At 71.3% G+C, this 113543-nt stretch carries 103 protein-coding genes, 1 tRNA gene, 1 other RNA gene and 3 pseudogenes (2 of these 108 cut by a window edge); 53 read left to right on the plus strand and 55 right to left on the minus strand.

The window, feature by feature from the left end:
- The 3 genes in view from LJB74_RS08095 to LJB74_RS08105 are tightly spaced (at most 34 nt apart) and all read right to left on the minus strand, a layout consistent with a single transcriptional unit that may run on beyond the window.
- A protein-coding gene (locus LJB74_RS08095) for an NAD(P)/FAD-dependent oxidoreductase (RefSeq protein WP_259308046.1) crosses the window boundary here: on the minus strand, positions 1 to 429 show its beginning. It extends 1539 nt beyond the left edge of the window; the window shows 429 of its 1968 coding nt (coding positions 1–429); the start codon lies at positions 427 to 429; its stop codon lies off the left edge, out of view.
- 34 nt (positions 430 to 463) lie between these two features.
- Positions 464 to 2071, minus strand: a complete 1608-nt coding sequence (locus LJB74_RS08100) for an FAD-dependent monooxygenase (RefSeq protein ID WP_259308047.1) — start codon at positions 2069 to 2071, stop codon at positions 464 to 466.
- Complete coding sequence (locus LJB74_RS08105; RefSeq protein WP_259308048.1) at positions 2061 to 2966, minus strand: fumarylacetoacetate hydrolase family protein; 906 nt, start codon at positions 2964 to 2966, stop codon at positions 2061 to 2063. The genes LJB74_RS08100 and LJB74_RS08105 overlap by 11 nt, the downstream gene beginning before the upstream one ends.
- A 128-nt stretch (positions 2967 to 3094) precedes the next feature.
- Here LJB74_RS08105 and LJB74_RS08110 point away from each other — a divergent pair, with 128 nt between their 5' ends.
- Positions 3095 to 3868, plus strand: coding sequence for a GntR family transcriptional regulator (locus tag LJB74_RS08110; protein ID WP_259308049.1), 774 nt, complete (start codon positions 3095 to 3097; stop codon positions 3866 to 3868).
- A 31-nt stretch (positions 3869 to 3899) separates the two neighbouring features.
- Here the strand turns inward: LJB74_RS08110 and LJB74_RS08115 are convergent, their stop codons facing one another.
- From LJB74_RS08115 to LJB74_RS08180, 14 genes are all read right to left on the minus strand, one after another.
- Positions 3900 to 4613 carry an SDR family oxidoreductase gene (locus tag LJB74_RS08115; protein WP_259308050.1) on the minus strand — a complete coding sequence of 238 codons (714 nt, stop codon included), beginning with the start codon at positions 4611 to 4613 and terminating at the stop codon, positions 3900 to 3902.
- Between the two features lie 3 nt (positions 4614 to 4616).
- A complete protein-coding gene (locus LJB74_RS08120; RefSeq protein WP_259308051.1) occupies positions 4617 to 5303 on the minus strand; it encodes a TetR/AcrR family transcriptional regulator in 687 nt (228 codons plus the stop codon).
- Positions 5304 to 5412: 109 nt separating this feature from the next.
- Positions 5413 to 6237: an ABC transporter ATP-binding protein gene (locus tag LJB74_RS08125; RefSeq protein WP_259308052.1), complete on the minus strand. Its 825-nt coding sequence runs from the start codon at positions 6235 to 6237 to the stop codon at positions 5413 to 5415.
- Positions 6227 to 7000, minus strand: coding sequence for an ABC transporter permease (locus LJB74_RS08130; protein WP_259308053.1), 774 nt, complete (start codon positions 6998 to 7000; stop codon positions 6227 to 6229). The genes LJB74_RS08125 and LJB74_RS08130 overlap by 11 nt, the downstream gene beginning before the upstream one ends.
- Positions 6997 to 7836 carry an ABC transporter permease gene (locus LJB74_RS08135; protein ID WP_259308054.1) on the minus strand — a complete coding sequence of 280 codons (840 nt, stop codon included), beginning with the start codon at positions 7834 to 7836 and terminating at the stop codon, positions 6997 to 6999. The genes LJB74_RS08130 and LJB74_RS08135 overlap by 4 nt, the downstream gene beginning before the upstream one ends.
- Positions 7837 to 7980: 144 nt before the next feature.
- Positions 7981 to 8970 carry an ABC transporter substrate-binding protein gene (locus tag LJB74_RS08140; RefSeq protein ID WP_259308055.1) on the minus strand — a complete coding sequence of 330 codons (990 nt, stop codon included), beginning with the start codon at positions 8968 to 8970 and terminating at the stop codon, positions 7981 to 7983.
- Between the two features lie 119 nt (positions 8971 to 9089).
- Positions 9090 to 10730 (minus strand): bifunctional 3-(3-hydroxy-phenyl)propionate/3-hydroxycinnamic acid hydroxylase, encoded by a 1641-nt coding sequence (locus LJB74_RS08145; RefSeq protein ID WP_259308056.1) that lies wholly within the window; start codon positions 10728 to 10730, stop codon positions 9090 to 9092.
- Positions 10727 to 11476 (minus strand): HpcH/HpaI aldolase/citrate lyase family protein, encoded by a 750-nt coding sequence (locus LJB74_RS08150; protein WP_259308057.1) that lies wholly within the window; start codon positions 11474 to 11476, stop codon positions 10727 to 10729. Before LJB74_RS08150 ends, LJB74_RS08145 begins: the two co-directional genes overlap by 4 nt.
- Positions 11473 to 11925, minus strand: a complete 453-nt coding sequence (locus LJB74_RS08155; RefSeq protein WP_259308058.1) for a nuclear transport factor 2 family protein — start codon at positions 11923 to 11925, stop codon at positions 11473 to 11475. Before LJB74_RS08155 ends, LJB74_RS08150 begins: the two co-directional genes overlap by 4 nt.
- Positions 11922 to 12719, minus strand: coding sequence for a 2-keto-4-pentenoate hydratase (locus LJB74_RS08160; RefSeq protein WP_259308059.1), 798 nt, complete (start codon positions 12717 to 12719; stop codon positions 11922 to 11924). Before LJB74_RS08160 ends, LJB74_RS08155 begins: the two co-directional genes overlap by 4 nt.
- Positions 12720 to 12724: 5 nt before the next feature.
- Complete coding sequence (locus tag LJB74_RS08165) at positions 12725 to 13588, minus strand: alpha/beta fold hydrolase (protein ID WP_259308060.1); 864 nt, start codon at positions 13586 to 13588, stop codon at positions 12725 to 12727.
- Entirely contained in the window at positions 13585 to 14529 is a 945-nt protein-coding gene (locus tag LJB74_RS08170) for a 3-carboxyethylcatechol 2,3-dioxygenase (protein WP_259308061.1), read from the minus strand. Before LJB74_RS08170 ends, LJB74_RS08165 begins: the two co-directional genes overlap by 4 nt.
- Before the next feature lie 492 nt (positions 14530 to 15021).
- Complete coding sequence (locus LJB74_RS08175; protein ID WP_259308062.1) at positions 15022 to 16089, minus strand: aspartate-semialdehyde dehydrogenase; 1068 nt, start codon at positions 16087 to 16089, stop codon at positions 15022 to 15024.
- Positions 16090 to 16091: 2 nt separating this feature from the next.
- Positions 16092 to 17375, minus strand: coding sequence for an aspartate kinase (locus LJB74_RS08180; protein WP_259308063.1), 1284 nt, complete (start codon positions 17373 to 17375; stop codon positions 16092 to 16094).
- Between the two features lie 253 nt (positions 17376 to 17628).
- Here LJB74_RS08180 and LJB74_RS08185 point away from each other — a divergent pair, with 253 nt between their 5' ends.
- Entirely contained in the window at positions 17629 to 18597 is a 969-nt protein-coding gene (locus LJB74_RS08185; protein WP_259308064.1) for an ABC transporter ATP-binding protein, read from the plus strand.
- Positions 18594 to 19712 (plus strand): ABC transporter permease, encoded by a 1119-nt coding sequence (locus LJB74_RS08190; RefSeq protein WP_259308065.1) that lies wholly within the window; start codon positions 18594 to 18596, stop codon positions 19710 to 19712. Before LJB74_RS08185 ends, LJB74_RS08190 begins: the two co-directional genes overlap by 4 nt.
- Positions 19713 to 19754: 42 nt before the next feature.
- Here the strand turns inward: LJB74_RS08190 and LJB74_RS08195 are convergent, their stop codons facing one another.
- The 5 genes from LJB74_RS08195 to LJB74_RS08215 all read right to left on the minus strand — a co-directional run bounded on the left by LJB74_RS08195 (position 19755) and on the right by LJB74_RS08215 (position 24871).
- Positions 19755 to 20276: a DUF5063 domain-containing protein gene (locus LJB74_RS08195; RefSeq protein ID WP_259310315.1), complete on the minus strand. Its 522-nt coding sequence runs from the start codon at positions 20274 to 20276 to the stop codon at positions 19755 to 19757.
- Positions 20277 to 20376: 100 nt separating this feature from the next.
- Entirely contained in the window at positions 20377 to 20976 is a 600-nt protein-coding gene (gene recR / locus LJB74_RS08200) for a recombination mediator RecR (RefSeq protein WP_259308066.1), read from the minus strand.
- Positions 20977 to 21033: 57 nt separating this feature from the next.
- On the minus strand, positions 21034 to 21561 hold the full coding sequence (locus LJB74_RS08205; protein WP_259308067.1) for a hypothetical protein: 528 nt from the start codon (positions 21559 to 21561) through the stop codon (positions 21034 to 21036).
- Positions 21503 to 24106: a DNA polymerase III subunit gamma and tau gene (locus LJB74_RS08210; protein WP_259308068.1), complete on the minus strand. Its 2604-nt coding sequence runs from the start codon at positions 24104 to 24106 to the stop codon at positions 21503 to 21505. The genes LJB74_RS08205 and LJB74_RS08210 overlap by 59 nt, the downstream gene beginning before the upstream one ends.
- Before the next feature lie 75 nt (positions 24107 to 24181).
- Positions 24182 to 24871, minus strand: coding sequence for a LysE family translocator (locus tag LJB74_RS08215; protein WP_259308069.1), 690 nt, complete (start codon positions 24869 to 24871; stop codon positions 24182 to 24184).
- 100 nt (positions 24872 to 24971) lie between these two features.
- Here LJB74_RS08215 and LJB74_RS08220 point away from each other — a divergent pair, with 100 nt between their 5' ends.
- The gene (locus tag LJB74_RS08220; RefSeq protein WP_259308070.1) at positions 24972 to 25427 is read left to right on the plus strand and encodes an Lrp/AsnC family transcriptional regulator; all 456 of its coding nucleotides are present in this window, start codon (positions 24972 to 24974) and stop codon (positions 25425 to 25427) included.
- Positions 25428 to 25646: 219 nt separating this feature from the next.
- Here the strand turns inward: LJB74_RS08220 and ffs are convergent.
- Positions 25647 to 25744: signal recognition particle sRNA small type (gene ffs / locus LJB74_RS08225), an RNA gene on the minus strand.
- A gap of 106 nt (positions 25745 to 25850) precedes the next feature.
- Here ffs and LJB74_RS08230 point away from each other — a divergent pair.
- The 4 genes from LJB74_RS08230 to LJB74_RS08245 all read left to right on the plus strand — a co-directional run bounded on the left by LJB74_RS08230 (position 25851) and on the right by LJB74_RS08245 (position 29309).
- On the plus strand, positions 25851 to 27284 hold the full coding sequence (locus LJB74_RS08230; RefSeq protein WP_259308071.1) for a ferric reductase-like transmembrane domain-containing protein: 1434 nt from the start codon (positions 25851 to 25853) through the stop codon (positions 27282 to 27284).
- Positions 27285 to 27297: 13 nt separating this feature from the next.
- Positions 27298 to 27801, plus strand: coding sequence for an FMN-binding protein (locus tag LJB74_RS08235; RefSeq protein WP_259308072.1), 504 nt, complete (start codon positions 27298 to 27300; stop codon positions 27799 to 27801).
- Complete coding sequence (locus LJB74_RS08240; protein WP_259308073.1) at positions 27798 to 28622, plus strand: FAD:protein FMN transferase; 825 nt, start codon at positions 27798 to 27800, stop codon at positions 28620 to 28622. Before LJB74_RS08235 ends, LJB74_RS08240 begins: the two co-directional genes overlap by 4 nt.
- A gap of 297 nt (positions 28623 to 28919) precedes the next feature.
- Entirely contained in the window at positions 28920 to 29309 is a 390-nt protein-coding gene (locus LJB74_RS08245) for a VOC family protein (RefSeq protein WP_259308074.1), read from the plus strand.
- Positions 29310 to 29317: 8 nt separating this feature from the next.
- On the opposite strand, the gene trpS is transcribed toward LJB74_RS08245, so the two are convergent.
- Positions 29318 to 30406, minus strand: a complete 1089-nt coding sequence (gene trpS, locus LJB74_RS08250) for a tryptophan--tRNA ligase (protein ID WP_259308075.1) — start codon at positions 30404 to 30406, stop codon at positions 29318 to 29320.
- Between the two features lie 235 nt (positions 30407 to 30641).
- Here trpS and LJB74_RS08255 point away from each other — a divergent pair, with 235 nt between their 5' ends.
- Together LJB74_RS08255 and LJB74_RS08260 are read left to right on the plus strand one after the other, a co-directional pair.
- Positions 30642 to 31061 (plus strand): hypothetical protein, encoded by a 420-nt coding sequence (locus tag LJB74_RS08255; protein ID WP_259308076.1) that lies wholly within the window; start codon positions 30642 to 30644, stop codon positions 31059 to 31061.
- Between the two features lie 101 nt (positions 31062 to 31162).
- Positions 31163 to 31247 (plus strand) — tRNA-Ser (locus LJB74_RS08260).
- Between the two features lie 98 nt (positions 31248 to 31345).
- Here the strand turns inward: LJB74_RS08260 and LJB74_RS08265 are convergent.
- The 4 genes and pseudogenes from LJB74_RS08265 to LJB74_RS08280 form a co-directional block, all read right to left on the minus strand.
- Entirely contained in the window at positions 31346 to 31978 is a 633-nt protein-coding gene (locus LJB74_RS08265; protein WP_259308077.1) for a transposase, read from the minus strand.
- Positions 31979 to 32067: 89 nt separating this feature from the next.
- Entirely contained in the window at positions 32068 to 34350 is a 2283-nt protein-coding gene (locus LJB74_RS08270) for an excinuclease ABC subunit UvrA (protein WP_259308078.1), read from the minus strand.
- Between the two features lie 397 nt (positions 34351 to 34747).
- Positions 34748 to 34885 (minus strand): annotated as a pseudogene (locus LJB74_RS08275) (IS3 family transposase); the annotation flags it as partial.
- A gap of 308 nt (positions 34886 to 35193) precedes the next feature.
- Positions 35194 to 36174 (minus strand): nuclease-related domain-containing protein, encoded by a 981-nt coding sequence (locus LJB74_RS08280; RefSeq protein ID WP_259308079.1) that lies wholly within the window; start codon positions 36172 to 36174, stop codon positions 35194 to 35196.
- Between the two features lie 282 nt (positions 36175 to 36456).
- On the opposite strand from LJB74_RS08280, the gene LJB74_RS08285 reads away from it, so the two are divergent.
- Positions 36457 to 37173 carry a peptidase E gene (locus LJB74_RS08285; protein WP_259308080.1) on the plus strand — a complete coding sequence of 239 codons (717 nt, stop codon included), beginning with the start codon at positions 36457 to 36459 and terminating at the stop codon, positions 37171 to 37173.
- Positions 37174 to 37182: 9 nt separating this feature from the next.
- Here LJB74_RS08285 and LJB74_RS08290 read toward each other — a convergent pair whose 3' ends face one another.
- From LJB74_RS08290 to LJB74_RS08325, 8 genes are all read right to left on the minus strand, one after another.
- Entirely contained in the window at positions 37183 to 38103 is a 921-nt protein-coding gene (locus tag LJB74_RS08290) for an ROK family protein (RefSeq protein ID WP_259308081.1), read from the minus strand.
- Positions 38100 to 38834, minus strand: coding sequence for a copper homeostasis protein CutC (locus LJB74_RS08295; protein WP_259308082.1), 735 nt, complete (start codon positions 38832 to 38834; stop codon positions 38100 to 38102). The genes LJB74_RS08290 and LJB74_RS08295 overlap by 4 nt, the downstream gene beginning before the upstream one ends.
- A complete protein-coding gene (locus tag LJB74_RS08300) occupies positions 38831 to 40351 on the minus strand; it encodes a M81 family metallopeptidase (protein ID WP_259310316.1) in 1521 nt (506 codons plus the stop codon). Before LJB74_RS08300 ends, LJB74_RS08295 begins: the two co-directional genes overlap by 4 nt.
- The gene (locus tag LJB74_RS08305) at positions 40317 to 42212 is read right to left on the minus strand and encodes an ABC transporter ATP-binding protein (protein WP_259308083.1); all 1896 of its coding nucleotides are present in this window, start codon (positions 42210 to 42212) and stop codon (positions 40317 to 40319) included. The genes LJB74_RS08300 and LJB74_RS08305 overlap by 35 nt, the downstream gene beginning before the upstream one ends.
- Before the next feature lie 59 nt (positions 42213 to 42271).
- Entirely contained in the window at positions 42272 to 43156 is an 885-nt protein-coding gene (locus LJB74_RS08310) for an ABC transporter permease (RefSeq protein ID WP_259308084.1), read from the minus strand.
- On the minus strand, positions 43153 to 43593 hold the full coding sequence (locus tag LJB74_RS08315; RefSeq protein WP_259308085.1) for an ABC transporter permease: 441 nt from the start codon (positions 43591 to 43593) through the stop codon (positions 43153 to 43155). The genes LJB74_RS08310 and LJB74_RS08315 overlap by 4 nt, the downstream gene beginning before the upstream one ends.
- Positions 43548 to 44225, minus strand: coding sequence for an ABC transporter permease (locus tag LJB74_RS08320; protein ID WP_259308086.1), 678 nt, complete (start codon positions 44223 to 44225; stop codon positions 43548 to 43550). Before LJB74_RS08320 ends, LJB74_RS08315 begins: the two co-directional genes overlap by 46 nt.
- A gap of 102 nt (positions 44226 to 44327) precedes the next feature.
- Positions 44328 to 46178: a peptide ABC transporter substrate-binding protein gene (locus LJB74_RS08325; protein WP_259308087.1), complete on the minus strand. Its 1851-nt coding sequence runs from the start codon at positions 46176 to 46178 to the stop codon at positions 44328 to 44330.
- Between the two features lie 262 nt (positions 46179 to 46440).
- Here LJB74_RS08325 and LJB74_RS08330 point away from each other — a divergent pair, with 262 nt between their 5' ends.
- Positions 46441 to 47595 carry an ROK family transcriptional regulator gene (locus LJB74_RS08330; protein WP_259308088.1) on the plus strand — a complete coding sequence of 385 codons (1155 nt, stop codon included), beginning with the start codon at positions 46441 to 46443 and terminating at the stop codon, positions 47593 to 47595.
- Between the two features lie 21 nt (positions 47596 to 47616).
- On the opposite strand, the gene pepE is transcribed toward LJB74_RS08330, so the two are convergent.
- Complete coding sequence (pepE, locus tag LJB74_RS08335) at positions 47617 to 48321, minus strand: dipeptidase PepE (RefSeq protein WP_259308089.1); 705 nt, start codon at positions 48319 to 48321, stop codon at positions 47617 to 47619.
- 324 nt (positions 48322 to 48645) lie between these two features.
- On the opposite strand from pepE, the gene LJB74_RS08340 reads away from it, so the two are divergent.
- Positions 48646 to 49209 carry a DUF4389 domain-containing protein gene (locus LJB74_RS08340; RefSeq protein WP_259308090.1) on the plus strand — a complete coding sequence of 188 codons (564 nt, stop codon included), beginning with the start codon at positions 48646 to 48648 and terminating at the stop codon, positions 49207 to 49209.
- Between the two features lie 55 nt (positions 49210 to 49264).
- Positions 49265 to 49771 carry a flavodoxin family protein gene (locus LJB74_RS08345; protein ID WP_259308091.1) on the plus strand — a complete coding sequence of 169 codons (507 nt, stop codon included), beginning with the start codon at positions 49265 to 49267 and terminating at the stop codon, positions 49769 to 49771.
- A gap of 60 nt (positions 49772 to 49831) precedes the next feature.
- On the opposite strand, the gene LJB74_RS08350 is transcribed toward LJB74_RS08345, so the two are convergent.
- Entirely contained in the window at positions 49832 to 50596 is a 765-nt protein-coding gene (locus LJB74_RS08350) for a class I SAM-dependent methyltransferase (protein ID WP_259308092.1), read from the minus strand.
- A 365-nt stretch (positions 50597 to 50961) separates the two neighbouring features.
- Between LJB74_RS08350 and LJB74_RS08355 the strand changes: the two genes are divergently transcribed.
- The 4 genes from LJB74_RS08355 to LJB74_RS08370 all read left to right on the plus strand — a co-directional run bounded on the left by LJB74_RS08355 (position 50962) and on the right by LJB74_RS08370 (position 56265).
- Entirely contained in the window at positions 50962 to 52227 is a 1266-nt protein-coding gene (locus LJB74_RS08355) for a cysteine desulfurase-like protein (protein WP_259308093.1), read from the plus strand.
- A 92-nt stretch (positions 52228 to 52319) separates the two neighbouring features.
- Complete coding sequence (locus LJB74_RS08360; RefSeq protein WP_259308094.1) at positions 52320 to 53651, plus strand: MFS transporter; 1332 nt, start codon at positions 52320 to 52322, stop codon at positions 53649 to 53651.
- Entirely contained in the window at positions 53648 to 55084 is a 1437-nt protein-coding gene (locus LJB74_RS08365; protein WP_259308095.1) for an aspartate aminotransferase family protein, read from the plus strand. The genes LJB74_RS08360 and LJB74_RS08365 overlap by 4 nt, the downstream gene beginning before the upstream one ends.
- 221 nt (positions 55085 to 55305) lie before the next feature.
- Positions 55306 to 56265, plus strand: coding sequence for a leucine-rich repeat domain-containing protein (locus LJB74_RS08370; RefSeq protein ID WP_259308096.1), 960 nt, complete (start codon positions 55306 to 55308; stop codon positions 56263 to 56265).
- On the opposite strand, the gene LJB74_RS08375 is transcribed toward LJB74_RS08370, so the two are convergent.
- Both LJB74_RS08375 and LJB74_RS08380 read right to left on the minus strand, forming a co-directional pair.
- Positions 56262 to 57512: a TIGR03862 family flavoprotein gene (locus LJB74_RS08375; RefSeq protein WP_259308097.1), complete on the minus strand. Its 1251-nt coding sequence runs from the start codon at positions 57510 to 57512 to the stop codon at positions 56262 to 56264. The genes LJB74_RS08370 and LJB74_RS08375 overlap by 4 nt on opposite strands.
- A gap of 32 nt (positions 57513 to 57544) precedes the next feature.
- Positions 57545 to 57976: a DUF1801 domain-containing protein gene (locus LJB74_RS08380; RefSeq protein ID WP_259308098.1), complete on the minus strand. Its 432-nt coding sequence runs from the start codon at positions 57974 to 57976 to the stop codon at positions 57545 to 57547.
- Between the two features lie 148 nt (positions 57977 to 58124).
- On the opposite strand from LJB74_RS08380, the gene LJB74_RS08385 reads away from it, so the two are divergent.
- Complete coding sequence (locus tag LJB74_RS08385) at positions 58125 to 58580, plus strand: hypothetical protein (RefSeq protein ID WP_259308099.1); 456 nt, start codon at positions 58125 to 58127, stop codon at positions 58578 to 58580.
- A gap of 73 nt (positions 58581 to 58653) precedes the next feature.
- Here LJB74_RS08385 and LJB74_RS08390 read toward each other — a convergent pair whose 3' ends face one another.
- Complete coding sequence (locus LJB74_RS08390) at positions 58654 to 59643, minus strand: DMT family transporter (protein WP_259308100.1); 990 nt, start codon at positions 59641 to 59643, stop codon at positions 58654 to 58656.
- Positions 59640 to 60275 carry a TetR/AcrR family transcriptional regulator gene (locus LJB74_RS08395; RefSeq protein ID WP_259308101.1) on the minus strand — a complete coding sequence of 212 codons (636 nt, stop codon included), beginning with the start codon at positions 60273 to 60275 and terminating at the stop codon, positions 59640 to 59642. Before LJB74_RS08395 ends, LJB74_RS08390 begins: the two co-directional genes overlap by 4 nt.
- Positions 60276 to 60412: 137 nt before the next feature.
- Between LJB74_RS08395 and LJB74_RS08400 the strand changes: the two genes are divergently transcribed.
- On the plus strand, positions 60413 to 61759 hold the full coding sequence (locus LJB74_RS08400) for a hypothetical protein (RefSeq protein ID WP_259308102.1): 1347 nt from the start codon (positions 60413 to 60415) through the stop codon (positions 61757 to 61759).
- Between the two features lie 83 nt (positions 61760 to 61842).
- Here LJB74_RS08400 and LJB74_RS08405 read toward each other — a convergent pair whose 3' ends face one another.
- Entirely contained in the window at positions 61843 to 62355 is a 513-nt protein-coding gene (locus LJB74_RS08405) for a gamma carbonic anhydrase family protein (protein ID WP_259308103.1), read from the minus strand.
- A 74-nt stretch (positions 62356 to 62429) separates the two neighbouring features.
- Here LJB74_RS08405 and LJB74_RS08410 point away from each other — a divergent pair, with 74 nt between their 5' ends.
- The 12 genes from LJB74_RS08410 (at position 62430) to LJB74_RS08475 (ending at position 78132) form a co-directional block, all read left to right on the plus strand.
- Positions 62430 to 64682 carry a 6-phosphofructokinase gene (locus tag LJB74_RS08410; protein ID WP_259308104.1) on the plus strand — a complete coding sequence of 751 codons (2253 nt, stop codon included), beginning with the start codon at positions 62430 to 62432 and terminating at the stop codon, positions 64680 to 64682.
- A gap of 106 nt (positions 64683 to 64788) precedes the next feature.
- Positions 64789 to 65199: a hypothetical protein gene (locus LJB74_RS08415; protein WP_259308105.1), complete on the plus strand. Its 411-nt coding sequence runs from the start codon at positions 64789 to 64791 to the stop codon at positions 65197 to 65199.
- A gap of 204 nt (positions 65200 to 65403) precedes the next feature.
- On the plus strand, positions 65404 to 66030 hold the full coding sequence (locus LJB74_RS08420; RefSeq protein WP_259310317.1) for a TetR/AcrR family transcriptional regulator: 627 nt from the start codon (positions 65404 to 65406) through the stop codon (positions 66028 to 66030).
- A gap of 328 nt (positions 66031 to 66358) precedes the next feature.
- Positions 66359 to 67861: an APC family permease gene (locus LJB74_RS08425; protein ID WP_259308106.1), complete on the plus strand. Its 1503-nt coding sequence runs from the start codon at positions 66359 to 66361 to the stop codon at positions 67859 to 67861.
- Positions 67862 to 67866: 5 nt separating this feature from the next.
- A complete protein-coding gene (gene aguA / locus LJB74_RS08430) occupies positions 67867 to 68964 on the plus strand; it encodes an agmatine deiminase (RefSeq protein WP_259308107.1) in 1098 nt (365 codons plus the stop codon).
- Positions 68965 to 69185: 221 nt separating this feature from the next.
- A complete protein-coding gene (gene ptcA, locus LJB74_RS08435) occupies positions 69186 to 70196 on the plus strand; it encodes a putrescine carbamoyltransferase (protein WP_259308108.1) in 1011 nt (336 codons plus the stop codon).
- 9 nt (positions 70197 to 70205) lie between these two features.
- Positions 70206 to 71204, plus strand: a complete 999-nt coding sequence (gene arcC / locus LJB74_RS08440; RefSeq protein ID WP_259308109.1) for a carbamate kinase — start codon at positions 70206 to 70208, stop codon at positions 71202 to 71204.
- Between the two features lie 144 nt (positions 71205 to 71348).
- Entirely contained in the window at positions 71349 to 72350 is a 1002-nt protein-coding gene (locus LJB74_RS08445) for a hypothetical protein (RefSeq protein ID WP_259308110.1), read from the plus strand.
- Between the two features lie 187 nt (positions 72351 to 72537).
- The gene (locus LJB74_RS20625) at positions 72538 to 75702 is read left to right on the plus strand and encodes an NAD(P)-binding protein (protein ID WP_310650833.1); all 3165 of its coding nucleotides are present in this window, start codon (positions 72538 to 72540) and stop codon (positions 75700 to 75702) included.
- Positions 75703 to 75729: 27 nt separating this feature from the next.
- Positions 75730 to 76770 (plus strand): ABC transporter substrate-binding protein, encoded by a 1041-nt coding sequence (locus LJB74_RS08465; RefSeq protein ID WP_259308111.1) that lies wholly within the window; start codon positions 75730 to 75732, stop codon positions 76768 to 76770.
- Entirely contained in the window at positions 76745 to 77545 is an 801-nt protein-coding gene (locus LJB74_RS08470) for an ABC transporter permease (RefSeq protein ID WP_259308112.1), read from the plus strand. The genes LJB74_RS08465 and LJB74_RS08470 overlap by 26 nt, the downstream gene beginning before the upstream one ends.
- Complete coding sequence (locus LJB74_RS08475) at positions 77542 to 78132, plus strand: ATP-binding cassette domain-containing protein (RefSeq protein WP_259308113.1); 591 nt, start codon at positions 77542 to 77544, stop codon at positions 78130 to 78132. Before LJB74_RS08470 ends, LJB74_RS08475 begins: the two co-directional genes overlap by 4 nt.
- A 110-nt stretch (positions 78133 to 78242) precedes the next feature.
- On the opposite strand, the gene LJB74_RS08480 is transcribed toward LJB74_RS08475, so the two are convergent.
- Complete coding sequence (locus LJB74_RS08480; protein ID WP_259308114.1) at positions 78243 to 79223, minus strand: sensor domain-containing diguanylate cyclase; 981 nt, start codon at positions 79221 to 79223, stop codon at positions 78243 to 78245.
- Between the two features lie 195 nt (positions 79224 to 79418).
- Between LJB74_RS08480 and LJB74_RS08485 the strand changes: the two genes are divergently transcribed.
- Both LJB74_RS08485 and LJB74_RS08490 read left to right on the plus strand, forming a co-directional pair.
- Complete coding sequence (locus LJB74_RS08485; protein WP_259308115.1) at positions 79419 to 80405, plus strand: threonine/serine dehydratase; 987 nt, start codon at positions 79419 to 79421, stop codon at positions 80403 to 80405.
- Entirely contained in the window at positions 80402 to 80866 is a 465-nt protein-coding gene (locus LJB74_RS08490) for an MmcQ/YjbR family DNA-binding protein (RefSeq protein WP_259308116.1), read from the plus strand. The genes LJB74_RS08485 and LJB74_RS08490 overlap by 4 nt, the downstream gene beginning before the upstream one ends.
- Before the next feature lie 73 nt (positions 80867 to 80939).
- On the opposite strand, the gene LJB74_RS08495 is transcribed toward LJB74_RS08490, so the two are convergent.
- The 3 genes from LJB74_RS08495 to LJB74_RS08505 all read right to left on the minus strand — a co-directional run bounded on the left by LJB74_RS08495 (position 80940) and on the right by LJB74_RS08505 (position 84171).
- A complete protein-coding gene (locus LJB74_RS08495) occupies positions 80940 to 82166 on the minus strand; it encodes an ABC transporter permease (RefSeq protein WP_259308117.1) in 1227 nt (408 codons plus the stop codon).
- A gap of 3 nt (positions 82167 to 82169) precedes the next feature.
- Positions 82170 to 83048 carry an ABC transporter ATP-binding protein gene (locus LJB74_RS08500; protein WP_259310319.1) on the minus strand — a complete coding sequence of 293 codons (879 nt, stop codon included), beginning with the start codon at positions 83046 to 83048 and terminating at the stop codon, positions 82170 to 82172.
- Between the two features lie 163 nt (positions 83049 to 83211).
- Positions 83212 to 84171 carry an MFS transporter gene (locus LJB74_RS08505; protein WP_310650834.1) on the minus strand — a complete coding sequence of 320 codons (960 nt, stop codon included), beginning with the start codon at positions 84169 to 84171 and terminating at the stop codon, positions 83212 to 83214.
- 640 nt (positions 84172 to 84811) lie between these two features.
- On the opposite strand from LJB74_RS08505, the gene LJB74_RS08510 reads away from it, so the two are divergent.
- The gene (locus LJB74_RS08510) at positions 84812 to 85255 is read left to right on the plus strand and encodes a hypothetical protein (RefSeq protein WP_259308118.1); all 444 of its coding nucleotides are present in this window, start codon (positions 84812 to 84814) and stop codon (positions 85253 to 85255) included.
- Positions 85256 to 85302: 47 nt separating this feature from the next.
- Here LJB74_RS08510 and LJB74_RS08515 read toward each other — a convergent pair whose 3' ends face one another.
- The 3 genes from LJB74_RS08515 to LJB74_RS08525 form a co-directional block, all read right to left on the minus strand.
- Positions 85303 to 86853 (minus strand): chitinase, encoded by a 1551-nt coding sequence (locus LJB74_RS08515; RefSeq protein ID WP_259308119.1) that lies wholly within the window; start codon positions 86851 to 86853, stop codon positions 85303 to 85305.
- Between the two features lie 76 nt (positions 86854 to 86929).
- Complete coding sequence (locus LJB74_RS08520; RefSeq protein ID WP_259308120.1) at positions 86930 to 89353, minus strand: glycosyltransferase family 2 protein; 2424 nt, start codon at positions 89351 to 89353, stop codon at positions 86930 to 86932.
- Positions 89354 to 89523: 170 nt separating this feature from the next.
- Complete coding sequence (locus LJB74_RS08525) at positions 89524 to 90210, minus strand: SRPBCC family protein (protein WP_259308121.1); 687 nt, start codon at positions 90208 to 90210, stop codon at positions 89524 to 89526.
- 160 nt (positions 90211 to 90370) lie between these two features.
- On the opposite strand from LJB74_RS08525, the gene LJB74_RS08530 reads away from it, so the two are divergent.
- Entirely contained in the window at positions 90371 to 90982 is a 612-nt protein-coding gene (locus LJB74_RS08530; RefSeq protein WP_259308122.1) for a DUF2510 domain-containing protein, read from the plus strand.
- Between the two features lie 138 nt (positions 90983 to 91120).
- Here LJB74_RS08530 and malQ read toward each other — a convergent pair whose 3' ends face one another.
- Positions 91121 to 93034 (minus strand): 4-alpha-glucanotransferase, encoded by a 1914-nt coding sequence (malQ, locus tag LJB74_RS08535; protein ID WP_259308123.1) that lies wholly within the window; start codon positions 93032 to 93034, stop codon positions 91121 to 91123.
- A 531-nt stretch (positions 93035 to 93565) separates the two neighbouring features.
- Here malQ and LJB74_RS08540 point away from each other — a divergent pair.
- The 4 genes and pseudogenes from LJB74_RS08540 to LJB74_RS08555 all read left to right on the plus strand — a co-directional run.
- Positions 93566 to 95131 carry a PQQ-binding-like beta-propeller repeat protein gene (locus tag LJB74_RS08540; RefSeq protein ID WP_259308124.1) on the plus strand — a complete coding sequence of 522 codons (1566 nt, stop codon included), beginning with the start codon at positions 93566 to 93568 and terminating at the stop codon, positions 95129 to 95131.
- A gap of 137 nt (positions 95132 to 95268) precedes the next feature.
- Positions 95269 to 96762 carry a PQQ-like beta-propeller repeat protein gene (locus LJB74_RS08545; protein ID WP_259308125.1) on the plus strand — a complete coding sequence of 498 codons (1494 nt, stop codon included), beginning with the start codon at positions 95269 to 95271 and terminating at the stop codon, positions 96760 to 96762.
- A gap of 30 nt (positions 96763 to 96792) precedes the next feature.
- Positions 96793 to 97983 carry a serine hydrolase gene (locus LJB74_RS08550; RefSeq protein ID WP_259308126.1) on the plus strand — a complete coding sequence of 397 codons (1191 nt, stop codon included), beginning with the start codon at positions 96793 to 96795 and terminating at the stop codon, positions 97981 to 97983.
- A gap of 63 nt (positions 97984 to 98046) precedes the next feature.
- Positions 98047 to 98766 (plus strand): annotated as a pseudogene (locus tag LJB74_RS08555) (alpha/beta fold hydrolase); the annotation flags it as partial.
- 234 nt (positions 98767 to 99000) lie between these two features.
- Here the strand turns inward: LJB74_RS08555 and LJB74_RS08560 are convergent.
- Positions 99001 to 99456, minus strand: a complete 456-nt coding sequence (locus LJB74_RS08560; RefSeq protein ID WP_259308127.1) for a GyrI-like domain-containing protein — start codon at positions 99454 to 99456, stop codon at positions 99001 to 99003.
- Between the two features lie 139 nt (positions 99457 to 99595).
- On the opposite strand from LJB74_RS08560, the gene LJB74_RS08565 reads away from it, so the two are divergent.
- The gene (locus tag LJB74_RS08565; RefSeq protein WP_259308128.1) at positions 99596 to 100510 is read left to right on the plus strand and encodes an ABC transporter ATP-binding protein; all 915 of its coding nucleotides are present in this window, start codon (positions 99596 to 99598) and stop codon (positions 100508 to 100510) included.
- Positions 100510 to 101310, plus strand: coding sequence for an ABC transporter permease (locus LJB74_RS08570; RefSeq protein WP_259308129.1), 801 nt, complete (start codon positions 100510 to 100512; stop codon positions 101308 to 101310). The genes LJB74_RS08565 and LJB74_RS08570 overlap by 1 nt, the downstream gene beginning before the upstream one ends.
- Before the next feature lie 22 nt (positions 101311 to 101332).
- On the opposite strand, the gene LJB74_RS08575 is transcribed toward LJB74_RS08570, so the two are convergent.
- Positions 101333 to 101965, minus strand: coding sequence for a class I SAM-dependent methyltransferase (locus LJB74_RS08575; protein WP_259308130.1), 633 nt, complete (start codon positions 101963 to 101965; stop codon positions 101333 to 101335).
- Positions 101966 to 102056: 91 nt separating this feature from the next.
- Positions 102057 to 102668 carry a TetR/AcrR family transcriptional regulator gene (locus LJB74_RS08580; RefSeq protein WP_259308131.1) on the minus strand — a complete coding sequence of 204 codons (612 nt, stop codon included), beginning with the start codon at positions 102666 to 102668 and terminating at the stop codon, positions 102057 to 102059.
- 85 nt (positions 102669 to 102753) lie between these two features.
- Between LJB74_RS08580 and LJB74_RS08585 the strand changes: the two genes are divergently transcribed.
- The 3 genes from LJB74_RS08585 (at position 102754) to LJB74_RS08595 (ending at position 105479) form a co-directional block, all read left to right on the plus strand.
- Positions 102754 to 104028 (plus strand): alpha-amylase family protein, encoded by a 1275-nt coding sequence (locus tag LJB74_RS08585; RefSeq protein ID WP_259308132.1) that lies wholly within the window; start codon positions 102754 to 102756, stop codon positions 104026 to 104028.
- A gap of 117 nt (positions 104029 to 104145) precedes the next feature.
- Positions 104146 to 104691, plus strand: coding sequence for a sigma-70 family RNA polymerase sigma factor (locus LJB74_RS08590; RefSeq protein WP_259308133.1), 546 nt, complete (start codon positions 104146 to 104148; stop codon positions 104689 to 104691).
- Positions 104688 to 105479, plus strand: coding sequence for a hypothetical protein (locus LJB74_RS08595; RefSeq protein WP_259308134.1), 792 nt, complete (start codon positions 104688 to 104690; stop codon positions 105477 to 105479). The genes LJB74_RS08590 and LJB74_RS08595 overlap by 4 nt, the downstream gene beginning before the upstream one ends.
- A 57-nt stretch (positions 105480 to 105536) precedes the next feature.
- Here LJB74_RS08595 and LJB74_RS08600 read toward each other — a convergent pair whose 3' ends face one another.
- A complete protein-coding gene (locus LJB74_RS08600; protein ID WP_259308135.1) occupies positions 105537 to 106109 on the minus strand; it encodes a TetR/AcrR family transcriptional regulator in 573 nt (190 codons plus the stop codon).
- 80 nt (positions 106110 to 106189) lie between these two features.
- Here LJB74_RS08600 and LJB74_RS08605 point away from each other — a divergent pair, with 80 nt between their 5' ends.
- The 8 genes and pseudogenes from LJB74_RS08605 to LJB74_RS08640 form a co-directional block, all read left to right on the plus strand.
- On the plus strand, positions 106190 to 107071 hold the full coding sequence (locus tag LJB74_RS08605) for an SDR family oxidoreductase (RefSeq protein ID WP_259308136.1): 882 nt from the start codon (positions 106190 to 106192) through the stop codon (positions 107069 to 107071).
- Between the two features lie 157 nt (positions 107072 to 107228).
- Positions 107229 to 107801 carry a TetR/AcrR family transcriptional regulator gene (locus LJB74_RS08610; protein WP_259308137.1) on the plus strand — a complete coding sequence of 191 codons (573 nt, stop codon included), beginning with the start codon at positions 107229 to 107231 and terminating at the stop codon, positions 107799 to 107801.
- On the plus strand, positions 107798 to 109231 hold the full coding sequence (locus LJB74_RS08615; RefSeq protein ID WP_259308138.1) for an MFS transporter: 1434 nt from the start codon (positions 107798 to 107800) through the stop codon (positions 109229 to 109231). The genes LJB74_RS08610 and LJB74_RS08615 overlap by 4 nt, the downstream gene beginning before the upstream one ends.
- 16 nt (positions 109232 to 109247) lie before the next feature.
- Positions 109248 to 110297 carry an RDD family protein gene (locus LJB74_RS08620; RefSeq protein WP_259308139.1) on the plus strand — a complete coding sequence of 350 codons (1050 nt, stop codon included), beginning with the start codon at positions 109248 to 109250 and terminating at the stop codon, positions 110295 to 110297.
- Between the two features lie 350 nt (positions 110298 to 110647).
- Positions 110648 to 111717, plus strand: a pseudogene (locus tag LJB74_RS08625) (magnesium and cobalt transport protein CorA).
- A gap of 146 nt (positions 111718 to 111863) precedes the next feature.
- Positions 111864 to 112025, plus strand: coding sequence for a hypothetical protein (locus tag LJB74_RS08630; RefSeq protein WP_259308140.1), 162 nt, complete (start codon positions 111864 to 111866; stop codon positions 112023 to 112025).
- A 143-nt stretch (positions 112026 to 112168) separates the two neighbouring features.
- Entirely contained in the window at positions 112169 to 112879 is a 711-nt protein-coding gene (locus LJB74_RS08635; protein ID WP_259308141.1) for a hypothetical protein, read from the plus strand.
- Positions 112880 to 113465: 586 nt separating this feature from the next.
- A protein-coding gene (locus LJB74_RS08640) for an RDD family protein (protein WP_259308142.1) crosses the window boundary here: on the plus strand, positions 113466 to 113543 show its start. 996 nt of this gene lie beyond the right edge of the window; the window shows 78 of its 1074 coding nt (coding positions 1–78); the start codon lies at positions 113466 to 113468; its stop codon lies off the right edge, out of view.

Here is a 113543-nt window from a genome sequence, read left to right on the forward strand (position 1 = left end):
GTCGGGCGCCCCGCCCTTGTCCGCGGCGAGGTCGAGCTCGTGCCGCAGCGACGGCCACCACGCGGGCCGGCCGTCCGTGAGGTACGCGAGGATCGCGTCGACGGTGGTGTCCGGGAGCGTGTCGACGCTGGTGATCCGCTCGTCGCGCAGCCGGCGCAGCCCGTCGAGCGCGATCTCGCGCGCCCGGACCTGCTGCTGCTCGGTCATCCCGCCGTGCGGGTGCCCCACCGTGTCGACCGGGGTGAGGGGCGGCCGCAGCTCGTCGAGGAGCAACGACGGGTCCCGGGTCGCGGCTGCGAGCGCGGCGAGGAGGGCCGGGAGCTCGGCGCGCTCGACGACGTCCCGCAGCTCCTGGTCACTCTCGGTGATCGGCTCGTACTCGTCCTGCCAGAACAGGTCGTCGTGGGCGGTCGACGGTGGTGTCGACACGTGCGGGGTCCTCGGCATGCTCGACTCCAGCTCCTCAGTGCTGCGATGGGCGGCGGTCGTCGACGAACTCGCGCAGGGCGGCGACCACTCTGCGCTCGTCGTCGGCGGGGAAGACGGCGGCGACGTATCGGTCGGGCCGGACCACGACGTACTGCGTGTCGGCGAGCTCCTTCGCGACGCGGGCGACCGCCCCGGTGCGGCAGACGAGCTCGACGTGCGAGGTGGCGCCGGACCGCTGCGCGCCGTGGGTCAGGAGGCGCACCCGTCTGGCGCCGATCGCGTCCCAGAACCGGTCCAGCCCGACGAACGCGTCGTCGCCGGGGCCGAGGGCGAGGAGCGTCCAGCCGGAGCCGAGGTGCGCGTCGAGCCCGGAGGCCAGGCCGTCGGCGGCCTCGACCTCGGGCTGCCAGAGCCCGTGGCCTATCCAGGACGCCAGTCGCCAGTCGGCGGTGCGGCCGACGGGGACGGCCACGCCGTCGCTGTAGTCGGGTGGCGTGATGAACCGCATGCTCGTGAGGTAGGCGCGGATCGAGGGGACGGCGCGCAGGAGCCGCAGAGCGAGGTCCCGGGCGCGGGGCTTGAACGGTCCGGTCGCCATGACGACGGCGCCGGTGCGGCGGGAGACGCGCACCATCTTCGTGCCGTGCGTGCGCCGCTCGTGCTCGTAGCTGTCGAGCAGCCGGTCGGTCGCCCGCCCGTCGAGCGCCTCGAGCAGCTTCCAGGAGAGGTTGAGGGCGTCGCGGACACCCGCGTTGAGCCCTTGACCGGAGAACGGCGGCATGAGGTGGGCGGCGTCGCCGACGAGGAACGCGCGTCCACGCCGGTAGGTGCGGGCGACGCGCTGGTGGGCGATGTAGACCGCGGCCCGCCTGATCTGGTCGGGGCGCACATGCGGATGGAACGGTCGGACGAGCTCGCGGATCCGTTCCGGGCTCGTCATCGCGTCGGGGTCCTCGTCGGGGAACAGCATGAACTCCAGGCGTAGTCGCCCTGCTGCGCCCGGGACGAGGACGTAGGGCCGGGTGCCGTTGCCGTGGAACTCGGCGAACCGCTCGTGCTCGCCTGGGGTGCCGAGCAGGTCGATGACGATCCACCGCTCGACCTGCGTCGAGCCGACCAGGGCGATGCCGAGCGCGTCCCGGGTGAAGCTGCGGCCGCCGTCGGCGCCGACCAGCCACGTGGCGCGGATCCGCACGGCACCGGTCGGTGCGTCCAGGTCGACGTCCACGCCGGCGTCGTCGACGGTGATCGCCGTGGCCGCGGTGCCGGTGAGGAAGCGGATGCGCTCGTGGTCCTGCGCGCGACGCCAGAGCAGGTCCTCCATCACCGGCTGGTCGAACTGGGACTTCGCCGGGTGCCCGATCCGGGACGGGACGGGCTTGGACTCCGCGAGGAGCCGGTCCCCGCGGCCGTAGTAGCGGCTGCCCGTGTCGAGCAGGGACTCGGCCTTGAGCGCGTCGCTCAGCCCGAGCCGGGCCAGGGTGCGGAAGGTCTCGTCGGCGATGCTGATCGCGCGCGGGAGGTCGCTCGGCGCGGTCGCGGACTCGACGAGGACGACGTCGGCGCCGCCGTCGGCGAGCAGCAGCGCAGCCGTGAGCCCGACGGGCCCCGCGCCGATCACGACGGCATCGCTACGTGTCATGACTGGTCCTCCCACGCGACGGCGTCCGGGTCAAGAGACGAGGCGGTTGCGGAGCGTCCCGAGCTTGGAGATCTCCACCTCGACGACGTCCCCGGCGGAGAGGAACTGCGGTGGCGTGCGGAACAGGCCCACCCCGCCGGGGGGTGCCCGTGACGATGACGTCTCCTGCGGCGAGCGGGGTGAACGTCGTGACGTAGGCGATGATCGCGGGGATGTCGAAGATGAGGTCGGAGAGACGCGCATGCTGGCGCACCTCACCGTTGACCCGCGTCTCGAGGACGAGGTCGGTGATGTCGCCGAGGTCGCCCGCCGGTGTGTAGAAGGGGCCGAACGGCCCGCTCGCCGGAAAGTTCTTGCCGGGGGTCCACTGACCGGTGTGCCGCTGCCAGTCACGGGCACTGAGGTCGTTGAACGCGGTGTATCCCGCGACGACGTCCCACGCGTCTGCCTCCGACACATGGGAGGCGGGGGCGCCGACGACGAGGGCGAGCTCGCCCTCGTAGTCGTACATGGCCGTCTCGGAGGGGATCGGCAGATCGGCGCCGTGTGCGGCGAGCGTGTCCGGGTAGCGGATGAACACGGTGGGTGCGGGGACGTCGGCCCGGCCGGTCTCGCTCTGGTGCGTCCGGTAGTTGACGCCGATGCAGATGATCTTCCCGGGGTCGCCGATCACCGGCAGGAAGGTCGTCCCGTCGGTGGGCTGCGTCGGGGCCGTGCCGAGGTCGGGGAGGTCGGCGAGCCGCGCGTCGACGATCGCCGCCTTGAGCGTCGACGCGACTCCGAGACCGCTCGGGCCGAGGTCGTGCAGCATCCCGCCTTGCTCGGCGCCCCAGGTGGGCACCCCGGCCAGGTTGAGGTAGCTCGCAAACCGCATGTCGGTCCTCTCGGTCGTCATTGACGTCGTTGCGCGCGACCCTCATGACCGTCGCGTCGGCGGCGGCTCGCTCCTGGTGCGCTGGTAATACATTCTGACTTGGGTAATGCACAATAGCAAGCGGATTGCGGGTTGGATACGCTGTGCCCATGGCGCGACGGTCGAAGTGGGAGAGCCTCAGCGACGCGGTCCGGGATCTGCTGCGGAACGACATCCTCGGGGCGGAGTGGGCACCGGGCGCCCGGCTGCCCGTGGGTCGGCTCGCCGAGCGCTATGAGACGAGCACCACCGTCGTCCGCGAGGCACTGACCCGGCTCGCAGGTGAGAGGCTCGTCCGGTTCTCGCCGAACCACGGGTTCTTCGTCGCGGAGCTGTCGCTCGACGAGCTGCGCGACCTCACCGAGCTGCGGTGCCGGGTCGAGGCGTTCGGGATCGCGCTCGCCGTCGAACGGGGCGACCTCGCCTGGGAGTCCGAGCTCATCGCCATCCACCACACGCTCGAGCGCACTCCTCGCCGACGGCCCGACGACCCCCACCACATCACCGACGAGTGGTTCGTCGCCCACCAGGCGTTCCACGCGAAGCTCCTCGAACCGTGCCGGCTCGCCGTCCTCACGGATCTCGCCGCCACGCTCGCCGACGCCACCGCGCTGTACCGGCAGTGGGCGGCCGCCTCTCCCCAGGCCGAGGCCCGGGACATCGAGGCCGAGCACCGGGCGATCCTCGACGCCGTGCTCGCACGGGACGCCGACGAGGCGGCCCGACTCCTGCACTCGCACTACACCCTCAGCGTCACGGTGATCGAGGCGGCGGAGCTCCTCGCGCCGGACCCGGCCACGCGCGCCGGCACCGGAGCGGGCACGGCTGCCGGCACCGCCACCAGAACAGGCGCCGCCGCCAGACCGGGCGCCGAACCGGCCTGACCCGGCCGGCACCTCAGACCCGGTCGGCACCTCAGACCGACCGCGTGACCCCGCCGTCGATGCGCAGGTTCTGGCCGGTGACGTACGACGACTCCTCCGTCGCGAGGAACCGGATGAGGCGGGCGACCTCGGCGGTGCTCGCCGCGCGCCGCAGCGGGATCCGCGACGTCCACTCCGCGGGCACCGTCGACGGGTCCTCCTTGGTGAAGCCGGGGAGCACGTTGTTCATCCGGACGTTCGACGGCCCGTACTCGTCGGCGTACAGCTTGGTGAACGACGCGAGCGCGGCCCGGAACGTCGCCGAGACCGGGTACCGCGGGTTCGGCTCGAACGGCGAGCTCGTCGAGATGTTCACGATCGAACCGCCGCCGGCGGCGATCAGGTGCGGGGTGACGAGGCGCGCCATCCGGACGACGTTGAGCAGGTAGCCCTCCATGCCGTCGGTCCAGTCCTCGTCGGTGAGGTCGAGCACCGGACCGCTCGCCGCGTGCCCCGACCCGTTGACGACCGCGTCGATCCGGCCGTACCGCGTGAGGGTGAGGTCGACGATCGCCGCGAGGTCCTCGACCGAGCGGTTCGACCCGTCGAGCCCGACGCCGCCGAGCTCCGCGGCGAGGGCCGAGCCTCGACCGGAGGGCGACATCACGGCGATGCCGTAGCCGTGCCGGGCGAGCTCGGTGGCTGCGGCGGCGGCGATCCCGGAGCCACCTCCGACGATGATCGCGGCCTTGGTCGGTCGTGGCATGCGTCAGCCCTCCCCCACATGCTCAGCATGTTCGGCCAGATCGGCGACTCCCACTTGGTCCGCCGGAGCCCCGTGGTCGGCGTAGCGCGCGACGAGCGCCTCGATTGCGGTCGCCGACAGGTCGGCGAACTCGGCGAAGTCGATGTCGTCGCCCGCCGAGGCCGCGATGTAGAAGCCGTCGGTGAGCGCCCGGCCCAGGACGACGATCTTGCGCGCAAGGTCGGGCTCGGCGGCGAGAGCGGCCGCCGGGAGCGTGTGGCCGACCTGCGCGACGATGATCTCGAACATCCTCTCGCGCACGTCGAGGTACCGCTGCCGTGCCTGGTTCCGTTCGAGCCGCTTCTCGAGGGCGAAGATCAGGCCGATGATCCAGAACGCCTCGGGGGCGTTCTTCGGGTCCGCCGAGAGCGCCGCGGAGCCGGCGATGCTCGTGCTGAGGATGTCGCGGTTGGTCGGGCCGGTGTGCGCCGTCTTCCACAGCTCGAAGCAGTAGTCGATCAGGGCGACGAACAGCTGCTCCTTGTTCTCGAAGTGCCAGTAGACCGACCCGATGGGCAGGCCGGACACCCGGGCCACGTCGGCCATCGTGGTGCCGTCGTAGCCGGCGGTGACCGCGAGCGACAGGACCGCGTCCAGGATCGCGCGCTCGTTCTCGGGTGTCGTCTGATGGGCGTGAGGTCGCCTGGCCATTCTCGCTCCGCAATCTCCGAACCGGCTCGTGGAGAGCCGGACCCCCTCCGGGGTGATCAGCGTAGTTGTCGACGATGTGCCGCGGTGTGCCGACACCGCGGCCCGGCGGTCATCGCACGATCGCGGCGCGGACGCCGCCACGGTTCGTCTTGGCCATCTGGACCTGGTCGTAGACCTGCTCGCGCAGCTCGGCGAACCGCGGGAGCGCCCGGGTGACGCCCTGGTCGCGATCGACCGGGAGGTCGATCGTCAGGTCGTGCTGGACGACCGTCGGCGAGCTCGACAGCACGAGCACGCGTTCGCCGAGGTAGACCGACTCGTCGATGTCGTGCGTGATGAACAGGATCGTCATGTCGTGCGTCTTCCACACGCGCCGCACGAGGTCCTCGAGCTCGGCGCGGGTCTGGGCGTCGACGGCGGCGAACGGCTCGTCCATGAGGAGCACGCTCGGGTGCGAGGCGACCGCGCGTGCGATCGCGACCCGCTGCTGCATGCCGCCGGAGAGCTGCCACGGGTGGCTCTTGCGGACGTGGTCGAGCCCGACGGAGGACAGCGCGTCGGCGATCCGCTCCGCCCGCTCCGCCTTGGGGATGCCGGCCGTCTTGAGCGGCAGCTCGACGTTCGCCTCGACCGTCATCCACGGGAAGAGGCTGCGGGCGTACTCCTGGAACACGACGGCCATGCCCCTGGCCGGACCTACCACCCGTTCGCCGTCGAGGACGATCGTGCCGGAGGTGGGCTCGAGCAGACCGGCGATGCACTTGAGCAGTGTCGTCTTGCCGCTCCCGGACGGCCCGACCAGGCAGGCGAACTCCTTCGCACGCAGGTCGAAGGTCAGCGACCGCACCGCCTCGACGTCCGCACCCGTGCGCGACCGGTAGATCTTCTGCACCTCATGCACCCGGAGTCGGACGTCTGCCGTCTCATCCGTCATGGGAAGCCTCCTTCAGGCCGATGTACCACGCGAGGATCCGGCGCTGGACCGTCTGGAACAGCGCGGACAGCGCCACGCCGATGATGCCGAGCAGCAGGATGCCGCCCCACATGTCGGGGATGGCGATGCGGTTCTGGAAGTCGATGATCGCGAAGCCGATCCCCGCGGTCGACGCGAACATCTCGGAGACGACCATGAGGATGAGGCCGACCGAGAGGCTCTGCCTGATCCCCGTCATGATCTGCGGCGAGGCTCCGGGCAGGGTCAGGTACATCAGGCGTGCGCGTCCCTCGATGCGGTAGACGTGCCCGGTGTCGGAGAGCACCTCGTCGATCGCCCGCACCCCGGCGATCGTGTTGAGCAGGATCGGCCAGACGCAGCCGAGGACGATGACGGTGATCTTCGTCGCGTCGTTGATGCCGATGACGAGGAGCAGCACCGGGATGAGGATCGTCGCCGGGATCGCACGCATGAACTCCAGGAGCGGCTCGACGAGCCAGCGCACCCGTCGGGACGCGCCGATGACGGCCCCGAGGCCGATGCCGACGACGATCGAGATGACCAGCGCGGCGGCCAGACGCAGGAGGCTCGGCACGACGTCGGACACGAGGAGCTCGCCGAGCCAGACGTGCACCAGCGAGTCGAGGATCTGACCCGGCTGGGGCACGTAGAAGTTCGCACCGTCGCGGGTGAGCAGCCACCAGGCCCCCACGAGGAGGATCGGGAGGCCGAACCACCGGGCGAGCAGTCGCAAGGCCCTCATGCCGCCACCTCCGACCGGATCGAGGAGTGCCAGAACAGCACGCGCCGTTCGAGGAAACGCATCACCGCGTTGATCGAGATGCCGAACACGCCGCTGGTGAGGATGAGGGCGATGAGGGCCGGCGCGGAGCCGTTGATCTGGGCCTTCGCGACCTCGTGCCCCAGGCCGGGGGTGCCGACGATGAGCTCGACGCTGATCGCGAGGATGAGCGCGACGGTGGCGGTGAGCCGGATTCCGGTGACGAGGTACGGCAGGAGCGTCGGGAACACGAGGTACTTAACCCGGTCCTTCGGGCCCATCCGCATCGTGCGGACCGTGTCGTCGGCGACCTTGTCGATGTCGGCGATGCCGTAGAGCACCTGGATGAGCACGATCCAGAAGCACGCGTAGACGATGATCATGAGCTCCGACCCGATCCGCGGACCGAACAGCAGCGCCGCGAGCGGGATGAGACCCACGGACGGGATCGGCCGGAGGAACTCGATCGTCGAGTGGGTGGCCTCGCGCAGGAACCGGCTCGACCCGATCGCGAGCCCGGCGATGAACCCGGCCACCGCGGACACGGCCAGCCCGAGGAACCACGCCCACAGCGTGTGCCCGATCGCGACCCAGAACTGCACGTACGTGAGGTTGAGGAAGAACTGACGCAGGACGATCGTCGGCGGCGGCAGGTGCTCCGGGTCGACGGGGCCGAGGAGCGAGTACAGCTGCCAGAGCACGAGGGACGCGAGGATCCCTGCCGCACCGAGCACGATCGGGCCGGACGAGCTCCACGACACCCGGACGCGACGGCGCGGGGGTCGCCCCAGGCCGGGTTCGGGAACGGCGTGGCTCATGTCGACTGGCTCCTTCCTGGTGGTGCGGGCACCGACGGCGGGTGCGTGGGGTGGCGGTACGAGCGGGGGCGGGGCCACCGGGGCGGTGCGACCGAGGGGCGGGGCGGGGAGTCGCCGAGGTCGACGCTCCCCGCCCCGGCCGAGTCAGTGCGCCCAGACGGTCGCGTTGACGTCCGGCTGCTTCTTGACGATGTCGAACTTGACCATGAGGTCGGCGAAGGTGCCGAGTGCGGCCTGGTGGACCGTCGGGTCCCAGATCATGAACTCCGACTTGGCCGCGACCGCCGCGGGGATACCGAGCACCTTGGGCATCATGTCGATGATCGCCTGGTGGTGCTCGTTGAGGTACGGCAGCGCCTTGTCGAGAGCGGCGACGAAGGCCTTCACCTTCGCGGGGTCCTTGGTGGTCAGGTTGCCGCTCGCGGCGATCACGAGCTCGCTCTCCCCGAGGCCCGCAGCGGTGATGAAGTCGCTCACGACGCGACCACCCTTGTCGAGGACCTGCTGGATGAACGGCGAGCCGGTCATGCCTGCGTCGATCTGGCCGGCGGCGACCTGCGCGGGCACCTCGCTGAGCCCGAGCTGGACGAACTTGATCGTGCTGGGGTCGCCGCCGTCCTTCTCGACGGCTTCCTTGATCCCCATCTCGCCGACGCTCCCGAGGGCGTTGACCGAGACGGTCTTGCCGGCCAGGTCCTTCGCGCTGTGGATGGTCGAGTCCTTGCCGGTCACGACGACGGTCGAGTCGTCGACGACGTCGGGGTTGTTGCGGGCGTAGCCGGAGATGATCTTGACGTCGAGGCCCTGGGTGTTCGCGAGCAGCGGCGTGATCGGGCTGGTGAGCATGAAGTCCAGGCTCCCGGAGCTCAGCGCCGGCAGCTGGGCTGCGCTGCCCTGGCCGACGACGAGCTCGAGGTCCAGCCCCTGGTCCTTGAAGAAGCCCTGGTCGATGGCGACCTGGAAGGCGGCCTGCGCCGAGGACGGGAAGAGCCCGAGGGTCACGTGGGTGAGCGTCGAGTTGGCGCTCCCGTTGTCGGTGGTGCCCCCCGACACCGATCCGTTCGAGCAGCCGGACAGCACCAGTGCGAGCCCGAGCGCACCCACGGCGAGTACGCGCGATGTGAATGACTTCATTGTCTCCCTCTTCTTTGAGCGAACGTACGGGCCGGCGGCGTCATCGTTGACGGGCTTCGGCAGGCATCTCACAACGTAGGTGCGTACAACGCATTCGTCAATAGATTATGCATTCTGCGTCACCGCAGTGCGGCGGTCGGCCGCGTCGTGGCGATGACCTTGTCCACCACGGCGTCGAGCTCCTGCGCCAGGCACTCCGCAGCGACCACGTGGTCCGGGCGCACGACGATCGCGGAGAACGGGCGCCGGTGGAACCACGCCTTGAGCGCACCCGACGTGTCGCCCACGACGAGCACCCCCGGCGACGCATGCTGGACGGCCCACGGGAGCTGCTCGGACGGGACGACCTGGACGAGTCGCGCCTCGAGGCCGTCGAGCCGGCGTCGGGTCGCCTCCGACAGGAACAGCACCGGGTCGTTGTTCCACATGAACACCCGCCAGTCGCTGCCCGTCGCGTCGTCGAGCAGCACGTCGCGCGCGTCCGCCGTGCGCACGCGTGGCTGCGGGAACAGCATCCCGGTCGACCGGTGACCGTCGTCGACGACGGGCACCGACTTGAACCTCGGCAACGGGGTCGCCACGACCACCCCGTCCTCGTACTTCGGCATCGGCTTGAACCCCTGCCCGGAGACCCACTCCCGGAGCCGGGGCAGCCGATCGACCACCGCGGCGGTGGCGTCGCGCAGGCCCGAGCGCAACGGGCTGCGGTTCGCGACGAGGTTGCTCATGCTCACCGACAGCTCGACCATGGCCTTGACGTGGTCGCGTCGTTCCCGCGCGTACGTGTCGAGCAGCGCGTCCGTGGACCGGCCCTCGACGACGGCGGCCAGCTTCCACCCCAGGTTCATCGCGTCGCGGATGCAGGAGTTCCAGCCCTGCCCGGCCACGACCGGCATGACGTGCGCCGCATCGCCCGCGAGCAGGACCCGACCCTCCCGGAAGCGCTCGGCGATCCGCGCATGGTGGGCGTACACCCGCCTGCGGATGATCTGCAGCGACCGGGGGTCCGGCACGTGCGCGGCCAGCAGCCGGTGGACGAACGCGTCGGAGGTCGCGACCTCGTCCGTCTCGTCGTCGAGCAGCATGAACTCCCAGCGGCGGATCCCGTGGGGCAGGCTGAGCGTCGCGTAGCCGCGCTTCGGGTCACCGCCGAACACGGCGTGCGGCGTGCCGAGCGGGTCCCGCTCGACGTCGATCACCAGGCCCCGCTGCTGCCGCGTCTCACCGTCGAACGCGATGCCGAGCTGCTGCCGGGTGAAGGACCGGCCACCCTCGCACCCGACCACGTAGCGCCCGACGACGTCCGTGGTCGTCCCGTCCGCGGCGCGCACCACGACGGTCGCGCTGTCGGCCCCCTGGCGGAGCCCGACGGCCTCCACCCCGAACCGCACGTCCACCGTGTCGAAACGCTTCAGCCCGTCGAGGAGCACCTGGTCGACCAGGGGCTGCACGAACCCGTTCCGACGCGGCCAGCCGAACTCCCGGGTCCGCGGGTCGATCTCCGCGATGACCTTGCCGGCACCGTTGACAATCCGCACGGCCTGGTCGGGGACGGTGTGCGGGAGCACCTCGTCCACCAGGCCGATGGTCTGCATGGCGCGCATCGACTCGTCGTCGATGCCGACCGCGCGGGGGTAGTCGATCAGCTCGGTGCGCGCCTCGAGGAGCACGACGCGGATGCCGCGCTGACCGAGCAGGTTGGCGAGGGTCAGGCCGGTGGGACCGGCGCCGATGATGACGATGTCGGTGTCGACGTTCACGGGGTGCCTTTCAGCTGCTCGATGAGGTCACGGGCCGCGCGGGTGACGAGGACCAGGTCGATGCCCAGTCCGACGTAGTCGACGAGCCCGCGCTCGAGAAGCGCGGCGGCGTACCCGGCCGACGCGCAGTAGAGGCCGACGGTCCGGCCATGGCGCCGGGCTGTAGCCGTCGCGGTCTCGATCGCGTCGAGGACCGGTCCCGCCTCCCAGTCGGCCCGACCCGGCAGACCGTACGAGACGGCCAGGTCGGCAGGGCCGAGGTAGACCGAGTCGACCCCCTCGACCGCGAGGATCTCGTCCGCGCGCTCGACCCCGAGGCGGGTCTCGATCTGCACGACGGCGGCGACGGCCGCGTTGCCCGCCCGGCAGTAGTCCGCGCCGTCGTACAGCGCGGGGCGGCTCGGGCCGAGGCTGCGCCGACCCAGCGGCGGGTACTTCGCCGCGGCGACGAGGGCGCGGGCCTCGTCCGCGGACTCGACCGTCGGCGCGACGATGCCGCGCGCGCCGCTGTCGAGCAGCCGGCCGATCGCCCCGGAGTCGATGCTCGACACCCGGGCGTAGGCGTGCGCGGTGCCACGCGGGATCGCGCGCAGCATCATGCAAGCGGCCTCGAGGCCGACCTCGCCGTGCTGGAGGTCGACCACCACGCCGTCGTAGCCGGCCGCCAGGACACCCTCGACGACGGACAGCGACGGGGTCGCGACGTGCAGCAGGGCGGGGCCGCGACGCTGCAGGTCGGCCGTCATCCCTGGCCTCCCTCGGCGAGGCGCCGGGCGTGCGCGGCGGCGTTCGCCGCACCGAACACCGGCACGATCTCGCGGCGCCGGATCAACCACCGCCCGTCGACGTTCGCGTACTCCTCGCGGAACTCGCCGACGCTCGCCGGCAGCAGCGGGTCCGGGGACGAGTCGCGGAACGTGAGGTAGTACGTCGTCCCGCGCAGGACGCCGTCCTCGAGCGACAGCCGGGTCCCGCCCGAGAGGTGCCGGACGACGCCACCGCTCTGGGTGACCCGCCGTTCGCCCCACGCGCGGATCGCGTCCCGCCCCTCCATGGTCCCCAGTGGACCGGTCGAGACGGCGTCCTCGGTGTAGAGGGTGTGGAGCAGGTCCGCGCGACCGTGGTCGAGGAGCCAGTGGTGCTCGGCGACGAGCTGCTCGATCTGCACCCGGGTACGGACGTCGATCTCGGTCATGCTGTCGCCCCCGTCGAGTCGAGGGTGGCGGTGACCGTGCCGAGGCCACCGGTGTAGGACGCCGTGTACGGCACGTCGGGGTCCCACCAGACGATGAGCCCGATCGACCCGGAGAGCAGGATCTCCCCGGCGCGCAGCGGCTTGCCGATGCGGATCGACGTCTCGGCGAGCCACCGGATCGCGTTGACCGGGTCCGTCATGACGTTGCGGCCCACACCACGGGTGACCTCCTCGTCACCGCGGTAGAGCACCATCTCGACCTCGCGGAGATCGAGCTCGCCGTACGGGACGCGCACCGCACCGGTGACGAGCCCCGCGCACGCCGCGTTGTCCGCGATCGTGTCGACGATCCCCATCTTGTAGTCGAGGTAACGGCAGTCGACCAGCTCGATGGCCGGCGTGACGTAGTCGATCGCACCGACGACGGCGTCCAGGTCGGACGAGAGCAGGTCCTCGCCGAGCACGAACGCGATCTCAGCCTCGATCTTCGGCTTGATGTACGCCGTCTGCGGGCGGACCACGCCGTCGGTGAACACCATGTCGTCGAGGACGATCCCGTAGTCCGGCTCCTTCACGCCGGCCCACTCCTGCACCTTCGGGTTGGTCAGCCCGACCTTCCGGCCGACGCGGACGCGCCCTTCCTCGACCTCGCGCCGGTGGGTGTTGATCTCCGAGATCGCGTAGGCCGCGTCGAGGTCGCGCTCCGGCAACCGGTGCCGGATGTGCGGGATGGGGATCCGCGTGCGCCGCGCCGTCGCGAGGTCGTCGGCGATCTGCTGGTACAGCTCCGGCATCGTCGTCAGCCCTTTCTGCCCAGGAAGTCCAGGACGCGCTCGTTGAAGGTGGGGGCGTCCTCCCACTGCGGCCAGTGCGCCGCGTCGCGGATCACGAGCAGCTCGCCGTCCGGGATCATCGCGGCGAGCCGCTCCCCGGTCTCGATCCCGCCCGACGGCTCGTGGTCCGTCCACACGAGGAGCGTCGGGACCGGGATCGCGGCGTAGTCCTCGTCGGAGACCCGGTTGCGGAACCTCGTCTCAGGGTCCTGGAGCACCATGATGTGGTCCATCGAGCGGGCGAAGCCGTCGCGGGCGTAGATGCTGCGCCGCACCTCGACGAGCTCGTCGGTGATCAGGTTCGGGTCGTGGATCACGACCTGCAGGCGAGCCTTGACGTTCTCGAACGTGGGCTGCTCGACGGCCTGCCGGCTCACCGATCGGGTCCGGCCGATCGCCCCGGTGGTGACCATCCGGCCGCCCGGTGCGGCGAGGACGAGCGTGCGTACCCGCTCGGGGTGGTGGGCCGCGACCTTGATCGCGATCCACCCCCCGAGCGACTCCCCGCACAGGTCAACTGCGTCGAGCCCGAGCGCGTCGAGCAGCCCGAGGAGGTGCTGCTCGTAGTCCGGGATCTCCAGGTCGGACTCCGCGAGGGTCGTGAAGCCGTGACCCGGGTAGTCGTACGCGACGACACGGTAGGCCTGCGCCAGCGCGCGGATGTTGTGCGTGAACGCCTCGATGTGCCCGCTGGTGCCCGCGAGCAGGACCACGGTGCGCTCACCGTCACCGACGGTGAGCACCCGGGTGCGCCACGGGCCGACGTCGACGTACTCGAGCCGGTGCGGAAGGTCGGCGACCTCCGGCCAGAAGGTCCCGAGCGACGTCATGCGGCGTCGCTCACCGCAGCGGTGACCGCGAAGCCGCTGCCCCAGGAGTGCACGGGCCAGTACTCGTCGACGACCAGGTGGTACGGGCCGGCCGTCGCGAGGCCGCTGTACGCGGCGATCCAGGTGCGGACCTCCTGCGCGCCCCTGCCGCCACCGGCTCGCATCCATGCGCTGGTCCACGGGTCGACGACGGTGAGGTCGCCGCCACGGCACGCGTCGAGGATCGTGGTGTCCCACTCCTCGTCCAGCGGCTGCATCGACGTCGCGGTCGCCTCGTCGTAGTTGCGCAGCCCCTCGAGGATCGCGGCCTCCCGAGCGGCCTGCTGCTCACGGGTCGTACCGCCGGTCGTGATCCGGTCGCGCACCGCCTGCTCGGCGATGTCCCACTCGGGCAGCGGCGGGTCATGGGACAGCCCGCCGGAGGCGAGCATGAGCACGCGCTTGTCGAGCTTCTGCGCCGCGCGGCCCACGGCCTCGCCGAGGAGGCGCACCCGGTTCATCGGCGTCAGCGGGTGACCCACGGAGTTGACGAAGATCGGCACGAACGCGGTCGTGAAGTCGTGCCCGTAGAGGAACTCCAGCGGCTGGAGCATGCCGTGGTCGACGCGGAGCCGCTCGGACCGCGCGATGTCGATGCCCTCGGCGAGGACGGCCTCGAGCAGCTCTCGCGCGAGGACGCTGTCGACGGGCAGCGGGCCCTCCCGGGTGCCGTAGTCGCCGATGCCGCTGGCCTGGGCGCCGATGCAGAAGGGCGGCATCATCTCGTAGAGGACGCCGTTGAAGTGGTCCGGCCCGAACGCGATCGTGACGTCGGGGTCGAAGTCCTCGACGAACGCGCGGACCCGACCGATCGCGGCGTTCATCTCCTCGAAGATCGTCCCGCCGGGGTCGACGACCCCGAAGCCGGGGACATGGGACATCGCAGCTACGGCAAGCGTCATTGCTTCCTCGTTCCTCGTCATGAGCCACATCGGTCTGTCGAGCGTAGAACGAGGATTCTAGATTGTGGGTACCAGAATGTACAGTGCCTGAATCGCACCGGCGCAGCACGACGACGGCGCCGCCGACGCGCCTGCGAACGGGCAAGCGGACGCGCAGGCGAACGGGGATCGGCCGGGTCGGCCGGAGGCACGGATGACCTTGCCGACGGCAACGTGCCGTGGGTCAGCGTCCGCGCTCAGCGCGCAACGAGGTATCGCGCGTCGACGCCGCCGCGACGCGCGTCGCGATGTCACCGCAACGCGCCGACCGGTCCGAGAGTCGAGCCGGACATGCCCACCACGGGCACGGACACGGCAAGGCCCAGCCCGAGGCAGGGCACGGCCGTCACGGGCACACGGCGGGCACACCGGGTGGCCCCTGGCGCACCCGTCAGCGAGGCTGCGACGGCCGCGAGCGCCCTCGCTCGGGCAGCGGCCGCCGACCTCGCGGTGTCAGGCGGAGGCGGGTACCCCGGCGGCGATGACCTCGGCGATCTGCACCGCGTTGAGGGCGGCGCCCTTGCGCAGGTTGTCGTTGCTGATGAACAGCACCAGACCACGGCCGCCCGGGACGCTCTGGTCCTGGCGGATGCGGCCCACGAGGCTCGGGTCGATCCCGGCGGCGGTGAGCGGCGTCGGGACGTCGGCGAGCTGCACGCCCGGTGCGTCCGCGAGCAGCTCGCGGGCACGGTCCGGCGTGATCGCGCGGGCGAACTCGGCGTTGATCGACAGGCTGTGCCCCGTGAACACCGGGACACGCACGCACGTGCCGGCCACGAGGAGGTCCGGCAGCCCGAGGATCTTGCGGGACTCGTTGCGGAGCTTCTGCTCCTCGTCGGTCTCCTCGGAGCCGTCGTCGACGAGGTTCCCCGCGAGTGCCACGACGTTGAAGGCGATCGGTGCGACGTACTTGACGGGCTCCGGGAGCGTGACGGCCGAGCCGTCGTGCACGAGGGCCTCGAGGGGGGTCTCACCGGCGACCGCGGCGCGCACCTGACCGGCGAGCTCGGTGGCCCCGGCGAGGCCGCTGCCGGACACCGCCTGGTAGGTCGACACGATCAGGCGCTCGAGGCCGGCCTCGGTGTCGAGGACCTTGAGCACGGGCATCGCGGCCATCGTGGTGCAGTTCGGGTTGGCGATGATGCCCTTGCGCGCGTCCCGGATCGCCTCCGGGTTGACCTCGGAGACGACCAGGGGGACGTCCGGGTCCATCCGCCACGCCGACGAGTTGTCGATCACGGTGACGCCGGCCGCGGCGAAACGCGGGGCCTGGACCTTGGACGTCGCTCCGCCGGCGGAGAACAGGGCGATGTCGAGCCCCGTCGGGTCGGCCGTCGCCGCGTCCTCGACGACGACGTCGGTGCCCTTCCACGGCAGCGTGGTGCCGGCGGACCGGGCCGAGGCGAAGAACCGGATCTCAGAGACCGGGAAGTCCCGCTCGTCGAGGAGTCGGCGCATGACGGCCCCCACCTGACCGGTGGCCCCGACGACGCCGACGCGAAGACCTGCGCGCTCGCTCATGACTACCGTCCCGTCCCGCCGTAGACCACGGCCTCGTCGGCCGTGGTGTCCAGGTTGAAGGCGGTGTGCACCGCGCGCACCGCGTCGTCGAGGCTGTCCGCCCGGGTGACGACCGAGATGCGGATCTCCGACGTCGAGATCATCTCGATGTTGATCCCCGCGCCGGAGAGCGCCGCGAAGAACTGCGCGGAGACGCCCGGGTGGGACCGCATGCCGGCACCGACCAGCGAGAGCTTGCCGATCGTGTCGTCGAACTGGAGCGACGCGAACCCGATGTCGCTCTGGTGGGTCGTGAGCGACGTCGTCGCCTTCACGCCGTCCGTCGCGGGCAGCGTGAACGAGATGTCCGTCTTCCCGGTCGCCGCCTCGGAGACGTTCTGCACGATCATGTCGATGTTGACGCCGGCACTTGCGACGACCTCGAAGATCCGCGCGGCCTTGCCGGGGACGTCCGGGACGCCGACGACCGTGATCTTGGCCTCGCTGCGGTCGTGCGCGACGCCCGCGATGATCGGCTGCTCCATCTGTCCCTCTCCGTCCTGAGCGCTCGTCGGCGCATCCGTCACCAGTGTGCCTGTGCGACCCGAGAACGAGGAACGCACGTGCACGGGCACCCCGTAGCGGCGCGCGTACTCGACGCACCGCACGGCGAGCACCTTGGCGCCGCTCGCGGCGAGCTCGAGCATCTCGTCGTAGCTGATCCTGTCGATCTTGCGTGCCGATCGTGCGATCCGCGGGTCGGCCGTGAAGACCCCGTCGACGTCGGTGTAGATCTCGCAGACGTCCGCGCCGAGCGCGGCTGCGAGCGCGACGGCGGTGGTGTCCGAGCCGCCGCGCCCGAGGGTCGTGATGTCCTTGCTGTTCTGGGCGACTCCCTGGAAGCCGGCGACGACCGCGACCGCGCCGTCCTCGAGGGCCGAGCGGATGCGGCCCGGGGTGACGTCGATGATCCGGGCGCGTCCGTGCACGTCGTCCGTGATGACCCCGGCCTGGGACCCCGTGAAGGAACGCGCCTCGACACCGAGGTTCGCGATCGCCATCGCCAGCAGGGCCATCGAGATGCGCTCGCCCGCGGTCAGGAGCATGTCGAGCTCGCGGTTCGGCGGCACCGGGGAGATCTCGTGCGCGAGGTCGAGGAGCTCGTCCGTCGTGTCCCCCATCGCCGAGACGACCACGACCACGTCGTCGCCGGCGCGCTTCGCCTCCGTGATCCGCTTCGCCACGCGCTTGATGGACTCGGCGTTGGCGACGGACGAGCCGCCGTACTTCTGGACGATGAGAGCCACGGTCAGCACTCCGGGTTGTTCGGGAAGGGGTGAGCTGACGGCCCGCGCCGGAACGTCGTCCTGACGGCGCTCGAGCACGTGCGAGTCACCGCGGAGTCTATGACGGCCCACACTGCGGAACGGTGGAGGTCCGCAGTGTGGATACACCGGTCGCGCCCTGCGACGGGAGCGCTCAGCAGTCGCGCGGAACACGCACATGATCTGCACAGCGAACGCCGCGCGCACGCCGAGGCAGCCCCCTAGCGTGAAGGTCATGTCGATCACAGGGGCGGGCGACGGTCCGCGTGCACGAGGCATCGTCGCCACCGGGGTGCACCGTTCCTTCGGCTCGGTCCACGCCGTCGCCGGCGTCGACCTGACCGCACGGGCGGGCGCCGTCACGGCCCTCATCGGTCCGAACGGCTCCGGCAAGACGACGCTGCTGCTGATGCTCGCCGGTCTCCTCGTCCCCGACGCGGGCCACCTGACGGTCGACGGCTACGACCCCGTGACCGAGGGGTACGCCACCCGGGCGCTCGTCGGCTGGATGCCCGACGCGTTCGGCACGTGGGACTCGCTCACCGCACGCGAGGTGCTCACGACCGTCGGCGCCGCGTACCGGATGTCCCGCGCGGACGCCGCGAGCCGGGCGAGCGAGCTGCTCGACACGGTGCACCTCACCGAGCTCGCGGACAGCCCCGCACGCGTGCTGTCGCGCGGTCAGAAGCAGCGCCTCGGTCTCGCCCGCGCCCTGGTCCACGACCCCTCCGTGCTGCTGCTCGACGAACCCGCCGGCGGCCTCGACCCACGCTCCCGGGTGGACCTGCGGCTCCTGCTCCGCCGGCTCGGGGCCGAAGGGCGGACGGTCCTCGTGTCGAGCCACGTGCTCACCGAGCTCGACGAGATGGCCGACGACGCCGTGTTCCTGTCGCGCGGTCGGACCGTCGCCGCCGAGACCGTGCAGGCCGCGAGCGCGGCGCGTCGGACGTGGCGCGTGCGTGCGCTGTCCGCGAGCGCCCTCGCCGCGTGGCTGACGAGCGTCCGGGTCCCGTGGGACGCGGAGGACTCGGTCGCCCCACCGGCCGACGCCCCCGGGGCGCTGCTCATCGCCCTCGACGGCGAGGCGTCCGCGGCCGCACTCCTGAAGGACGCCGTGACAGCCGGGATCCCCGTGACGTCGCTCGCGCCGGCCGGCGGCGCTCTCGAGCAGACCTACCTGTCCCTCGAGGAGGAGCGGCGATGAGCACCGTCGAGAGCGCCGTCGGCGCAGGCCCCGTCCGCCCGTCGGCGCCGCACCGTGGGGCGTGGGCCCTGACCTGGAGCGGCGTGAGGACCGTCGCCGTGCTGGAGCTCCGGCAGCGGGTGCGCTCCACCCGGTGGATCGTCGCGCTCGTCGTGTGGTTCGTCGTCGTCGGCGGGATCACGGCCCTCGCGTCCGGCAGCGTCTCGTTCCTGAGTGGGACGGGCGGGGTGGCACCGGCGGGCCCGGTGATCTTCGGGTTCGTGGTCTTCTTCGTGCTGTTCCTCGGGCTCCTGGTCGCCCCGACGTTGAGCGCGACCTCGATCAACGGGGACCGCAACGCCGGCACCCTCGCGACTCTGCAGGTCACGCTGCTCTCGGCGGCGGAGATCGTGATCGGCAAGCTCGCCGCGTCGTGGGTCGCCGCACTCGCGTTCCTCGGTGCGAGCCTGCCGTTCATCGTCTGGGCCCTGGCAGCCGGCGGGGTGCGCGTCATGGCGCTCGTCGCCACGGTGCTGGTGCTGGCCCTGATCCTGGCGGTCGTGTGCGCGATCGGCCTGGGGTTCTCCGCCCTGACGGCACGCACGTCGGGCTCGGCGGTGCTGACCTACCTGACCGTCGCCGGGCTCAGCGCCCTCACGCTGATCCTGTTCGGTCTGACCGTCCCGCTCGTCAACACCCACGCCGAGGTGAAGGTCTACGGCGTCGAGAGCTGGGACTCCGAGCTCACCCCCGAGTGCTCCTGGTTCTCCGAGACCCGCACGGTGGTGCACACCGAGCGCACGTGGTGGCTGCTGGCGCTCAACCCGTTCGTGATCGTCGCCGACGCCGCACCGGCGACGACGTCCACGCTGGACCAGACGAGCTTCGACCCGCTCTCCGCCATCCGTACCGGGGTCCGCTACGCGCGTACCGGGCCGGAGATGGTCGTCGACAACTGCTGGACGCAAGGCCCCGGCTACGTGTCCCCCGTGCCGGAGCGTCGGCTCGACTCCGCACCCGTGTGGCCGTGGGGCGTGGGCGCCTACCTGCTGATCGGTGCGGGGTCCGTCGCCCTGGCGGTCCGCCGGTTGCGGATCCCGCAGAAGGTCCTCCCGCGCGGGACCCGGGTCGCCTGACGGCGTGTCCGGGGGCGCCTGACGGGCCCGCGGACGACGAACCTAGGCCTGCAGGGCGTCGTACTCGGCTTCGGCGGCGACGTCGTCCTCGACGTCGAGCCGCAGGTGGGCCAGGATCACCTGCACGACTCGCAGGACGCTCGAGGCGCGCTCGCCCCAGACCGACAGGTACGAGAACTGCCACCACCACAGCGCCTCGAGGATCTGGTCGGCCTCGAAGTGCCGTAGCCCTTGGGCCAGGGCGGATGCGATGGCGGACAGGTCCCCGGAGAGCGTTCCCCCGGTGACGTCGGCGCCGAGCAGCGGGTCCTCGACCTCGACGTACTCGTCGATCCCTTCGAGGACGTTGGCCAGACCGGTGCGCAGCGGGTCGACGTCCGGGTCGGGGCCGAGATCCGGCTCGAACCGTGACGCGGGGACGACGTCGACCATCGCACCGAGCCGGGCACCTGCGGACAGGACGTCCGACGTCGCGAGGAGCAGGAGCGGGACGACGGCCTCCGGGTTGGTGCCGGACGCGACCTCGGTGACCGTGCTGAGGAAGCTCCGTGACTGGGCGGCCATGGTCTGGGCGATCTCGACGAGGTTCGCGACGTCCTCGGACGGTGGCGTCTGGGGTTCGGCAGGTGCGGGCGACGTGGTCGCCTCCGGGGTCGGACGTCTCTCAGGCACTGATCCTCCGCCTTCCTTCGAACGCGCGACCGAGGGTGACCTCGTCGGCGTACTCCAGGTCGCCGCCGACGGGAAGGCCGGAGGCGAGTCTGCTGACGTTCAGCCCCATGGGGACGAGCATCCGGGCGAGGTACGTCGCCGTGGCCTCGCCCTCGACGTTCGGGTCCATCGCGAGGATGACCTCGGTGACCTCGCCGGAGGCGAGCCGCGTCAGCAGCTGCGTGATCCGCAGGTCGTCCGGGCCGATGCCGGCGATCGGGTTGATGGCGCCGCCGAGCACGTGGTACTTGCCGCGGAACTCCCGGGTGCGTTCGATCGCGACGACGTCCTTGGGTTCTTCGACGACGCAGATCACTGCGGGTGACCGCCGCGGGTCACGGCAGACCCGGCACTGGTCCTCCTGCGTGACGTTGCCGCAGACGTCGCAGAACCGCACGCGTGCCTTGACCTCGGTCAACGCGTCGACGAGCCGGCGGACGTCGATCGGGTCAGCGGCGAGCAGGTGGAATGCGATCCGCTGGGCGCTCTTGGGGCCGACCCCGGGCAGTCGCCCGAGCTCGTCGATCAGATCCTGAACCGCGCCCTCGTACACGCCGCCAGCCTACGGGGTCGGTCCGACGTCAGGGTCGTCCTGGTGCCGACTGTCCGGTCAGACCTCGTCGCCGAGCTGCTCGTCGATGACCGTCCCGCCGAGCATCTGGGCCACCAGGGGTGCGCCGGTCAGCCCGGAGACCGCGAGGTCGGGGTCGTCCGGCGAGGGCGAGTCCTCGACGACAGCGGCGGCGCGCCGTGCGGCCTCGGCTCGCGCGTAGGCGAGCTCGCCCGCCTCCCGGGCGCTCAACGGCCGTCCGCTCGCGGGTCGGGGAGCAGCCTGACGGTCCGGAGCGGGCCGGGCTCCGGGGGCCGGTGCCGTGGCGGCAGTTCGGGCGTCGGGTGAGGGCCGGGTGGACGGGCTGCCGGTGGGGGCGGGCCGGCCGGCGCTCGGCTGCGAGGGTGCGGGCCGGCCGACGCTCGGCCGCGCGGGTGCGGCGACGGGCGAGCCGTCGTCGGGGTCGAGTCCACCCCAGTCGGAGTCGTCCGGCTCTTCGGCATCGGGGATGCCGTCGGACCCCCAGGCCTCAGCTGGCCGGTCCTGGGTCGCCTCTGCTGCCTGGTCCTGGGTCGGGGTGGTCTTCACCGTGGGGGGGGACGCCACGCGAGGGTGCCGGCGTGCCGGAGAGCGCTGCACCGGACGGCGCTGGATCAGCGGCTGCCTGTCGGGCGGCGCCGCGCGCACCGGCTGGTGCGGCAGTCTTGCTGGTCGGTGCAGCCGATCCACCTGCTCGCGCCTCGGCGTCGGTCGGTGCCGCTGTCGCTCGAGGCCGGCCGGCGGCTGTGCCTGCGTGCTCGTCGAGCACGCCCTCGACGCGGACGTCGAACCCGAGCGTCTCGCGGACGGCCTGCTGGATGGCGGCTGCGTGCGGTCCGTTGCGGAACGCGGTCGCCACTCCCGCGCCGGTGAACGCGAGCCGCAGGGTGGTCGCGTCGAGGTCGGCGACCTGCGCGTTCTGGCTGACGAGGATCCAGCTGACCCGCTTGATCTGCTTGAGCGTCTCGAGGACCTCAGGCCACCGCCGGCGCAGCATCTCCGTCTCGGCGCCCGAACGGCCATCGCTGCGCGGTTCACTGGGCTCCGTCCCGACCGGGTCGAGACCCGCCGGGACGGGTGCAGCGGAAGGCTCGGCGCTTCCCGTCGCCGGGGTGGCCTGCGGCTCGACCTCCGAGGAGGCGGTGGGCTCCGGTGCGAGGGCGCTCTCGGGGGTCGGCGCGGGATCGGCGACTGCCGGTCGGGCGGCGGCAGCGGGCTCGCCGACGGCCGGCTGGGCGACGACCTGCTGGGCAACGGCAGGCTGGGCAACGGCCGGCTGGGCAACCTCGGGCCAGGCCACGTCGTCCGGCGGCGCAGCGTTCGTGGAGTCGGGCGTCGTGGGGCTGGGCGTCGTGGGGGCCGCCGCTGAGCGGGTACGCGTCGAGGGGGCCGAGGCCGCCGGCTCGGCCGCTCCGGTCACAGATGCCGCGGTCGCTGGCACCGTCGGCTCGACTGCTCCGGTCATCGGCGCCACGGCCTCGGTCGCCGCGGTGGCTGGCGCTGCGGTGTTCGGCGCTTCGGTCACCGGCACTTCGGTCACCGGCGCCACGGTCCTGGTCGCCGCCGTGTCAGGCGCTGCGGTCGCCGACACTGCCTCGTCACGCACCGCAGCCCCCGGAACGACCGCCCCCGGCACCGCAGGCGCTGCGGGCGCTGCAGGCGCCACGGGCACAGCAGCGTTGCCGTCCCGCGCACCCGCCTGTGCGACCGCGCTCGTCTCTTGCGCGGCCGGCCGCGACGGTGCAGACGTCGGCCCGGTCTGCGCCCGGGCACCGGTCGACGCGTTCCCCAGCGCGGCACGGACCGCGGCGGCGCCACGCCCACCGGCGGCGGAGACCGCACCGGCGGCCGTGACCGTCGGCTCGTCGGTCGCACCCGCCTCGGCATCGCGCGGTGCGGCCGCACCCGTTGAGACGCCGGTGGCCCAGCCGCCGCGTTCGAGACGGTCGAGCCGCGCCCCGAAGCCGGCCACGTCGTCGTCCGCCGAGGGCAGCAGCAGCCGGGCGACCAGCAGCTCGAGGTGCAGCCGGGGTGACGTCGCGCCGGTCATCTCGCGCAGGGCGTCGTTGACGAGGTCGGCGGCCCGGGAGAGCTCGGCGGCACCCAGGTGACCGGCCTGGAGTCGCATCGCTGCGAGCTGGTCAGCGGGAAGCTCGCGGAACACCGCACCGGCGGCGTCCCCGGAGGCCGAGATGACGATCAGGTCGCGGATGCGCTCGAGGAGGTCCTCGACGAACCTGCGCGGCTCGTGCCCCGTGCTGATGACGCGCTCGACGACCCGGAACGCGCTCGCGCCGTCCCCGACGGTGACGGCACCAACGAGGTCGTCGAGCAGCGACACGTGCGTGAAGCCGAGGAGCGCGACGGCGCTCTCGTAGTCGATCCCGTCGGGGCCGGACCCGGCGACGAGCTGGTCGAGCACGGACAGCGCGTCGCGGACCGATCCCGCCCCCGCGCGGACGACGAGCGGCAGGACGCCGCCGCCGACGGTGACCCCTTCGGCGGTGCACAGCTGGCCGAGGTAGTCGATCAGGACGTCCGGCGGGACGAGACGGAACGGGTAGTGGTGCGTCCGCGAGCGGATCGTGCCGATGACCTTGTCCGGCTCGGTGGTCGCGAACACGAACTTCACGTGCGGCGGCGGCTCCTCGACGATCTTGAGCAGCGCGTTGAAGCCCTGCGGCGTGACCATGTGGGCCTCGTCGAGGATGAAGATCTTGAAGCGGTCCCGGGCCGGCGCGAACGTGGCCCGCTCCCGGAGCTCACGCGCGTCGTCCACCCCACCGTGGCTCGCGGCGTCGATCTCGACGACGTCCAGGCTGCCCGGGCCCCCGCGGGACAGCTCGACGCACGAGGCGCACACACCGCACGGGGTGTCCGTCGGGTGCTCGGGGGTGTTCTCGACGCAGTTGAGGATCCTCGCGAGGATGCGCGCCGAACTCGTCTTCCCGCAGCCGCGCGGACCGGAGAACAGGTAGGCGTGGTTCACCTGGCCGGACCGGAGCGCCTGCCGCAACGGGCCGGTGACGTGCTCCTGACCGATCACCTCGGCGAAGTTCTCCGGGCGATAGCGGCGGTACAGCGCAGTGGTCACCCCCGAACTCTAGAGGTCCGGTCCGACGTCGTCCTCCCCCGTCGGGCCTTCCTGCACCTTCGCCGCGCTGCCCCGCTACCCGACGGCGAGCACGACGGCGAGCACCCCGACGAGCCCGAATCCACCGACCCCCAGGGCACGACGCAACCGGTCGTCCGACCGCGCGCGCACCCGGGCACCGAGCAGTCCGCCGGCGACGGCGAGCACCGCCTGCCACGCCAGCGAGGCGACCGCCACGCCGACGACGAACGCCCAGCGGTCTGCCGACGACGACCACCGCTGCGCGAGACCCGCCGCGAGCACGGCGAACGCCGTCGCGGTGAGCGGGTTGATCGCGGTGAGCGCGACGAAGCGTCCGTAGACCCGGAGCGGGCGGGACGGGCCGAGAACGTTCACCGCGTCGTCGGCGGTCCCGGCAGCCGACCCACGTGGTCCTCGGAGCGCCCCGAGCAGTCCGCGGACCGCGATCGCCCCGAGCACCAGGGCTCCGACGAGCCTGATGGTGGACTCGTGCCCGGCGAGGGCCGCCGACACCCCGGCACCGGCGAGCACCGCCACCGTCGCGTAGACGGCGTCCACCGAGGCGACCCCCGCCGCGCCCGCGAGCGCGGTCCGGGTGCCCCGCGACATCCCCTCGTGGAGCAGGAGCACACCGATCGCCCCGAGGGGCATCGCGACGGCCAGACCCGCGGCGAGGCCGGTCGCCAGCGGCGGGACAACGCCCGTCAGCGCGGCGACCGGCGGTCCCGCCAGAGTCAGGTTCATCGGGCGATCATGGCGTGCGGGGGCGGCCGGTCGAGGACGACGCTGCGATTGTCGCTGCTGCGACCGCGACTGTCGCGGCCCGGGGTGCAAGGATGGCTGAATGGACCAGATCGACCGCGACATCCTCCGCGAGCTGACCGCAGATGCGCGGTTGCCGTTCCGCGAGCTCGGGACGCGCGTCGGGCTGTCGGCGAACGCGGCGGCGGCGCGCGTGCGACGCCTCGAGGCGGACGGCGAGATCCTCGGCTTCACGATCCGGGTGCCGGCGGCCGACTCTCCCGTCGGCGCCCCGGCGCGACCTGGTCTCGAGGTGTTCATCGACCTGCGGCTGCGCCCCGACGTGACGTACGAGGCCTTCGCGGCGTCACGCGCGTCGGGTGCGTTCCCCGAGCTCCTCGACGCGGTCCACCTGACCGGCAGCTACGACTACCTGGTGCACGCCGTGGTGCCCGACGCGGCCGCCCTCGACCGCCTGGTCCGCCGACTCAAGTCCGACGCCGGCGTCGCCCAGACCTTCACCCGCCTCGCGATGCGCACCCCACCCCCGACATCCTGACCGTGCGCCGCCCCAGCCAGCCCGCCCAGCCTGACTCGCCCGACAGGCCCGACAGGCCCGACTGGCCCGACTGGCCCGCGAGATCGTGAGTTTCGTGCGAGATCGCACGTCACACCGTGCGACCTCGCGCCGGACTCACGATCTCGGCGCAGGAGCGGGGGCGCGGGGGGCGGCGGCGACGCGGGACATGGGGCCGGGGCCAGGGCCAGGGCCAGGGAAAGCAAGGACCCCCCCGCACACCCGTCAGAGCTCGCCTGCCCTTGCTGCCTTCCGGCCCTGGGGGGGTTCAGCGAGATGACGCCGCACGAGGGGTCGACTCCAAGCCTAACGCAGCGGCGACGTCCCTCGAAGCCGTGGAGGGTCCATGGCAAACTCCCAGGAAGCCGTCAGCATCACCCCAGTCGGGTGGGGGACCTTGTACTCATGGCCACGACGACACTTCCGCGCGCTGCCCGGGTCGGCGGTACCCGACCGGTCCGGTTGCGCGCCCCACGGCGCCAGCTCTGGTGGACCGACGCCGTCGGCGTGGTCGTCTGGGCCAGCATCCTTGTGGTGGTCGCCCTGTGGGTGTCCCACAACGGGGTGCAGAACCTCACGGCCAGCAGCTCGTCGTTCTTCCTCACCACCGGACGGCTGAGCGGGCTCATCAGCTCGGACCTGCTGCTCCTGCAGGTCCTCGCGATGGCCCGCATCCCGTGGGTCGAGCGGGCGCTCGGTCAGGACAAGATCACCCGGTGGCACCGGCTCATCGGGTTCACCTCCGTGAACCTGCTGCTCGTGCACGTCGTGCTCATCACGATCGGGTACGCGATGCTCGGTCAGGTCGGGATCCTGAACGAGGCGATCTCGCTGATCCTGACCGCGCCCGGGATGCTGATCGCGACCGCCGGCACCGCGCTGTTCGTACTGATCATTTCCACGTCGATCCGCGCCGCCCGTCGCAAGCTCCGCTACGAGTCGTGGCACCTGCTGCACCTGTACGCGTACCTCGGCGCGGGCCTCGCCCTGCCGCACCAGCTCTGGACCGGCACGGACTTCCTCGCGTCGCCGCTCGCGACCGCCTACTGGTGGGGTCTGTACGGGGTCGCGCTCGTGAGCGTGCTGGTCTTCCGGGTCGCCCTCCCCCTTGCCCGCTCGACGCGTCACGGGTTGCGCGTCACCCACGTCGTGCCCGAATCCCCTGGTGTCGTGTCGGTGCACATGGCGGGTCCGCAGCTCTCGAAGCTCCAGGCGGCGCCCGGTCAGTTCTTCGTCTGGCGGTTCCGGACCGGGCCCGGCTGGACGCGCGGGCACCCGCTCTCGCTCTCGGCGGCTCCGACGTCCCACGGTCTGCGCGTGACGGTCGGCGTCCGCGGGGACGACGGGCAGCGGATCATGAATCTCGCTCCCGGCACCAAGGTGATGGTGGAAGGCCCCTACGGCCGTCTGACCCCGGACATGCGGTCCCGCAAGGCCCTGGTCGCGGTCGGCAGCGGTCTCGGCATCGCGCCGCTGATCGCCCTCCTGCAGGACGCCGCCGCGCACAGCAAGTCCCTGGACCGCCCGATGACCCTCGTGCGCCGGGTCAGCGGCCCCGAGGACAAGCCCTTGCAGAAGGACATCGACGCCCTCGTCGACGCCGGGTACCTGCGGGTCCTCGACCTCGTCGGCCCGCGCAGCAAGGCCGGGACCGGGTGGCTCCCGTCGCACCTGGGGCACGTCCCCGGGCGCAAGGCCGTCAAGCTGCTCGTCCCCGACATCGCCGAGTGTGACGTCTACGTCTGCGGCGCCGCGCCCTGGGTGGAGGCCGTGTCAGCGGACCTCCGCTCGGCCGGAGTGCCCGACGACGCCCTGCACATCGAACAGTTCTCCTGGTAGGAACGGAAACCTCATGCGCCGCATCGTCGTCGTCTTCAGCAGCACCATCACCGCGCTCGTGCTGCTCATGGCCTGGCCCACGAGCACGAACCGCGGTGGCGCGAGCCTCGCGTCGCTCGCGAGCGGGTCCGGTGCGGGATCGGGCTCGGGGTCCGGTGCCTCCACCCCCGCCCCCGCCGCGGCTGCTCCTCCCGCGGCCGCCGCGAAGTCCGGCACCACCACCGCCACGAAGAAGGGCAAGGACGGAACGTTCACCGGGCAGTCCGCCGACACGCCGTACGGCCCGGTGCAGGTGAAGATCACCGTCACCGGCGGCAAGTTCACCGACGTCAATGCGATCGTGCTGCCGCACGGCAACAGCTACGACGAGCAGGTCGACCAGTACGCGGTCCCCGTCCTCGCGAAGGAAGCCGTCGCGGCGCAGTCCGCCAAGGTCTCGATGGTCGGCGGCGCGACGTACACGAGCACCGGGTACCTCCAGTCGCTGCAGAGCGCCCTCGACCAGGCGGGGTTGTGACCACCGACCTCCCGGACGCCATCGCCGACGCCGTCGCCACCCTGCGTGCCGAGGCGGCGGCCGGCACCCGTCGCGTGTGGGTCGAGCAGATCATGGGCATGCCGATCAGCGTGCACGTCCGCGGCGAGGAGGCCCGCGGTCACGCCGCCGAGCAGGCCGTCGCACGGGTCTTCGCCGACCTGCGCGCCGCCGACGCGATGTTCTCCACGTACCGCGAGGACTCGCAGATCAGCCGCATCCAGCGCGGCGAGCTGACGATCGCCGACAGCGACCCCGCGGTGCGGGAGGTCCACCGGCTGTGCGAGTCGGCCCGGCTGCGGACCGACGGGTACGTCGACGCGTGGAACTCGATCCCCGGACGCCCCGGGGTGTTCGACCCGACCGTCCTGGTCAAGACGTGGGCCGTCGCGCGCGTGGCACGGCACTTCAGCGCTGTCCCGTCCCTCGCGCTGGCCATCGGCGCCGGCGGGGACATCCTCCTGACCCCCGGGGACGAGCCGGAGCCGTGGACGATCGGCATCCAGGACCCGACGGACCGTGCACGCACCATCGCGACGTTCCCCATCCGCGAGGGCGGGACGGCGACGTCGGGACTCGCGGCGCGTGGGGCGCACATCGTCGACCCGCACATCGGCGAGGCCGCCGTCGAGGTGCTCTCGGCGACGGTGATCGGCCCGTCGCTCATGTGGGCCGACGTGTGGGCCACCGCCGCCGTGGCCCGGGGTCGGTCGGCGATCGAGTGGGTCAGCACGCTGTTCGGCACGAGCGGCCTGCTGGTGCTGGCCGACGGGACCGTGCACCGCTGGCAGAACGAGGTGTGAGACGGGCCGCCCACGCTCATCCGGGCACGTGCGTCCGCGCCGTCGTGCGACGCCTGCCCCGACGGTTCGGCTCCCACCCCCGTCGGGGCAGACGTGACACCTCCGTCGCCACACGCCTAAGGTCACGATGCGGTCGGTGGGCTCCCTGCCCGTCACGGATCCCGCCCGCACAGCTGCACGACGCGACCCCGACCGGCTCGACCGGACCCGCAGGGACGGCCGCGCCACGACCCACGACCTCGACACGAGGCCGCCGCGCGACGGCGCGCGGCGACCGGTACAGGAACCAGGCGCCACATGCCCCGCATCGTTCTCACCAGCATCTTCGTCGACGACCAGGACAAGGCGCTGCGGTTCTACACCGACGTCCTCGGCTTCGTGAAGAAGACCGAGGTCGCCATGGGCGAGCACCGGTGGCTGACGGTCGCCGCACCCGGCGACGAGACCGGGCCTGAGCTCGTCCTCGAGCCCGACGACCATCCCGCCGTCGGACCGTTCAAGCGCGCGCTCGTCGCCGACGGCATCCCGTTCACGTCCTTCGCGGTGGCCGACGTCCGTGCCGAGCACGCGCGACTCGTCGAGCTCGGCGTGCGGTTCACGCAGGAGCCCTTGGCGATCGGGCCGCTCACGACGGCCGTGCTCGACGACACCTGCGGGAACCTCGTGCAGCTCGCGTCGCAGGACTGACGCCGGCCCTAGTACGTCATGTCCATGACCCGGCGGACGTGGCCGAGGGTGTCGTCGGCGATCTCGTTGGCGCGGGCGTTGCCGCGGGCCAGCACCGCGCGGAGGTAGCCGGGGTCGCCCGCCAGGTCGCTCCGCCGACGTCGGAGCGGACGGAAGTACTCGTTCACCGCCTCGGTCACCAGTACCTTGAGGGCGCCGGCGCCGCGGTCGCCGATCGAGTCGGCAACGTCGACGGGGTCGGCCCCGGTGCACATGGATGCGGTGAGCAGCAGGCTCGCGACCTCCGGGCGGCCGACCGGGTCGTAGGTGATCGTCCGGTGCGCGTCGGTCTTGGCCCGGCGGATCAGCGCAGCGGTCTCGTCCTCGGTGCTGCGCAGCTCGATCGCGTTGCCGCGCGACTTGCTCATCTTGGCGCCGTCGATCCCGAGCAGGACGGACGCGCCGGTGAGCAGAGCGTCGGGCTCGGCGAACACGACCTCACCGCCTGCGTAACGCTCGTTGAAGCGACGGGCGATCAGCCGCGCGGTCTCCACGTGCGGCAGCTGGTCGCGGCCGACCGGCACGAGGTTGCCATGGCAGAACAGGATGTCCGCAGCCTGGTGCACCGGGTAGGTCAGGAGCAGCCCGCTCATGGCTCGTTCCCCGGTGGCCTCCGCCTCGGCCTTCACCGTCGGGTTGCGCCGCAGCTCCGCCGCGGTGACCAGGCTGAGGAACGGCAGCATCAGCTGGTTCAGCGCCGGCACCGCACTGTGGGTGAACACCGTCGCGGTGTCCGGGTCGATCCCGGCGGCGAGGTAGTCCAGCAGCAGCTCGTCGACGTTCCGTGAGAGCTGCCCGACGCTGTCCCGGTCCGTGATGACCTGGTAGTCGGGGATGACGACGAACACGTCGACGCCGGCGCGCTGCAGGCGCACCCGGTTGGCGAGCGTGCCGAAGTAGTGCCCGAGGTGCAGGGCGCCGGTGGGTCGGTCCCCGGTCAGGACCCGGAAGTCGGCCGGACGCTCAGCGATCTGAGCCTCAAGCTGTGCGCTGCGCGCGGCGGACACGGCGAACGACGCGGCGGTGCTGTCGGTGGTGGTGGTCACGGTGGTGCTCACGGTTCTCCCAGACGTTCAGGGAGCTGCCTTCACCGTCGCCTCGCCGCGCGTCGCGCACGTCGTCGAGCCACCCGAAGGCAGCTCGAGACAGGTTCAGGTCACGGCCGCCGCAAGGACGGCCACCACCCGGTGCGCGATAGACGAGACACAACCGGAAGCGTAGCCCGCTCGCCTCGATCGGGTGGTGATCACGCGTCACCCGGCGTGAGCTGCTGCTCCGTGCCAGTCTGGGGCGATGGAGACAGGGGCCCGGACGGGCGTCGTCGGCATGGTGGTGCTTGCGCTCGCGCTCACGGCGGGGTGCGGCGGATCGACACCGCCGCCTGCTCCGACCGACGTTGCCGTCTACGACCCCGCAGGCGGTCCAGGCGGGTTCGCTGCGCTGTTGGCCGGCACCTTGGAGCGGGTCGATGGCTGTGTCGTCGTCCGCGATGATGGCACCGGCGGTGCGGTCGCCGATTCCGTCCCGGTCTTCCCTCGCGGGGTCCACTGGGACGGTGACGCCCTCGTTGTCGGGGGCACCACGTACCGGCTCGGTGATCACGTGGAGTTCGGCGGCGGCATACTCGCGGAGGCGGGCGCGTCCGCATCACTGGCGGCTGACGTGCCGGCGGCGTGTGCCGGTCGGCTGCTGTGGCTGGTCTCGGGGCTGTAGGGCGGCGTTCGCGTCCTGCCGATTGACTCCTTCTCGGGCCGTGGACCGGGAGGACCCCCGGTACCAGTCCCCTCCGCGGATCTAGTAACCTCTGTGGGCCGGGAGGATTCGCCTAGTGGCCTATGGCGCACGCTTGGAAAGCGTGTTGGGTGAAAGCCCTCGGGGGTTCGAATCCCCCATCCTCCGCGCGTGAAGGGCCCGTCACCTGCGAGTGTGCAGGTGGCGGGCCCTTCGACGTTGGTGAGGTCAGCCGTCCAGATCGGTCTCGGTAGCAGTTGGACGGTCTAGTGCCGCGTGTCTGACGTTGTCTTTCGGTTGGCCTTCTTGAGGATGTCGTCGGCGGCTGCGGTCCAGATGAAGGGGTGGGCGCGGTCGTTCCCGCCGTCGATGAAGGTGCGGATCTTGGCATTCGGGTCTTTGACCGCGGTGTCGGTGCCGCGGTGGATCGCCTGGCGTTCGATGACCAAGAACCAGACCGCGACCAGGTTCATCCACGACGCGTGGGTGGGCGTGAGGTGGACGACCACGCGGGGGTTCGCGGCGAGCCAGTCTCTGACCTCGGGGGTCGTGCGGGCCGCGTAGTTGTCCATGACCAGGTGCAGCTCGCGCTCGGGGTAGGCGCGGACGCAGTCGGCCGAACGGCGCTCGATCAGGTGCGGCCGGGTCGGCAGCACCGGGGCGGTGCGGCCGGAAGCCTGGATCTGGGACTTCTCGTCTGCGTACAGCACGATCGAGTTCTGGGGTGGGGCGAGGTAGGGCCCCACGACGTCGGTGACCTTGGCGACCAGCTCGGGGTCGGTGGAGAACCGGAACGACCCGGCCGCCAGCACGATCCGCGCCCGTGTCGCCAACCCTGCCGCCACCATCGAGGACCTCGTCAACCGCACCAGCTCCCCGCGGTCCTCGTCATCGATCACCAGACCACGAGCAGGACGACTCGCCGTGCCCCACGATCCCCAACCCTCAACACTGAGCCAACTAATGAGCCAACTAGTGACACGCAGTACTAGGTGCTTTCGGCCCGAGGGTGCAGGGCCATGACCTCTGCGAGGTAGTGGGCGGTGTACCCGATTCCTGCACGTGCCACGTCTTCGGGGGTGCCGGTGGCCACGAGGCGTCCGCCCTGCTTGCCGCCCTCGGGGCCGAGGTCGATGACCCAGTCGCAGCGGGCGACGACGGACATGTCGTGTTCGATGACGATGACGGAGTTGCCGTCGTCCACGAGCCGGTCCAGGAGGACCATGAGCCTGTCTGTGTCGGTGGCATGGAGTCCGGTGGTTGGCTCGTCGAGCACGTACAGGTTGCCCTGCTTCCCGAGCTCGGTGGCCAGCTTGAGGCGTTGGGCCTCACCGCCGGACAGCGTCGACAGGGGCTGGCCGAGCGTCAGGTAGCCGAGGCCCACGTCGACGAGGATCTGGAGGGTGGGTCGCAGATCCCGGTCATTCTCGAACCGCTCCAAGGCCTCGACCGCGGTGAGGGACAGGACATCCCAGATGTTGAGGCCATCCCAGGTGAGGGCGAGAACCTCGTCGGTGTAGCGGCGCCCGCCGCAGGTCGTGCACGTCGTGCGCACGTCGTCCAGGAACGACATCTCGACCGCGATCGAACCCGCACCCTTGCACTCCGAGCAGGCGCCGGCAGCATTGAAGCTGAACTGGGACGCCGGCCGTCCGGTGTGTCGTGCGAAACGCTTCCGCAGGACGTCGAACAACCCCAGGTAGGTGGCGGGGACCGACCGACTGCTGCGCCCGATCGCAGTCTGGTCCACTACGACGGCCTCGGGATGCGCGGGCAGGAACACCTCCTGCATGAGCGTGCTCTTTCCGCTTCCGGCGACTCCGGTGAGCGCGACGAGGACGCACGTCGGGATGTCGACGTCGAGGTCGACCAGGTTGTGTGCGCGCGCGCCCCGGATTGCGTGTGCCTCGCCCCAGGGACGCCGGGGACGCGGCGCGATCCTGAAGCCCCGCAACGTCCGGGCCGTGAGGGTGTCGGCCGCCGCGAAGTCGGACGCCGGCCCGGCAAAGACGACGTGGCCGCCGTCCCGGCCCGCGACGGGGCCGATCTCGACCACGTGGTCGGCGGATGCGATGACGGTCGGCTCGTGCTCCACCACGAGGACGGAGTTGCCCTTCAGCTGGAGCTGTCGCAGCAGGTCGACCAGCTTGCCGACGTCGCGAGGGTGGAGTCCGATGGACGGCTCGTCGAGGACGTACAGCATGCCCACGAGGTCGCAGTCGAGCTGGCGGGCCATCTTGACGCGCTGGCTCTCGCCGCCCGACAGGCTGGCCACGCTGCGCGCCAAGGAGAGGTAGCCGACGCCGATGTCGATCAGGTGGCTGAGGATGCGCCGCATCTTGTGCACGAGTGGGTCGGCGATCGGCCCGGTGATCGTGGCCAGCCAGCCGTCCAGCTCGGCCAGTTCCAGGGTGGACGCCTCGTGGATTCCGAGCCCGGCGAGCCGCACGGAGCGGGCCCGCTCGTTGAGGCGGGAGCCGGAGCAGGTGTCGCACTCCACATAGCGCAGGTACTGGTGGTACGCATCGCGCTTGCCCGGCGCAGCGCCGTCCTCGGCTTGGTCGGTGAAGTAGCGCTCGAGGCGCCTGGCCGCGCCCCGCCAGGTCTTGGCGTAGGTGCCGCCGCCATGGGAACGGGTGATCGGGATGTCGTCGCCGTAGAGGAGGAGCTGGCGTTCCTGAGCGGTGAAGGTCGATACCGGCCGGTCGACGTCGAAGAGGTCGATCGCCATGAGTTCGCGCCAGTTCCAGCCGTTCACCTTCCAGTCGGGATGCGTCAGGGCGCCCTCGCGGAGGGTCTTCGTCGTGTCAAGAAGTTGGTCGGCGTCGACGCGGATGAGGGTGCCCAGCCCGGAGCAGGCCTGACACATTCCGGTCGGGTGGTTGAAGCTGAAGATGAATGACGGCGCGCCGTCCAGGTCGCCGCAGCGCGCGAACAGCAGCCGCAAGTAGGTGGCAACCTCGGTGGCCGTGCCGACAGTGGACCGCAGTGTCCGGCCGAGGCGCTTCTGGTCGATCACGATGGAGGTCGACAGGTTCTCGATGTCATCCACGTCGGGCCTGCTGAGCTTGGGCAGCCGACGCCGGGCGAACGAGCTGAAGGTCTCGATGAGCTGACGCTGGGCCTCGGTGTGGATCGTGTCGAACACCAGCGACGACTTGCCCGACCCCGACACGCCCACGAAGGCGACCAGGGCGTCCCGCGGGATGTCGAGCGAGATGTCCTTCAGATTGTGGACGCGTGCGCCCCTGATCCGGACCGACTCAGGCATCGTGACCCGCCTCGGCCTGGGGCGCTGCGTCTGCTGGCGCTAGCGACATCTGAGACAGCGCGTCCGTGTTGCGTTGCGCGACCCTCCCATTCCCGTCCTCGCGGTGATGGATCTGCGTCACGCCAGGCGAGTACTGCCGGGGTATTCCGTTGGCGGACGCCTGCACGCGCTGGTGGCCGACAGCGTCTGCCCTGTCCCCGTTCACGTCGGCCGCGGTGAGCTCGTGTGAGTACGACGTGCGGTTCGAGGGAGCGTTGTGCAGGTGAGAGAAGCCACCGCCTACCTCCTGTTGCTCACGACCGGATATCCACGGGCCAAGCACCGTGGCCGAATCGCCCTCGGTCTGATGGAGAGACAGGCTGATGGATGTCGACCAGGGTTGCTCGGCTCCGTGGGTAGCGTAGAACGTGGTTTCGAACTCGGCAGGTGGGACGTCGTCGCGGTAGCCGTGCAGCCTCGTGGTGGTGTGCCGGTGGACCCACCCGAGGGTTGCCAGCTCGAGGTCCCCGGCGGTTCGCCACGGTCCTGGTCGGGTGACCGTACTGGCCCGCGGTGAAGCGAACTGGATGGACGGCATCGCCGGCGTGGGTCACTGGCGAACCTATGACGGGGACGAGGTCGACCTGGTCGTCGAACGTGACGACGGCGCAGGTGTCGCGTTCGAGATCAAGGCAGCCGGACGCGTGCCGGGCGACGACCTCCGCGGCCTGCGGAAGCTGCGCGACGCAGTCGGCGAGGCGTTCATCGCCGGCGTCGCCCTCTACACCGGCGAGCGTGGGTACACCTTCGAGGACCGCTTGCACAGCTCAGCCCGTCCATGGTCCGTCGTAGGTGGATGCACGCTCAGCGCGGCTGCCACGTCGAGTGCCACCGGGCCGCCTCGTAGAGTGCGCCAACCTGCGCGACCGTCAAGCGCGGCGGAAGGTTGCGCAGCGCCGTGAACGCCTTGGTGGCGCGGTAGACCAGGACGTCGCCGGGGTGCTCACGGATCGTCAGCGATCCCGATCCGAGACGAAAGATCAGGACAGCGGTCGCGGGGACGGGGAATCCAGCGGCGGCAGTGAGCAGCTTCGCGGCGCGAGCGGCTTCATGTCGGGAGTTCCTCAAATAGGGCACGGGCTGGTTGTTGACTCTGATCTGCTTGGGCACGACCCAGACGTTGGCGCCGGGGTGGTGCTTGGAGTTCACGGTAAGGACTCCCGGCGGGCCGATGAGGACGTGGTCGATGTCGGAGTCGCCCGCTCCGACCGGAACCGAATGCAGGACCCGCCACCCGTGCGTGATGAGGCGCTCGAGTTCTTCCCCGATGGACTCCTCGGCATCGGCGCCGATGCGCCAGGCGCGCTCATCGGTGTGGGCGTCGACGAGTCGTCCGAGCCATGTTCGAACCTTGCCGACCTCAGCCCGTCGCGCCTCGAGCTCCTCGCGCGCCCGAGCGCGGGCCGCATACCCGGGCCGGCGCGCGCTCAAGTCTTCGTCGGCGAACCGGGCGAAGGCGCCCGGCCCTTCGGCGAGCCCGCTTGGGGCTGTTGGGGCAGACGGCTGCTCGGCGGAGGCGGCGTCGACCACGACGGGAACGGCTTCGGCGAAGGCGAACCCGGCGTCGGCAAGTGCGGCCCAGCGGGACAGGATCTGGGCCGTCGTTGGGTCCGCAGGTATCAGCGCTCCACTGAGGTTGTCCCGGTAGCCGATCTGTACGCCTGTGCCGGTGTCGATGACGTAGGTGCGGTCCTTGCCATATCGGCGCCAGTTCCTGATCTCGAATTCCCCCATGGCCGATGAATCGGCAGTCGCAGACAGCGGCTGAAGCGCCGCGGGCCTCACAGGCCCAGTCACCGGCGAACGGAACGAGACAACAAGTCGGTCAACGGCTCACCTAGTGCAGTGGCGGACGCACGGCGCGGCAGCGTCAGCCAACCGTCGCGGCGCCGTCAGCAGTCTGTGGCAGCTGCTCCCCCGCCACACCATCCGTGACCCCGCTCTCATCCCGCGTCGACGCACGGTCGATACGCTGCGCCACGTGATCACCACCCCCGCCGTCGACTCACCCCCGCCCGCGAACCCTCCGGCCCGCCCCGCGGTCCTCGCACCGACGGCAACCCGCCCATGAAGGGGACGATCGTCACCCTCGGCGGTGGTGGCTTCTCCATGTCCGACGACGGGTCGTCGGCGATCGATGACTACCTCCTCGAGCTGACCGGCAAGGCCCGTCCTCGCGTGTGCTTCGTCCCGACCGCGAGCGGCGACGCCGACGGGTACAGCCAACGGTTCGAGGCGGCGTTCGCCGGCCGTGCCGACACGACCGTGCTGTCGCTCTTCTGTCACGCGCCGTGGGGCTACTCCGAGCCGGGCGTGCTGCTGGACCAGGACGTGATCTACGTCGGCGGGGGCTCGACCGCCAACCTGCTCGCGGTGTGGCGGCTTCACGGTCTGCCGGACGTGCTGGAGCAGGCCGCCGCCAACGGCACCGTGCTCGCGGGGATCAGCGCGGGTATGAACTGCTGGTTCGAGGCGTCGTCGACGGACTCGTTCGGGCCGCTCGCCCCGCTCGCCGACGGGCTCGGCTTCCTCCCGGGGAGCGCCTGCCCGCACTACCTGGGCGAACCTGACCGTCGTGCGGCCTACCAGCGGTGGGTGGCGACGGGCGCACTGGGCGACGGGTACGCCGTTGACGAGTACGCCGCGATCGTCTGGCAAGACGGACAGTTCTCCGAGGCGGTCGCCGAGCAGAAGCGACGGCCCGTCTTCCGGGTCGAACGCACAGCCGATGGTGCGGTCGAGCACGAGCTCCCGGTCCGCCTGCTCACCAGCGCACAGGGCTGAACCCAGCCGTCACGCCGCCGGCGACGGCTCCAGCCCCGCACCCGAGCGGGCCGCCAGGACCGTTCCCCACGCCGCCCCCCACATGCCCAGGCGGGCGGGCACGATCAGGGGGACGTGGTGGAACGTCGCCGCGGCCCGCGCCTTGGCGATGGTCGGTTCGAGGACCTGCGCCCAGGCCTGCGCCACTCCGCCGCCGACCACGATCACACTCGGGTCGACGAGTGCCACGAGGTCGAGCACGCTGCGGGCCAGCGCGGTCGTCGCCTCGTCGAGGATCGCGACCGCGCGTGTGTCGCCGGCGCCCGCAGCCTCGATCAGGTCGCGCGCGGTCGCCGATCCCGCCGCCGCACCGGTCACGGCGCTCCACCGCTGCCCGAGCTGGGTCCCGCCGACGAAGGTCTCGAGGCAGCCCCGCTGGCCACAGCTGCACGGCCGATCGCCACCGAGCGAGACGTGACCGATCTCGCCGGCGGCACCGTGCGCTCCGCGTCGGATCTCGCCGTCGATGACGTGGGCTCCGGAGATCCCGGTGCCGAGGCCCAGCACGAAGATGTCCGTGTACCCGCGGGCGGCACCGAGTACCACTTCGGCGCGGGCGGTGGCCGCACCGTCGTGCACGACGACGCCCGGCGCACCGAGTGCCGCCGAGAGGGTGTCGGTGGGCGTCGTCCCCTCGAGCCAGCGGACGTTGCTGCACGCGACGACGCCACCGGTCTCGTCGATGATGCCCGGGACCGCGAAGCCGAAGGCGTCGGGTGCGTCCGGCCCGACGAAATCCGTGACGCGCGCGACGACCTCGGACAGCGCCTGGGGATGCTGCGGGGTGGGGAAACGGTCGCGGCGCAGCGTCGTCCACTCGCCGTCGGCCTCACGGGCGAGCAGGAGCTTCGTGTTGGTGCCGCCGCAGTCGATGCCGAGCAGAAGGGTCACCGGGCACGCTCCAGGGCGTCGATGGTGGTGCGCAGGGCACGGACGCGTCGCTCGTCGGTCGCTTCTCGCGTCGACCTGCCGGCGCCGGCGAGAGAGCCGAGGTCGATCTGAAGCGCCTCGTCGACGACCCGTTTCGCGGACGCGTGGATCGCTGCGACGCCGGTGGCCGCGACGGCGCCGACCATGGAGTCGTCGATGCCCGCACCTGCCATCACCTCCAGGCGGCCGTCCGCCCGGGCGACGACGCGCGCGATGTCGTCGAGGGCATCGATCGCGCGGCTCGCGCCACCGGAGGTGAGGATCCGGTCGACACCGATCCCCGCGAGCACGTCGATGGCCTGGTCCCGATCGGCCAGGGTGTCGAACGCCCGATGAAACGTGACCTCCGCGGACCCGGCGATTGCACGGACCCGGGCGACCAGGGTGGCGTCGACCCGGCCGTCACGGACGGCGCCGACGACGACCCCGTGAGCCCCCGCGTCGACGGCACGGCGGACGTCGTCGAGCATCACGAGCACCTCGGACGGGCTGTACTCGAATCCCCCCGCGCGGGGTCGCACGAGGACGTGGACGGGCGTCGCCGCAGCGACAGCCGCGTCGATGAGTGCCGCCGACGGGGTGAGCCCGCCGAGTGCCAGAGCGGTGCAGAGCTCGATCCGGTCGGCGCCGCCGCGGACGGCCACCAGGACGCCGTCGGGATCCTGCACGGCGACCTCGAGTGCGACGGTCACAGGATCCGTGCCTTCAGGGGCGGGCGGCCGGCGAACCGGTCGTAGGGGAACATCGGACGGGTGATGCGGTGGTGCCCGAGCCGCTCGAGGTCCTGGTCGACCGGTCCAGGGGTGAGCGCGAGCGTCCACCCCTGCGCGACGTCGTAGAGGGTCGGCTCGAGGTAGCCGATCTTGGTCACGATGATGTCCGCGAGAGCCGGGTCGAGGCCGATCGCCGCGAAGTCGTCCGTGCTGTGGAAGGCCTTGCGGAACTCCGTGACGACGATGCGCAGGCCGCCGTGCTGCACGACGGCGATCCGCCCGGCAGCGGGGTCACCCTCGTAGCGGCCGATGAGCGTGCCGGTGAGGCGGACGGGTGGACTCACGCGACCGTCCACGCGCGCCCCGGCGGTGACGTCGACGGGTGCCCCGACCGGAGCCGCGAACAGTGTGTCGATCGCGGCCTGGTCGAAGATCGAGGCGACGTAGGTCACCGGCGCGTCGTCGGCGGCGAGCTCGGGCTTCGCCAGGAGCTGCTGCAGCGTCCAGGTGACGTCGCCGCTGCCACCGGCGCCCGGGTTGTCCCCGGAGTCGCTGATGAGGTACGGCCGGCCGCCGCCGGACGCGCGGTGCTCGACGGCCCGGGTGACGGCCTCGTCGAGCGAACCGGGTGGCCCGACGAAGGCGAAGTCCTCGCGGGCGTCCCACAGCGCCCGGGCCAGCCCCTCCGCAACCGGGCCGATCACTGCCGGGTCGTCGCCGGTCACGAGCACCGTCGCGTGGCAGCGCGGCTCGTCGGCCCAGGCGTAGCCGATCCAGATCCCGGCGTCGGTGACCCCGGTCAGAGCCTCGATGTCGGGGATGCGGCGGTAGAGGCTGCGCGCCGGCTCCACGCGGGTCGACGTCTTCTCCCCGGGCAGCAGGATCGGTACCTGGACCCAGGCGCGGTGCGGCCTGCCGCCGCGCGCGAGCCACGCAAGGAGCGTGCGCGCCGACCGCTCCCGGGTGTCCCAGGAGTCCTCGTGGGGCGCCAGACGGAAGCAGGTCGGCAGGTCGACGCCACGCGCGAACCGCTCGGAGACGTTGCCGTGCAGGTCCATCGGTGCCGCGATGAGCGGTCCGGGTCCGACGAGTGCCCGGATGCTCTCGACGAGGTCACCCTCGGCGTCGTCCCGGCCGTCCACGCTCATCGCCCCGTGGACCTCGAGGTAGATCCCGTCGAGCGTGGCGGGGTCGAGCGCGGCCAGGCCCTGCAGCATGCGCGCCTTGAAGTCGTCGTACACCTCGGGCAGCACCTGCCCGCCCGGGATCGACCGGGCGGCGAAGACGCCGAGCCACTGCGCCGCGTCTCCCAGCTCGGTACCCGGTGCGAGGAACGGGTACCAGGCGACCACCTCGTCGCCCTCGCGGACGACGAAGTCGCGGTAACCGGCCCGGTGCTGGGCGTACTGGCTGGACTCGATCGCCATGCCGACGATCGCGATGCGAGGGGGTGAGCGGTGGTCATCGTGCGGTCGGTCCTTCGGACGGAGTGACAGGGGTGTCGCAGGCGGGTCCGACGTGCTGCCGCACGAGGTCTTCGTCGACGTCGGCCGCAACGGTGACGGGTGACCTCGCCAGCACGGCACGGGCGGTCCGGCGTCGCAGCTGCTCGTCGGGGTCCGGGGACGGGGCGGCCGCCAGCAGGCGCTGCGAGTACGGGTGCCGCGGGCGGGTCAGGACGTCCTCGCTGGGCCCGACCTCGACGATCTCGCCCCGAAGCATGACCGCGACCCGGTCGGCCATCGAGTGCACCACCGCGAGGTCGTGGCTGATGAACAGGCACGCGAACCGGTAGCGCTCCTGCAGGGCGCGCAGGGCGTCCAGGACGTGGGCCTGGACCGACACGTCGAGCGCGGAGGTCGGCTCGTCCGCGATGAGCAGGCGGGGATCGAGCGCGATGGCTCGCGCGAGCCCTACGCGTTGTCGCTGCCCGCCCGACAGCTCGTGCGGGTACCGGTGGGCGTAGTCCCGGGGAAGCTCGACGGCGTCGAGAAGGTCGAGCACCCGGGCCTTCCGTGCGCGCCGACCCGCCCCGTGCGGGCCCCGGTGGATGAGCAGCGGCTCCGCGATGACCGCGCCGACGGTCATGCGCGGGTCGAGGGACGAGCCCGGGTCCTGGAAGATCACGCCGACACGCGATCGTGTCTCCTTGTCGCTGCGGGTCAGCGCGAGCCGCTGGCGCACCTCGTTCCCGAGCAGCCGCACGCTGCCCTCGGCGACCGGTACGAGGCCGAGCGCGGCCCGACCGAGCGTCGACTTGCCGGACCCCGACTCGCCGACCAGGCCGACGATCTCGCCGGAGGCGACGGTCAGGCTGACGTCGTGCACCGCACGGAAGGTCGCCCCACCGCGCCGGTAGTCGATGCTGACGTGGTCGAACCGCAGCGCCGCCTCGGCGCCGTCGGGTCCGCCCTCGTCGGGGGCGCGGACGACGGCGCGGCCCGCGTCCCCTGCCGGGCCGACAGGCGCAGGCGCCCCTGTCGACCCCGTCGACACTGTCGCCCTCGCCGTCTCCGCCGGGCCGGCCGGCCCTGCCTCGATCTCCTCCCACCGCGCGGACGGGAGCCGAGGCACCGCGTCGAGCAGCCGACGGGTGTAGTCCGCCTCGGGACGCTGGAGCACGTCGCGCGCGGCGCCGACCTCGACGATCTGCCCGTGGTACATCACCGCGACCCGGTCGGCGACGTCCGCGACGACCCCCATGTTGTGGGTGACCAGCAGGAACGCGGTCGACGAGCCGACCGTGAGCTGATGGATCAGGTCGAGGATCTCGGCCTGGATCGTCACGTCGAGGGCGGTCGTCGGCTCGTCGGCGATGATCAGCCGCGGTTCGCACGCCAGCGCGATCGCGATGACGACGCGCTGACGCTGACCGCCCGACAGCTCGTGCGGGTAGCCCTTCGCGCGCAGCTCGGGCTCGGGGATGCCGACACGGGTCAGCAGGTCGATCACGCGACGGTGGGCCTCGGTGGTCGAGCAGTCCTCGTGGTTGGTGATGACCTCGGCGATCTGGGCACCGATCGTCATCGTCGGGTTCAGCGCGGTCATCGGCTCCTGGAACACCATGGAGATGTCCTTGCCGCGGATCTGGTTCATGCGCTGCTCGCCCGCGTCGAGCAGGCTCTCCCCCGCGAGCGTGATCCGGCCGCTGACGTGGGCCGTCGAGGGCAGCAGGCCGATGACCGCGAGCGAGGTCACCGACTTGCCCGACCCCGACTCCCCGACGAGCGCCAGCACCTCCCCGGGGAAGACCTGCAGGCCGATGCCGTCGACGGCTCGGGCCGCGCCCTCGTCGGCGCGGAACGAGACGGCGAGGTCCTCGATCACCAGCACCGGCTGCGCCGCGGTGTCGGTCACGGCAGGTTCCGTCCCGGTCACGGCAGGTTCCGTCCCGGCCGTGACGGCCTCCGCCCCGGTCACAGGTCACGCCCCTTGACGTCGAACACGTTGCGCAACCCGTCGCCGATGAAGTTGAAGCCGCACACGGTCAGCACGATGCACAGACCGGCGGGGAAGATCAGCCACCACGCACCCGAGTACGTGTACGTGATGCCCTTCGTCAGCATCGCGCCCCAGTCCGTCTGAGGGGGCTGCAGCCCCATGCCGAGGAACGACACGTACGCGACGAGCAGGATCGCGTCGGCCACCTGGAAGGTCGCGTTGACGATCATCGTGCCGATCGTGTTCGGCACGATGTGCCGCACGACGGCGCGCGTGTGGGAGCCACCGACCGCACGGACCGCGAGGACGTACTCGCGGGTCTTGATGGACAGCGACTCGGCACGGATCAGCCGGGCCGGCACGAGCCAGGAGACGAGCCCGAGCACGAGGATCATGAGCTGGATCGACGGGCGGGTGATCGCCGAGAGGATGAGCAGCAGGAACGTCGCGGGGATCGCGATCCCGGCGTCGACGATGCGCATCATGACGACGTCGACCCACCCACCGAGGTAGCCCGCGACGGCGCCCCAGACGGTACCGAGCAGCGTCGCGAGGATGCCGGCCGCCAGCCCGATCGTGATCGACGTCTGGCCTCCCACCATGAGGCGCCCGAGCACGTCGTAGCCGAGGTCGTCCGTGCCGAGGAGGTGCCCGTCGACGCCGGGCGCGGCGTTGAGGTCGGCGTAGATGTCCGGCTGCGTCTGGTTGGTCGGGTGGACCAGGGGCCCGAGGAAGCAGAAGACGACCAGCGCGAGGATGATGATCGTCCCGACGACCGCGAGTCGGTTCGACAGGAAGCGGCGCAGAGTGCGCCGGCCGGGAGAGGTGCCGGCGACGGTCGGCATGACGTCGGCGCTCATCGCAGCGACCCCCGGGTCCGCGGGTCGAGAACCGCCTGCAGCAGGTCGGCGAGAAGCGAGCCGACGACCGTCGCGATCGCGATGATGAGGACGCAGCCGAGCAGGACCGGGTAGTCGCCCTGCTGGGCGGACCTCCAGAACAGCAGGCCCATCCCGGGGTAGTTGAACAGCGACTCGACGACGAGCATGCCGCCGAACATCACCGGCAGGTAGTACCCGAGCATCGCGATGACCGGGGTGAGCGAGTTGCGCACCACGTGGCGCACGACGACCCGCGACTGCGACGTGCCCTTGGACCGCGCGGTGCGCACGTAGTCCTCGCTGAGGTTGTCGAGCGTCGCCGAGCGCATGTACCGCGAGAACGTCGCGACGATGCTCAGCGACCCGGTGATCACCGGCAGCACGAGCACCCGCGGCTCGGCGAGCAGCTGTGCCACGGTGACGTTCCCCCGGGGGCGATCGCCGGCAGCCAGCGCAGCTTCTGGGCGAAGACGATGATGACGATGAGCCCGAGGAAGAACGACGGCGTCGAGTAGACGACGAAGTTGAGCGCCGTGAGCGCGGAGTCCGAGGCCTTGCCGCGGTGCACGGCCTGGTAGATCCCCATCGGCAGGGCGATGATCAGCGCGATCACCATGCACAGGCCGGCGAGCAGCAACGTCTTGGGCAGGCTCGTGGCGATCGCCGTCAGCACGGGCATGTTGAGCTTGAACGAGTCGCCGAGGTCGCCGTGGGCGAGCTGACCGACGTAGTTGACGTACTGGTGCCAGACCGGCAGGTCGTAGCCGTGCGCATGGTTGAACGCGTCGATCTGCTCGGCGTTGGCCTGCATGCCGAGGAGCCCCGCCCCCGGACCGTCGGGCATGGCCAGGTGCAGCAGCGCGAAGACGAGGACGGTGACGATGGCGACGACGATCAACGACTGGACGAGTCGCTTGACCACGTACCACTGGTAGGTCGCGCGCCAGGTCGTGCGGGCTCGCGCACCTCCGGCGCCGCGCGCCGCGGCGCCGGAGGCGACGTCACCGGGCGAGACGGCACCGTCGCCGGTGAGGGCGGCAGCGTTCATGGGTCCGGGCTCCTTCGTTCGTGCAGCGGGGGTCGGGCCGGAGCGGGCGGTGCCGCGCGGGGATCGCCCGCGCGGCACCGCCTTCTCACGGTGCGGGGGATGTCAGGACGTCCAGCTCCACTTCTGCGGTGCGAAGTTCCCGCCCGGGTCCTGGGTGCCGATGTTCAGCGTGTTGCTGACCACGGACACCTGGTAGACGGGGTTGGGCATCCAGAGCACCGGGAGGTTCTCCGCCAGGTAGGCGGAGTACTTCTGGTCGGCGGTCGGGTCGGAGGACACGAGGGTCGCGTTGATCAGGTCGAACGCCTTCTGGTCGACGTACTGCCCGGCGTTCCACTTCACCCCGTCGGCCCACAGGTGGTCTCCGGTGGGGTAGGCGTTGAAGTACCACGAGCCGGCGGTGCCGAAGAAGACGAGCTGCCACGAGCAGTCGGACCCGCTCTTGCACTTCTGCGCCTCGGTGAGCACCGAGTCCAGGGTCGCGTCCTGGATCGTCATGTCGACGCCGATCTTGCTGTACGCCGACTTGATCGCCGCCATCATGTTGTCGGTCTCCTGGGAGCCGTTCTGCGTCATGACGGTGATCTTCATCTGCGTGCCGGACGCGATGCCGGCGCCGCACTGGCCGCTGCCCGTGCCCGGGTCGGTGCAGGCCAGGATCCCGTCGGAGCCCTTGGTCCAGCCGTTGTCGGTGAAGTACTTCTCCGCGGTGGTGAGCGAGTACGGGTACGGGTTGTTGGCCTGCACGCTGGACAGGTAGTCCGACGCCGGGTTCTGCGGGACCGGCCCGTAGTCAGGGGCGGCCGCACCGTGCCAGATCTTCTCGGAGATGGTCGGCTGGTCGACCGCGCTCTGGAGTCCCTGCCGGACGTAGAGCTGCTTGAACACCGCGCCCATGGTCGGGTTGGCGAAGTTGTACGGCATGTAGGTGACGGACCAGCCGTTCCACGGCACGATCTTGTAGCCGAGGTCGGTGAACTGCGACGACGTGCTCAGCTGCGACGGCGTGATGAAGCCGTAGTCGACGCCCTTGGCCCGCAGGTCGTTCATCTCCGCGTCGTTCGACGTGTACGGCTTGAAGTTGACCGTGTCGATGTGCGGCTTGTCCTGGCCGGTGTACTTCGTGTTGGCCACGATCGTCACGCTGCCGTCGGAGGTCCAGGACTTGACGACGTACGGCCCGTCCACCACCTTCCACATCGGGTTGGTGCTGTAGGTGGTCACGTCCTTCGCCTGGTCCTCGATGAAGGTCCAGACCTGCTTGGCACCGTCGGGCGTCTGGTCGTAGTCGCCCACGGCGCCACTGGCACTCGTCTTGTCCCAGGCGTGCTGCGGCATCGGGCTGAACAGCGTCAGCTGGTTCGCCAGGATGAACTGCTGGTTGTAGGCCTTGTCGAAGGTCAGCGTGAAGTGCTTGTCGTCCGTGATCTTGAAGGACGTGACGTTGTCGGGGAACAGGACCTTGGAGTACGAGCCCCACTGGTCCGTGTTGGCCTTGATCAGGTTGTAGGCGAACTCCACGTCACGGGAGGTGACCGGCGAGCCGTTGTCCGACCAGGTCAGGTCGCCGAGCGTGATGGTCACCGCGGTGTTGTCGGCATTGAAGCTGTACGCCGACGCGGCCGATGCGGCGGTGTCCAGCTCCATCCGACCGCTCGTGCCGTCGTAGTTGATCAGCGAAGGCCAGTTCGTGGCGTGGATCGCGCTGTTGGACGTGATCATCTTGTCCGGCGGGCTGATCGGGGCGATCCAGTTCGGTCCCTGACCGGGGGCGAGCGCATAGGTGACGGGCTTGGTGCTGTCCGCCGCGGCGCCGGAGCCGTTGGTCGAGGAGGTGGAGCCGTTCGTGCTCGAGCCGGCCGAGCATGCGGCCAGGGCCAGGGCGCCGGTCGCGAGCAGGGCGATGAACCCTGCACGCTTCCGACTGCTGCGACCGGTTGACGCGGTGTGCATGAAGACCTTCTTCCGTCGTGGGGGACAAGTCGGTTCGGGACGATGGGCGGAGATCATTTCTTCGACACAAGTAGCCACTTTCTTCGATATCGAAGATAACTGCTAGTCTTGCTGCGAGTCGTGGCGCAACTGCGTACGCCTCGGAGATTAGCCGCCGCGCAATCCGCTGGCAATGGGGCATCAACCCCCGGTTCACGCCGGCCAGCATGCCGTAAGGTCAGTCCCTATATTTCGACCGCGAATTAACAGAAAGGTAACCGCGATGTCCGAGGATCTGGTCGGAACCCCGTCTCAGCGGGGCGAGCACGCGAGGGTCGTCGGCCTGATCGCCTCCGGCCGGGCGACCAGTCGGATCGCGATCTCGCGTGCGCTCGGCATCGCACCGTCGACGGCCTCCCTGCGGGTCCAGGACCTGATCGACGCGGGCCTCCTCGTCGAGTCCGGCGACGAACGGTCGACCGGCGGCCGACGCGCGAAGACGCTGTCCCTCGCGCCCGACGGCGGATGCGTCCTGGCCGTCGACCTCGGCACCCACCATGCGAGGGTGGCCCTGGTCGACATGGCGGGCGCGATCCTCTCGGCCGAGGAGATCCCGGTCGAGATCGCGAGCGGGCCCGAGGCGGTGCTCACCGCCGTCATCGGGGCCGCGCTCGCCATCGAAGACCGTCCGCGGTTCCGGGGGCTCGGACTGGCCCTGCCCGGACCCGTCAACATCGCGACCGGCGCCGTCACGCTCCCGTCACGGATGCCGGGCTGGAAGGACTTCGCCGCCCGCGACTGGCTCACGGAGACCTACGGCATCCCCGTGGTCGTCGAGAACGACGCCAACCTCATGGCCTACGGCGAGTACATCGCCCACGGCTCGGGACCGCGGGACATCGTGACGGTCAAGGCGGGGTCCGGCATCGGCGCCGGCGTCATCGTGCAGGGGAACATCCACCGCGGTGCGACGTTCGCCGCGGGCGACATCGCCCACGTGCGCGTCGACGCCGCCGGTGACCGCCCGTGCTCGTGCGGGAACCACGGCTGCCTCGAGACCGTCGCGTCGGGCGCAGCCCTCCTGGGGATGCTGCGCGCCCAGGGCGTCGCCGTCGACACCGCCGCCGACGTCGTGGGACTCGCCCAGGAGGGCGACCTGATCGCCACGACGGCCGTGCGCGCGGCAGGCGCGCGCCTGGGAAGTGTGCTGTGCGCGGTGACGAACTTCTTCAACCCCACGGCGATCTACCTCGGCGGGCTGCTGTCCACCGTCGAGCCGTTCGTCGCCGCGGTCCGTTCCGAGATCTACCAGGGCTCCCACCCGCTGGCCACCCAGAGCCTGACGATCGAACGGACCCTCAACGACCGCAACGCGACGCTGATCGGGGCGTCGCGCCTGGCGATCGAGCACACGCTCCGGGTCGGCATGACGGAGTAGCCCGACGTCGCCGCCCGCGGCTCACGACAGCAGGAACGACAGGTCCTCCCCCGTCGCGAGCTCGACGGCGTCGCAGCCGGCGCGGAACAGACGCGCCCCGGCGGGCTCGCCCTCGAGCGTCAGCCGGTCGCCGCGCCGACGCAGCCACGTCCCCTCGCGGAGACCCAGCACCGGCACGTCGGACTCCTCGTGGAACTGCCGGATCCGCTCCTCGCGGGTCTCACCCTGGTGGGTGTCGCCGGGGACCGGGTCGAGGTAGTGCGGGTTGATCTGGAACGGCACCAGGCCGAGCGTCTCGAAGCTCGGCGGCTGGACGATCGGCATGTCGTTGGTGGTGCGCAGCGACGGGGTCGCGACGTTCGTCCCGGCGGACGAGCCGAGGTACGCGGCACCGGCCGCCACGGCAGCCGGGATCGCCGCGATCAGGCCCGTCCGGTACAACGCCGCCGTCAGGCGGAAGGTGTTGCCGCCACCGACGAAGACGATCCCGGCCTCCGCGACGATCTCGACCGGGTCACCGGTGTGCACCCCGACCACCTGCAGGCCGAGAGCGGCCAGTGCCCCGGCGGCCTTCGCGGTGTAGGCGTCATGGTCGGCCAGGGCGTAGGGCACGAACGCGACGACCCCCGCCCTCGCGGTGCCGGCAAGGTCGCCGATGCCCGCGGTGGCGTGGGCCAGGTACGAACGACCGGGAGCGGCCGAGCTGGACAGCAGCAGGAGGTTCACGGATCTCTCCTCGACGCGGGGCGACGTCGGAGGTTACCGCGGGCCGGACGAACGGCGTTCCGGTGCGGCCCGCCCCTGAGCCCCCGCGCGCGCCGCGATCACCGGTGCCACACTGGGCCTGTTGTGTCAGGACGCCGGCGAGCCGGTCCTTCGACCCGCCGGTTCCCCGGTCGAAGGAGCCCACGATGACGATGCCGTCGGCACCACCAGCCGACTACCCGGTCCACCTCACTGCACGGCCTCCGGAGCAGCTCTCCGCCGGGCTGTGGCTGGTCAAGTGGCTGCTGATCATCCCGCACGTGATCGTGCTGATCCCGTTGGGGGGTGGTGTTCGTCCTCCTCACGATGGTGGCGTTCGTCGCGATCCTCGTGACCGGTCGGTACCCGCGGGGCATCTTCGACCTCAACGTCGGGGTGCTCCGGTGGGCGTGGCGCGTGGGCTACTACGCGTACAGCGCGCTGGCCACGGACGAGTACCCGCCGTTCACGCTCGCGGAGCAGCCGAGCTACCCGGCCTCGCTCACCGTGGAGTACCCCGAGCGGTTGTCCCGTGGGCTCGTGCTGGTCAAGTGGTGGCTGCTCGCCATCCCGCACTACATCGTCGTCGGTCTGCTCACCGGCCCGCAGTTCAGCTACGAGACCGCTCAGGGCACCCGGTACCAGGGGCAGATCGGGCTGATCGGCATCCTGGTGCTGGTGGCGGCCGTGCTGCTCGCCGTCCGCGGCACGTATCCGCGGAACCTGTACGACCTCGTGCTGGGACTCAACCGGTGGGTCTTCCGCGTCGCGGCCTACGCGTGCCTGATGACCGACGTGTACCCGCCGTTCCGACTGGACCAGGGTCCTGAGGACCGCGTCGCGGCCGTCGGCCCGGCGCCGGCCAGCTAGGTCGTCGGGACCTAGGGCCGAGGCGAACCCCCGCGATGAGGCGAACGGTGAGCGCATGACGTCCCTGGTGGTGTACGAGTCCATGTTCGGCGCGACGAAGGCCCTCGCGGAGGAGATCGCACGGGCACTGGGCGACGGCGGGCCGGCCCGCGTGGTCGAAGTCGGCGCACTCGCAGCGGACGGGCCGACGCTCCCGGACGACGTCGACCTGCTCGTCGTCGGGGCTCCGGTCCACGCGTTCGGGATGAGCCGGGCCTCGACCCGGCGCGACGCCGCCAAGGAGCAGAGCCCGGTGATCTCGGCGACGATCGGCGTCCGCGAGTGGCTCGAGCTGCTGGTCGTCCGGCCGGGACTGCGCTTCGCCACCTTCGACACCAAGGTCCTGACCCCGCGGTTGCCTGGCTCGGCGGCGAAGGCGATCGACAAGCACCTGCGGGCAGCCGGTGCGGTCCGGATCTGCCCACCGCGCACCTTCTCGGTGCACGGGAAAGCCGACGGCCTGGTGGACGGCGAGCTCGACGCGGCGCGAGCCTGGGCCGGCACACTGACCGCGACCCGATAGGGATCACCCGCGCTCAGCGCGCCCGGTGCGCTCGGTGATGTCGACCTCACCCGGCCGATCTCACCCGGCCGTCGCCCGGTACGCGTGGGTCACGTAGGGCAAGCAGACCAGGCCGTCCGGCTCGACGACGGAGCGGGCGAGGTCCCGCACCGCGTCGAGGATCCGGGTGCGACGATCCGGCTCCGCGGTGATGACGTAGCTGCGCGACGCCGCCATCGCCACGACGTCCTCGACGCTCATCCGGCGCTCCCAGGCGACCTCACGCGTCTCGAGCGACCCCAGCGGTTCGGCGACCTGCGGGCCTCCGCCGTCGATCAGGCGTTCGGCGGCACTGTGGTGCATCACCGTGGAGAGCTCGGCGACCCAGGCGACGCGCTCGTCGCGGATGTTCCAGATGAGCCCGAGCACACCACCCGGCCGCAGGACGCGCGCCGCCTCGGCCGAGCCACGTGCCGGGTCGACCCAGTGCCACGACTGCCCGAACGTCACGGCGTCCACGCTCGCATCGGTCACGGGCAGCGACTCACCCGTTCCTTCGCGGGTCTCGACCTCCGGCAGGCGACCGTGCAGCGCGGCGAGCATCTGGGCGTCGGGGTCCACGGCCACGACCGTGCGCCCGGGTGCGACGAGCGCGGCCGTGAGCTTGCCGGTGCCCGCACCGACGTCCACGACGGTCGTCGCGTCGCCGGGCACGAGCCAGGCGACCAGCTCCGCCGGGTAGGGAGGTCTGCCGCGCTCGTACTCGGCTGCGTGGCTGCCGAAGGACCGCGCTGCCGAGACCGCGTGCCGTTCGATGGTGCCGTCATGCGAGTCGGGTGAGGTCACGGGCACCATCTTGCCGCCCGGTCACGCAGGGGTCAGCGCCCGACGACCGCGGCGCGACCGTGGGCCCGGTGCCGGTAAGCCAGGCCGTCCGTTCCGAGATCGACCAGGCGTCACACCAGCAGGAACGACAGGTCCTCCCCCGTCGCGACCTCGACCGGTTCGCGGCCGGGGCGGAACAGGCGCGCCCCGGCGGGTTCGCCCCCGAGCGTCAACCGGTCGGCACGTCGCCGTCACCGACGCCGTGGGCCGAGCCCCACCGCCGCGCGTCGCCGCACGGACCGACGTGCACGTCCCGGGAGAATGGACAGACCGACCGCCGCTCCCGAGGCGGAGCACGGCACCGCCTCGACGTGAGGACTCGCCCGATGAACCTCGACACGACAGCCGGCAGCACGGCCGACGGCGGCCCCGGCGGTCGCGGCGGTGAGGGGCCGGCCCTGGATGTCGCCGCGCTGCGCGCGATGTTCTCGTCGTTGCAGCACGGGATCGCGCACTTCGACGCGCCGGGCGGCACGCAGACCCCGGACGCCGTCGCCGACGCGATCCGCGACGCCCTGGTGCACCCGCTCGCCAACCGCGGGCGGGGCAACCTGGCCGAGCGCAACGCCGACGACATCGTCGTCGGCTTCCGTGCCGCCCTGGGCGACCTGCTCGGGGTCGACCCGGGCACCGTGATCGTCGGCCGCAGCGCCACGGCGCTGACCTTCGAGCTGTCGCGTGCGATCTCGAGCACCTGGCGTGAGGGCGACGAGGTCGTGATCTCCCGGCTCGAGCACGACGCGAACGCCAACCCGTGGCTGATCGCCGCCGAACGCCACGGTGCCACGGTGAGGTGGGCCGACTTCGACCCGACCACCGGCGAGCTCGACGTCGACACCGTCGCGGCGCAGCTGTCCGAGCGCACGGTGCTGGTGGCCATGACCGCGGCATCGAACCTCATCGGCACCATGCCCGATCTCCCGGCGATCGCTGCGCACGTGCACGGCGTCGGTGGCCTGCTGTTCGTCGACGGCGTGCACTACACCGCCCACGAGCTCGTCGACGTCCCCGCGCTCGGAGCCGACTTCTACACCTGCTCCCCGTACAAGTTCCTCGGCCCGCACTGCGGAGTGGTCACCGGCCGGGCCGAGCTCCTCGAGGGGCTCCACCCGGACAAGCTGCGCCCGGCGACCGACGCCGTTCCGGAACGGTTCGAGCTCGGCACCCTGCCGTACGAGCTCCTGGCGGGGGTCACCGCAGCCGTCGACACCCTCGCCGGGATGGTCACCGGCTCGGGCTCCCGACGCGAGCGCCTGCGCCGTTCGATGGCGGCCGCACACCTTCACGAGGACGCGCTGCGGCACCGGATCGAGGCGGCCCTCGCCCAGCTGCCAGGAGCGACGGTGCACTCGCGCGCCGGACGCCGCACCCCGACCCTGCTGGTCACGTTCGCGGAGCGCGCCGCGGCCGACGTCTCCGCACAGCTCGCCGCAGCGGGTGTCAACGCACCCGCGGGGAGCTTCTACGCCTACGAGGTGTCCCAGCACCTCGGCCTCGGCCTGACCGGAGGCCTGCGGATCGGGCTTGCGCCCTACACCGACGACGAGGACGTCGATCGTCTGCTCGCGGCGCTGGAGTCCGCCGCGGGTTGACGTGAGCACGGCCACGGACCGGCCCGCTGGGCGGGTGCGTCGGGCAACGGTGTTCGGACACCCGCAGGCCGCCTCCGCTAGGGTCCTGCCTCATGGCGGGAACGCTCACCCCTGCAGCGCGGCGGGGCTACGGACTGGGGTCCGTGGCGACCGGCTCGTTCGCGACGGTTCCCGGACTGCTCCTGCTGCCGTACCTCACCGACCGGCTGGGCGTCGCGGCGGGTCTCGCCGGCGTGATCGTGCTGCTGCCCAAGGCCTGGGACGTCCTGCTCAACCCGGTCGCGGGTCAGATCAGCGACCGCTCGACGAACCCCGCCGGACGCCGCCGACCGTTCCTGCTGCGCGCCGGGCTCTCCCTGGCGGTGGCGTTCGTCCTGCTGTTCTGGGGTCCCACCTCACCGCAGGGGCTGGCCGCCGGGTGGGTCGTGGTCCTGTTCCTCGCGTGCGCCTCGGCCTACGCGTTCTTCCAGGTGCCCTACGTCGCGATGCCCGCGGAGATGACCGACGACTACGGCGAGCGCACCCGGCTGATGACCTGGCGGGTCACGATCCTCGCGCTCGCGATCCTGGTCAGTGGTGGTCTGTCGCCGATGATCCGCAACCAGCTCGGTCCCGTCTGGGGGTACCGCGGGGTCGGGTTGTTCGTCAGTCTGCTCATCGTCGTCGGGACGCTCGGCGCGTGGCGGGGCACGCGGCACACCCCGATGGACTCGTACGGCACCGCGGGGACGTCCTTGCGCGAGCAGCTGCGCATCGTCGCCCGGGCCCGCGACTTCCGGATCCTGCTGACCGCCTTCATCATCCAGGCGCTCGCGACCGGCGCGATGCTCGCCGGGGTGGACTACGTCGCGCGCGAGCTGCTGGGCAGCTCGGGGATGTCGACCGTGCTGTTCGTGTGCTTCGTCGGGCCGGCGTTGCTGGTCACACCGCTGTGGCAGCGGTACGCCGAGGCCCATGACAAGCGCGTGGGCTTCCTCGTCGCGTCGGTGCTCCTCGGTGGCGGTGCGCTGGCCACGCTCGGCGCCCTGCACCTGGCGACCGGTCTCGTGCCGGTGACCGTCGCGGTCATCGGGATCGGCTACGCCGGGTGCCAGATGTTCCCGCTGTCGATGCTGGCCGACATCGCCGCGGTCGACGCGATCCGCACCGGCTCCAACCGGATCGGCGTCTACACCGGGGTGTGGACCGCCGGGGAGACGCTCGGCCTGGCGTTCGGACCGTTCGCGTACGCCGCGGTCCTCGCGCTGGGCGGGTACGTCTCGTCGACCACCGGCGACGCGGCGCAGCCGGACTCGGCGCTCACGGCGATCGGGTGGGGGTTCACGGTGGTGCCGGCGGTGCTCGTCGCACTGTCGTTGTTCTTCGTCACCAGGTACGGCCTGGACGAGGCAGAGGTTCGACGAGCACGAGAGGTGGCGGCATGAGGGAATCGACGACGGGCGGGTGGTCGCGCGAGCAGATCCTGGGGACGCTCGAGGCGATGCAGGCCCACGACCTGCCCGCCCACGGTGGACGCACCCTGGCCTACGTCTACGACTCCGGGCTCGCGGAGGCCGACGCCGTCGGGCTGGAGGCGCTGGCGATGTTCGCGGCGTCCAACGGGCTGGACCCGACGGCGTTCCCGTCGCTGCTGCTCATGGAGAACGACCTCGTGGCCTGGGCCGGGCGGCTGCTCGACGCCCCCGCCGGGTTCGTCGGATCGGCGACCTCCGGCGGCACCGAGTCCTTGCTCCTGACGGTGCTCGCCGCGCGCGAGTCGCGTCCCGACATCGACGCGCCGTCGATGGTGCTGCCGACCACGGCGCACGCGGCGTTCCACAAGGCGGCCCACTACTTCGGGGTGCGACCGGTGCTCGTCGACGTCGACCCGGTCACCTTCCGCGCCGACCCCGAGGCGATGGCCCGAGCGATCGACGACACGACCGTCCTGGTGGTGGCATCGGCGCCGTCCTACGCGCACGGCGTGGTCGACCCGGTGCCGCAGATCGCGGCGGCGGCGGCTGCCCGCGGTGTGCGCTGCCACGTCGACGCGTGCGTGGGCGGCTGGGTGCTGCCGTTCCTCGACGACGCGCCGCCGTGGACGTTCGCCGTCGACGGTGTCACGAGCATCAGCGTCGATCTGCACAAGTACGCCTACACGCCCAAGGGTGTCTCGCTCCTGCTGCACCGCGACCCGGCCCTGCGGCGGCCCCAGTACTTCGCCTCGGCGAACTGGCCCGGGTACACGATGCTCAACTCCACGGTGCAGTCCACCAAGTCCGGCGGGCCGCTCGCCGCCGCCTGGGCCGTGGTCCACCACATCGGCGACGACGGCTACCGGCGCCTGGTCCGTCAGGCCCGCGAGGCCACGCTCGCGCTCGCCGACGCGGTGACGGAGATACCGGCCCTGTCGGTCGTGGTGGCACCCGACGCGACGCTCCTGACGCTGGCGACGGACGACACGTGCGACGTGTTCACGATCGCCGACGAGATGCTCGCTCGCGGATGGTTCGTCCAGCCGCAGATGACCTACCGGTCGATGCCGGCGACCCTGCACGTCACGCTGAGCGCCGCGACCGCGCCGAGCGTGCCGGAGTTCGTGGTCGCGCTGCGCGAGGCCGTCGCACAGGCCCAGGCAGCCGGACCGGTCGCGGTCCCGCCGGAGCTGGCCGGTGCGGTGGTCGCGCTGGACCCGGAGACCCTGGACGACGCCGCGTTCGACGGCCTGCTCCAGGCGGCCGGGCTGGCGGGGGTCGACGGGGACCTGGCGATCCCCGAGCGGATGGCCGCGGTCAACGCGCTGCTCGATGCCGCCCCGCCGCGCGTGCGCGAGGCGCTCCTGCTCGGTGTGCTCGATCGTCTGAGTCGTCCGGCCTGAGCGGGGTGCGGTCGCTGCGCCCGGCACGTCCGGTCGTTCGGCGCGACTCGCTCGCCCACCTTCGACCCTGCGCCCGCGACCGGAAGCGATGAGCGTCACGAGCTCGGGACCATCGGCCGTCGCGGCCCGACAGCCGACCTCCTAGCGTGGCAGCCACCCCAACTTGCGGCTCGCCCGGCGGGACCCGAGCACAGCCGCTCGGCGTCGAGGAGGACACCACCGTGGGAGTCGCGAAGATCGGCATGTCGGTTCTGGTGGGGGCGATCGTGATGGCGGGCTGCTCGGGGCCCTCCTCGAGCACGTCGGGCGGTGCGGGCGCGTCACCCGGCGGGGCCACCTCGACGGCTGCAGCACAGGGCAGGGCCGCCGACGCGACGGACCGGAACCCGATCACGTTTGCCGACCCGGTGTTCGAACGGCTCCTGAAAGCCGAGCTGGGCAAGGACGAGATCGCGCCCGCCGACCTCGTGGGGTACACCCGGGTCAACATCGCCGCCGACCAGTTCCTCCTCCTGTCCGGGAACGGACGATCACCAGGTTCGATCGTGCACTTCGGTGAGGACGCCTTCGAGTACGACGGTCAGCGCTACACCGGGTTCGGCACCATGACCACGCTGGCCGACCTCGCGTACTTCCCGGACCTCACCAACCTGCTCGTCACCCTGCAGCCAGGGATCGACTACTCGACCATCCCGGTGCTCGACCGGCTGACGCTGCTCAACATCATGCAGAGCCAGCTCACCGACATCGGATTCGCCTCCGCCGGGACGAAGCTCAACAACGTCTCCCTCGACACGAACGCGATCACTGACCTGGGCCCGCTTGCGAGCTGCACGTCGCTCACCCGGCTGGACATCAACTACAACCAGGTCGGTGACCTCACGCCACTGGCCGGACTGACCAAGCTGACGAGCCTGCGGGCCTACGGCAACCAGATCTCGGACATCTCGGCGTTGGCCCGGCTCACCGCTCTCAAGCGGATCGGGTTCTACGGGAACCAGATCTCCGACATCACCGTCCTGGCGAGCCTGCCGAACCTGACCGAGGTCGAGCTCATCAACAACCGCGTCGAGGACGTCAGCCCGCTCGCCGGGTTCACGTCGTTCGAACGGCTGGCCCTGACCGGCAACCCGGTGCGCAACCTCGAGGTGCTGGGTCACATCGAGAACCTGGAGTTCTAGGTTCTGCGGGACCCCCGCTGAGCGGCGCCACGCCCGATCCATGCCAGCGCGCCGACAGCCGCGACCACCCCGGTGCTGAACGATGCCTGCAGCAGGTAGCCGCCTGTGGGCGCCTCCCAGTCGAGCATCTCGCCCGCGACGAAGGTGCCGGGCAGCGCCCGCAGCATCAGCGACTCGTCGACCTCCGACCAGGCGATGCCGCCTGCGGTCGAGATCGCCCGGTCGATCGGCATCGTCTCGCTCACGACCACCGGTACCGCCTTGACCAGCTCGGCCGTTGCGGCGGCGTCGCCCGGCAGTGAGCCGCCGCGCGACTCCCGGATCAACGCGATCGCAACCGGGTCGAGACCGAGAGAGCGACGCAGCCAGGTGGAGCCGGAGTCCTTCGGCCGACGATGGTGCAGGCGGTCGACGAGCTGGTCCACGGTGAGATCGGGGCGGAGGTCGACCTCGAGAACACACCGCCCGTCGGCGTCGAGGGACGAGCGGATCGCGGCGCCGAGCGCGTAGACCGGACCACCTTCGATCCCGGTCCGGGTCACCATCGCGTCGCCACGCACCGATGCGCCGGGACGTCCGCGGACGGTCAGCCGCACGTGCTTGAGCGGCATCCCCTCGAACCGCCCCGCGAAGACCTCGGACCACGCGACCCGCACCCCGACGTTCGCCGGCCGCAAGGGCGTGACCGTCACGCCGCGCTCGGAGAACGGGCCGACCCAGCCACCGTCCGAGCCGAGGCGTGGCCACGACGCACCGCCGAGCGCGAAGACCGTCACGTCGGAGGTGACCTCGTGCGTTACCCCGTCGACATCGGTGAGACGGAGCGCACCACCAGGCTCCGCCCATCCCGACCATCGTTGGCGGGTCTCGATCCGCACCCCGAGCTCGCCGAGCCGTGCCAGCCACGCCCGGAACAGCGGCGTCGCCCGGAACGCCTGCGGGAACACGCGCCCGCTCGACCCGACGAACGTCGGCTCACCGAGGCCCGCGCACCAGTCACGGAGATCCTGCGGACCGAACACCGCGAGCATCGGCGCGAGCCGATCGGCCGAAGCCCCGTACCGCGTCAGCAGTCGGTCGCGGTCCTCGGAGTGGGTGATGTTCAACCCGCCGTGACCCGCGAGGAGGAACTTGCGCCCGACGGACGGCATGCGGTCGTACACGGTCACGGCCACTCCGGCACGTGCCAGCACCTCGGCGGCGATGAGCCCCGCCGGGCCACCGCCGATCACGCTCGCCGTGCTCACCTGTCGCTCGTCGTCACGGCGTGGCGCTCCCACTACTTCTTCTTGGCTGCCCGTTGGGCGAGCACGGCGGCGTTGGCCGCCACCGCGGCACGGATCAGCCGCACGAAGGCGTCCTCGTCGAGCGTCTCCCCCTCATGCAGGTCGATCGCGCGCCGCGTGTTCCCCGTGAGGCTGGAGTTGAAGAGCCGGTCCGGGTCGTCGAGGGACGCGCCACGGAAGAACGTGAGCTTCACGGCCTTCGCGTACGTCTCCCCGGTGCAGATGCCGCCGTCGTGGGACCAGACGGGGGTTCCCGGGTTCGACGGCTTCACCCACTTCCACTCCTCCTGGACGTCGGGGTCCGCGACGTGGATGAGGTCGCGGACGTGGGCGAGCGTCTCGCCCCGCCAGTCCCCCAGCTCGCGGATCCGCGCGGTGATGCTCGCGGTGGCGGCCTCGCTGTCGGGTTCGCCTGGTGACGTCATGAGCTCTCCGATCCGTGGTTGCGCGGGAGTCCGTGGCTGCGCGGGAGTCCGTGGCTGCGCGGCGACGAGCCCCACGGGCGACCGTACGACATCGCGGCGCACGCCGCCCGGATCTCAGGGCGCTCCGGCCGTCGTACGCTGACTTGTTGTGGCGACGTTCTCCTCTCTGACACGACTGCATGTTCTTCAGGCGCTCGCCGAGTACGACACCCGGGGCCCCGAGGAGTTCCTCGAGGTCTACGGCTTCACGCCGGCGCCGGAGCACACCCTCGTCCACGAGGGCCGCCACTACGACGCGAAGGGGATCCTCGGGGTCGCGCACCGGTTCGCCACCGGCAGGCTCGCGACGTCGGACGAGGTCGACAGCGGCATGCCTGGCGCCGTCGCGATCCTGCGCAAGCGCGGCTTCGAGGTGTCCGAGCCCGCATCCCGCACGATCCCCGCACGGACATCTGGCTCGGCCCGGACGTCGAGCCCACGGGCGCCCCGCACGACCGCCGCCCCGACCCGACGATCCACCGCTGTCCGCGAGGCCCCGGTCGCGATCTGCCCGACGTGCTCGATGACCCTCCCGGCGACGGGGATCTGCGACGACTGCGGCTGAGGCGCGACGGCACGACGGAGCGAGCGCAGACCCGCAGATCAGCGATGCCGGGGGTCAGTCTGGGCAGGCGCTGCTAGAGGACAGGTTCGAGCGCGCTCGACCGCACGGGGGCGTGCACGCTCTCCTCGTCCGGCTCCCGCCGCCCCGCGCCTGCGGTCAGCAGCACGAGGCTGGCCACCATGACCGCCATGCCCATCCAGCCCAGCGGGGAGAGCCCCTCGTGCAGGACCAGCACCGCGATCGCGGCGGCGACGGCGGGCTCGAGCAAGGACAGTGTGGTCGCCGTGGCGGCTGAGACCACCGCCAGCCCGCGCCCGAACAGCGCGTAGCCGAGGAACATCGGCACGACGGCCAGGTAGGCGACGGTCGCCAGGTTGTGCCCCGTCGCGAGGATCGGCGCCCCGGTCAGCAGCAGGACCGGCATCAGCAGCACGCCGCCGAGGCCGAAGACCGCCCCCATGACCGGACGGGACGGGAGACCGCGGCGCATCATCCGCACCGCACCCCACGAGTACAGCGCGTACGTCACTCCGGCCAGCAGCCCGAGCACGATCCCCCACACCGGGTGCGTCCCGGCCGCGGCACCACCGGCGCCCGCGCCTGCGGTGCCGGAACCCGAGCCCGCAGTGCCGGAGCGCGCGACCGCGAGCGCGACGACCCCGAGCAGCGCGGCGGTCGCACCGACGACCCACCTCCGGGACAGCGGCCGACGGTCCACGACGCGCTCGATGACGGCCGCGGCCACCGGCCCGGACCCGAGGGAGACGACCGTCCCCACGGCGACGCCTGCCAGCCGCATCGACGTGTAGAACGCCAACGGGTACACGGCCACCGACCCGGCGGCGAGCGCCAACGTGCGCCACTGCGCCGCGAGCTCGGCGCGGCGGGCGGTCACGACGCGGAACCCGGTCGCCGCCTGGAGCAGTCCACCGATCCCCATCGCCGCGGCACCGACTGCGAGCGACCCGACCTCCGGTGCGAGCGCCGCTGCCGTTCCCGTCGTGCCCCACAGCAGCGACGCCGCGAGGACGTACACGCTGCCGTACGTCGCTGCGCGGCTCACCGCGCGGCCTGCAGGAGCGCCGCGTCGACCTGCTCCATCGCGAGCTCGCGGACGCGGTGCAGCCGACGCGAGTCGCCCTCGAGCCCGGCCCGCGCCATGGCGCCCTCGAGCAGGAACGACAGCTGCTCGGCGAGGTCGCTGACGCGGTCGGCCGACAGTCGGTCCAGCTCGGTCAGATGCGCGGCGAGCAACCCCTCGACCTCTTCCTTGTGCCGACGCACCAGCGCGCGCCCCGGCGCGCCGACCGGGAGCTCGGCCGCCGCGTTGAGCAGCCCGCAGCCGCGGAACCCGTGCCGGTACGCCAGCTCGGCGTGGTCGATGTACGCGTCGACGACCGCACCGATCCGCTGGCGGGCGTCGGTCGTGGTGACCAGCCGGCACCGGTACAGGTCCAGCCACTCCTCGTGGCGCGCCTCGAGGTAGGCCAGGACGAGGTCGTCCTTCGAGGCGAAGTTGTTGTAGAGGCTCATCTTCGCCACGCCCGCGGCGGACGTGATCGTGTCGATCCCGGTGCCGTTGACGCCCTGGTCGTAGAAGCACTCCGCTGCGGCCGCCAGCAACCGGTCCCGGGCGGACCGGCGGCCTTCGGGGATGCCGGCCACCCGGTCGTCGACCCGTGCGCGTCCGGACATGCGGTGGCCCCGTTCTCTCGACCGCCCTCGGACGGCGATTAGGTAGATCAGTCTACCTAGAGATCACCCTCTCAGCCAGAGTCGACTTCTGCCCGTCCGGCATCTCGACATCCGACCTGGCCCCTAGCATCGGTGCCATGACGAGACGCCCCTCGGCGCCGAGCATCCCTCTCGCCCCGCCCAGGCCGGAGGGCACCGTCGTCTCGCGCCGTCGGGTCGCGCCGTCGGCCGGACGCCGTCGGCCGGTGCGCACCCGTCTCGTCGGCGTCGCCGTGGCGGTGCTCGCCGCGCTGACGGCCTGCACGGCGCCCGGCGCGACGCCGCGCGCAACCGTCGCCGCGTCGCCGAGCACGCCTCCGTCGGCTTCCACGCCGAGCCCCACCCCGACGCCCGCCCCCACGGCGCCCTCGTCGCAGCGGTCCTCGGCGTCGCCGCAGCCGTCCCCGGCGCAGCAACAAGCGCCGGTGCCAGGCTCGGCGGCCGGCGGTTCCAGCGGGCGGGCAACCCCCGGCAACCCGGCAGGCACCGCCGTCGTCCCCGCCGAAGCCCGCCCGGTCGACACGACCCACCCGGACCACGTCATCGGCACCGGCACCGCCGCGAGCTGCACCTCGGCAGCCGTCGTCGCGGCGGTCGCCGCGGGCGGGACCACCGTGTTCGACTGCGGTCCGGACCCCGTGACGATCGTCGTGGCGAGCACCGCGAAGGTCGTCAACGCCCGTCCCGACGTCGTGCTCGACGGCGGCGGTCTGGTCACGCTCTCCGGCGGCGGGACGCACCGGATCCTCTACCTGAACACGTGCGACCAGGCCCAGGGGTGGACGACCTCGCACTGCCAGGACCAGGACCACCCGCACCTGACGGTGCAGAACCTGACATTCGCCGACGGGAGCTCCGTCGGTCAGACCACCGACGGCGGCGGGGGTGGGGCGATCTTCGCGCGAGGCGGCCGACTCACGGTGCTCAGCTCGAGGTTCGTCCGCAACCGGTGCGACCCGACCGGTCCGGACGTCGGCGGCGCCGCGATCCGCGCACTCAGCCAGTACCACGGCCTGCCGGTGTACGTCGTCGGGTCGACGTTCGGCGGCGCCGCCGGTCAGGGCGGGTCATGCGCCAACGGCGGGGCGATCAGCAGCATCGGCGTCTCGTGGGTGGTGCTCAACAGCGTCATGTCCCACAACGAGGCGATCGGCACCGGCGCCAACCCAGCACGCGCCGGCACCCCCGGTGGCGGCAGCGGCGGGGCGGTCTACGCCGACGGCAACACGTTCACGGTCCGCGTCGCCGGGTCGGTGATCGAGGACAACCACGCCCGCGAGGGCGGCGGCGCGATCTTCTTCGTCAGCAACGACCGCACGGGGACGCTGAGGATCGAGTCCTCGACCCTCCGGCGCAACCCGAACGACGGCTTCCAGACGGTCCCGGGGATCTTCTACCTCGGGGCCGCCCACGACCCGCAGGTCACCGGCTCGACGGTGAGCTGACGCCGCAGGTCACCGCCTCGACCTCGATCCGGCCCACGGACCACCGTCGCGACGACGAGGTGGCACGCCGGACGACTCCCCGCTCATCCCTCCGAGCGGTAGACCGCCGCACGCGTCACGTACCGCGACGAGTTGCCGTGCAGCGCGTCGATCTCCTCGTCCGTGAGCTCACGGCGCACCTTGCCGGGCACCCCGGCAACCAGCGACCGCGGCGGGATCACCGCGCCCTCGAGGACGACCGACCCGGCGGCCACCAACGAGTCGCGCCCGACGACGGCACCCGTGAGCACCGTCGCGTTCATCCCGATCAGGCAGCCGTCCTCGATCGTGCACCCGTGCACCACCGCACCGTGGCCGACGCTCACGCCGCTGCCGACGATCGCCGGAGACCCCTGCTCGGTGTGCACCACGACGTTGTCCTGCAGGTTCGACCCGGGGCCGAGCTCGATCTCGTCGATGTCGCCGCGCAGCACCGCGCCGAACCAGACGCTCGCGTCGGCGTGCACCCGCACCTTCCCGATCAGGGACGCGTTCTCCGCGACCCACGCGGTCTCGTGCACCTCGGGCGTGCGCCCGGCAAAGGAGAGAAGGACCATGTGGCCCACGTTAGTTGGCCCGGCGCACCCTAGGCTGCTGCGAGACCCCCACCGCTGCGAACAAGGGATCAGACATGGGCACTGCAGCGCCCGAGGACGACGGGACCGCGCGCCCGCGGACCGCCATCGCCGTGCTCACCTCCGGCGGTGACGCCCAGGGCATGAACGCCGTGGTCCGCGCCGTGGTGCGAACCGCGATCGGTGCCGGGGCCGACGTCTACGCGGTCTACGAGGGCCTGCAGGGTCTGGTCGACGGCGGCGACCGGATCAAGAAGGCCGACTGGGGCTCGGTGGGCTCGATCCTGCACCGTGGCGGAACCGTGATCGGGACGGCCCGCTCGGCGGACTTCCGTCAGCGTGACGGCCGGCTGAAGGCTGCACGCAACCTCGTGCAGCACGGCATCGACCGGATCGTCGTGATCGGAGGCGACGGCTCGCTCTCGGGTGCGGACCTGTTCCGCAGCGAGTGGACCGGGCTGCTCGCCGAGCTCGCCGACCGTGGCGAGATCACGGTCGACCAGGCACAGCAGCACACGCACCTGATGATCGCCGGCGTCGTCGGCTCGATCGACAACGACATGGTCGGCACCGACATGACGGTCGGCGCCGACACGGCTCTGCACCGGATCGTCGAGGCGATCGACGCCCTCGCGAGCACCGCGGCGAGCCACCAGCGGTCGTTCGTCGTGGAGGTCATGGGCCGGCACTGCGGCTACCTCGCCCTGATGAGCGCGATCGCGGGAGGCGCCGACTACGTGCTCATCCCGGAGAACCCGCCCGCCGACGGCTGGGAGGACGAGATGTGCGCGCGGCTGCGTGCGGGGCGCGCGGCCGGTCGCCGCGACAGCATCGTCGTCGTCGCCGAGGGGGCCCGGGACAGGTCCGGGCAGCCGATCACCAGCCAGGGTGTCCGGGACCTGCTCGAGGAACGCCTCGGCGAGGACACCCGCGTCACGATCCTCGGTCACGTGCAACGCGGTGGCACACCCAGCGCGTACGACCGATGGATGCCGACGCTCGTGGGACACGCCGCGGCGATGGAGGTCGTCGACGCGGGACCGGACAGCGAGCCGCAGCTCATCGGCGTGCACAACAACCGGGTGCACCGGACCCCGCTCATGGAGGCCGTCGAGCGCACCCGGGAGATCCCCCGTCTGATCGACGCCGGCGACTACGAGGGGGCGATGGCCGCACGGGGGTCGTCGTTCACCGAGATGGTGCGGGTGTTCCAGGGCATCGCCCAGGTGGCGCCGACGGACGTGCCGCCGGGGGCGCGCATCGCGATCCTGCACGCCGGCGGGCTGGCGCCGGGCATGAACACCGCGGTGCGCGCCGCGGTGCGGTTCGGTCTGTCCCGCGGGCACACGATGCTCGGCGTCCGTGGCAGCTTCCAGGGCCTGATCGACGGTCACGTCAGCGAGCTGACCTGGGGTGACGTCGAGGGTTGGGTCGGCGTCGGTGGTGCGGAGCTCGGCACGAGCCGCGCGGTGCCGAGCGTCGAGCAGTACTACGCCGTGAGCCGTGCGCTCGAGAACCACGGCATCGAGGCGCTCCTGGTGATCGGCGGGCACAGTGCCTACGAGGCCACCTACCGGATGCTCCAGGAACGGGACCGCTACCCCGGGTTCCAGGTGCCCGTCATCTGCCTGCCCACCACGATCGACAACAACCTGCCCGGGTCGGAGATGACCATCGGCACCGACACGGCGCTCGGCGAGATCGTCAGCGCGGTCGACCGGTTGAAGCAGTCCGCGATGGCGTCGCGCCGGTGCTTCGTGGTCGAGGTGATGGGGCGCTACTGCGGCTACCTCGCCTTCATGGGCGCGCTGTCCGTGGGCGCCGAGCGCGTCTACCTGCACGAGAACGGCGTGCGCCTGGCCGACCTCACGGCCGACGTCGCCGAGATGGTCGAGAGCTTCGCCGCGGGCCGACGGTTCCACCTGGCGATCCGCAACGAGGCCGCGAGCGTCGGGTACACGACGGACTTCCTGTGCCAGCTGTTCGCGGAGGAGTCGGGTGGTGCGTTCGACGTGCGCCCGATGGTCCTGGGGCACCTGCAGCAGGGCGGCAACCCGTCGCCGTACGACCGCGTCCATGCGACCCGGCTCGCCGCCTACTGCGTGGACTGGCTCTCGGGCCAGATCGTGGCCGGCAAGCGCGAGTGGGGCTTCGTCGCGCTGACGGATGGCGCCCTGTCCACGGTGCCGCTCAAGACCATGCCCGACCTCGTCGACATGCAGTTCCGCCGGCCCATCGACCCGTGGTGGCTCGAGCTCCAGCCGATCATGGGTGCCCTCGCGACGGAACCGGCGGAGGACGGGCGCTGAGCCTCGGGCGAGGCGCCAACACCACCCACGAGCGGTACCGCGGAGGACCGCGAAGTCGTTGACATCCTGCGTGTTCGCGCCCATGGTGCACGGGGGGGGTGAACGCGTGGCATCGATCCGCTGGACCTGGGGCTCGGAGACCTACGTCGCCGTCGTCGCCGCGTGTGCCACGCTGGGGCTCACCGGGCTCACCGGGCACACGGCGTGGCCGGTGCTGCTCGCCGCCGCGATCTCCCTCCCGGCAAGCGTCGTGACGCTCCCCGGCTACTACGTGGTGTACGCCCTGCTCGGGCTGGTCCCTGGAGCCAACCCGTCGAGCAGCTCGGGATCCGGGTCCGCCGACGCCGGTGGGCACCTGACCTCCGCCTTCCTGACCGGCACCCAGGCGACCTGGTTCACGCTCACCACCGCTGCTCTCGGGGTCCTCCTGCTGACCGCCGGGGCGGTCGTCAACGTCGTGCTCGTGCGGGTGCTGGTCGCTCGGCGGCGCGGCCGCGACGACGGCGCGCCTCGCTGAGCGGTCCGCGCTCAGCGGATCCACGGCGGATGGCGTCCGCACGTCACCGGGCCAGCAGTCCCAGGTCGGGTCGCGCACCGGCGGTAGCCTGACCAGGCGGAAGACTCGGCCGTCGGTGAGCGTCGCCGCCCGGGCGCTGGCAGCAGGCGGGCCCGACGGAAGGCACGTGCCGGGTCTCGACCGTCAGGAACGGGAGTGGAGACGATGGACGAGGCGCGCACGCCCACCCGCGGCGAGAGCCCGCGGCCGCGGACGTCGACGGGCGAGCGCAAGCGCGAGCAGATCCTCGATGCGTCCGTCCGGGTCTTCGGGACCGGTGGCGCGGCCGCGGTGACCCACCGCGCGGTCGCGAAGGTCGCCCAGGTGCCGCTCGGCTCGACGACGTACTACTTCACCGACCGCGACGACCTCCTGCTGCAGACGATGGCTCACGCCCGCGCCGCCGAGGCGATCCGCCTCACGTCGATCGTCGACGCGCTCGACGAGACGCTCACGGTCGACCGTGCGGTCGTCGTGCTGACGGAGATGTTCTTCGACAAGACGGTCGCGGACCCGCTGTACGACCTCGCGCTGTTCGAGATGTTCATGGAGGCGACGCGGAACGTGACGGTGCGCGAGGAGGCGCGCGAGTGGTCACGGATGATCGGCGTCCTCGTCGATCGTGTGCTGCCGCCGAGCGACCCCGCGCTGCCCCGCGAGGCCGTCGTGCAGATCGTGGCGTGCCTGGTCGACGGGTTGATGCTCGAGGCGGTGTCGAACGGCGAGCTGACCGTGGCCGACCTCTCCGAGCGGCTGGCCCTCGTCGTCCGACGCCTGTGCCCCTCGGCCTAGGCGCCCCGCCGGGCCGCACGGCCACACGCTCGGGACTCTCAGCCCGCTCAGCCCGTACGGCCGCGACCTCAGGGCGCCGCGCCAGCCCGGCCGTACCCCAGGGAGCCCTTTCCCGACCCGCCGATCTCAGGCGGATCTCACCGGCGGGACATTGGTCCCTGGGCGCCTCCGTCGCGACATGTACGTTTGTACAGCATCGAAGGTTGTACGTTTGTACACATCGAGATGCGGCGCCGACCGGCAACGCTCGGCACCGCGATCCCGGCTCCTGTACGGCGCACGACGTCCGAGCACCCCGTCCCGCGGTACGCGACGCAAAGGAGCAGCAATGACCGTGCAGACCGACAGGCCCCCGACCGGCGAGCGAGCCACGGGCCGCCCGACGTTCCGGATGTTCGACATGGTGCTCTTCTCCGTGGCGGCGATGCTGCTGCTCTCGCAGCTCACCGTGACCGCCGCCGTCGGGCCCACCGCGATCTTCTGGACCGTGGCGATCATCATCGTGTTCTTCGTGCCGTACGGGCTCGTGACGAGCGAGCTCGGATCGGCCTACCCCGACGCGGGCGGCATCTACGCCTGGGTGGTCCGCGCCTTCGGGAACCGCTGGGGCAGCCGCGTCTCCTGGTGGTACTGGCTCAACGTGGGACTCTGGGTCCCGAGCGTGTACCTGATGTTCTCCGGCGCGATCTCGTCGATGTTCTTCGGCGGCAACCTGAACTTCTGGGTCCAGGTCACCATCACCGTCACGCTGATCTGGATCAACTTCTGGGTCAACATCCGCAGCCTCAAGACCGGGACCTGGGTGTCCAACGTCGGCGCCGGCATCACGATCGCCGTCATCGTCGCCCTCGCCGTCGCAGGCGGCATCTACGCCTCGGCGCACGGCTCCGCGACCTCGTGGACGACGAGCAGCATCATCCCGACCGACGCCCTCCCGGCGTTCGTCGCGGCCCTGCCGATCATCATCTACAACTTCCTCGGCTTCGAGCTGATGTCCTCCGCGTCGACGCAGATGGAGAACCCCAAGCGCGACGTCCCCCGGACGATCGCCATCGCGGGCGCCCTCATCGGCGGCTTCTACCTGATCGCGACGGTCGGCATGCAGCTGATCTTCCCGGCCGACAAGATCTCCCAGACCACCGGGCTCGTCGACGCGCTGCGCCACGGCTTCGGCGACTCCGGGATCGCGAGCACGGTCGTCACGATCCTCGGCATCGGTGCGTTGTTCTGCTTCTTCGCGAGCCTCGTGCCGTGGACCATCGGCGCGAACCTCGCTGCCGCCGAGGCCGCCCAGCAGGGCGACCTGCCGCCCATCTTCGGGAAGACCCACGCGACGCGTGGCACCCCCGTCGGCGCGGCGCTGCTCTGCTCGATCGTCGGGACGGTCTTCACCGTCGGCTACGCCGGCCTGTTCTCGCTGACCGGTGGCGCGATCGACGACGTCTTCTGGAACCTGTTCGCGTTCTCGTCGGTGATCTTCCTGCTCCCCTACATTGTGATGATGCTGGCGTTCGGCAAGCTCCGCCGCCTCGACCCGAACCGGCCGCGGCCGTACCGGGTCCCGGGCGGCGCCGTCCTGACCTGGCTCATCACGTGGGTGCCGACCATCCTCCTCGCGGCCGCGGCGGTGTTCTTCGTCTGGAACCCGTACGACTTCTCCTTCGCGGTGACCGGCTCGATCCTCATCGGCCTGGCCGTGACGGTCGGGTTCCAGGAGTACTTCTGCCTCAAGTCGCCCGAGTGGACGCGCCTGCGTGCCCTCGAGCGCGGCGAGGACCCTGACACCGTGCGCCAGTTCGCTGACGTCGCCGTAGCGTCCCTGGAAGGTTGACCCTCATGTCTCGCACCCTCGACTCCACCCCCGCGGCCGACGGCTACCGGATGCCGGCCGAGTGGGCCCACCACACCGGCTGCTGGCTGGTCTGGCCCGAGCGGCCCGACAACTGGCGGCTCGGTGCCAAGCCCGCGCAGGCCGTGTTCGCCCAGGTCGCGGAGGCCATCGCCGAGACCGAGGCGGTGACGGTCGCCGTCTCCGCCCGGCAGTACGACAACGCGCGCAGCTCGCTCTCCGACCGTGTCCGCGTCGTCGAGATGTCCAACGACGACGCCTGGATGCGGGACATCGGCCCGACCTTCGTCGTCAACGACGCGGGCGACGTCCGCGGGGTCGACTGGGACTTCAACGCCTGGGGCGGCCTCGTCGACGGGCTCTACTTCCCGTGGGCGGCCGACGACGCGGTCGCACGGAAGGTCCTCGAGATCGAGGGGATCGACCGGTACAAGGCGCCCTTCGTGCTCGAGGGCGGGTCGATCGACGTCGACGGCGAAGGAACGCTCCTCGTCACCGAGGAGTGCCTCCTCTCGCCCGGCCGCAACCCCGACCTGTCCCGCGAGGACCTCGACGCCCTGCTGCGCGACCACCTCGGGGTCGAGGTCGTCATCTGGCTCCCGTACGGGGTCTACCTCGACGAGACCAACGGGCACGTCGACAACTTCTGCCGGTTCGTCGAGCCCGGCAAGGTCATGCTCACGTGGACCGACGACCCGACGGACCCGCAGTACGAGCGGTCCGCGGCCGCACGCAAGGTCCTCGAGAGCACCCCCGACGCCCGCGGTCGCACGATCGAGGTCGTCACGATCCACCAGCCCGGCCCGATCACCATCACCGAGGAGGAGTCCCGCGGCGTCGACTCGATCGAGGGCACCCTGCCCCGGGTCGCGGGTGACCGCCTCGCCGGCTCGTACGTGAACTCGTACATCGGCAACGACGTCGTCGTGCTCCCGGTCTTCGACGACCCGCACGACGACGCCGCCGTCGCCGCCTACACCGAGCTCTTCGCCCCGCGGCGCATCGTCACGGTGCCCGGTCGGGAGATCCTCCTCGGCGGCGGCAACGTGCACTGCATCACGCAGCAGCAGCCCTCGGGCCGCTAGCCGCCCGGGATCCGGCCGCCGGGGACTCCCCGGTCGCCGTCGGCCGGATCCCGCCGCCCGCACCCTGCGGGCCGTCACCCGGCACCCGCGTGCCGCATCCGTCGCACCGCCCTGCGGTTCGGGTCCTCGCCCGGTCGAGCACCCGGCCCAGCCTCGCCCTGCGCACATCCGCCTCGCCCTGCCCTCATCCGCTAGCCCACACCCACGTCAAGGAGACAGCCATGTCCGTGCGCCACTTCATCGACACCCAGGACCTCACCAAGAGCGAGATCCTCGACATCGTCCACCTCGGGCTCACGCTCAAGAAGTGCGTCGAGGTCGGCTACTTCCCGCCGCTGCTGCACGGTCGGACCCTCGGCATGATCTTCGAGCAGTCGTCGACGCGCACCCGGGTCTCGTTCGAGACCGCGATGTCGCAGCTCGGCGGTCACGCGCAGTACCTGGCCCCGGGCCAGATCCAGCTCGGCGGCCACGAGTCGATCGAGGACACCGCCCGGGTGCTGTCCCGGCTCGTCGACGTCGTCATGGCACGCGTGGCGCGCCACCAGACCGTCGTCGACCTCGCGCGGCACGCGACGATCCCCGTCCTCAACGGCATGTCCGACTACAACCACCCGACGCAGGAGATCGGCGATCTGATCACGATGGTCGAGCACCTCCCGGCGGGCAAGCGCCTCGAGGACTGCAAGGTCGTGTTCGTCGGTGACGCCACCCAGGTGTGCGCCTCCCTGATGATGATCACCACGAAGATGGGCATGGAGTTCGTGCAGTTCGGGCCCGAGGCGTTCCAGCTGCGCGAGGAGCTGCAGGACCTCGGTCGGCAGAACTGCGCCGTCTCCGGCGGCAGCGTCTTCGTCACCGACGACGCCCACAAGGCCCTCGAGGGCGCCGACTTCGTCTACACCGACGTCTGGTACGGCGACTACGAGGCCGAGCTCGGCGAGCAGGAGCGGCTGGCCGCCTTCATGCCGACCTACCAGGTGAACCGTGAGCTCATGGCCCTGGCCTCACCCGGAGCGAAGTTCATGCACTGCCTCCCGGCGACCCGCGGCGAGGAGGTCACCGACGAGGTCCTCGACTCGGAGGCGTCGATCGCGTTCGACGAGGCCGGCAACCGGCTCACGGCGCAGCGCGCCCTGCTCGTGTACTTCCTGCGGCCCGAGATCACCAACCCGGTCAAGGTCGACGTCGCGAAGGCGGAGCTCGACACGCTCCTCGCCGGGATCCTCTGAGGCGCCGGGATGTCACGCATCGTCATCGCGCTGGGCGGCAACGCGCTCGGCACCACGCCCGACGAGCAGCGCGCACGGATCGCCACCGCCGCACCCTCACTCGTCGGCCTGATCGCCCAGGGTCACGAGATCATCGTGTCGCACGGCAACGGCCCGCAGGTCGGCGCGATCGGTCTGGCGTTCGACATCGCGTCGCGGCACACCGACCGGGTGGCCCGCATGGACCTGCCGGAGTGCACCGCGATGAGCCAGGGCTACATCGGGTACCACCTGCAGCAGGGGCTCGCGGCCGAGCTGCGACGGGTCGGCATGCCATGGCACGTCGCGTCCGTCGTGACGCAGGTCGAGGTCGCGGCCGACGACCCGGCGTTCCGGCACCCGTCGAAGCCGATCGGGGGGTTCCACGGCGAGGCCGAGGCGCGGGTCATGATGCAGGCGCAGCCCGGCCTCGTCATGGTCGAGGACTCCGGACGGGGGTGGCGACGGGTCGTCCCCTCGCCACGCCCGGTGAGCATCGTCGAGCGGGACTCGATCCTCAACCTGCTGGACCACGAGTTCATCGTCGTCGCATGCGGCGGCGGCGGTGTGCCGGTCGTGCGGGACGCGGACGGTGACCTGCACGGGGTGGCCGCGGTGATCGACAAGGACTTCGCCTCGGCGAGGCTCGCCGAGGCCGTCGGTGCCGACCACCTGTTCATCCTCACCGCGGTCGACCGGGTGGCGATCGGGTTCGGCACACCCGAGCAGCGCGACCTGACCCGCCTCGACCTCGCCACCGCGCAGCGCTACGTGGACGAGGGTCACTTCGCGGCGGGGTCGATGCTGCCCAAGGTCCAGGCCGCGATGCAGTTCGCCGCGAGCGGTGCCGGACGCACGGCCGTGATCTGCTCGCTCGAGAACGCCCCGCTCGCGATGCGCGGCGAGAGCGGGACCGTGATCCACAGCGGCCCCGCAGACCAGACGGCGGACCGCTGGGAACGCTCAACCGTCGCCGCCGGCGCCGCCTGACCCACCCCCCAACCCGTCGAGTGGAGCGTTCTGCCACGACACGCCCGCGTGTCGGTGGCAGAACGCTCCACTCGACGGCGCGGTGCCGGTGTCACCCTCGAGGGAGCAGTGCCGGTGTCACCCTCACCGGCGTAGCGTGATCCCATGAGCGGCTGGACCGCCGCACCCGGCACGGATCCCGTCCCGTGGCTGCTCGCGGGCGACGACCCGTCGGTGCGCTACCTCACCCTGACGGACCTCGTCGGGATGCCGGCGGACGCCCCGGAGGTCCTCGCGGCGCGGCACGCGATCATGACCGAGGGCACCGTGCCCCGGATCCTCGCGGCGCAGCTCGACGACGGCCACTGGGAGGGCCGCGACCGCTTCTACACGGCCAAGTACCGCGGCACCGTCTGGCAGCTGGTCATCCTCGCATCCCTGCGTGCCGACGGTTCGGACCCGCGCGTGCGGGCCGGGTGCGAGGCGGTGCTGCGCGACGCGCAGGACCTCGAGTCGGGCGGGTTCTCGGTCCACCGCGCCACGCGGTCCGGCGGCGGACGGCACAGCTCGGTCATCCCGTGCCTGACCGGGAACATGGTGTGGAGCCTGATCCGGCTGGGGATGCTCGACGACCCCCGCGTGCAGCGCGCCGTCGACTGGATCGCGACGTACCAGCGGTTCGACGACGGTGACGGTGACGCCCCGACCGGCTGGCCGTACGACCTGTCCGAGCCCTGCTGGGGGCGCCACACGTGCCACATGGGGGTGGTCAAGGCGCTCAAGGCGCTGGCCGAGATCCCGCCGGACCGTCGCTCGCCCGAGGTCGAGCGCACGCTCGCCGACGGCGCCGAGTTCATGCTGCGGCACCACGTCCACAAGCGCAGCCACGACCTCGCGACGACCTCCCGGCCGGGGTGGCTCCGGCTCGGGTTCCCCCTGATGTACCAGACCGACGTCCTCGAGGTCCTCGGGATCCTGACGTCCTTGGGGTACCACGACGAGCGCATGCAGGAGGCGCTCGACGTCGTCGCCGGCAAGGCCGACGTCAACGGTCGCTGGACGCTCGAGAGCACCTTCAACGACCGCTTCGTCGTGCCGATCGAGACCAAGGGTGAGCCGAGCCGCTGGCTCACGCTCCAGGCACTGCAGGTGCTCTCCGCCGCCTGAGAACGAGGCCCTTCCCGGGTAAAATCCGCGTCTCGTCTAGGTCGGAAGTCCAAGGCTCCGGCCATGTCCGTGCCAATACCGTTGCTATCAGCCAGCGTCGGCACAAGCCTCCTGGCTGCCCCAGGGGCCGGTAGGACACGTGTTCGTTCGTCGCTGCGCTTGAGACCACATCGACGGAGGTCCGAACGTGCGCGAGCTCTCGGAGAACGAACGGCTCACCATCACGGTGAACAACCGCGAGATCCAGGTTTTTGGTGGCCTGACGATTCTCGACGCCCTGCTGAAGGAAGGCATCGACGTCCCGTCGCTGTGCCACGACATCCGCCTGACCCGCTCCAACGGGAGCTGCGGGCTGTGCGTCGTCGAGGTCGGCACCGACGCGCCGCGCGACGTGAAGGCCTGCCTGACACCCGTGCACGAGGGCATGGTCATCCAGACCCACACGCCGCGCCTCGAGGCCTACCGCAAGGTGCGGCTCCAGCAGCTGCTGTGCGACCACAACGCTGACTGCGTCGCCCCGTGCGTGCAGACCTGCCCGGCGAACATCGACATCCAGACCTACCTGAGCCACGTCGCCGACGGCAACTACGAGGCTGCCGTCCGCGTGATCAAGGATCGCAACCCGTTCCCGTCGGTGTGTGGTCGCGTGTGCCCCCACCCGTGCGAGTCCGAGTGCCGGCGCAGCCTGGCCGACGAGCCCGTCGCGATCAACTACGTGAAGCGGTTCGCCGCCGACTGGGACATGGCCCGCGACGAGCCGTGGATCCCCCGGGTCACCGAGCCGACCGGCAAGCGCCTCGCGATCGTCGGCGCCGGGCCCTCGGGGCTGTCGGCCGCCTACTACGCCGCGATCGCCGGCCACGACGTCACCGTCTTCGAGCGCCGGAGCTGGCCGGGCGGCATGATGCGCTACGGCATCCCGGAGTACCGCCTCCCGAAGGCGACGCTCGACAAGGAGATCGGGCTCATCGAGTCCCTCGGCGTCAAGATCATCACCCGCAAGGCGCTCGGCACGCACATCAACCTCGAGGACCTCAAGCGGGACTTCGACGCGGTGTACCTGGCGATCGGCTCGTGGCGCGCGTCGCCGCTCCGCATCGACGGTGAGGACTCCGAGGGTGTGTGGCTCGGCATCCAGTACCTCGAGCAGGTCTACAAGGAGATCGAGATCCCGCTCGGCGAGACGGTCCTGGTGATCGGTGGTGGGAACACCGCGATCGACTGCGCCCGCACGGCTCTGCGCAAGGGCGCCAAGCACGTCAAGCTGGTCTACCGGCGTACCCGCGACGAGATGCCGGCCCAGGCCATCGAGGTGCAGGAGGCCCTGCGCGAGGGCATCGAGATGGTGTTCCTCACGTCTCCCGAGCGGATCACGTCCGAGGGCGGCCGCAAGCAGCTGCACTGCCTCCAGATGGAGCTCGGCGAACCGGACCGGTCAGGACGCCGCCGCCCGCTGCCGATCGACGGCAGCGACTTCGTCATCGAGTGCGACACGATCATCGGGGCCATCGGGCAGAGCACCGACACCGGCTTCCTCTACAACGACCTGCCGGTGCGCCTCAACAAGTGGGGCGACATCGACATCGACGGCAACACGATGCAGTCGTCGGAGACCAAGATCTTCGCCGGTGGTGACTGCGTGACCGGCCCCGCGACCGTGATCCAGGCCGTGGCCGCCGGACGCCGCGCGGCCGCCGCGATCGACGAGTTCGTCATGCGCGGCTACGTGCGCCCGAGCCAGGAGGACTACAGCTGCAGCCGCGGGTCGCTGGAAGACCTGCCGCGCGACGAGTTCGAGAGCATCCCCAAGCTCGGACGCGCCTCGCTCGGCGAGCTCGAACCCGAGGAGCGTGTCCACAACTTCCTCGAGGTCGAGTCCGGGCTGACCGAGGCCGAGGCGCGGGCCGAGGCGGCACGCTGCCTCAAGTGCGGGTGCGCCAAGCAGAACGACTGCTCGCTGCGCGAGGAGGCGACGGCCCACGGCGTCGAGTTCGCGACCCCGCTGCACGTCCGGCCGTTCTCGCCGATCGTGCGGGACCACCCGTTCATCGTCCGGGACAACAACAAGTGCATCTCGTGCGGGCGGTGCGTCGCGGCGTGCGCCGAGGTCGAAGGGCCGGGCGTCCTCGCGTTCCAGTTCCACGAGGGTCGCCTCACGGTCGGCACCCACAACGGTGAGCCGCTGGACATGACCGACTGCGTCTCGTGCGGGCAGTGCGTGCGGGCGTGCCCGTGCGGTGCGCTCGACTACGTGCGCGAGCGCGGCGACGTGTTCACCGCGATCAACGACCCGTCGAAGGTCGTGGTCGGGTTCGTCGCACCCGCGGTACGCAGCGTGATCGCCGACGAGTACGACATCCCGTTCGAGGAGGCCTCCGCGTTCATCGCAGGCCTCATGCGCGGAGTGGGCTTCGACAAGGTCTTCGACTTCAGCTTCGCCGCGGACCTCACGATCATGGAGGAGACCACGGAGTTCCTCGGGCGCGTGACGAGCGGCGGGGTCCTGCCGCACTTCACGTCGTGCTGCCCGGGCTGGGTGAACCTCGTCGAACGCCGCTACCCGGAGATGATCCCGCACCTGTCGAGCTGCAAGTCGCCGCAGCAGATGATGGGCGCCACCGTGAAGAACCACTTCGCGCAGCAGGCCGGTGTCAGCCTCGACAACCTGTACGTGGTGTCGATCGTGCCGTGCCTCGCCAAGAAGTACGAGGCGGCCCGCCCGGAGTTCGCTCCCGACGGCATCCGCGACGTCGACTCCGTCCTGACGACCACCGAGTTCCTCGAGATGATCAAGATGCTCCGCCTCGAGCCGCAGGACGTCACGCCGGGAGCGTTCGACGCACCGTACTCACGGGTCAGCGGCGCGGGCGTGCTCTTCGGGGCGTCGGGCGGCGTGGCCGAGGCATCCCTGCGGATGGCGGTCGAGAAGCTCACGGGCGAGCCTCTCGTCGACCAGCTCGACTTCCACGACGTCCGCGGGTTCGACGGGTTCAAGGAGGCGACGGTCACGGCCGGCGACGCGACCGTCCGGGTCGCGGTGGTGTCGGGCCTCAACAACATCGAGCCCCTGGTCAAGCGCATCGTGGCCGGCGAGGACGTCGGCTACGACCTCGTCGAGGTCATGGCCTGCCCCGGTGGCTGCATCAACGGCGCCGGTCACCCGGTGCCCGACAAGGTCGGTGAGATGGCGGCGCGGCAGAAGGTGCTCGTCAACATCGACCGCACGTCCCGGTTCCGCAAGTCCCAGGAGAACCCCGACGTCCTGCGGCTGTACGACGAGTTCTACGGCGAACCCAACTCGGAGACCGCCCACCACCTGCTCCACACGAGCTACGCCCCGTTCCGGGACTAGCCCTCTCCGACGAAAGGTCTGCCTCTCATGAAGCGACTCACCAGCGCGCTCACCGGCGTGATGCTGATGGCCGCCCTGCTCTCCGGCTGCAGCACCACCGCAGCATCGACCCCACCGGCCTCGGCGACCCCGACGACCGCTGCGGTCGAGACGCCCGCCGCCCGGACCACCATCCGGATCGCGTCTCTCAAGGGCCCGACCACGATGGGCCTGGTCAAGCTGATGAGCGATGCCAAGGCCGGCCTCGGCAAGCAGGACTACCAGGTGACGATGTACGGCACGCCCGACGAGATCGTGCCGCTCATCGCCAAGGGCCAGGTCGACGTCGCCCTGCTTCCTGCCAACCTCGCGTCCGTGCTCTACAACAAGACCAAGGACGCGAGCGGGTCGAAGCTCGAGGTGGCCGCGATCAACACTCTCGGGATGCTCGAGGTCGTCGAGGCCGGCAACGCCGTGCACAGCATCGCCGACCTCAAGGGGAAGACGATCTACAGCACCGGCAAGGGCGCCTCGCCGGAGTACGTCCTCGACTACCTCCTCGAGAAGAACGGCATCGACCCGGCGAAGGACGTCGACGTCCAGTTCACGAGCGAGGCCACCGAGCTCGCCGCGACCCTCGCGACCAAGCCGAACGCGATCGGGGTGCTCCCCCAGCCGTACGTGACGGTCCTGAAGTCGAAGAACCCCGCGATCAGGACGGCGCTGAGCCTCACCGAGGAGTGGACCAAGGTGACGCCGGACTCCGAGATGGTCACGGGTGTCGTCGCCGTGCGCACCACGTTCGCGACAGAGAACCGGGCGGCGTTCAACGACTTCCTCACCGACTACAAGGCCTCGACCACGTACACGAACGCGGAACCGGCGAAGGCCGCTCCCCTGATCGCTGAGGCCGGCATCGTCCCCTCGGCGGCCATCGCCGAGGCCGCGATCCCGGCGTGCCACATCACGGACATCGAGGGGTCGCAGCTCAAGAGCACCCTCAACGGCTACCTCACGGTGCTCCATGCAGCCGATCCTGCATCGGTCGGTGGGAGCATGCCGGGTGACGACTTCTACTACAGCCGCTGACGCGGTCACCCGAGACCGGTGGCGGGCGGTCGCCCGCCCGCTGCTGGTCATGGGGTTCTGGCTGGGCGTGTGGCAGCTCGCCACGGTCGCCGTCCACCAGGACCTCCTGCTCGTCTCGCCCGGGGCGGTGCTCGTCCGTCTGACGCAGCTCGTCGTGACGGCCGGGTTCTGGGGCACCGTCTGGTACTCGTTCGCCCGGATCGTGGCCGGGTTCCTGCTGGCCGCCGTGGCCGGCGTCCTCGGTGCGGCCGTCGCGTCGGCCTCCCGGGTCGTCGACGCGCTCGCGACCCCGCTCATCGCGGCGATCCGCAGCACCCCGGTGGTCAGCTTCATCATCCTGGTGCTCATGTGGGCGGACAGCAGCCGCCTGGCGATCATCATCAGCTTCACGATGGTCGTGCCGGTCGTCTACACGAACGTGCTCGACGGCATCCGGCACCGGGACCGCGCACTGCTCGAGGTCTCGACGGTGTTCCGCGTCCCGTTGCTGCGGCGGCTGGCCGCGATCGACATCCCGGCGGTGCTGCCGTTCTTCATCGCCGCATGCAAGATCGGCGTCGGGCTCGCGTGGAAGAGCGGCATCGCCGCCGAGGTCATCGGCCTGCCACGGGGCAGCATCGGCGAGCGGCTCTACCAGGCGAAGATCTTCCTCAGCACCGCCGACCTGTTCGCGTGGACGGTCGTCATCATCGCGCTCAGCTTCGCGTTCGAACGGCTCGTCCTCGTGGTGCTCGCGCGCACCCAGCTCCGGCTCGCTCACGGGCGTGCGACATGATCGCGCTGCACGGCGTCACCAAACGGTTCGGCGAGCAGGTCGTGCTCGATGCTGTCGACCTCGAGCTCACCGACGGTGGCATGACGGCCCTCATGGGATCCAACGGTTCCGGCAAGACCACCCTCGGACGGCTCCTCCTCGGCCTCGAGACCGCCGACGAGGGGGCGATCACCGAGCTGGACGGTCGCCGCCGCGCGGCGGTGTTCCAGGAGGACCGGCTCTGCGAGCAGCTCACCGCGGTCGGGAACGTGCGGCTCGTCCTGGACCGCGGCACTCCGGTGGCCGCCGTGGTCGACGAGCTCCGCCACGTCGGGCTCGACGACGAGTCGCTGGCGAAGCCGGTCCGTGAGCTCTCCGGCGGGCAGCGACGACGGGTGGCCATCGTCCGGGCCCTGATGCCCGAGGCGGACCTCGTCGTCCTCGACGAGCCGTTCACCAGCCTCGACACCGACGCGAAGGTGGTCGTGACGGCCTACGTCCGGGACCGCTGCCGCGGGCGGACGACGCTGCTGATCACCCACGACCGCGCGGACGCCGACGGGTTCGGCGCCCGGGTGGTCGAGCTCGGGCGGGCGGCCACGGCCTGAGGCACCGTCGCGCGGCGGCACCCCGCCATCGCGTCACCGGCACCTGATCTCCACCACGACGCCCGACTCGAGCCCGATCGGCCGACCGGGCTCACCGGACCACGCAGACCTCAGACGGGGAAGGGGACCTCGACCGTCGAGGGCGCGACCGGGTTCGGGGCCAGGGCAGAGGCTGGGTGCAGGGCAGAGGCTGGGTGCAGGGCAGGGGCCGGTTGAGTGCTCCCGCGGCGGCGCTTCTCCGCGTACATGGCGGCGTCGGCGGCAGCGACGACCTCCGCCGCGCCCTGGCCGCGCCCGGCCACCACCGAGCCGACGCTCGCGCCGCACGCGAGGGTCACCTCGGGGAGCTCGATGGGCTCCGTCAGGATCGCGCGCAGACGCGCGACGGCCCTGTCGGCCTGGTCCGGTCGGCACTCCTGGACCACGACGAACTCGTCGCCGCCGACCCTCGCGATGACGTCGGCGCCACGTACCGTCCGGTGAAGTCGCCGGCCGACCTCGACGAGGACCGCGTCCCCGACCGCATGCCCGTACCTGTCGTTGATGGGCTTGAAGTCGTCGAGGTCGAGGTAGGACACCACCAGGCACGTCGCCGACCGACGGGCCCGGGCGAGCGCAGCGGCGAGCAGCTCGTCCAGCAGGCGTCGGTTGGCCAGGCCGGTCAGGTCGTCGCGCAGGGCGAGCTCGCGGTAGCGCTCCTCGCTCGCCACCAGGCGACGCTCGGCCGCGCAGCGTTCGGTCACGTCGCGACCGACGGCAAGCACGTGGGGGCCGTTCGGCCCCGGGAGGTACTGGTCGGTCCACTCGATCCAGCGACCGCCGCGGGTCTCCGTCATGTTGGAGTGGAGCAGCGGTGTGTCGGGTCCGAGCCGGGACAGCACCCGGTCGAGCCCCTCTCGCTCGGCCGGGGTCAGCATGAGGTCGAGACGTTCTCCGAGGAAGTCCTCGACCGTGCCACCGTTGGCTTCGGCCCACGCGGTGTTGCAGTACTGAACCGTGAGGTCGTCGATGCGGTAGCGAACGATCCGCTCCGTGAGGAGGTCCAGGACCTCGGCGAGCGGAGCAGCGTCCGTGCCATCGGCAGCGGTCACGCGTCTCCCGTCATGAGGTCGGGCACGGCGCCGGCCCTCACCGGCGTCCTCCGAACCATCGACGGTGAATGGCGGCGAGAGCCGGGACCTAGGTCCTCGGTTGGGCCGCGCCCGCGACCCGCAGGTCGGTATCGTCACGGTCGGGCCGGTCGACCTCGGACGGCCTTGACCGCAGACGCACCCGAGAGCGAGCGCATGGACCAGGCCACCTCCCCCGCCGGGACCATCGGACCGGACGACGTCCGCGCCGCAGCGGCCCGGATCGCCGGACGGGTGCGACCCGTCGCCCTCGCCCACGTCAGCTCGGGCGGAGGCGGACCCACCCCCTTCGAGCACGCCGACGTGTCGTTCGCTCTCGAGATGCTCCAGCACACCGGCACGTTCAAGGCCCGCGGCGCAGCGAACCTCGCCGCGTACCACGTCGCGGCCGGCACGATGCCCGACGCCGGCGTCGTGATCGCGTCCGGGGGCAACGCCGGGGTCGCCTGCGCGTGGGCGGCGCAGGCCACCAGCACCCGTGCGACCGTGTTCCTCCCCGGTACCGCCCCCGCCTTCAAGGTGGCGAAGCTGACCGCCCTCGGTGCGGACGTGCGACTCGTGGGGACGGAGTACGCGCACGCCCTCGAGGCGTCGATCGAGCATGCGACCAGCACCGGGGCGCTGCTGTCCCACGCGTACGACAACCCCTTGATCGCCGCCGGTGCCGGGACCCTCGCAGCCGAGATCCTCGCCGCGGACCCGCACGTCGAGACGATCATGGTCGCGGTCGGTGGCGGCGGGCTGTACGCGGGGACCGCCGCTGCGGTGGCCGGCACCGGTGTCTCGGTGGTCGCGGTGGAGCCGACCGGGTGCCGAGCGCTGCACGCGGCGATCGAGCACGGCGGCCCCGTCGACGTCCCGGTCGACTCGATCGCCGCCGACTCCCTCGGCGCGCGGCGGACGTCGCAGCTCGCCTACGACCTCGCGGTCACCTCGACCACGACCTCGGTCCTCGTGCCCGACGAGGCGATCGCGAGCGCGCGCCAGCACCTGTGGGACCACCATCGACTCGTGGTCGAGCTCGGCGGAGCCACCGCGCTGGCGGCGCTGCTCTCCGGCGCCTACGTCCCGCGAGCGGGCGAGCGGGTCGCCGTCGTGCTGTGCGGGGCGAACACCGACCCGTGCGACCTGGTCGGCCGATGACGCGATCGTCGTCGGAGGCCACGGCCCGCTGGTGCCGCGCGACGTGCCTCGGCCTGCCCGGGGCGACCGTCGACCAGCCGTTCGGCCCGGACAGCGAGGTGTTCCGGATCCACGGCAAGATGTTCGCCCTGCTGCTCCACCAGCTGCGCCTGAGCGAGCACATGCTCGTGAACCTCAAGGCCGAGCCGGACGAGGTGCCGCTGCTCATCGAGACTCACGCCGTCGTCCGACCCGGCTACCACATGAACAAGCGGCACTGGATCACCGTCGAGCTCAGCCCGGAGGCCGACCGGGCCCTCGTCGAGGAGCTGATCGAGGACTCCTACGACAACGTCGTGGCCGGGTTGCCCGCGCGGCTCCGCTCGTCGCTGCAGGCGCTCGGCGGCACGGCGTCCCGCTCCACGGTCGTCGAGGACGACCCCGACGATCGGCCGCGACACCGAGGCGCTGGCGCGTCCTGAGTCGGCACTGCACCTCGAGTCGGCACTGCGCCCCGAGTCGGCACTGCACCTCGAGTCGGCACTGCGCCCTGCCTCAGGCCGCGTCTGCCCGACGCAGCGCGGTCCGGACCGAGAGCTTCGACGAGTACGAGATCGACCCGTAGCGGAACAGCCGCACGGCGACCCGCAGCGCGAGGAACCCGATCCCGAACACCTCCACGAGCACGATGCAGGACTCGAGCAACGAGAGCGATCCGAGCCCGTTCCGGAGCATCGCGGTCACCGGCGCCGTGTACGGGAAGTACGTGAGCACCTGGACGATCGCCGCACCCGGGTCGCTCACGATCAGGCTCACCACGTAGAACGGGATGAAGATCATGATCATCATCGGGCCGAAGAACGCACCGGCCTCCTTGACGGTCGGGACGACCGCCCCGATCGCCACCAGGGTGCCGGTGAACAGGATGAACCCGCCGATCAGGAGCAGGAAGCCGACGATCATCGCCTGGGGGTCGAAGGTGAGGTGCGACAGGTCGAGGTTCGGAAGGTTGAGGTTCTGCCGGAAGAACACGTAGCCGACGATCACCGGCACCGCGAAGGTGGCCATCTGGACCAGACCGACGAGGAACAACGAGATGACCTTGCCGACGATCAGCGTCGTCGGGTTCATCGTCGTGAGGATCATCTCGGTGACCCGGTTCTCCTTCTCCTCGAGCGTGCTGTTCAGCATCTGGTTCCCGAGCAGGATGATGCTGACGTAGAAGATCAGCAGGAAGAGCATCGGCGGGATGACCCCGTTGAGGCCGCTCGAGAGCTGACCGCTCTTGTACATCTCCTCGGTCACGGACACGTTGCCCTGGGCGACCTTGGTGAGCGTGGGCGACCCGATCTTCTCCTGGGCGCCCGTGATGAGGATCTGCCGCGCGACGGCGCTGTACTTGCCGTTGTCGAACACGCCCGAGTCCACCCCGTAGACGTGCACGGGCTCGGTCGCCGGGTCCGCCGGGAACGCGAAGTAGGCCTGGACGGTGCCGGCCTTGACGTCGGCGATCGCCTGGGTGCCGTCCGACGCCTTCGTCCCGCCGAACCGGCTCGCGACGGCGTCGGTGACGAGACCGGACGCGTCGGTGTACGTGAACGAGAACTGCGCGTTCTTCTGCTCCTGGCTGGTCTTGTCGGTGGTCTGGTTGCTGAGCAGGACGACGGTGAACAGCAGGGCGACGGCGACCGGGACGGCCAGGGACGCGACCCAGAAGCGGCGCTTGGTCACGACCCGGAGGAACTCGAACGAGACGACGGTGCGGAGGTTGTGCTGGGACATGGTTCAGGCCTCCGCGATCTCGTGCTGGTCGCCGTACACCCGGATGAAGATCTCCTCGAGCGAGGTCCGCTCGGTCGTGAAGCTGCTGACGTCGACGCCTGCGGTGACCAGCTCGCGCAGGATCTCGGCGGCCTCGACCCCGGGGCGCGGTGCCAGGGATGCGGTGTCGCCGTCCGCGGAGACGACGTCGTACCGGGTGGAGTCCGGTGGCGTGCCGGTGCAGCGCAACCGGATGGTCGTCGCGCCGAACGCCTCCTGGACCTCCTGGACGGTCCCGTACGCCGCGGCGACGCCGTCCTTGAGCAGGATCACGCGGTCGCAGAGACGTTCGACCTCGTCCATCTGGTGGGTCACCATGATGACGGTCGACCCGGCGCGCTTCTGCTCCTCGATGATGTCCATCAGGAGACGCCTGTTGACCGGGTCGAACCCCTGCGTCGGCTCGTCGAGGATCAACAGCTCGGGGTCGTTCATGATCGTGACACCGAGCTGGATCTTCTGCTGCTGACCTCCGGAGAGCTTGTCCAACCGCGTGGTGGCCTTGTCGGACAGCCCGACGCGCGCCAGGTACTCGCGGGACCAGGACAACGCGCCGGAGCGGCTCAGACCCTTCAACCGCCCGAAGTACTCCATGACGTCGAGGACGGGCTCCTTCTTGTAGAGCCCGCGCTCCTCGGGGAGGTACCCGAGGCGCGCCCCGTCGCGCGGTTCGAAGGCCTTGCCGCCGATGTGCAGCTTGCCACCGGTCGGCTGGTAGATCCCCAGCAGGGCCCGGAGCGTCGTCGTCTTCCCCGAGCCGTTGCTACCGAGGAATCCGAAGGTCTCGCCCGCATGGACGTCGAAGGACAGGTCGCGCACGACCGTCTTGTCGCCGAAGTCCATCCGGAAGTTCGTGATGTGCACCAGCGGCTCGGCCACCAACGCCTCCGTTCGTGAGGTCCCCCCCGAGCGGTCACCTCCGCCGCACGAGCGCGTCCGAGCCTACTGCGCGTGTCCGCATCCTGGACGGAGCGCACGGTCGTGAGCCGTTCGGATCGCGGCCGGTTCAGATCGCGGCGGGCTCGACGTCGCTCGCACCCGCGGCCTCGCGCTCCTGGCGGATCGCCGGGAGGTAGAGCGCGGCACCGAGGATGCTGAAGGCACCGGCCACGACGATGCCCACCGCGGTGCTCGTGTGCTCGGCCAGCGGACCCAGCGCGAGCAGACCGACCGAGAACGCCGCCCCGCCGACCATCGAGTTCATCGAGAGCACCGTCGTCCGGTTGCGGGCCGCTGCCTGGCGGTGCAGCAGAGCGCTGTGCACCGGCCCCCCGGAGCCGTGCAACGTGTAGGTGAGCAGGAAGGCGGCGATCAGCCCGATGGGTCCGGTCGCCACCCCCATGCCCACGACGAACGCGCCGTTGAGCAGCCTGGCGAGCAGCGCCGTCCACGCCACCCCAATCCGCTTGCTCGCCAGGCCGGCGCCGGTGGAGCCGAGCGCGAACAGCCCCCACGCCACGGCGGAGATCGGGCCCATCAGGGCACCGGCGTGGGCCTCGCCGCCGGCGAGCTCCGAGAGCCGCACCGGCATGAAGATCTCGAACGCGATCATGGCGACCGACCAGAACACCTCGACCAGCACGAGGCTCCGCAGCACGACGGACGCTGCGAGGCTCCGCAGCCCGTCGAGCACGACCCGCGGCGCCTCGCGCGCCGAGACGAGCGCCCGGCCGAGGCCCGTGGAGTCCAGATGAGACCTGTCCTCCCGCATGAGCACGGCGATCATCACGACGTTGACGCCGTAGAAGCCGAGGGCCGTCCAGTACGGGAGCTCGAGTGCCGTCATCGCGTGGATCGGGTGCCAGGCGATCAACCCGCCCGAGATCAGCGCACCGATGGCGATCGACACCCCGAGCACCGTCCCGGCGCTCGCCAGGTTGAGCTCGACGTTCACGTCCGGGTCGTCCGCCTGCGCGGTGTCGACGTACCAGGCCTCCAGCGGTCCCGAGTCGAGCGCGCGGAACACCCCCCATGATGACCAGCGCGACGACGAACGCGGCGAACGTGTGGGCCGTGACGAACACGAGTCCTGCCACGAGCGCCAGGACCGCGGCCGTGATCAGCACCGGGCGGCGCCCGAGGGCGTCGGCGAAGCCGCCGGTCGGCAGCTCGAGGCCGAGCACGACGAATCCCTGCACGGCGAAGATCACGCCCACCTGAGCCAGGCTCATCCCCCGCTCGACCGCCAGGAGGGTGGACACGGCGACGGTCAGGCCGACGGGGAACCACCGCGTGAAGGTCAGGAGCAGCAGGATGCGACGCGCTCTCGCCGCCGAGGTCCGCTCAGTCACAGATGGGAATCCCTTCGGAAGGCGCTGGAGGACCGTCGGCGACACGATGCCGGGCCCCGCCTGACCGACGTCGATGTGGTGCCGCGGTGCGGTCCAGGTCCCCCTGTACACCCGTGGCCTGCTCGTCTGTGGTGATCGGGACAGTCTGCCGCAGCGTGCGGACATGCCGCCACCCCACCGGCGGACCTGCGGACGGGCGCCGGCTTCCACCCGGGAACGACGGTCCTACGGTCGACGGGACCTGCGACCGCTGGCCGATGCCCCGCACCACTCCTAGCGTGGAGGTGGACGCGACCTCACGCGAGGAGGGACCCGATGACCACCATCACGACCGTCCGCCGCCCCGGTCCGGTGGCTCGCCGGTTCGGCTATGTCGTCGCCATCGCCGTCAACGCCGCGATCCTGTATGCGGCGAACGTCTGGCCGGGGTGGGACGCGGTGCCGTTCCTCACCTCCGCGACCGACCAGGTGCTCGGCCTCGTCAACGCGTCGATCGTGGTGTCGATCGTCGCGAACGTCGTGTACCTCATGAGCGACCCACGCTGGCTGAAGGCGCTCGGTGACGTCGCGACCACCGCCGTCGGGCTCGCCGCGCTCGTGCAGATCCGAGCGGTCTTCCCGTTCGCCTTCACCCACGGGCGGGTCGACTGGGACCTCGTCACGAACGTCGTGCTCGTGGTGGCGATCGTCGGCAGCGCGATCGGGATCGTCGCGGCCCTCGTCACGTTCGTCCGGAGCGTCGCCGCACCCGCGCGGTGAGAGGCCCGGCCGGCCCCGGAGCGACCGAGCCTCCCCCGGCAGACATCTCAGCCTCCTGGGATGACCAGGACCCAGGGTGACCCGCCGGCGACGGACTTCCCGGGCTGCTGGCCCTGGGTCCACCACTTGGCCTCGTACGGCACGAGACCGACCTGCACACGGGTCCCGGCCACGTACGCCTCGGCGGCGTTCCACTGCGGGTAGCTCCCTGCGGGCAGCGTGGGCAGTGGCGCCGGCGTGTCACCCGGGAGCACCGGGCCGACGAGCGTCCACGGCGAGTCGGTTGCCGTCGCGACCGGGGTGTCCGGCGCGATCCCGCTGGTCCAGTAGCGCGCCTCGTAGACGTTGTGGTGCCAGACGATCTTGGTGCCACCCGGGTAGGTGCCGAGCGGGTCCCAGATCGGGAACGGGCTGTGTGCCGGGTCGTCGGCCACCTCTGTCGCCGCCGTCGGCGACTGCGCCGGGGTCGACGGCGCGGGTGATGCGGTCGCGCTCGCGGCGAACGGAAGGTCCGTAGCGAGCACGTCGGCGAAGTGGCGCGACCCCTGGTCGACGCCGCTGCAGGACGTCTGCACGACCGTGAGGATCTTCGGCAGCGGGCTCCCGCACGTCGCGTCACGGTTGAGGGACCACATCGCGACCTGGCCGACACCGTGGCTCCGCGCGAACGCGTTGACGACCGCCGCGTCCGCGAGCGTGAACACCTCGCCGGCCACGTCGTTCTGGCCGATCATCGGGGTGATGCCGACCTTTGCCCAGAGGTGGGCGTCGTCGAGGTTCGCGCCTTCCCGGGCGTACGCCGCCCCCACCTGGGTCCGCAGCGCGGTCGACGCGGCGAGCACGACGTCCGAGAGCGGCGCGGAGGGCGACACCCCGGTACCGAAGTCCATGGTCATGCCGTTGACCCCGGCCAGGTCGACGCCCGCCGCGAGCATCTGGTCGACGACCGCGACACCGTTGGCGGTGAGGCCCGTCGGTGACACCGGGAGGGTCAGCCACACGGCGAGGTGCCGGCCGACCGCCCGGGCGTGGTCCTGCACGGCCTTGACGGCCACCGCGCGTCGCTCGCCCGCCGCGACGTCCGCGAGGGACGCGCCTTCGAGGTCGAGGTCGATGCTCGTGAGGGTGTAGCGGTCGACCACGGACTGGTAGGCGTTCCGCAGCGCGACCGGGTCGGTGCACGCCGCGGCGAGTTCGGTGCCGCGCTGCCCGCCGAACGACACGCGCACCACCCCACCGGTGCTCCGCAGCTGGGAGATGCGGCGGTCGAGCTCGAGATCGGACGCCGCTGTGTCGAGCGTGTACGCACCTCCCCACAGCGGCGTGCAGCCGCTGGTCGGATCGGCGACGACGAACGACAGGATCACGTTCGACTGTGCCGGGCCCGTCGGCGTCCCGAACGAGAAGGTGGGTGTCGCGGTCACGTCGACGTAGGCCGCGAACGTCGACGGCCCGGGCTTCACGGGCTGCGACAGCGCCGCGGCGAACGACCGGAGTCCCGTCCAGCCGACGGCGACTGCGCACACCAGCACGATCGCGACCCGCAGGAGGGACACGCGCGTGCGGGCAGCGCCCGGCGGAGTGGTGGACATGGTCATCGGGAACCCCCGGTGGGGACGGGGCGCAGGGACGAGCCGTGCGCGGGCGGTCGGAGGTCGGTGGTCGCCATCGCGGTCACGACCGGGCTCGGGCGCGGGTGTCGCCGCGACGCGGTGACGGGACGGTGGCGACGGCGACCGTCGGGCGTCCGCCCGGGGTGCCGACGTGATCGGGGCCGAAGTACAGCACGGCCTCCCAGTCGGGGTCGCCCGTGGACCCCGCCGCGACGGCGGGGGTCTTCACCGGGACCCGGACCCAGTGCACGAACCCGAGCACCAGGTCGACGAGCGAGTTGCGCACACCGATGAACGCGACGATCGCGTAGGACGTGAGCAGGCCGTTGAACAGGGCAAAGGCACCGTTGCTCCAGTTGTGCGTCATGACGTCGTTGGCGAGCGTGTAGAACGAGAACGCCGCGATCAGGTAGGCCGCGAGGACGTAGAGAGCCGGCGCCGCCGTCCGGTCCTTGACCTTCGGCGTCCGCGCGAAGGCGATCTTGGACTTGGCCGCTGCCTGCTGGAGCGACTTCAGCGTCCCTGCGAGGTTGACCGCGAGCAGGATGAGGTTGAACGCGTACACCCGCAGCACGTCGGACCTCTTGTAGCCGAGCCGTCGGAAGTCCGCGGACATCGCCAGGAAGTACGGCAGTGCGGCGGCGACGACGACGGGGCTCAGCAACCTGCTGTCGAACGGGAACGCGAGCAGCAGCACGAGCCCGATGCTCGCCCAGCAGATCGAGGCCATGTAGGTGAACCGCAGTGCGACCGTCGACCGCGGGACCCGCCGACCGGCCTTGCGTTCGCGCCGGACGAACCGGAGGAACTTCGGCACGATCAGCAGACCGCCGTTGGCCCAGCGGGCACGCTGCACCACGAGTGAGCCGAAGTCCGGTGGGGTCGCGCTGTAGCTGAGGCGCTCGGGGTAGTTGAGCAGGCTCCAGCCGGCGGCCACCAGGTCGATGCTCGACTCGGTGTCCTCGATGACGGTGCGGTCCTGCACGTAGCGGCGGACCTCCTGCCCGCCGACGTAGGACACCTCGACGATGTCGTCGAGCGCGACCTTGCGGATCACGGCGTTGGCCCCGACCCAGAACGTCGCCCCGAAATAGCTCAGTCCCTGGTGGACGATGTGCTGGATGTCCGTCGTGGCGCCGGCGATCCGCTCGAGCCGGGTGCTTGCGCCCCGGAACGCGGAGTACGGGGTCTGGATCACCGCGATCCGCTCGTTGCCCGGGAGCTCGAGGTGGTGGACGAGGCGCAGGCAGTACTCGCGCAGCAGCACGCTGTCCGCGTCGAGCGTCAGGAGGTAGTCGCTGTCGGGGAACTCCAACGCGTCGGGAGCCTCCGAGTCACGCAGGACGATGCCCAGCCGGGTCTCGACCTGGCGGACCTTGCGTCCCATGAGTCCGATGTAGGCGTTGAGGTTCATGGCCTTGTTCGAGTCGTGCGGCAGGTGCGCGTACGTCTTCCGCTCGAACGAGGTGAGCGTGGCGTCGAAGGTCCACACCAGCCGGCGGCAGAGCTGGCTCAGTCGCTCGGCCGGGACCGGCGCCCCCTCGTCCAGCGCGGCGAACAGGGCGCGCGCCGTGATCTCGAAGTCGCCGGCCAGACCGCCGAGGACCTCGTCCGCGAGGAAGTCGTCGGCGTGGTTCACCCGCGGGTAGGCGGCGGCCTGGTCGCGCAGCCACCGACCTGCCCACGCGAAGTCGAGGGCCAGGGCGCGGATGTGATCGGCCGGACCGGCGCCGCCGCGCGCGGCCGTCGCCTCATGGAGGTCGAGAGAGCTGCGGAACCGCTCGTACGGCTCCTTCAGGAGTGCGGTGATCTCGCCCGGGAGCGCCCGGCAGCCGACCAGGCCCGCGAGAGCAGCGGGGTCCGTCGGCGCCGGCGGGTCGTCGAGGAGCAGGACGACCCGCATCCTGGGGTACTCCTGCAGCGCAGCGGAGAGCAGCGTGGAGCGCACGACGGACGGCTCTTCGGCGTACGACGGCACGAGGACGGTCAGCGACGGGCGGGTCTCGGCCATGAAGGCGTCGATCTCCGCCCGCGGTACCCGGACGTGGGTGCGCGACCGGTAGAGCGCGCCCTGCCGCGCCAGGAGGTACATGAGGGCCGAGAGCAGCAGGAGCGTCATGATCCCGACGTAGACGACCGTCTGGATGACGAACCGGCTGTCGTGGATGCCGTTGTCGATGATCCGCGACACGACGGACTGGACCAGGTAGACGCCCCACGCCACCACGGTGACGGTGATCGCCAGCCCGCCGAGCCAGGTGGCGGCCGTGGTGGCCGGCTTCTCCTGCATCGGGAGCGGGGGGCGTGGACGCTCGGCTCCCCACTGGCGCCTGCGTCGGGGCGCCGAGGGGCCGGCGTGCGCGTGGCTGCGCGCGTCGCCGGAGGCGTCATGCAGCCAGGCGTCGAGATCGTCGAGGGCAAGGCCCCCCGTTGTCGCGTCGTTCACCGTTCGCGCTCCAGCACTGGCGAGGTGGTCGAAGTCCACCGGTCACTCCTGTCGGTTGAATGGTCAACAGACCATCGACACCGATCGTGCCCCGACTTGAGCGATTTGTCGGGTGAGTTCACATCCCGGTCACCACGACCCGGCCGGCGCGACGACGTGGCGCCGCCCGCGGCGACCTCGGGACGGGTGCAGCGCGACGAACGCGACGGTCAGCGCGTACGGGTCAGCGCCTCGGCGCGTTCCTTGATCCCGCGCAGCATGCGTTGGCTCATGAACCAGCTGACGGCAGAGACGGGCTCCACGATCAGCGCGGCGGACCGCCGCAGGTACGCGTAGCGCTCACGGACCACCAGCCGGGTCGAGCCGTCCGAGCCGTCTGCGCCGTCCGTGCCGTTCGTGCCGCCCCGGAGGGTGAACGCCCAGGTGAAGTCGTACGGCGGCGGTGCGGGAGAGTCTGCGCCGCCGACCGGGACGGCGCCACGCAGGACGAGGCTCCGACCGGGCTCGACCTGGACGACGGTGAGGGCGACGTCCGGGTGGAGGTGCACCGCGTCGCCCACCGCGACGTCCTGCCACGCCGGCACGATCGTCCCGCTGCTGCGGATGTCGCAGCCGACGAGGTTCTCGAGGCGGTCGTAGCTGTAGAACCCGCCTCGCCCCTGACCGAGCTGGGCGATCCACCCCCAGACGTCCTCGGCCCGTGCGTCGATCGTGATCGCGCGGGTCGAGACAAGGTCGGCCCCCGGCAGCAGGTCGTCACCCGGTACCGGTCCCGTGACCTCCGCGCTCGTCGCCCCCCACCGCAGCATCCACGCCCGAACCGGCGGCAGCGCGAGCAGCGCGGCTGCGGCGAGCAGGACTCCTCGCCGGACGGGGCAAGCAGGACGGGGAGTCACGAGGCACGCACCATGCGGCCATGGTCGCCGTCGGTCACGCACCGAGGAAGCGACCAACGTCCTTCACCCTCTTCCGGGCCGCCATTTGCCAGCGGCAGGCGTCGACCGCGTGATGGACTTGTCCCCCCGCACGTGCCCGCCCTCGTCATGGAGCTCCGCGATGACCACTCCGTCGCCAGGTTGGTACCCCGACCCCGAGGGCCCCGGCATGGTCCGGTGGTTCGACGGCCAGTCGTGGACCGCCCACCGTCAGGCGGCCGCCGGTCAGCCCGGCGGTCCGGGGTGGCAGGGCGGTCCGGGGTGGCAGGGCGGTCCGGGCTGGCAGGGCGGTCCGGGGTGGCAGCCGCCCACCGCCCCACCCAAGCGACGCAGCACCGGCACGGTCGTCATGATCATCGCTGCGTCGGTCGTCGGCGGGCTCATCCTCGTCGGCATCCTGGCGGCGGTCGCGATCCCGGTGTTCCTCAACCAGCGGGCCAAGGCGACCGTGGCCGAGCTCTCCACCCTGACCTGCGCGACGGTCGCGCAGGACGCCGTCGCGCTGTCGAAGCGCGAGGCGACCGCGGACCAGATCCCGCTGGTCGATCTCACCTCCGCAACCCTCGTGGAGGACAACCGCGCCGGGCTCACCGTCCCGTCCGCCGGCCACGAGGCGTTCGTCATGTCGTGCCAGGGCGACGGCACGTGGCAGGACGGCTTGACGTCCGTCGTCACGGTCGACGTCTACCTGACCTCTGACCGCAAGCGCGTGCTCGACATGAGCTGGAAGTGACCTGCCGGACCGGTCCACGTGGGCCGGTCCGGCGTAGGCCCTGCGCTCTCAGGCCCTGCTCTCTCAGGCCCTGCTCTCTCAGGCGTTGCTCTCTCAGGTCCTGCTCTCTCAGGCCCTGCTCTCTCAGGCCCTGCTCTCTCAGGCGTTGCGGGCGTTCAGGACCTCGGCGAGCTGCTGCGCGAGCGGCTCGTGGAGGATGTCCTCGACGGGCCGCGGCAGGCTCAGGCTCCAGTTCGGCCACTGGGTGATCGTCCCCGGCATGTTCGGGCGCTCCGCCACGGCGCCGACGTCGTCGAGCGACGCGAGCACGATCCGCGCCCGGCACTCGGACAGGCGGCGGTACTGCGCCAGCACGGCCCGGGCGACCTCGTCGGGGCCGATCGGCCCGTCGGGGTCCACGCCGGCGACCGCCGCCAGCTCGCGCCGGACCTGCTCGAGCTGCTCGAAGTTCGCGGGCTTGCCGATGCGTCGCAGGTCCTCGGTGTCCGAGCCGGTCAACGTGCCGGCGATCGTGGCCTGGTCGTGCGTCGAGGACGCGCCCATCGTGGCCTCGGGGAACTGGTCCACCGGGAGCCGCAGCGCTGCCCGGTAGCCGAGCATGCCGTCGTCGGCCATGGTCTCGCGGACGCCCTCGGCGACCGTTCCCATGTCCTCGCCGACCACCCACGCGCCGGTGCGCGACGCCTCGACGCGCAGGATCGCGAGCATCGCCTCGGTCGGGTAGTGCACGTAGGCGCCCTGGGCGGCCGAGGCACCTGCGGGCACCCAGAACAGCCGCCAGAGCTGCATGACGTGGTCGATCCGCAGCGCACCGGCGTGCCGCAGCGCGACGCGGACCATCTTGATGAACGGTGCGAAGTCGGCGGCCACGAGCGCGACCGGGTTGATCGGCGGCAACCCCCACTTCTGACCGTCGATGTTGTGGCGGTCGGGCGGGCAGCCGACCTCGAAGTCGAAGCAGATCTCGTCCTGGTTCGCCCAGGCGTCCGCGCTCCACGAGTCGAACCCGACTGCGATGTCGACGACGACGCTCGCTCCCGCCCGGCATGCGACGGCGAGCTGGGCGTCGGCGACCCACTGCGCCCACGCGTAGAACGCGACCCGGTCGGCCCGCACGTCGCCGGTCGAGAGGGCGGTCTCCGGGTGCCGGTCCTGCTCGGACCACTCGCGCCAGTTGCTCGTGCCGTAGCTCTCGGCGAGCACGCACCACGTCGCGAAGCGGGTGAGGTCCTGCCCCTGCTCGGCGACCCAGGCGTCGTGCTCTGCCGGCAGGTGGTCGCGGGTGGCGACCCAGATGCGTTCGAGGGCGGACCGCTTGAGCTCCCACACCGCGTCGCGGTTGATCAGCCGCTCGGCGTTGAGCGCGTTCGCGGCGGACGCGAGATCGGTGAGGTCGACCTGGTCGGCGCCAGGGACGTCCTCGATCGCGATGTGCAGCAGCTGGAGCCACTGGCGCGAGGTCGGCGAGTACGGCGACGCCTGCTGCCCGGGAGTGGGCGCGGCGGCGTGCACCGGGGAGATGAGGACGGCCGACGCACCGGCGGCCGTTGCCTCGCGGGTGATCGTGGCGAGGTCCGCGAAGTCACCGATGCCCCACGAGCGCCGCGAGCGCGCGGCGTAGAGCTGCACGGCCCAGCCCCAGCCGCGGGTGGGCTGCGGGAACCGGGCAGGGGCGCTCACGACGAAGCGGCGACGCCCGTCCGGGGTGTGCAAGTGGTAGTAGCCGGCGGCCGGGGCGATCCCCGTCGGGCCGTCGACGGCTGCACCGGTCAGGTCGACCAGGTCGCCGACGAGCTCGGGGCAGGCCTCCCCCGGGACGCACACGATCGGTTCGGGCGCGACGCGGCCGGCTCCGACCGCTGCGGCGACGCCGGCGAGCGTCTCGGCAGGCGGTGTCTGGACGTGGCCGTGCGCGTCGACGTAGCTCTCCGGGATGCCCAGGTCTGCGAGCGAGTGCGTGCCCGTCGCGCCGTGGCCGAACGCGATGCCGCGGTTCCCGGCGCGCACACGCGCGTCCGAGGTCTGGCGGGGGCGGGTGAGTGCTTCACTCACGAGGAGCTCCTTCTGGTCACGCGAGCCGGGCCGATCGTTCCCGTCAGGAGGTCGGGCTCCGGTCGAGATCACTGTTCGCCTCGGGCGGCGGCCGTGGGGGTGACCGCTCGGGGCTCGTCGTCGAGGTGAGGTACGAGAATTCACTGCAAGCAATGTAAGCGTTTGCAGGCAGGCAATCTATGCGCGGAAGACACCTCGCGTCAACGACGTGTTCGCCCGCTGTGACCCGTTCGTTGGACGGCGGGACCCCATCATGATCGGACACCCCGAGAGCGGGAAGGTCACGCGAGAGGCGCCGATGTGAGCGCGACCATCGCCACCCGCCGATCTCCGCTCGACGTCCCGGCGCCGCACGACGCCCTGACGTGCGCAAACCCCGCGAGCCGCGCGGCGTGTTCGCCGTCAGCGATCATCGCGATCCGCCACCCCGAACCGCGCGCCCCCGACGACGGACCGGTGCAGGCGACGTCCGCCAGAGGTCTCCGGCGGAATCCATCGACGGCGTGGACAGGCTGAGCGACGATGACACGCATGACGACCCCGGGGGCACCTCAGGCGGACGATCCGCAGCCGCCCGTCGGCACGCCCGGTGACGGCCGTCGCCCGAGCTCCACGTCCCGGGGCTCTCGACCGGACGGTCGACCCGCGCGTCTCGTCGATGTCGAGCTGGCGGAGGAGGACGCGACCGCAGCGGACGAGCGCACCGCCGCCCCGCACGGTCCCGCACAGCCGGAGCGTCGCTCGGCTCGCCTCGTCCGGCGCTGGTGGCGGCCGGTGGCGATCGGTCTGGCCGTCACCCTGGTCACGGCATCCGTGATCGCCGCCCGTCGGGAGTCCGCACGTCTGGCGAGCCTGACGAACGTCGACGGCGTCGTCGCGCCGCTGAAGGGCCCGCCCCACGCAGGATGGAGCACGACCACGGCCGTGTGGTCGACGCCGATCGAGACGGCCGGCCGAGTCGTGTACGCCACCCAGCGCGCCGACGGCGGCATGGCTGTGGTCGCCCTCGACGCCCGCACCGGGACCGAGGACTGGCGGACCCCACTGGGAGCACCGGCGTCGGACACGAGCGCATCCCTGACCGGCACCTGCGTCGCCGTGACCGCGAGCGGTCAGCCCGTCCGCCACCTCGTCGCCTGTCTCGCCGGCCTGTTCCTGTTCGGCGGCTCCGCGAGCGACACCCCGAACGTCATCGCAACCTCCACGGACCTCGAGCTGATCGACGCGGCGTCGGGCGTGGTCGTCAAGGACCTGCCGACGGCTCCCGCGACGGCGATCGGTCGGATCGGGCCCGACCTCGTCCGCGCCGAGGTCACCGCGGACGGTCACCTCCGGGTCGTGCGGACGAGTCCGCTCAGCTCGACCTCACGATGGACGTTCACCAGCCCCGCCGCGTGGGCCACCGTCGATGCGTCGAACCTCGGGATCAGCGTCGTCGCGGGCCGGATCCTCGTCCATGGCGGAGCGACCGCGTGGTCGGTGCTCTCCGCTGACGGCGCGGCGATCAGGTCGAGCGAGCAGGTGGCGAGCTCGGGGCGGGTCTCGGGCTTCACCGGTACACAGCTGTTCACCGAGTCGCCGTCGTCCACAGCCGGCGCGTCGCGGACCGAGGTCCTCGACCTCGGCACCGGCACGTCGTTCACCGTCGAGGGCTATCCCACCGGGCCGTTCCCCGACGACGGATCGCTCCCGGACGTCATCCTGACCCAGACGGGCGCGGCCCTGCTCGCGTCCGACGCCGCGACGGGAGCGCACCGGTGGTCCACGCCGCTCAGCAACGGCGGCCAGGTGATGGTGATCGACGAACGGGTCGTGATCGACGACCCGAACTCCCTGCGCGCGATCGACGGTCGGTCCGGATCGGTGACGTGGGAGCAGCACGGTGCCACGCGCGTCGACCACAGCGCCGTCACCGACGGTTCGGTGGTCGTGTGCGTCGTCTCGAAGCCGGACGGCACCGTGGACATGACGGCCTACGGGCTGACCGACGGCGTGCCACGCTGGACGATCGCCGCGCCGTCGCTCACCCGGACGCTGACCACCATGGGCCGGCGGCTGGTCACCGTGGCCGAGGACCGTCTGACCGTGTGGGGATGACGTCGCGCCGGCGGAGACGGCCGGCGAAACTCGTCGCCGATCCTGGACATCTGAGCGACGATGGCAGGTGTGACGATGTCGGGGGGCCGGTCTGTCGAGGGGGTCGCGTTGGCGCGCGGTCGGGCGAGGGTCGGCACATGAGGTCGACGTCGCACGACCCTCGCAGAGGCGCGCCGTCCGGGCGACTGCTGGACGTCGAGCTGGTGGAAGAGTCGGAAGTCGCGCCGAGCGTGGACGGAGCCGTCCCGCACGGTCCCGCGCCGTCGGACCGCCGCTCTCTGCGCCTCGTCAGGCGCTGGTGGCGGCCGGTGGCCATCGGCCTCGCCGTCGCGCTGGTGGCTGCTTCCGTGATCTCCGACCGCCGGCAGGCCGCGCGGCTGGCGGAGTTCGCCGACGTCGACGGCGTGGTCGCGCCGCTCGACGGGACGCCCCACGCGGGTTGGAGCACGACGGCCGGTCTCTGGTCGGCGCCGATCGAGACGAGCGGCCGCATCGTCTACGCCACGCAGCGCGTCGACGGGGGCATGGACGTGATCGCCTTCGACGTCGGCACGGGGACCGAGGACTGGCGGACCTCGTTGGGAGCACCGACCTCGGAGGCGAGTGCGTCCCTGACCAGCACCTGCGTCGCCGTGACGGCGAGCAGCGGACCCTTCCGGCACCTGGTCGCCTGTCTCGCCGAGCTGTTCATGCTCGGCGGCGCCGAGAGCGGCACACCGACCGTCACGACGACCTCCACCCACCTGGAGCTGATCGACGCAGCGTCGGGGAAGATCGTCAAGGACACGCCGACGGCTCGTGCGACGGCGATCGGTCGGATCGGCGCCGACCTCGTCCGCGCCGACGTCACTGCGGACGGTCACGTCCGGATCGAGCGGACGGACCCGCTCGGCACGACCCCACGGTGGACGTTCACCAGCCGTGCACCGTTGGCGGCCGTCGACGCGTCGAACCTCAGGATCGACGTCGTCGCCAACCGGATCCTCGTTCTCGACGGGACGACCGCCTGGACGGTGCTCTCCGCCGACGGCACCGAGGTCAGGTCGAGCGATCATGCCGTGACCTCAGGGCGGATCTCAGGCTTCACCGGTACGCAGCTGTTCACCGAGTCGCCGTCGTCCACCGTCGGCGCGCCGCAGACGGAGGTCCTCGACCTCAGCACCGGGAGGGTGTTCACCGTCGAGGGCTATCCCGCCGGACCCGCTCCCGATGACCGATCGGTCCCGGACATCCTCCTGACCCAGACGAGTGACGCCCTGCTCGCCTCCGAGGCCACGACCGGGAAGCTCCGGTGGTCCACGTCTCTCGGCAGCGACGGCCGGGCGATGGTGATCGACGGACGTGTCGTCGTCGACGACCCGACGTCCCTGCGTGCGATCGACGGACGGTCCGGGCGGGTGCTGTGGGAGCAGCGAGACGCCGCACCGGTCAACCACAGCGTCGTCACGGACGGCACCGTCGCCGTCGCCGTCGCCACGAAGCCGGACGGCACCACCGCCATGACGGCCTACGGGCTCGACGACGGGCTGCCACGCTGGACGGCCGCCCTGCCGTCTGGCACCCGTGGGATCGCCTCCCTGGGCCGACGGCTGGTCACCGCCACCTCCTACAGCATGACCATCTGGAGGTAGTGCCGCGTTCCCCGGCGCCACAATGGACGGGTGACGCCGCCGTCCGCAGGTCCCGCCGAGGTCGACCCGCGCGCCGCCGGGATGGACCCGGCCCCGCTCGAGCGCGCATGGGACCTCGTCGTGCAGCGCGGCGCACCGGCACAGCTGTGCGTGATCCACGACGGGAACGTGGTGCTCGACCGCACGTACCGGTGCGAGCCGGACGCGTTGTTCTGGATCTTCTCGGCGGGCAAGCCGTACACCGCGATGCTGGTCCACCTGCTCGCCGAGCGGGGGGTGCTGTCGCTCGACGACTCGGTCGCGCGGTGGTGGCCGGAGTTCGCGCAGCACGGCAAGGGTGGCATCACGATCCGCCATGTGCTGCAGCATCGCGCCGGGCTGCCGACCGCGGGGAGCTTCCTCGGGGACGCGCTCGCGATCGCCGACTGGGACCGGTCGGTGCGCCGCATCGAGCGGGCACACCCACGATGGCCCGCCGGGGAGGTGCCCGCCTACGAGATCCTCACGTTCGGATTCATCCTCGGTGAGCTCGTCCGCCGGGTCACCGGGGTGCCGGTGGCGGAGCTCCTCCGCAGCGAGATCCTCGATCCGCTGGGGGCCGGGGACACCTACCTCGGCCTGCCCGACGCGGCGTGGCCGCGGCACGTCCCGCTGCGGATCCGGGGACCGCTCGGGATGCCCGCGCAGGTGGTCCTCAACCGGCGGCGCACCCGTCAGGCCGTCATCCCGTCCGCGGGGATCTCGACGACGGCGCGCGACCTCGCCGCGTTCTACGACATGCTCCTGAACGACGGACGGGTCCGGCAGCCCCTTGCCCCGGACGAGCGGTCCGCGGGCACGGGCACAGGCACGGGCACGGGCACGGGCACGGGCACGGCGATCCTGCGGCCCGAGACCGTCGCCGCCGCGAGGCTCGCGACGAGCCACGGCGAGGTCGATCGCTTCGCGGGCTTCGCGATGCGCTGGTCGCAGGGGTTCCAGCTCGGTGGCGACGGGAGCCCGGCCGACGCGCGCGGCAGCCTGGGGCGCCTCGACCGGCCCCGGGCGTTCGGGCACAACGGCAGCAGCTGCTGCATCGGCTGGGCGGACCCCGACTCGGGGATCGCGTTCGCCTACCTGAGCAATCGGTTCGATGGTCGCCGTGCGGGGGCCGACCATCAGCTCGCGCTTGCCGACGCGGTCCTCGCGGCGTGCGACCCGGGTGGCGACGCCCGGGGGTGACGACGGGATGAGCCTGCGCGCCAATCCCCCGATCGAGCGGCGCGCCGTCCCTACTCTGGGCGGATGGTGACCGAGGACGATCTCACCCTCAGCGACGGGCGCACGCTGCGCGTGTATGACGCCGCAGCGCACGACACCTGCGGCCGGCTCGTCGTCTTCTGGCACCACGGGACCCCCAACACCGGCGCCCCTCCTGAGCCGCTGCTGACCGCGGCTGACCGACGCGGGATTCGCTGGGTGTCCTACGACCGCCCCGGCTACGGCGGGTCCTCACCGCACGACGGTCGGGACGTGGCGTCGGCGGCTGCGGACGTCGCTGCGATCGCGGACGCGCTCGGCATCGGGAGCTTCGCGGTCATGGGGCACTCCGGCGGAGGCCCTCACGCGCTGGCGTGCAATGCCCTGCTGCCCGATCGGGTCGTCGCGGCGGTCTCGATCGCCGGCCTCGCACCGTTGAGCGCACGAGGGATCGACTGGTTCGGGGGCATGGCCGGCGCCGGCGTTGCTGAGCTGCGCGCGGCGATCGAGGGGCGCGAGGCGCTCGAGCGTCGCCTCGCGACGAGCGAGTACGACCCGGCGATGTTCACGACGGCCGACCATGCGGCGCTCGCCGGCGAGTGGTCGTGGCTGCTCCGTGTCGTCGACGCTGCCAAGGCCGGCGGTCCGGGCGGGATGATCGACGACGACCTCGCGTACGTCCGGCCGTGGGGGTTCGACCCGGCGTCGACCGCGGCCCCGGTCCTGATCGTCCAGGGCGGGCAGGACCGGGTCGTGCCGCGGGCGCACGGTGCGTGGTTCGCGCGGCACCTGCGGTCCTCGGCGTTCCTGGCTGCGCCCGCTGGACGGTCACATCTCGGTGCTCCGCGAGGCCGTGTCAGCGATGGACTGGCTGACCGAGCACGCGCACGACTGAACTCGTGCCGGCCACCGTGGCGCGCGGCCGGGCGGAGCGCGTCACCGGATCGAGCACGTCACCGGATCGAGCACGTCATCGGATCGAGCACGGTGCCGACGCGGTCAGGCGACCGGGAACACGACCCGCGTCTTCCAGCTGTGCGGGTCTTCCGCCATGCCGGGTCCCAGGAGGTACTCCTCCCACATCTCCGGTGCAGGTGTCAGCCCGTGCTCCGAGAACCACCCGGTGAGCTCGTCGTAGGTCACCGAGAGCGTGTCGTACGGCCCGCGGTGGATCGCCATGACCGCGTCGCCGCCGCGCAGGGTCGCGGCCGCCAGCTCGGCTCCGAGGTCCCACGGGTGGGCGAGCGGGAATCCGGCGAGCACGTCGACGGTCTCGGTGACCAGGCCCCGGTAGAGCGCCACGGGCGGCCCGGCAGGGGCGATGCCGTGCCGTCCGAGCTCCTCGGCCGTGGTGGCGAAGGCCCGGGCGAAGAAGGCCGTGAGCGCCCCCATCGGGACCACCTCACGCACACCGGCGACTGACTGCGGTTCCAGGTGGACTCTCGTGATCGTCATGATGGCCCTCGCTCCGACTGGGCGAGCCCCGGGTCGAGACCCGCTACCTCAGCGGAGCAGAGGACTCGACGCGGCCGTAAGGGACTTACGTCCTAGGCCAGAACGTGCCGCGCGCGGCCTGCGGTCCCACGATGAGGTCATGGACACCCTCGCCCTCTCGGTTCGCGGTCTCGTCAAGGACTACGCGACGGTCCGCGCCCTCAACGGCGTGGACCTCGACGTCCGGCGCGGCGAGGTCCTCGGGTTCCTCGGACCGAACGGCGCGGGCAAGTCCACGACGATCCGGATCCTGCTGGACCTGCTGCGCCCGACGGCGGGGACCGCGGAGATCCTCGGCGTCCCGACCCACCTCGCCACCCCCGAGCTGCGCGCCCGCATCGGATACCTCCCGGGCGAGCTGTCGATGCCTCCCGCGAAGACAGCCGGCGCGTACCTGCACTACCTGGCGGCTCTGCGGGGCGGCGCCGGGGCCGATCGGATCGCGCCGCTCTCGCACCGGTTCTCCCTCGACCTCGACAGGCAGATCCGCGGCCTCTCCAAGGGGAACAAGCAGAAGGTCGGCGTCGTGCAGGCGTTCATGCACTCCCCCGAGCTGCTGATCCTCGACGAGCCGACGAGCGGCCTCGACCCGCTGCTGCAGCGCGAGTTCCTCGACCTGGTCGGCGAGGCGCACGACGCCGGGGCGACGGTCCTGATGTCCTCGCACGTGCTGAGCGAGGTCGAGGAGGCCGCCGGCCGGGTCGCGATCATCCGTGCCGGCGTGGTGGTCGACGTCGACGACGTCGCCGAGCTGCGACGCCGCGCCGGTCAGCAGGTGCTGCTGCAGTTCGACGAGCCCGCCGACGTCACGTGGTTCGCGCACGTGCCGGACCTCACCGACGTCGTCGCGGACGGGACGACGCTGCACGTCCGGCTGCACGGCGAGCCCGACGCACTGCTCAAGGCCGCAGCCGCGCACCGCGTCTTCCGCTGGCAGGCCCAAGACCGCGAGCTCGAGGACCTCTTCCTCGACACCTACCGCGGCGGTTCGCTCAGCACCGACGGGGCCCGCTGATGCGCGCCACACCGGGCACGATCGCCCTCGGCGACCTGCGGGACCACCGCCGGTCGATCGCGATCTGGGCCGTCGCCGTCGCCGCCGTCAGCGCGATGTACACGTCGTTCTACCCGACGATCAACTCCGGCGACTGGACGTCGATGCTCGACTCCATGCCCTCGGGCCTCATGACCGCGATGGGCTTCGACAGCCTGGCCACGGCTGCAGGCTACGTGACGTCGACCGTCTACTCGCTCATCGGGCTCGCCCTGCTCCTGGTCCACGGCATCTCGCGCGGCTCCCGGCTGATCGCCGGCGACGAGGAGGACGGCGTCCTCGAGCTCGAGCTCACCGCCCCGGTGACCCGGACGTCGACCTACGTCGAACGGCTCGCCGCGCTGTGGCTCGACCTGCTGATCGTCGTCGCCGCCGTCACGGTCACGATCGTCGTGCTCACGCTCGCGCTCTCCCTCGACATCTCGCTCGGGGCGGTGCTGGTGGCGGGCGCCCTGATGTGGGTGCTCGTCGGGATGTTCTCGACCCTCGCCTTCGCGGTCGGCGCCGCGACCGGCCGTCGCGGGACAGCCCTGGCGGTCGCCTCCGGGATCGCCGTCGCCGGCTACGTGCTGCGGGCGATCGGGAACCTCACGGGGTCGTCGTGGATGACGTCGGTGTCGCCGTTCCACTGGTATCTCGGGTCCGACCCGCTCGGCACCGGCGGCGTGAGCGGCAGTGGGCTCGCGCTGCTGGTCGGCGTCACGGTCGTGTGCGCGGTCGCGGGCATCGTCGGGCTCCGCGGCCGGGACCTCATGGTGTGACGGGGCGTCACCCGCCCGCGCGTCAGACGGTCGGCTTGCGGGCTGCGACCCTCTCGATGATGCCGAGGGAGGTCCGCTCGTGCCGCTCCACGTCTAGGCCGAGCGCGCGGACGTGGCGGAGCGGCCGGCGGCGGTAGTGCTCGCCCTGCAGCGGGATGCTGAACAGGTCGACGAGCAGCTGGAGCACGCGGACCGGCCACACGGAGGAACCGACGTGGTCAACGAGGAGCAGCAGTCCGCCGGGCTTCAGCACCCGGGCCATCTCGGCGACGGCGCCGGCGTCGTCGCGGATCCCGCACAGCGCATACGTGCAGACCACGGTGTCGAAGGTCGCGTCCGGGTAGGGCAGCGCGTGCGCGTCACCGTGGCGGAGGTCGACCGGGCGGCCGAGCTCGTCGGCGCGCCGTCGGGCGACCTCGAGCATCCGTGCGCTCCACTCGAGCCCGGTGAGGCGGACGTCGGCGGGGTAGAAGGCGAAGTTGCGCCCCGTCCCGACGGCGACCTCGAGCGTGGCGCCGACCGACTGGCGGCACAGCCACGGGCGGCTCGAGGCGAGGTAGCGGCTCTCGGTCCGGGCCATCGTGCTGTCGTACGACGCGGCGTGGTCGTCCCAGTACCGCCGGAGCCGGGCATCCCGCCGGGTGCGATCAGGCATGGACGCCATCCTCGTGCCGTCTCGGCGTGCCGACCACCGGGGTCGGACCTCGCCCGTCGGCGTGACGGACCCGGGCTCCGCCGCGGACCGGTCACCGACCCCAGTCACCGAGCGCCCCCTCGAGAGCGCCGAGCGCCGCGTCGATCAGGGACCATCGGTCGTCCTCCGAGCAGCCGGTCGCGACCCACTGCAGGCAGGCGGCGTCGAGGAAGCCGTGGAACCCCCAGAGGGCGTACTCGTGGCGGGCGCCCTGGTCGGGGAGCAGAAGGTCACGGAGCCGCTCGACGGAGTCGCGGCGCGCATCGCGGCGGATGCTCGCGGCGGGTTCGGGCTCGGCGCCGAGCGCGAGCAGGGCGGCCGCCCACGCGGTGGGGTGCTCGCTGACGTGGTCCAGGTACACGATGAGCAACGTGCGCACACGGTCGCGAGCCGACACCCCGGCGGGGAGCGCGTCGAGCGCGTCGGACTGGCGGGCGGCGAGGCGGTCGACGTCCTGCTGGACGACCGTCGCGTACAGGTCGGCCTTGCTGGTGAAGTACCGGTAGACGAGGGCCTCGGAGGCTCCGGCGTCGGCGGCGATCGTCGCGATCGCGACCTGGTCGTACGGGTGCGCGGCGAACGCGGCCGACGCGGCGGCGGTGATCGCCTCGCGGCGCTCCTCGGGCGCGAGGCGCTGCCGGGGGGTGCGGTCGGTGCGCGACATCTTGTGGATCCTACGGCAACTGACGTACGCTCACTAGCGTTAGTGAGTTGACCTCAATAGGGCGCGACCCGACAGGGAGAGCACCGTGACGACGAGCACCGCCACGACGAGCACCGCGAGCTGGATCGACCACTGCCTCTGGTGGCACGTCTACCCACTGGGGTTCACCGGTGCGCCCATCCGCGACGAGGCCACCGGCCCCGGCGGCGGTCTCGCGCGGATCGGCCGCTGGCTCGACTACGCGGTCGAGCTCGGGGTGTCCGGCCTGGCCCTCGGCCCGGTGTTCGCGTCGCAGACGCACGGCTACGACAGCGTCGACCAGCTCCGGATCGACCCCCGGCTCGGCGGGCTCGACGACTTCGACGCCCTCGTATCCGCCTGCAAGGAACGCGGGCTGCGGGTGCTGCTCGACGGCGTCTTCAACCACGTCGGCTCCGCGCACCCGCTCTTCCAGCAGGCCATGCGCGAGGGACCGGACGGCGAGTACGCCTCGTTCTTCCGGATCGACTGGGACGCACCCGGGGGCGCGCGGGCCGCCGACTTCGAGGGCCACAGCTCGCTCGTCGCGCTGAACCACGACAATCCCCAGGTCACCGACTACGTGACGTCGGTCATGAGTTACTGGCTCGACCGCGGCATCGACGGGTGGCGCCTGGATGCGGCGTACGCCGTGGCACCTCAGTTCTGGGCGACGGTCCTGCCCGCGGTGCGCGCCACACATCCCGACGCATGGTTCGTCGGAGAGGTCATCCACGGTGACTACGCGGAGCTCGTGGCCACCTCGGGGATGGACTCGGTCACGCAGTACGAGCTCTGGAAGGCGACCTGGAGCAGCATCGTCGACCGCAACTTCTTCGAGCTGGACTGGACGTTGTCCCGGCACAACGAGCTGCTCGACCGGTTCACGCCGATGACGTTCGTCGGGAACCACGACGTCAGCCGCATCGCCAGCACGGCCGGCGACGCGGGCGCCGTCCTCGCCCTGGTGATCCTCCTGACGACCGGCGGGGTGCCCTCGATCTACTACGGCGACGAGCAGGCGTTCACGGGCGTGAAGGAGGACCGCCTCGGCGGCGACGACGCGGTCCGACCGGAGTTCCCGGACAACCCTGGACTGCTCCCCGACCACGGCCGGTGGATGTACCGGATCCACCAGGAGCTGATCGGGTTGCGCCGACGCCACCCCTGGCTCGTGACCGCCCGGACCACGACCGTCTCGCTGACCAACACGAGCTACGTGTACCTGGCGCGCGCCGCGCAGGGCGACGGGGTGCTGCGGGTCGAGCTGGACGTCGCGAACAGCCCGCGAGCGCGGGTGATCGACGGCGACGGGGAGGTCGTGTTCGCCTTCGGAGGGTGACGGGCGCCAAGGTCGCCCCCAGTACGCCGTAGGCCCGGTCGCACAACGTTCCGGGGTGGTGATCCGTTCATACAGTGGGACGATCGAGATGCAGGTCCGCGAGAAGGGAGCCTGCTGATGGCGGCGTGGCAGAGCCTCCTCGAGCAGCTGGTGCGAGAACGGCGTCCGATGCTCATCGGGTACGCCGCGCTCCTCACCGGTAACCGCGACGAGGCAGAGGACCTGGTCCACGACGCCATCGTGCGGACGTTCGGGCGCCTGCGGTCCTTCCCCAGTCTCAACGCCGCCGACGCCTACGTCCGCCGAGCGATCTCCAGCGCCTTCATCGATCGTGTGCGGTCGGAGCGCAGCGGGCGCGACGCGATGCCACGCCTCGTCGCCGGAGACACCACCCAGGTCGACGTCGCGACCAAGCTGGACGTCCGGGCCGCGCTGCTCTCCCTCCCGCGGCGCGAGCGGACGTGCGTGGTCATGCGCTTCTACGACGACCTGACCGTGGCCGACATCGCGGCAGGTCTCGGCCTGAGCGATGGCGCGGTCAAGCGCTACCTCAGTGACGGCATCCACCACCTGAACGCGACGTTGGGCACCACGGCCGACCCGGACGTCGAGGACCGCATGGTGGCCGTGGTGCCCACGACCAGACAGGGGCCAGGGCGATGAGCGACGAGCTGTCAGCAATCATCCGCGCTGCCGCGCACGACGAGGCTGCCGCAGCCGAGCGCGACCTCCCGCTCACGACGGCACGCCTGGGCAAGTTCGTGCGTGACGTCCGACGTCGCCGCGCCATCAGCGTGGCGGCCCTGACCGCCGCGTCCGTGACCGTGGCCGGGGCGGGGGCGCTGGGACTGAGCCTGCTGTGGCCGAACGCCTCGACGGAGATCCCCCCGCTGCCTGCGGCGACGACGTCCTCGCCGCCTGAGCCCTCGACGCCCGCGCCCTCGGCGTCGACCAGCCCCACCGTCGGACCGACTCCGTCCCCGACCGAGGAACCGTCTCCGAGCTCGACGCCGACGACACCGAGCCGTCCGACGACTGCGCCCCCGCCTCCGCCGACGAGCACGACCCCCACGGTTGCGGCGCCCGGTCCGGTCACCGGCGTGACGGGATGGACTGGCGGAGGCTCGGGGGAGACCACGGTCACCTGGGAGCAGGGCGCCGATGCCACCGGCTACCGCGTGTACCGATCCGACTCGCTGACCGGCCCCTTCGTGGTGGCGGCGACGTTCGACGTCGCCACCGGCAAGGTGACGATCGCACCCGCCTTCATCAATGACTACGTCGTCATCTGGTCCTACAGCGAAGGTGCACTCCAAGTCGTCTCCTACACCGACGCGATCGGCTACCTCGAACCCACCTACTACAGGGTCGCGGCATTCAACACCGGCGGCGAAGGTCCGCTCTCGCCCGTCGTGTGCGCCACTCCTCCGGGCAGTCCGTACACCTGCTGACGACCAGGACCCACCGGTGCGCCGCGACTGTCGCCCGACGCTGAGAGGACGACCGAGTCAGTCGAGCTCGGCAGCAGCCCGGTGCAGCTGCTCCAGGGCCGTGCGCATGAGCGCTCCGAGGTCGTGGTCGTCGCCGTCGGCGATCCAGGCCGCGTACGCCTGCGTGAACGCGAGTCCACCGAGCCCGGCGGCGATCGAGGCGAGCGGCTCGGCGACGCCACGCTGCCGCAGTGCGGCCACCATGGCGGCGGTCATGCCGGCCTGTTTCGCGGCGTTGCGCGCCTGGAGCTCCGGGTTGCCGGCGATGACGGCGATCAGCCCGGGGCCGAGCTCGCGGTGGAACGGGGTCATCGCGCCGGCGGCCCGCTCGAGCCCGGCGCGCACCGCCGCGAGCGGGGTGGCGTCGGCGGGCGCCTCCGTGATCCCGTCGGTGAGCAGGCGCGAGAGCGTCTCCTGGCCGGCGGCGAGCACATCGGCCTTGTCCGGGAAGTAGCGGAAGAAGGTGGCCCGGCTGAGTCCGGCGCGGTCGGCGATCTCCGAGACCGTCGCGCCGTCGTAGCCGCGCTCGGAGAACAGCTCCAGCGCGGCGGCGACGAGGCGCGCACGCGCATCCGGTTCCCAACGAGGCATGGACCGAGTGTACTGATGAGACTGTCATCTCATCGTGGTGTTACAGTCATAAGACCTAAGTCTCATCACTGGAGGTCACCATGCACGTCTTCGTCACCGGCGCCAGCGGCGGCATCGGCTCCGCCGTCGTCCCCGAGCTCATCTCCGCCGGCCACACCGTCGTCGGCCTCGCCCGTTCCGACGCCTCCGCGGCGGCCATCACGGCGATGGGCGCCACCGTGCTGCGCGGCACCCTCACCGACGCCTCCAGCCTCACCGCAGGTGCGGACCAGGCCGACGGCGTCATCCACCTCGCCTTCGGCAACGACTTCACCAACTTCCAGGGGAACACCGAGGAGGAGACCTTCGCGATCGAGACCCTTGCCCCCGCTCTCGAGGGCACCGGCAAGGCGTTCGTCGCGGCGTCCGGCACACCGGCAGTTCCGGGACGGCTCGCCGTCGAGGACGACGAGATGCCCCTGGCCGGCCCTCTGGGTGGCCGCGCCCGCAACGCGCACACCCTTCTGGGGCTCGCCACGAAGGGCGTGCGCTCCGCGACCGTCCGGCTGCCGCGCTCGGTCCACGCCGCCGACGGACGCTACGGCTTCGCCTCGTTCCTCCTCGCGACCGCGCAGCGCACCGGCGTGGTCGGCTACGTCGGCGACGGCAGCCAGCGCTGGCCCGCAGTGCACCGGCTCGACGCCGCCCGGCTCTTCCGCCTCGTGCTCGAGCAGGCCGACCCGGGAACGGTCGCCCACGCGGTCGGTGACGAGGGCGACACCATGCTCTCCCTCGCCGAGACGATCGGGCGCCGCCTCGACCTGCCCGTGGCGTCGGTCCCCGCGGACCACTACGGGTTCCTCGGCAGCATCTTCGCCGTCGACCAGCCCGCGTCGAGCGCCCGGACCCAGGAGCGGTTCGACTGGCTCCCCACGCACCCGAGCCTGATCGACGACCTCACGACGGGCGTCTACCCGGGCTGACGCAGCTGAGGGAGAGATCGGGGCGCTGAGGTTCCGCTGGGGTCGTCGTACGGCGATGGCCCCAGCTCTCAATCAGCCGTGACGCCGGTTGACCTCTGTCAGGAGAGCTCACACGACGGCCGTAAATCAGTAGTTAGTGACTAGCAATCTAGACGGCATGAGCAGACGGATGCGTGGACCCGAACGCCGAGCCCAGGTGCTGGAGATCGCGGCTCGGGAGTTCGCGGAGCACGGGCTGCACGGCGCCTCGGCCGAGACGATCGCGCGTGAGGCGGGCATCACCCAGGCGTACATCTTCCGCATCTTCGGGACCAAGAAGGCGTTGTTCCTCGAGCTCGTCGGGTCCGCATTCGATCGGTTCAGCGACGGCATGCTGCAGGCCGCGGACGGAACCGGCGGCATCGACGGCCTGAGGCTGATGGGGGCGCAGTACTCCGACCTGCTGGCCGATCGGACGACCCTGCTCCTCCAGCTGCAAGGGTTCGCCGCGTGTGGTGACGACGAGGTCCGTGATCTCGTCCGGGCATGCTTCGCCCGCCTGTGGCAGGTCGTCGCCGACACCACCGGCCTCGACCCGGTGACCGTCAAGTCGTTCCTCGCGTTCGGCATGCTGCTCAACGCCGGCGCTGCCCTTGACGTCGGGGAGGTGAACGAGCCGTGGGCCGACGGCATCCGCACCCGCATCCAGCCGGGACTGTTCGAGCACATCACGGCGGAGACCAACCGGTGAGCGCTGTCGCACCCGACGCTCCAGCGGCGCGCGGCCTCGGGCCCGCGGTGATCACGGTCGCCTTCCTGGGCGCGGTGATCGGCGGCGTCGGCGCCCCGCTCATCACCTCGGTCGCTCTCGACCTCGACGTGCCGTTGGCCGCCGCTCAGTGGACCCTGACGGTGACGCTGTTCGCAGGCGCGATCGCCGCCCCCGTTCTCGGCCGCCTCGGCACAGGTCCTCACCGCCGGGCCACGATCCTCGTCACCCTGTCCCTGGTCGCCCTCGGCGGGCTGCTCACGGCGATCCCGGCGCCGTTCGGGGTGCTGCTGGTCGGCCGCGCCTTCCAGGGCCTCGGCCTCGGTGCTGTCGCCCTGCTGATGAGCGTGGCCCGCGACCACCTTCCCGCCGAGCGCGCGCACGCCACGATCGCGACCGTCTCGGTCGCTTCCACGGTCGGCATCGGCGTCGCCTACCCGCTCATGGGCCTCATCGACCAGCTCGCCGGGCTGCGCACCGCGTACGGCGTCGGCTTCCTGCTCTCCCTCGCCGCGGTCCTCATCGCCTGGCGCACCATCCCTCAGGACGCACCGCGCCCGGCCGTCCGGGTGGACATCCCCGGTGCGGCGCTGCTCGGCCTCGGGACCCTCGGAGTGCTGCTGGCCGTCGCGCAGCCCTCCGTCTGGAGCACGCCCTCGGTCGGAGCCACGATCCTCGTCCTCGCGGTCGTCGCGCTCGGCGCATGGGTGCTGCTCGAACGGCGCACCGCCACTCCCCTGGTCGATCTCGGTCTGTTCGTCCAGCGCGGGGTGGTGCGCGCCAACGCGGCGATGCTCACGTCGGGCATCGGCATGTACCTGCTGTTCGCGCTGCTGACCCGCTACGTCCAGACGCCCACCGATGCCGGGTACGGATTCGGACTCTCCGGTGTGCTCGCCGGCGCCGCTCTCATCCCCTTCTCCGTGCTGGGCTTCGTGGCGGGTCGCCTCACCCCGTGGCTGACCTCCCGCATGTCACCGCGATGGACCTTCGTGACCTGCGCCGCCGCTGTCGTCCTCGCGGCCGTGCTGTTCGCGGTCACCCTCGGGTCGCTCGTCTCGGCGCTCGCGGCGATGGCGGTGCTCGGCTTCGGCGTCGGCGGCGTCTCCGCGATCATGCCGAGGCTCGTGCTGGACGGTGTACCGCAGCAGGAGACTGCGAGCGTCCTGTCGATCAACCAGATCGTCCGCAGCGTCGGGTTTAGCATCGGGAGCGCCGTCGCCGGCCTCCTGCTCGCCACAGCCACCCCGGCCGCCACCCTGTTCCCGGACGAGCACGGCTACACGATCGCGGCCCTGTGGGTCCTCCCGCTCGTGGTGCTGAGCGTCGGGGTCCTTCTGGTGGCGCGGAAACCCGGACGCGGGTCTCGCCGGCCCTCCCCACCCCGAAACCCCACGCCGCACCCCGAATAGCGTCACGATGGGTGGCATGACGCTTCCGGGGGGCACGTCCGTCGATCTCGCCTATCCACAGCACGACGCCGACCAGGCCACGCCTGACTATGCGCACTGGACGTTGCGGGTGATCGCCACGCTTCTCGATGCCGCGATCAACGCGGGTGTGGCGTTCCTCGCTCCTGTGGGCGGCGGGTCGGGGCTGCCGCTCATCGGCGCCACCCAGCCGTCCGGGTGGTGGTTCTTCAACCCCTGGGTGGCGATCGTGGTCGTGGTGACGACGGTCATGCAGGCCTACCTCGGCGTCACCCCGGGCAAGCTGCTGGTCGGGATCGCGGTGGTGAACGACGCCGACGCCCGTCCTCTCGGACTGGTGCGGACCCTGCTGCGGTGGCTGGCCCACCTGGTCGACGGGATCCTCTTCATCGGGTACTTGCGACCCCTCTGGAACTCGCAGCGCAAGACGTTCGCCGACAGCATCGTGGGGAGCACCGTCCTGGTCACCCGGCACCCGCGACCGCACCGCCGGTTCGCGCCCCGGACCGGGCCCGACGTGGGACCGCCGGTCACGTGGGAGGCACCCGCGACACCGAGCTGGCGCCCGGCGGCAACCTGGCTCGCGGCAATCGTCTGCGGGCTCGGCGCGCTGTACGGCTTCGGACCGTCCTCGATAGAGCACCGCGCACCCGTCGAACTGCAGTGCGCGATGAGCACGTGGGACAGCGGGCCCGCCGGGTTGACGGGTGCGACCCTGCGCACCACGGCGTCGACGGGCAAGATCACCCGGCTCGGCGTGACCCGTTGGGTCGACGCATCGATTCAGGACGTCTCGGCCACCTGGACGTGGAAAGGGCACCTGTCAGGGGACGAGGCCGTCGTGCTCCGTCTGGTCGTGACCGGCGCCGACGGGACATCCACGACCCACGACTTCCCGTTCTCGGACATCTCGGCGAGCACCGCGACGATGCCGATTCCTGCGGCCGCGCTGCAGAGAGTCGGCGACAACTGGTCGTGGACCGCGTCGATCCTCGTGAACGACATGTCGTCCACCCCGTGCACCGGCACCGCGGCTGCACCACTTTGAGCGACGCCACTTCGCGCCCGGCCGCCTCGCTGGTTGGCGCCATCGAGTCCGGGGTCTAGCCTCGGCTACGGCCGCGGTGCTCAGCGGTGACGAGCTCGTGCTGGCGAGGGCCAGTGGATTCCGGGAGGTGGCGGCGCATGCGCAGTGAGCCTCCTAGTCCCCCGCCCCGCGGCCTCCCTGTTTCACACCCCTGACCTCTGCCCGCGCGGGCAGCCGGGGTGGTCGATGTGGGGTCGTGGTGGCAGTCCGAATCCCCCACCGATGCCTAGGGAGTATCGCGAGTGTCCGAGCCCCGTCGCCTGCCGTTCCGTGCGTTGACTGGTCGACCGCACAGGTCCGACACCCCTGCTGTGGCCGGCCCAGAGGGAGCCGGTCGTCCCGATCCGACACCCGGCTCGACCAGCAGCGTTGTCGACAGCGCCGTCTACAGCGGAGGCCAACGCGTCGCCTCGCCCACGTCCTCCCGGCGACCTACCGTGCCCTGGATGCCCAGGACGCGACGATGGCGTGGATCGGCCTCTACCGGCCCTCCGCGGCCGAGCTCGACTCCCTGGCCAGCGAGTTCGGGCTGCACGAGCTGGCCATCGAGGATGCCAACGAGGCTCACCAGCGGCCCAAGCTCGAACGGTACGGCGACACGTTGTTCGTCGTGCTGCGCGCTGCCCGCTACCTCGACGACGTCGAGGAGGTTGAGTTCGGCGAGCTGCACCTGTTCATCGGCCCGGCGTTCGTCGTCACCGTCCGACACAGCGAGTCACCCGACCTCGCAGCGGTCCGCAGAAGGCTCGAGGCCGACCCCGAGCTGCTCTCCTTGGGTACCGAGGCGGTCCTCTACGCAATCCTTGACGCGGTCGTCGACGGGTACTCGCCAGTGGTCGCGGGCCTGGAGAACGACATCGACGAGATCGAGACCGAGGTCTTTCGCGGTGAGCCGCACGTGTCCCGTCGCATCTACGAGCTCTCCCAAGAGGTCGTCGAGTTCCAGCGTGCCGTGCACCCCCTCAGTGGGATCCTCGTCGGCCTGAGCGCCGGATTCGCCAAGTACGAGGTCGAGGAGGACCTGCAGCGCTACCTGCGGGACGTCGCCGACCACGTCACCCACATCACCGAGCGCATCGACGGCTTCCGCTCCGCCCTGCGTGACATCCTCACGGTCAACGCCACTCTCGTCGCCCAACGCCAGAACGAGGAGATGACGTTGCTCAGCGAGGCCAGCAACGCCCAGAACGAGGAGGTCAAGAAGATCTCTGCCTGGGCCGCCATTCTCTTCGCCCCCACGCTGGTGGGCACCGTCTACGGCATGAACTTCGACCACATGCCCGAGCTGCACTGGGCCCTGGGCTACCCCTTCGCCCTCACCCTGATGGGACTGGTCAGCATCACCCTCTTCACCATCTTCAGACGGCGCCACTGGATCTGAAGCACGGCTCGACCTCGGTCCGTTCCCAGCGGGTCGCTTCCCCGTCACCCACGGGTCTCCACGACCCGCTGCCCTCGCGACAAGGCGCAACTCAGCTCATCGCATCGCTGTACGACTGGATCCTCAAGATCCCCTTCCGAGAACACATGGACTGGCGCCTTCTGGTGCCCTACGTGGCCCTCTACGTCGCCTCCAGCTACGGGTTCGTCGTCATGGTCTGGAAAGTGTCGACGACAGAGGGGATCCTCATGCTTACGCTGGCAGCGGTGCAGGTCGGCGCCAACGCGTGGACGCATCCCCGCAGGTGAACGGAGACGGGGAACGGACGCGTCGGATCCCGCGCGGGGTTCGTCACGCGGCAGGGCGGGGACGAGCTGTTGGGGGGCGTCTTGCGTCGCCAACGCGACAAGTTGCCAAGCCACCCTGAGGCTGTGCGCAATAGGGTAGCCGCGTGAAGACACTCCTCTCCAAGCGCCCAGCGCAGTACCTAGCGATTGCCGTGGCGTTCATTGCGGCGGTCGCTGCCATTGCCGCGGGACTGGAACACCTAAGCCCCGCGTGGCCTGCGGCGATCCAAGCAGTGGGGTCGATCGCGCTCCTGTTGGTGACTTACCGCTACGTCATCCTCACGGAGCGCCTTGCGCTACAGCAAGAGAGGCCCATCACTGCGATAAGGCTCCAGATTAGGGAGACTGCGGCGCGGAAGCTTGGTCAAGCGATAGTGCGCGACTCGTACATGTTCTCGTCGATGGCGGCAGCCACTCGGGAGGCGGTGGAACGGACGCCACCCGACTGGCGCAACGCCTTCGACGTGGACGACGTGAAGCAAATACGCGCACTCGCGGAAGAAATCGAAAGCCTTACTCTGGAACTACCGCCGCAACTTATGGCTCAGGCGCAGGAGACGTATGTGGCTGTCTTCAAGGCGTGCCTCTACAACATCTCGGCAGCCAACGTTGTAGCCGAGGAAGTCGTGCTCGCCAAGACCGAGGGCCGGGATGTCGACCCCAAGCGTCTCGAAACAGAATGGACGGTAAGCAAGCGACCAAGACTCCACGGTAAGCCTGAGTGGGCTGAGGTGCTTGCCGGTGAAGCGTTGCTGGGGGCAGACCTCCTCTGCGATGAGTTGATCACCGCTGTGCGCGCGTACCTGAGCGAGTAGCCGGGCGTGGCGCGATAGCGCCGGGCTCTTGACTTGAAGTAGCAACGTTACTGGGGAGCCCTCGAAGCCACCCCGGGAGCCGGAACGGGCCGGGCGGGCCCCGGTGCGGGGACGGGGGATGCGGGGCGCGCGCACGGCGCGCGAGCGCCGAGCACGCACCGCACCGCTGCACCGCTCGGGACAGTCGAACCCCACCGCACCCACGGGCGCGTGCGGGTCGGGCTCGCACTGAGGCGTCCATCCGATAGCGGAGCACCAGCCCGGAACGCAGACGGGGCCTGCGGGCACCTTCACGCCCGACTCGTGGACCTTGGTGCGGAGCACCGACCCCGACCACGCGCGGACCGCCCGGAGGACCCGTCGGAGTGCAGGGCCACGCTCAGCGATCGGATGGCCGCCGGAGGCAAGACGACAGACCACGGCGAGCACGCGGGCCCGGGAACCAGCAAGCGCGCGAACCCCCAGGTCAGGACGTCACGGCGAGGGGGCACATTGACGAATAGTCGCGAACCCGACACCGGTCACCCCCGCCCTCCCCACCCCGAAACCCCAGCGCCGTACCCCGCACTACGTCACGATGGGAACCGTGACGCTTCCGGGGGGCACGTCCGTCGACTTCGCTGCACCGCTGCACGCCGTCGACCGCCTGGAACCTGTCTACGCG

It is taken from the genome of Cellulomonas sp. P24, assembly GCF_024704385.1.
Classification (GTDB): domain Bacteria; phylum Actinomycetota; class Actinomycetes; order Actinomycetales; family Cellulomonadaceae; genus JAJDFX01.

Excerpts from the sequence above, each read along its gene's own strand:
- LJB74_RS08100 (WP_259308047.1), bottom strand. The coding sequence starts at position 2,071 with ATGACACGTAGCGATGCCGTCGTGATCGGCGCGGGGCCCGTCGGGCTC.
- LJB74_RS08105 (WP_259308048.1), bottom strand. The coding sequence starts at position 2,966 with ATGACGACCGAGAGGACCGACATGCGGTTTGCGAGCTACCTCAACCTG.
- LJB74_RS08110 (WP_259308049.1), top strand. The coding sequence starts at position 3,095 with ATGGCGCGACGGTCGAAGTGGGAGAGCCTCAGCGACGCGGTCCGGGAT.
- LJB74_RS08115 (WP_259308050.1), bottom strand. The coding sequence starts at position 4,613 with ATGCCACGACCGACCAAGGCCGCGATCATCGTCGGAGGTGGCTCCGGG.
- LJB74_RS08120 (WP_259308051.1), bottom strand. The coding sequence starts at position 5,303 with ATGGCCAGGCGACCTCACGCCCATCAGACGACACCCGAGAACGAGCGC.
- LJB74_RS08125 (WP_259308052.1), bottom strand. The coding sequence starts at position 6,237 with ATGACGGATGAGACGGCAGACGTCCGACTCCGGGTGCATGAGGTGCAG.
- LJB74_RS08130 (WP_259308053.1), bottom strand. The coding sequence starts at position 7,000 with ATGAGGGCCTTGCGACTGCTCGCCCGGTGGTTCGGCCTCCCGATCCTC.
- LJB74_RS08135 (WP_259308054.1), bottom strand. The coding sequence starts at position 7,836 with ATGAGCCACGCCGTTCCCGAACCCGGCCTGGGGCGACCCCCGCGCCGT.
- LJB74_RS08140 (WP_259308055.1), bottom strand. The coding sequence starts at position 8,970 with ATGAAGTCATTCACATCGCGCGTACTCGCCGTGGGTGCGCTCGGGCTC.
- LJB74_RS08150 (WP_259308057.1), bottom strand. The coding sequence starts at position 11,476 with ATGACGGCCGACCTGCAGCGTCGCGGCCCCGCCCTGCTGCACGTCGCG.
- LJB74_RS08155 (WP_259308058.1), bottom strand. The coding sequence starts at position 11,925 with ATGACCGAGATCGACGTCCGTACCCGGGTGCAGATCGAGCAGCTCGTC.
- LJB74_RS08160 (WP_259308059.1), bottom strand. The coding sequence starts at position 12,719 with ATGCCGGAGCTGTACCAGCAGATCGCCGACGACCTCGCGACGGCGCGG.
- LJB74_RS08165 (WP_259308060.1), bottom strand. The coding sequence starts at position 13,588 with ATGACGTCGCTCGGGACCTTCTGGCCGGAGGTCGCCGACCTTCCGCAC.
- LJB74_RS08170 (WP_259308061.1), bottom strand. The coding sequence starts at position 14,529 with ATGACGCTTGCCGTAGCTGCGATGTCCCATGTCCCCGGCTTCGGGGTC.
- LJB74_RS08175 (WP_259308062.1), bottom strand. The coding sequence starts at position 16,089 with ATGAGCGAGCGCGCAGGTCTTCGCGTCGGCGTCGTCGGGGCCACCGGT.
- LJB74_RS08185 (WP_259308064.1), top strand. The coding sequence starts at position 17,629 with ATGTCGATCACAGGGGCGGGCGACGGTCCGCGTGCACGAGGCATCGTC.
- LJB74_RS08190 (WP_259308065.1), top strand. The coding sequence starts at position 18,594 with ATGAGCACCGTCGAGAGCGCCGTCGGCGCAGGCCCCGTCCGCCCGTCG.
- LJB74_RS08195 (WP_259310315.1), bottom strand. The coding sequence starts at position 20,276 with ATGGCCGCCCAGTCACGGAGCTTCCTCAGCACGGTCACCGAGGTCGCG.
- LJB74_RS08215 (WP_259308069.1), bottom strand. The coding sequence starts at position 24,871 with ATGAACCTGACTCTGGCGGGACCGCCGGTCGCCGCGCTGACGGGCGTT.
- LJB74_RS08220 (WP_259308070.1), top strand. The coding sequence starts at position 24,972 with ATGGACCAGATCGACCGCGACATCCTCCGCGAGCTGACCGCAGATGCG.
- LJB74_RS08230 (WP_259308071.1), top strand. The coding sequence starts at position 25,851 with ATGGCCACGACGACACTTCCGCGCGCTGCCCGGGTCGGCGGTACCCGA.
- LJB74_RS08235 (WP_259308072.1), top strand. The coding sequence starts at position 27,298 with ATGCGCCGCATCGTCGTCGTCTTCAGCAGCACCATCACCGCGCTCGTG.
- LJB74_RS08245 (WP_259308074.1), top strand. The coding sequence starts at position 28,920 with ATGCCCCGCATCGTTCTCACCAGCATCTTCGTCGACGACCAGGACAAG.
- LJB74_RS08255 (WP_259308076.1), top strand. The coding sequence starts at position 30,642 with ATGGAGACAGGGGCCCGGACGGGCGTCGTCGGCATGGTGGTGCTTGCG.
- LJB74_RS08270 (WP_259308078.1), bottom strand. The coding sequence starts at position 34,350 with ATGCCTGAGTCGGTCCGGATCAGGGGCGCACGCGTCCACAATCTGAAG.
- LJB74_RS08285 (WP_259308080.1), top strand. The coding sequence starts at position 36,457 with ATGAAGGGGACGATCGTCACCCTCGGCGGTGGTGGCTTCTCCATGTCC.
- LJB74_RS08310 (WP_259308084.1), bottom strand. The coding sequence starts at position 43,156 with ATGAGCGCCGACGTCATGCCGACCGTCGCCGGCACCTCTCCCGGCCGG.
- LJB74_RS08320 (WP_259308086.1), bottom strand. The coding sequence starts at position 44,225 with ATGAACGCTGCCGCCCTCACCGGCGACGGTGCCGTCTCGCCCGGTGAC.
- LJB74_RS08325 (WP_259308087.1), bottom strand. The coding sequence starts at position 46,178 with ATGCACACCGCGTCAACCGGTCGCAGCAGTCGGAAGCGTGCAGGGTTC.
- LJB74_RS08330 (WP_259308088.1), top strand. The coding sequence starts at position 46,441 with ATGTCCGAGGATCTGGTCGGAACCCCGTCTCAGCGGGGCGAGCACGCG.
- LJB74_RS08345 (WP_259308091.1), top strand. The coding sequence starts at position 49,265 with ATGACGTCCCTGGTGGTGTACGAGTCCATGTTCGGCGCGACGAAGGCC.
- LJB74_RS08355 (WP_259308093.1), top strand. The coding sequence starts at position 50,962 with ATGAACCTCGACACGACAGCCGGCAGCACGGCCGACGGCGGCCCCGGC.
- LJB74_RS08360 (WP_259308094.1), top strand. The coding sequence starts at position 52,320 with ATGGCGGGAACGCTCACCCCTGCAGCGCGGCGGGGCTACGGACTGGGG.
- LJB74_RS08365 (WP_259308095.1), top strand. The coding sequence starts at position 53,648 with ATGAGGGAATCGACGACGGGCGGGTGGTCGCGCGAGCAGATCCTGGGG.
- LJB74_RS08380 (WP_259308098.1), bottom strand. The coding sequence starts at position 57,976 with ATGACGTCACCAGGCGAACCCGACAGCGAGGCCGCCACCGCGAGCATC.
- LJB74_RS08395 (WP_259308101.1), bottom strand. The coding sequence starts at position 60,275 with ATGTCCGGACGCGCACGGGTCGACGACCGGGTGGCCGGCATCCCCGAA.
- LJB74_RS08400 (WP_259308102.1), top strand. The coding sequence starts at position 60,413 with ATGACGAGACGCCCCTCGGCGCCGAGCATCCCTCTCGCCCCGCCCAGG.
- LJB74_RS08405 (WP_259308103.1), bottom strand. The coding sequence starts at position 62,355 with ATGGTCCTTCTCTCCTTTGCCGGGCGCACGCCCGAGGTGCACGAGACC.
- LJB74_RS08410 (WP_259308104.1), top strand. The coding sequence starts at position 62,430 with ATGGGCACTGCAGCGCCCGAGGACGACGGGACCGCGCGCCCGCGGACC.
- LJB74_RS08420 (WP_259310317.1), top strand. The coding sequence starts at position 65,404 with ATGGACGAGGCGCGCACGCCCACCCGCGGCGAGAGCCCGCGGCCGCGG.
- LJB74_RS08425 (WP_259308106.1), top strand. The coding sequence starts at position 66,359 with ATGACCGTGCAGACCGACAGGCCCCCGACCGGCGAGCGAGCCACGGGC.
- aguA (WP_259308107.1), top strand. The coding sequence starts at position 67,867 with ATGTCTCGCACCCTCGACTCCACCCCCGCGGCCGACGGCTACCGGATG.
- ptcA (WP_259308108.1), top strand. The coding sequence starts at position 69,186 with ATGTCCGTGCGCCACTTCATCGACACCCAGGACCTCACCAAGAGCGAG.
- arcC (WP_259308109.1), top strand. The coding sequence starts at position 70,206 with ATGTCACGCATCGTCATCGCGCTGGGCGGCAACGCGCTCGGCACCACG.
- LJB74_RS08445 (WP_259308110.1), top strand. The coding sequence starts at position 71,349 with ATGAGCGGCTGGACCGCCGCACCCGGCACGGATCCCGTCCCGTGGCTG.
- LJB74_RS08465 (WP_259308111.1), top strand. The coding sequence starts at position 75,730 with ATGAAGCGACTCACCAGCGCGCTCACCGGCGTGATGCTGATGGCCGCC.
- LJB74_RS08475 (WP_259308113.1), top strand. The coding sequence starts at position 77,542 with ATGATCGCGCTGCACGGCGTCACCAAACGGTTCGGCGAGCAGGTCGTG.
- LJB74_RS08485 (WP_259308115.1), top strand. The coding sequence starts at position 79,419 with ATGGACCAGGCCACCTCCCCCGCCGGGACCATCGGACCGGACGACGTC.
- LJB74_RS08490 (WP_259308116.1), top strand. The coding sequence starts at position 80,402 with ATGACGCGATCGTCGTCGGAGGCCACGGCCCGCTGGTGCCGCGCGACG.
- LJB74_RS08495 (WP_259308117.1), bottom strand. The coding sequence starts at position 82,166 with ATGTCCCAGCACAACCTCCGCACCGTCGTCTCGTTCGAGTTCCTCCGG.
- LJB74_RS08500 (WP_259310319.1), bottom strand. The coding sequence starts at position 83,048 with ATGGACTTCGGCGACAAGACGGTCGTGCGCGACCTGTCCTTCGACGTC.
- LJB74_RS08510 (WP_259308118.1), top strand. The coding sequence starts at position 84,812 with ATGACCACCATCACGACCGTCCGCCGCCCCGGTCCGGTGGCTCGCCGG.
- LJB74_RS08515 (WP_259308119.1), bottom strand. The coding sequence starts at position 86,853 with ATGACCATGTCCACCACTCCGCCGGGCGCTGCCCGCACGCGCGTGTCC.
- LJB74_RS08530 (WP_259308122.1), top strand. The coding sequence starts at position 90,371 with ATGACCACTCCGTCGCCAGGTTGGTACCCCGACCCCGAGGGCCCCGGC.
- LJB74_RS08540 (WP_259308124.1), top strand. The coding sequence starts at position 93,566 with ATGACGACCCCGGGGGCACCTCAGGCGGACGATCCGCAGCCGCCCGTC.
- LJB74_RS08545 (WP_259308125.1), top strand. The coding sequence starts at position 95,269 with ATGAGGTCGACGTCGCACGACCCTCGCAGAGGCGCGCCGTCCGGGCGA.
- LJB74_RS08560 (WP_259308127.1), bottom strand. The coding sequence starts at position 99,456 with ATGACGATCACGAGAGTCCACCTGGAACCGCAGTCAGTCGCCGGTGTG.
- LJB74_RS08565 (WP_259308128.1), top strand. The coding sequence starts at position 99,596 with ATGGACACCCTCGCCCTCTCGGTTCGCGGTCTCGTCAAGGACTACGCG.
- LJB74_RS08570 (WP_259308129.1), top strand. The coding sequence starts at position 100,510 with ATGCGCGCCACACCGGGCACGATCGCCCTCGGCGACCTGCGGGACCAC.
- LJB74_RS08575 (WP_259308130.1), bottom strand. The coding sequence starts at position 101,965 with ATGCCTGATCGCACCCGGCGGGATGCCCGGCTCCGGCGGTACTGGGAC.
- LJB74_RS08580 (WP_259308131.1), bottom strand. The coding sequence starts at position 102,668 with ATGTCGCGCACCGACCGCACCCCCCGGCAGCGCCTCGCGCCCGAGGAG.
- LJB74_RS08590 (WP_259308133.1), top strand. The coding sequence starts at position 104,146 with ATGGCGGCGTGGCAGAGCCTCCTCGAGCAGCTGGTGCGAGAACGGCGT.
- LJB74_RS08595 (WP_259308134.1), top strand. The coding sequence starts at position 104,688 with ATGAGCGACGAGCTGTCAGCAATCATCCGCGCTGCCGCGCACGACGAG.
- LJB74_RS08600 (WP_259308135.1), bottom strand. The coding sequence starts at position 106,109 with ATGCCTCGTTGGGAACCGGATGCGCGTGCGCGCCTCGTCGCCGCCGCG.
- LJB74_RS08605 (WP_259308136.1), top strand. The coding sequence starts at position 106,190 with ATGCACGTCTTCGTCACCGGCGCCAGCGGCGGCATCGGCTCCGCCGTC.
- LJB74_RS08610 (WP_259308137.1), top strand. The coding sequence starts at position 107,229 with ATGAGCAGACGGATGCGTGGACCCGAACGCCGAGCCCAGGTGCTGGAG.
- LJB74_RS08620 (WP_259308139.1), top strand. The coding sequence starts at position 109,248 with ATGACGCTTCCGGGGGGCACGTCCGTCGATCTCGCCTATCCACAGCAC.
- LJB74_RS08630 (WP_259308140.1), top strand. The coding sequence starts at position 111,864 with ATGGACTGGCGCCTTCTGGTGCCCTACGTGGCCCTCTACGTCGCCTCC.